Below are 113,266 nucleotides of genomic sequence, written 5' to 3'. Positions count from 1 at the left end.
TACGCCTGAGCTGGTAGATGCCTTGCGCACGGCTGTGCTGGCACGCGACCTCCCCGGCATGACCGATGTGGACGCGTCGTTATTCCTGTTTTGTCGGGAAATCAAGAAGGAGCATACCGTCGTATTATCCGGGGAATGCGCGGACGAAGTATTCGGCGGGTACCCGTGGTTTTATCGGGAGGATGCCTTAAATGCCGGGACGTTTCCTTGGGCCAGAATGACCGACCAGCGGGCCAGCTGGCTTTCGGCAGAGGTACGTGATGCCATTTCTCCGGAAAGCTATGTTGCCCAGCGGTATGAGGAGACACTCGCGGAGGTTCCACGCCTCGAAGGCGAATCCCCCGAGGAAGCGCGCCGCAGGGAAATGTTTTACCTGAACATCACCTGGTTCATGAATACCTTGCTGGACCGCAAAGACCGGATGAGTATGGCCGCGAGTCTCGAAGCCCGCGTCCCCTTTTGCGATCATCGACTCGTTGAATACGTCTGGAATATTCCGTGGCTGATGAAAACCTATTTGGGCCGGGAAAAAGGCATCCTGCGCAAAGCCATGGAAGGCTTGCTGCCGGACGATGTGCTGTACCGCAAAAAAAGCCCTTACCCCAAAACGCATAATCCGGCGTATGCGAATGCGACTCGAGCCTGGCTCCTGGAGGTGCTGGCAGACGACTCTTCTCCGCTTCTGCCGCTGATTGATCGGGAAACGGTGCTGGCCATAACCAAGTCGAACGCAGCCGCTTCCGGCATCCCATGGTTCGGTCAATTGATGAGTACGCCTCAGCTTTTCGCCTATCTGGCTTCCATTGATTATTGGCTGAGGACCTATAAGGTTACCATTCGCTAAGCGTTGGCTGTTGTCATAACGGTAACTCCCCTGCACCGTCCTCTTTTGGCGGGCACAGGGGAGTTTTTTTGCGGTTAACCTGCCTAGAAATACAGCCGATGTCCGTTTTTCCGGAATTCCTCCGCCTTATCCACGAGACCTTGTTCCACTTCTTTCAGGCTTCCTGCAGGCTGCGTCTGCTCCGCTCGTTCGCGAATATCATGGGTGATCCGCATGCTGCAAAACTTCGGTCCGCACATCGAGCAAAAATGGGCCGTCTTCGCGCCTTCCGCCGGCAGTGTCTCATCATGGTACTCCATCGCTCTTTGCGGATCGAGCGACAGCTGGAATTGATCCCGCCAGCGAAACTCGAATCGGGCTTTCGAGAGGGCGTCGTCTCGTCTTTGCGCACCCGGGTGGCCTTTGGCCAGATCAGCGGCGTGCGCGGCGATCTTGTAGGCAATCACGCCTTCCCGGACATCCTCCTTGTTGGGCAAGCCCAGATGCTCTTTCGGCGTGACGTAGCAAAGCATCGCCGTGCCAAACCAGCCGATCATGGCGGCGCCGATCGCCGAGGTAATGTGGTCGTATCCCGGAGCGATATCGGTTGTTAACGGGCCCAAGGTGTAAAACGGCGCTTCGTGGCAAATTTCCTGCTGCAGGTCTACGTTTTCCTTGATTTTGTGCATCGGCACATGCCCCGGACCTTCGATCATGACCTGGACATCGTGCTTCCACGCGATCTTGGTCAATTCCCCCAGCGTCTGCAATTCGGCAAATTGGGCTTCGTCATTGGCATCTGCGATGGAGCCTGGCCGCAAGCCATCGCCCAAAGAGATCGAGACATCGTACGTTTTGCAGATTTCACAGATTTCTTCAAAGTGGGTATACAAAAAATTTTCTTGATGATGAGCCAGGCACCAAGCTGCCATGATGGATCCTCCCCGCGACACGATGCCGGTGACGCGGTTGGCTGTCAGGGGGATATAGCGCAGCAGGACACCCGCATGGATGGTGAAATAATCGACACCCTGCTCCGCCTGCTCGATCAGCGTATCGCGGTATACTTCCCAGCTCAGCTCTTCAGCCCGCCCCGCCACTTTTTCCAGCGCTTGATAGATCGGCACCGTCCCAATCGGCACGGGGGCATTCCGGATGATCCATTCCCGCGTGGTATGGATGTTCCTGCCAGTGGAAAGGTCCATTACGGTGTCCGCTCCCCATGATACGGCCCAAGTCATCTTCTCTACTTCCTCTTCGATGGAGGAGGTCACCGCCGAGTTGCCGATATTGGCGTTGATTTTCACATGGAAATGCTTGCCGATGATCATCGGTTCGCTTTCCGGGTGGTTTATATTTGCCGGAATGATCGCTCTGCCGCTGGCCACTTCTTCCCTCACCAGCTCGGGGGATACCCCCTCGCGTATCGCGATAAACTCCATTTCCGGCGTGATGATCCCTTTTCGCGCATAATGCATTTGTGTGACCGCCTGTCCTTGCTTGGCTCTCAGCGGACGGGGCGGGCTTCCTGGAAACACCGCGTTGTTCGCACGCGGGTCATCCGGTGCATACCCATTATCCTGCGGTTGTATTTTGCGCCCCTCGTATTCTTCTACATCGCCGCGCTCCAAAATCCACGGTTTTCGCAGTGCTGGAAGGCCTTTCTGCAAATCCGGGGTAAAGGACGGATCCGAGTATGGCCCCGTCGTATCATACACGCGAATGGGGGGATTCTTTTCTTCCCCTTTGCTCGTGACCGTTGGCGCCTGGCTGATTTCGCGGAAAGGTACCCGTATATCCCGCCGCGAGCCCTCGAGATATACCTTTTGACTTCCTGGATAAGCGGCTGGCAGTGTTACCGCAGCGGAACCATCCTGTTTTCCTTGCAATGTTTCTCCTCCTCCATGTTCAGGGGAGCAGGCAACAAAAAAGCCGGAACCCAAAAGGGACCCGGCTACCCCAGTCTGGCCAGATAAACACGACTGGCAAGACATGTGTTAGCAGTAAAGTGAAAGCTACTTTCCTACGCTGGTATTACCCAGATCAGGTCCCGAGGGTCCGAGGACTTTTCGCGTCCTGCATCTCAGCCCATGCGTCAATGGGCTCCCCTAGTAGTGTGTTTGGTTTTCGGTATTAGGTTACAAAAAGAAACTCCAATTGGCAACCTTTTCCCAGCCCAAAATTTCGACAATCCGTTACCAACGGATCCTTTCCAGCACGGCTTCCCCCGTATCGCTTACCCGTAAATCGGCAAGCAGGCTTTGCTGTTGTTCGATCGCACGCCCCGTGTTTTCCGGTACGTAATACCGCTCCCATCCATATTTCACATGAATGCGGTCATCGGCAAGATACTGCAGCACCCCTTTGATGACCGCCTCATTCCCACCAGGTTCCGGGCGCTCCAGCGTGACGCTTGCCGGATCGTACCAGGGATGCTCAGACTGCCTCAGGAGGACATACACTGTTTTTCCGTGATCATCGACGGTCAGCTGGTCATTTACGTGTTTCCTGTCAATTTCATTCACTTCATAACGCAAGGTGACATACTCCCCGTAAAACAGATCGGTCGGATCAATTGGTGCTGTTTTCAGCGTAATCGGTTTTCCGGTCATCGCAATGTATTGGTATTTCCCCACAATCGACAGCAGGAGGATGACCTGCAGCGCGATGATGCCGATCAGATAGGCGGTACGCTTCATTGCTGATCCCCCCTTGCGTCATGTACCCAGCGTCTCCGCGCCCGTTCTCCAAAATAGCTCAGTATGAGCAGCAGGAAGCCCCCGATGAGGAAGAACAGCGATTTGTCCATGAAGTCCCATGCGAAATGGATGTAACCCACAAAGCACGCGATGCCAAACGCAATCGCACCGAGATTGATCCTCGTCACATCTCGCAAGCGCTCGCCGCTCATGACCAACCCGATGGCGAAAAGCGTGAGAACGATGATCATCACGACCGACACATCAAGCCAGTTTGGCACAGGCGACAGGAAGTACAGCAGCGCAACGGTGATAGAGGGAAGAAGATCGCTGACTTTTTCCCGCTCTCGTTGGTACACCGCATAAACAGCCGCGTATACAGTTCCCAGCAAAAGCAGTACCGCATAAACGGTCTCGCCCCCGGTTCGATCGGGAAACACCTCGTCATGGAAAAAGATGAGCAGGACCGCATACAGCACACTCGCCAAATAACTCACTCCCTGCAGCACCCGGGAAATGGTCGGTTCCGCTTTCCGGGTAAGCTGGGAAGCGACATAATAGATCAGGAACAGCAACGGTGCGTACATCCCTTCGCTCCATCGATGCCCGTCAAACAAGGCATGCACCATGAGCAAAAGGGATCCGACCGTCAACATCCCAACCGATCGATAGCGTATCATCAGCGGGATCATGCCTACAGCAAACACGAGATAAAAGGAAAGCATAGCCATTCCGCTTCGTTCGCTATCGATCCCATAGATCGCGGCAATGGTCAAGATGGCAAGACTCATCCATGTGAGCGCGCGGCTCTGATAATACCAGGCAAGCAGGATTGCCCCGGCTGCCCACAGATAAAACGCCAGCACCGGATCAGAAGAGAGTTGGAACATCTGCCCAATTAAAAAGAACCCAGCTCCATAGATCGTGACCCCCACCATCGTCAAGGCGATCCCGATCCGCTTTTCTCCCCTGCGCTGCAAATAATCGCCTGCAGCATAGGCAGCAATCATGGAAACCAGTATGATCAGGAGCTTGGCAACCGTGCCGATTCCCTGCCAGTTGGAGGCGATAAACGTAAGCACCCCCAGTCCCAGCAATACCGATCCCAAAATGGGCAGCGCATTCACTTTCGCAGCAGGGGCATATCGTTCGGCTAATCGTTCATACTGCTGTGCGGAAATTAGTTCTTCCTCTTTCCACTTTTGCGCCTCTGTAAGAAGCCATTTCTTTCTGTTCATCCAGCTTACCTCCGCTCTTTCGCGCAGCTGCATTCTTTTGATATAGGACGTCAGCCGGAAACCGTTTGTTACTGCCATTATCGCCCAAAAACGAAAATAACCCACTCGGCATATCGCCAGGTGGGCATTTTTCTGATCTGCATATAATAAAACCGCCTTGTCGCCAAGACGGCTGCGGCTTTTGTCCGGTAAGGAATGCTGTAAGCCAGGTTCTGTACTCCCGTGCTTCAATCGGGTGGCCCCTCGCACAAAGAGCGGTAGTCATCTATCTATGGCGCCTGTTGACACCATCCGTCCATTCGTTGAATACCGTCCGGACGGTTCCCCTACCAATATTTGGGTTTCTCGCTCGCAGGGTTTACCGCGTTCCATCTTTCCTGTCGCCAGGAAAGCTACGTTTCTGTGGCACTTTCAGCGTACTTGGGTCTAACGAGAGAACCCTTTCCGCGCCGTCAGCGATGCCGCTGCCTCGCTGCCCTAGCTTGCACTAGGTACGAACACTCCAGGCATCTCAGCCTGGGCGAGCCTGGACTTTCCTCTACCGCATTCCGTCGAAACGGCTGCGGCAGCGACTACCCGCATTCCTTACTTCTCGTAATCAATCAGCAAGAAATAATCTATCATACTCTGTCTTGTCTGGTCAACCGCAATCGATTTCCAATTAGGGAAAACTTTGCTGCGCCATACCCTTGGCGGAGCATTCGTATTTTCTTATGTCAGTGAGCAACCAAGGGAATCGGTTCCAAATCAGCGGCCAGGCAACTTCGTGATCGCCTGATCAACGAACCACCGATGCCGCTCGCGCATGCTTTTTTCGATATGCGGCTCCAAACCCCATCCTGATAATTGGTTGGCCGGTCGAAGGGCAGCGACAAGATCCCAATAAGGAAGTTGGGCAAAATCGAGGCTGCCTGCCTGTTTCTGATAAAGCGCTGTAAATGCCTGCATCGCCTCTACCCCGAAAGCCCACAGAAGCTCCAGCCTCGCGTTGGCTACATCGGCAAGCGGATCTCCGATGGCGGCATCTTCCCAATCCAGGATGGCAACCAGCATGCCATCTTTCCATAGGAGATTGCCCGGCCAATAGTCTCCGTGCAGCAATCGATTCTGATTGACCTGCGGCAACGGCCATACCGCTTCCAACACATCGCGGATACGTCCTTCGTCTAATGAATCGTCAACGAGTTCCGGTCTTTTGGCAAGCTTCTTTCCAATCAACGCGGTGATGGATGGTAAAAAGGAACAGTCGTGCTCCAAGCTGGCAATCTGATGGATTTGCAGGAGGTGCTCTGTCATTTGCGGCAAAAACTCCGGCATGGTCAATTCTCGTACGTCCGACGTTCCATCGATGAATTCGATCACCAAGCAAGGCTCCGGGAAGCTCTCTCCTGTATCATCCAGATACAAGGGCGCAGGCACACGCACTTCCGCGGATCGTAATACTTGCAGCAGCCTGAATTCGTCCGCTGCAATTCGGGGGTTCTGTTGGCGATCCATCTCTCCATGCCTGCGCACAATCATTTTTTTCAATTGCCCCTCAGCTGTTCTGACCTCCAGGAGCGTCACCTGCGCCGAAACTCCACCCTTTAACTCCCGGTAGGACAGCAATGTGCTTTGCGGGTCCATTTTTTGCACCAGCCGTGTAAACGGATCCCTTTCTGCTTCCCTTGGCATGATCTGATTCTCCTCCACGTGTTGACTCTGTCACGTCCGAAACTTATGGTAAAATATAGCCATCTCATAAGCTTCGCTGTCTAGGTGATCGAGCCCTGTTTTATGATTACGATTTTTTTACGCTAATTTCTAGGAGGAATCCCATCATGCTCATACTGCCATTTGATGAAAAATATCCGCAAATCGATCCTTCCGTCTTCCTTGCTCGCGGAACGCTGGTTTCCGGCGACGTCGTCATCGGAGAGGATACATCGATCTGGTATAACACCGTCATCCGTGGAGATATCGCCCCGACCGTCATCGGAAAGCGTGTCAGCGTACAGGATAACAGCACGCTGCATCAAAGCCCGGGCAATCCGCTGATCATCGAAGACGACGTGACGATCGGTCACAATGTCATTTTACATAGCTGCATCATCCGCCAGGGAGCCCTCATCGGCATGGGCTCGATCGTGATGGATGGCGCCGAGATCGGCGAGGAAGCGATGGTTGGTGCAGGCGCCTTGGTACCGCCTGGGATGAAGGTTCCGCCCAGAACGCTGGTGATCGGCTCACCAGCCAAAGTAAAGCGCGAGCTGACCGAAGACGACTTCCGCGAGTTTCGCCGGATCCGCAAGTCTTATGTGGACAAGGGAAAAATCTATAAGCAATTGGAAGAGGAAGCTGCGCGCAAATAACCGGCTGTACTCCCCCTTCATACAAAAAACGAGGCTCCGTCATTCGCTGACGAAGCCTCATTTTGTTAGGCTGCTTTTGCTCGAGCGGCCTGTTCCCGCTGATGGAGAAACAGGAGGTACGAACGAATCGCAGTTTCCAGATGAATGCGCTCTGGTTCTTTTGTCGTCACGTGTCTTTGCAGAAACGCCGAGAGCCGGTAAATAAAAGGCAGATATCGGCGGAGCAGGCGATCACCCAGAAACCCTATAAAAATGCCGGCTGCACCGGCCCATACGCTCACCTCTAACGGTGCAATAAGAAAGACCAGTAGGAAGGGCAGGAAAAAGCAGGTCACCAGATTGGTAGAGCAGCCTTGGTTGACAATGTCGGCTTTGCCGATCTCTTGCCATGCCCCTACTTTTTTCACGCCTGAGTAGCTGAATACTTTATGCTCCGCACCATGAAACTTTTTCAGCCGCGCTGGAAACACAAAGTGAAAACCGGCTAGGTACACAAACACCCAATACGGATCCAGCTCAGGCAACACAAAAGGCAGGCTCGCCGCTGGAATGATCCCGCTTGTCAGGAGAAAATACACAACCAGGCAAGCATGAAACACATTATAGTACCAAGGCAACGAAAACATGACACGCACCCACATCTTGAAGAGCGTCATCGGAGTGATGGTTTCCGCCCATAAATGAATGGTGCCGTTTTTTACCTCTGCGCAAGCCAATACATGACGATCGTGAAAGAAAACGCCGCGACCAAATGAAATGCCTTGAATCATCCGCAGGTATTCTCCTTTCGTCGGTTTCTCGTTATAATAGTGTGAATGTACGCAACAAAAGGGAGGTTTCGACCATTGATTCGCTTGGTTCCATCACGAACATTGACACCGGAGTATGACCCATGGGAGCCGCTCTTTAATGCCACTCCCCCCCGGTATAAATTGACCAGCGTTGAGTTTACCGTAACCAATCTGTGCAACCTCAGATGTGAGCACTGCGCAGTCGGCGATACGCTTCGCATAAAAGATGATGATCCGCTTCCGATCAGCGATATCCTGCGTCGCCTGGATGAAGCTCCGGATCTGCTTTCTCTTAGTATAACAGGCGGAGAACCGATGTACAGCGAACGGACTGTAAAGGAAATCATCCAGCCCATCCTGCGCTATGCGACCGAACGCGGCCTTCGCACCCAAATCAATTCCAATATGACAATGCCTTTTTCGCGGTATGAATTGATTTTGCCATACATAGACGTGATGCACATCTCTTGGAACTGGGCCTCTGCGGAAGATTTTCATAATATCGTATACGCAAAAGTGCCGCAGCAGGTTTCACTGAAGCAAGCAGAAAAGCTTTTCGCCATGATGATGGAGAATATCCGTAAATTGGCGGATGCCGGTGTCTTCGTATCTGCGGAGACAATGCTCAGCCACCGTACCTGGAAGAAGCTTCCTGAGCTGCATCGGCAAATTCAAGAGATGGGCTGCCAGCGTCATGAAGTCCATCCGATGTATCCAAGTGACTTTGCCCGCGATCTGGAAGTGCTTAGCCTGGAACAGCTTCGTTTTTCCATTCATGAACTGCTGGACGTGCGCAACGAAGAGCTATGGATGCTCTTTGGCACGCTACCCTTCTTTGCCTGCAGCCCATTAGAAGAAGATCGAGAAGTTGTGAAACGCCTGCGTGAAGCCAAAAATGTAACGGTACGCAACGATCCCGATGGCCGCAACCGCTTGAATGTCAATGTCTTTACCGGTGATACGATCGTGACGGACTTCGGTGATGTGGAACCGTTGGGTAACGTGAAAACCGATTCCCTGCAGGATATGTTCGATCGTTGGCTTGTCCATCCGCTGAATCAGCAGATCAATTGTTATTGTCCAGCAGCGAAGTGTGCAGGACCGAATCTGCTGGTTGCGAATACCTACTATCCGACAACCAATTTTAAGGAACGCAAGGCCTTAGTGTAATTCGGGCACACTAACGGCGGAGGTGATGGACATGGGCAGACGGCGAAGACCTCTTGTCCAAGGATCACAAGCCGGATTGGATCAACTGAAGGCGCGCCTGCAGCAGGTTCGTGAGCCTGAGCAAGCAAAATATGAAGTTGCCCAAGAGCTGCATATCCCACTGAAGCATGGCTACAATGGACACCTGACCGCTCATGATGCAGGGCGTATCGGTGGACAGCTTGGGGGCAGAATGGTCAAGGAAATGATTCGCATGGCGCAAGCGCAAATGTTCAAATCATAGCGCAAAGATTCACTTGCCAGTAGAAAACGCGGCTTCGCCAAGCCTTTGGCGAACCTTATTGGCCCATATGTGGAAAAGAACCCGGAAAGAGACTGTCTACCTCACATTGTCTCTTTCCGGGTTCTTCTTTGCCTTGCTATTTTAATAAGGCCAAGGTTATGACATCATGCCAAGTCCTGTTGCCATCATGATACAAATGCTGTCTCAACAGTCCCTCTTTTTCAAACCCAAGCTTCTCCAGCACTTTCAAGGAGGCTGCATTGTCGGGTATAACTTCAGCGGTAATACGATGATTGCCCAAAGTTTCAAAAATATAGGCAATGACAGCCTCAAGCGCTTCGGTCATGATCCCCTGGTTCCAGTAATCGCGGGATAAATCATAGCCCAATACAACCGGCAGCTTCCAGCGAAAAGGGCCGCGGACCGGATTGATCGGGATTGTGCCGATGATTTTATTTTCACCCTTTCGCACAATCCCAAAGCGCATAAAGGTGTCTTCTTGATATTGCTCGCGCCAATACGCAATCAGTTTTTTCGCGTGCTCTTCAGATTCGGGACCAAACCAGTCCAGATGCTTGGAGACTTCCCGATCGGAATAATACGCATACAGATCACTGGCGTCCTGTTCGGTCATTTCTCGCAAAACCAAGCGATTCGTTTCTAGGATTGGAAATTGCTTCAATGAACTGCTCATCTTTTTCTAATCATCCTTCTACGACTCGGGAAACATCACATTCAAGTAGAAGTTGCTTCCTTTTCCCAATTTTGTTTATTTGTATCATATTGTTTGTATTCTTATCCGTCAATTGGCAATAGAAAAGACCCCGGTATAGAACCGAGGCCTTACCTATCATGCTTAGTCTGCAACCGGAAACCAGCCAGGCGTATTGATAATCGCTTGCCACAACGGATCTGGTACCACTAGTCTGTCTTGCGCGTCTTTCTTCAAGACTGTCGCGATCTCCGTTTCTTTTCCTTCCTGCACTTTCTGTACCCAATCCGGCTCGATGATCAGCTCACGTCCAAGTGCAATGAGCGGAACTCCCGTCTCAAGAGCTTTCAAAGCTTCCTCCGGGGTATGAATGGAACCGACGCCAATCAAAGGTACGCGGTCTTTTACCTGTTCATGGACAAGCAGTATGCGTGCTTTCGTATCCTCCACCCCTCTTCTCGGTTGAGACCAGAAATCATTGAGGGAGATGTGGAGATAATCGAGCTGTTGATCGGCTAAAATATCTGTGAAGGCAAGCGTGTCTGCCATGGTAAACCCTGGGGTCGATGCCTCCTCGGGAGAAAAGCGGTACCCCACCAGAAACGGTCCCTTGGCATGCGCCGCAACCGCCTTCTTCACTTCCGCCACGATCGCCAGCGGGAAAGCCATGCGTTTTTCCAGACTGCCGCCCCACCGATCCTCGCGACGGTTGGAATGAGGCGAGAAGAACTGATGAATCAAATACCCATTGGCACCGTGGATTTCCACCCCATCGAATCCAGCTTCGATCGCACGCCGTGTCGACTCGCCAAAGGAACGAATGATCTCTTCTACTTCCGTCTCGGTCAAGGCGCGTGGCGTAACGGCCCCTTCTTTTTCAGCCGGTACGGCACTCGCACTCACCAGCTCACCATTTGGCACGAGGTCGGGAGGACATTCGCGACCGCCATGAAAGATTTGCAAGACGGCTACGGCGCCTTGCTCTTTGATCGCGCTCGCCAATCTGCGCAGACTCGGGATCATTTCATCGCTGTCAGCGCCAAATTCTCCGGCGAATCCTTTGCCATTTGGGGTAACATAAGCGCATGCGGTGATCACCATTCCTACTCCAGCGGAGCGGCGTGCATAGTAAGCGACTTCCGCATCACTTACCGTCCCGTCCGGATTTGAGGCGAAATTGGTCATGGGTGCCATGACCACTCGATTTTTCAGTTCGATGCCGCTGCGCAAAGCGAGCTTTTCAAATAAAGGTTGAAACTTAGCATTCATTGTGGATCCTCCCATCCTTTACTGCTTTCTATTATTTAGTTGCTTTCATTATTCTATTCACCATCAGATGGAAATTCAATACGAGTGAACACCCAAAGTGCAAGTAACGAAAAACTTCCATAGAAGCTCTCTCCAAGAAGTTATTGATTCCTTTTTTTGGGAGCATTTCATGCTGTATCAGGTTGAATATCCGTGAAGTTTATCCTGTCTAAACCAGTAAAAAAACCACGAAGTATTCTTCGTGGTTTTGCATCAGGCATTTATGAAAAACGGTCAAGATCTTTTCGCTCCTGCTTGACTTGGCCAAGCATGCTTTTGCTGATCTTATTTACTTTATAAAAGGAGTCAAACATGTTATCGAGAACATCGATCAGTTCACGCATTTGGACTACCTTCCCATGGACTCCATCAAAATGGTGGCGAACGGCCTTTCCATTTAAACGCAACATCGCTTCCACCTCCTCCATTTCCGCTGCTAGTAACACCCTATGCCAAAGGGAGCGGAGTGGGGAAATGATTGATTCACATCAGGAGCCCAAAAATTATTCCATCCGATAAAGGGAAGGCCGACGATCAGTAAATATCGGGATGCGGCTGCGGACCTCGTCCACGAGCGCGAAGTCAATCTCTGCCGTGACGATTTCTTCCTGCTGCATGCCCTCGGCCACAATCTCGCCCCACGGGTTGATCACCATGGAGTGGCCGCAGAACGTGCTTGATCCCCCGTCACCAACGCGATTGCATGCCACGACATACATCTGGTTCTCAATCGCCCGTGCGATCAATAGTTGGCGCCAGTGATTCAGCCGTGGATGCGGCCATTGGGCACATACAAAGAGCAGCTTCACCCCATGCAGCGCATACGTGCGGATCCATTCCGGGAAACGGATATCGTAGCAGATGACGGAACCAGTCGGCTGTCCATCCAGTGTATACAAACCAGGCTGATCCCCTGCTGCCAAGTATTTTTCTTCATCCATCAAGCGAAACAGATGGGCTTTCGAATAACGGCCAGCCAACTCACCCTGGCGGTCAAAGACATAGGTCGTATTGTAGACCTGTCCATCTATTCTTTCTGCGATCGAGCCTCCTACGACATAGCTGTTTAAAGAAAGAGCAGCTTCGCGCAATACTGCTTTTGCCTGTTCCCCGTGCTCGTCAGCTATGTCGTCCAGTCGAGTGAGATCATAAGCGGTGTCCCACAATTCCGGGAGGAGAATGACATCTGGTTGTTTGTCCGAGCTCTTCAACTGCTGTACGAGCTCTTTTACTTTGGCCCGGTTTTGCTCAGGTTGGCCAAAGGCTAGATCAAATTGCAATAGGGCTATATTCCATTTGTCTTTCATACCCCTACCCCCTCTATCTTTTTAAGGTTCGCACCATTCTTTGTTGATACTATCGTATCTCTCGTCCCTACGGAGTTCAAGCAAAAATTAAAGGGAAGCCAGGATATCCCCTGCTCCCCTTGGGTAACCATAACGATCATTAACGAGGACGGCGCTGCTCCAAACGATCCACACGTCTGTCGAGCTCGCGTACTTGCCGTTGGAGTTGATTGACTTCCTGTTCCAAACGGTTAAGGCGGCGTTCTACATTGCCTGGACGCCCTGGTACTGGAGGTACTGGCGGACGAGGCGGGCGCTGGGTCGGAATGAAGAGGTTTTGCCCAATAAACAGTTGAAAAGGAAATTGCAGGTTATTCACACGGATGAGTTCCTCTACAGTCACACCGAACCGAGCAGCGATTGCATTCAGGGTGTCACCGGGCTGCACGCGATAATTCATGATCTACACACTCCCTTTTTTATGGACTCACGATACTAACCTATGCCCGGCATGACAAAGAGGAAATAAACCGATACCCATTTTCCCAGATAATGGTCATCCACCCACTCCATAAAAAAAAAAGGCCAACCATGACGGTCAGCCTTTTTCTTGCACCACTTCTTATTTAAAAACTGGCTCTGCCAATTTGGCGAGTTTTTCCATCGAACTCTTCTCTACGTCTGCATGCAAGCTGTTGCCATGAGCGTCCATCGTGACGATCGCAGCGAAGCCTTTTACGCGCAGATGCCACATGGCTTCCGGAATCCCGAATTCCATGAAATCCACGCCTTCTACTTTTTCGATGCACTCCGCGTAATATTGCGCCGCGCCGCCGATCGCATTCAGGTAAACAGCTCCATGCTCCTGCAGGGCTTTCAGCGTTTTCGCACCCATGCCGCCTTTTCCGATGACAGCGCGCAGGCCAAACTTTTTCAGGATTTCTCCTTGGTAAGGCTCCTCGCGAATGCTGGTAGTAGGTCCCGCTGCTTTCACATGCCATTCGCCCTGCTCATCCTTCAGCATGACCGGACCGCAGTGATAGATGACGCCGCCGTTCAAATCGATTGGGCAGTCGTTGTCCATCAGGTATTTATGCAGCGCATCGCGACCAGTATGCATCAGGCCGTTGATGATCACCACATCGCCCACCTTCAGGCTGCGGATTTGCTCCTCCGTAATCGGTGCTTCCAGCACTACCTCGCGACGCTCGGTTGTCTGCTCTGCAGCTGGCGTTTGATCCATTTCAACAATCTCGTCTTTATAGAGGTAAGAGAGAATTTCTCCCGTTTGCGGATCGATCTCTACACCTTGGCGGCGGAATGCCCAGCAGTTATACGCAACGGATACGAAGAAGCTCGCCGGCAGGCGGTTTTCCACACCGATTTTACAGCCAAGCAGGGTCGTATTGCCGCCGAAGCCCATTGTACCGATCCCCAGCGTATTCGCTGTTTCCATGATATACTCTTCCAGCTCGCGCAGCTCTGGGATTGGGTTCACATCATCCACTTTGCGGAACAGCTGATGTTTGGCCAATGCATATCCGGATGTCCGGTCTCCGCCGATGCCTACGCCGATAAAGCCGGCGCTGCAGCCTTGGCCCTGTGCCTGATACACAGCGTGGAGGATGCATTTGCGAATACCGTCCAGATCGCGTCCCGCTTTGCCCAAGCCTTCCAGCTCAGCCGGCAGCGAATATTGGATATTTTTGTTCTCACAGCCGCCGCCCTTCAGGATCAGCTTCACTTCAACCGTGTCTTTTTCCCATTGCTCGAAATGAATCACAGGCGTACCAGGTCCGAGGTTATTCCCCGAATTGGCACCAGTCAGCGAATCTACGGAATTGGAACGCAATTTCCCCAGCTTGGTGGCCTCCGCGACCGCTTCGAGGATCGCCTTTTTCATTTCGATCTGGTTCGCACCCACAGGAGTTTTGATCTCAAATGTTGGCATCCCGGTATCCTGACAGATCGGTGATACGTTTTCTTCCGCCATTTTGATATTTTGCGCGATGGTTGACAAGGAAATCGCCGAGCGTGTTCCCATGTCCTCTTTTTTCTTCGCCTCATTGATCGCTTTGCGCACATCAGGCGGAAGATAGGTGGATGTTTCGGTAATCAGGGCAAGCATGCTTTCATAAAACTTGTTCATCTATGTCGCTCCTTTGCGTGGAAATACTAGCAGCTCTTACAAACGTTATCCATTATATCATAGAAGTTTTTTAATGAGTATGAATCTTCCTTATGGCGAAGTGTTTGAAACGTTCCGCTGGATGATCCGTCCAACAAGCAGAAAGGAGGTTCCCCCTGATGAAAAAACATATGAAAAAGCTGCTGCTGGCTTGCACAGGCATGGCAGTTTTGACTCCCCTGCTGCTGATGGCCGCTCCTACGTGGTTTCCGGATAAGGAAGTGCGTGCAGCTTCTGCTGATGAACTCCCTGTAGTCGGTTCCTACAGCAAATTGAAGGAACTGTTGAAGGACGAGATGGAGAATCGGGAGTATCGTTACGGCTACCGTAAAGGTATAATAGAAGCCCCTGCTGCGGTGGCGGAAATGGCTGCTGCCCCCGCTTCCTCCCAAGCCAAGCAAGTGTCCGGGCAAGCCGATTATTCCACGACGAACATCCAGGTAGCCGGGGTAGACGAGGCGGATGTGGTGAAAACGGATGGCAGCTACATCTACCAAGCGACCGAGGAAGCTCTGGTCATCACCCAAGCGATGCCAGCCAATCAAATGAAGGTGATCAAACGGTTGGACTATCGCAATCAGCGCTTTTTCCCTTCCGAGCTGTACGTCGACGATCGGCATCTGGTCGTGATCGGGACGCACAATCCGGCCCAGCTTTACTATGATTCGGCAGAGATCGGCCACCGTATCGCGGGCACTACGAAGGCGTTCATCTATGACATCAGCAACCCCTCCAGCCTGGAGCAGGTGCGCGAAGTCGAGATCGAAGGCAATTATCTGACCTCTCGAAAGATCGGCTCGTCCCTTTACCTGGTCAGCAATCGCGGCTTGGACCTGTACGGCATCATGGAAGCAAAATCGGAGCTTCTGCCTCCGTTGTATCGGGATTCCCTGGCGGACAAAACGTACATGCCCGTCCCTTACAACCAGATTCACTATTTCCCGGATCAAGTGGAACCCAATTACTTGATCGTCGCCGGACTCAATCTGGATAAGCCGCAGCAAAAAATGGACGTGGCCCCTTATCTCGGCTCCGGAGAAAACGTATACGCCTCCAGTGAAAATCTGTACGTGGCCGTTACTAAAAATCCACCAGCTCCTGGCCTGATCAAACGGATGATCCCGACAGACACGCCGGTCAAACAGGATACGTCCATTTACAAATTCAGTTTGAAAAACGGGCATCTCTCCTATGAGCGAAGCGGTCAGGTTCCAGGAACAACCCTGAATCAATTTTCTATGGATGAGCATAACGGCTATCTGCGTATCGCGACCACCTCTGGAGATATGTGGCGCAATGATGAGCATACTTCGAAAAACAATCTCTATGTGTTGGATCAACACATGCAAGCAGTCGGAAAGCTGGAAGGCATCGCACCGGGGGAAAAGATCTACTCGGCACGCTTCATGGGCGATCGCGCCTACATGGTCACCTTCAGGAAGGTGGACCCGCTGTTTGTCATCGATCTGAAAGACCCTGCCGCGCCTACCATTCTGGGCAAGCTGAAGATTCCGGGATACAGTGATTATCTCCACCCGTACGATGAGAATCACATCATCGGCTTTGGCAAGGATACAGAGGAAACCAAGGATATGGCCTTCTATCAAGGGCTGAAGGTTGCGCTCTTTGATATTACCGACGTTGCCCATCCAAAAGAAAAATTTGTGGAAATCATCGGCGACCGCGGAACAGACTCCGAACTGCTGCGCAACCACAAAGCCTTGCTCTTTTCCAAGGAAAAGAATCTGCTCGCCTTCCCTGTCAATCTGATGGAACGGGCTGACAAAAACAACGCAGACATCATGGAGTACGGCCAATTCACTTTCCAAGGTGCGTACATCTACCAACTGGATCTGAACAAAGGCTTCACCCTGCGCAAACGCATCACCCACTTGGACGATGCTGACGCGGTCAAAGCCGGCGACGCTTGGTATGAAAGCAAGAAAAATGTGAGTCGAATCCTGTATATCAAAGATACGCTGTATACCATCTCCGAAGAAAAGATCAAGGCTCATGATTTCCAAAAGCTGAACGAGATCAACACCGTTCGCCTCCCAGCAAAGTGAACAAACTGAGATCCTCCAAAAGGACAACGCTCTGCCGGAATGGCGGAGCGTTTTCACTCCGAAGTCTCTGTTCGCATGCCAAAAAACGTGCTAAGATAGGACTACTTGTTCGCTATAGAAAGGAAGTTATCCCGCTATGGAATTCTTGGAGTTGAATGTCGTCTCGACCCTGAGTGGTGTAGCGGCTGTACTGCTTGTCGCATTTATCCGTTTGCATTGGCCGTTTCGTTTCCAATATATCAGCTCCTTGTTCCGCAGACGCCCCGATAAGGTCAAGCGTTGGCTGGAAGCTTCATTTCGCCGAAACAGCTCACGCACGGTAGCCATGCTGGACAAATCAACTTCGGAAATCATGTCTGGCAATTATGAAGTGGCCGAAAAGTTCATCGCAGAAGGACTGACCGCATGCAAGGAGAGGCCTTCTCTCTTCAACCAAGCGATGGTCCATTATCTGTTTTACAACTTGTCCATCATCTATTTGCACCGGGGAAAATATGAGGAAGCGCTGGATGTGGCCTTTCGTGTCTATGAGCGCGATCGCAGCCTTTCCAATGCGCTCGGCGTGATCATTTGTGCTCAGGCACGGCTCGGCGATGTGGGAAGTGCTTGGGAAGCATACGAGCTATTGCCCAAGAAAAAGACGAGACCTGAGCTGCACCTGTTTTGTCTGGCGGAAATCGAAGCAGCAAAAGGCAATTTTGAACGGGCTGTGTGGCATATGAATAAACTGCTGCACCTTCGCTTTTCTACTGCTCTGCACCTGAATCAGGCTGAAATCGAAAAGCGCCTCGAGGAATGGCGGAACTCCTCGACACAAGCAGGCTAACACCATAAGCAAACCAAGTAGTCCCCATCCCCTCGCAGCAGGGGATTTTTTTCGTGCTCCCCCAAACTGGCGAAGACCAACTTTCTAATGGAAGAATTACATAAAAAAGGTAAAAACATCGGTGGAAATCCGAATGCTTCTACCTCCAAGCAAAATTTGTTTTCTTTTTCTACGTCAATTCCTGTATGACTTGCTGGAGAAACGGATCGATCTCACCCTGCAAAATCGGTCCATGTCCAGTCGCCAGCATCTCGATCGGCCATTCTCGTATCAATTCCAACCCTTCGCGAAAAGCGGCTACTTTTTGCGGTTCTTGGTCTTTCCACTTACGCACAAATTCCAGATAAGACAACCGCCTGTCTTCTTCGTATCCGACCACCCCTCCGATGGGTGCGGCAAAAAAGCATAGATGATCGCCTAAAAAGCAGATTTTACTCTGGGGGTCAAAAAACGCAACTGAACCTGCTGTGTGTGAGGGCAGCTGCTTGAACAGGAGTTTGGAAACCTCTCCGGCTTTCCCTGTGAAGGTGTGACCGAAAAGCGTTTGCGAGAAGTCGTCTAATTCGAAGAAGTCTTCCAGATGAATCCAATTATTGCGGGAGGGAAACAGCTCGGCATTGCCGATGTGGTCAGCGTGTCGGTGAGTGAAATAAATGTGCTCGATGCGCGCTTCCGTCGCACCAATTTCCTTTAATGAGCGCACGAAGTACTCACGGTGTTTGCGAAGGTTGGTGTCGATGAGGAGAAAATGGTCGCCCCTGGCAATCACGTAATTATTGATGAAGCTTTTCCATGCTTCTTCATACGTCAAGATTGCCCACACATGCTCAGCGATTTTTCGGGTGACATGCTGCAATTGTCATCTCCCCTCTCACACTAGATACAGGCTGAGCAGCCCGATACTATTCATTATACATCATTCTACGGTGCAAGAGGGAGAGAATGATACTTTGCTAGTACAATTTCAGCCCGCCCACATACCGCCGCGCTGCTTCCTTCTCCATGGGCGGCAGCACCACCACCGTCAAGGAGCCTGCCGGAATCTCGGTATGGCCGGCATCCCGGATGGAGACAAACCCTTCCTCCCCCAGCTTTTGCAGGACCTCCTCCGGGGCGCGCAGCACGATTTTGGTCTGTCCTTGTGCAAACCAGGCTTCAAACGCCTCCCGATGCTTCGTGTCATTTAACAAATAGTGCACCATCATCATCGTTGCCGCGTGGGCAGCTTGGGCCGCGATCTTTCCAGGCGACATGCCCAATTGCTCATTTACTACGTAATATTGGACAATATTTTGTTTCGCCGTTGTCATCCTTATGCTCAACCTCTCTATTCATCTCGATAACAGGTATGTTATGCTGTTCCTACCATTCTTCACCTATTATGGAGGATTTACATGGACAAGAAAACCGTAAAACGGCTGACGGATCATATTTTGTACCTGCCTGCCGATCATGACACCGACCGCCCGATCTTGGCGGCCATTTCCGGATCCGAGAGGACAGTGATTGTCGACGCAGGCAACTCACCCGCCCATGCCCGCTCGTTTCTGGAGCAGCTTTCCGGATTCGGCCTGCCGAAGATGGAATATTTGTTCATCACGCACTGGCATTGGGACCATATCTTCGGCATGAAGGAATGGAATCTTCCGACGATTGCCCATCGGGAGACCAAGCGGGAGCTGCAAAAACTCATCGGACTAGACTGGTCGGACGCAGCGCTCGATCAGCGTGTGGCTTCGGGCACCGAGATTGCCTTTTGTGCGGATATGATCAAAAAGGAGTTTCCTGGGGAATTGCGCCATGCTATCGAACCGGTCCTGCCGCAGCTCACCTTTGACAGTCAGGCCGAGATTGATCTCGGAGGAATCACTTGCCTCTTGCAGCATGTCGGCGGAGATCACGCCCAAGACTCAGCCGTGCTCTTTGTCAAGGAAGAGAAGGTGCTCTTTCTAGGTGATGCGCTCGGACCTGCCATTTACGCCCCTGAGCGATATTATGTACCCGAGCATTTTCTCGCGTTGCTGGAGCAGGTAGAATCCTTCGGTGCGGCGACGTATATCGAATCGCACTTGTTTCCACAGACGCAGGAGCAGTTTGCACACGACCTAAATGAAATGCGGTGGATGGCCCAAGCAGTGCTTGACCATCAAGGCGGGCGGGAAGCCGTCACAGCGGAAATGTCGCAGAGGCTCAATCGCGAGCTGAGCAGGGATGATCTTGCGGTGATAAGCTACTTTTTGGAAGGCTATCGTAAGCATCTCGCCTAAAATGTGGGGGGGGGATCCCCTATGCACACTCCTGCACACGGATAGACTGTCATTGTTGATTGCCGCTATTTCCATACTTAAAACAATAAGCCAGTCAATGCACAATATACAGTGATTGACTGGCTTGGCTTATTGAGCGATCGATTCACGTTAGCTTGCTACTAAATCTTTTCAGCCCGGCTCTGCCGATACGCCTCTCTCACCCGCTCAATCTGGGCAAGGTGAACGCGCACATGCTGGACGCGATATTCCAGCAACTCTTTGAAGGTGAACCGCGCTCCATCGGGATACACCCCTACTCGCTCGCCTTGTTGCACTGTCAAATTGTTCAAAATGGGCAGCATACTGCTGCGCAGCATTTGGAAGAGGAGGAGATGCTGTTCGCGATCCAACTGATCATATCCCACGCCGTTCACCCATGCGTCCTGGTCAAACGAATACAGTTGCGCCTCTTCCTCCGCCAGGACTTTTCTCATCCGGTGCGTCGACAAGATCTCGGAATCTGTGACATGGATAAGTATCTGATGGATGCTCCATTTGTCCGGAGCAGGCTTGAAACGAAGCTCCTCTTCCGTCAACCCCTCGATAGCTGCCCGCAGCATTTCGTATCCACGACGGTACTCTTCCATCAATGTTTCCATCGAGTTCCCCCTCATATATTGTCTTTTTCCATATTCTACATCATCTCGGCACTGTAAGATGCAGAATTTGCCAATTCGCTTAACAAACATGCATAACGGCATAGCCTTTCACGAAAAAAGCAAGGGATGACGCTCCCTTGCTGTTCGTACGCCCATTCTATTCTTCAAATTTTGCTTCCTGCCGTTTGATTTGCTCCATCGAGACGTTGAGCGCCGCTTCCGGTCCCGGAAAATGCTTGCGATAATACCCATAGTCCATGATCATCAGCAGGAGCATCATGCCAATCAAGGCATAGCCTGCGTTTTGGTTAGGAGGGATCACCATGACGATGCAGATGAACACAATCCAGATCAGGCTCAATATGTTGATCGGCTTGCTCCATTTTCCCAGATTCCACGGTCCCAAATGCTTCGCTTGAAAATCACCGCGCGCCTCTGCCCGCAGCTTCAGGTAAAGCGGGATGCCATACGCGACATATAGGCCGACGACACTGACCGCCGTCAGGAAGGACAGCGTCGTGTAGCTCGTATCCGGGTTTACCGCTTTTAACACGTAGTCAAACAACGCCAGCGCAAACGACAAGATCACCACCAGCCAGATCGCTTTCGCCGGCGTGCGGTATTTGACGGAGATTTCGGCCCAGTGGCGGCTGCCCGGCATCCCCTTGTCACGGGAGAAGGCATACATCATGCGGGAAAACGAAGTGATCGATGCCAGCCCGCAGAACCACATGGCGAACGTCACAAGCCAGAGGACGATATTGCCGAATGTGCCGCCGAGCGCTTCGCTGATGACATAGATGAAGGCATTACCTGCCCCTGCCGCAGCGCCAGCATCTTTGATCGATAGTGTGACGAAAGCGAGCATCAAGAAACCAAAAATAAAGGAAAAGGCCACGGATGAAAAGATTCCCCAGGCTGCACGGACTCGCGGATTGATCGTCTCCTCGATGGTGTGAGCGGAGGCGTCATAGCCGGTAAACGTCCACTGCGCTTGCAGCAGCCCGATTAGAAACGCGATCGCGTAAGGTTTGTCAGAAAACGTCTCTCCGACTTGGTAAAGATACGATAGGGGCTGTAAATCGTGCTTGGTAAAGAAAGCCAAGCTGATGACGAGAACCGCCACCACGCCGATATGATACCAGGCCGAAAAATCATTTAATCGGGCGACGAGACGTATGCCGATATGATTGAAAATCCCGTGCAGGAGCAGCGTGATGGCAAATACGATCAAGGTCGTCGTCTCTGTAGACGTATAGCCAAATACCCCTGACAGCAGCGGATCGGCAAACAAAGCAAAGGAGTAGTCAATCCCGGCAACAATGCCGATCTGCCCGATCAAATTGATCCAAGCCGTATACCAGCCCCAGCGTTTGTTGGCCAAAACGGCGGCCCAGTGGTAGAGGGCTCCCGCCGTGGGGATAGCGGAGGCCAGCTCAGCCATGGATGCCGCGATCAGCAGGACAAAGAGGGCGACGATCGTCCATCCAAAGCCCATCATGCCCGGTCCGCCATACAGAAGACCGTGACCATATAGCGATACGGCTCCAGTCAGGATCGAGATGATCGAAAACGAGATGGCAAAATTCGAGAAACCGCCCATGTCACGCAGCAATTCTTGGGCATAGCCAAAACGGTGCAAATGCTTTTTATCCTCCAGCATTTGCTTTTGTTTGTTCGCTTCCATTCGCATTCTACCTCCTTTCCAGGTTAGTCCCTCCGTCCCAAAAAGCTCTCGTGCTCTCCCTCATCAAATTTGCGTACGTTTTCGTTGGCTTGATAGGCAATGGCGATGGCTATTCCGACAGTGACGAGAAAAAGCAGTATGCCCATTACCATCATCGGTGACCCCTCCTTTCGTCAAAAATAGTTGCAGGTAATCCCTCCGTCTACATTGAGAATCGCTCCGTTGGTCCAATCCGACTCGTCTGAAGCCAGATAAATGGCGCAATGAATGATATCCTCCGGCCTGCCGAAGCGCCCCGATGGCTGGCGATTCAAGCGTATGCGCTTCGCTTCCTCATCCTTGACCAACCATTCGGTCAAAAGCGGCGTCTCAATCGGGCCCGGGCAAATCGCATTGCTGCGAATCCCTTTGGGGCGGAATTGGATCGCCAGCGAGCGCGTCAAGGAAATCACCGCCCCTTTGGAGGCCGTGTACGCATCCTGCGGCACACTGCAGCCCATGAATGCCACAAAGGAGGCGATATTGATAATCGAGCCTTTTCCCTGCTGGATCATCGCCGGTATGATGTATTTCCCCATCAGAAAAATGCCGCGCACATTGACCGCCATGACTTTGTCCCAGACCTCCACCTCTGTGTCGATCACGGAATGATCCTCGGCTGGCATGATACCGGCATTGTTATAAAGGACGTCGATCCGTCCGTACGCAGCCAATGTCTCGCTGACCGCTCGCTTGACGCTCTCTTCATTCGATACATCGCAAAGGAACAGCTCAGCTTCCCCGCCTGCTTCCCGCACCAAGTCGACGGTACGCGCCGCCGCTTGTTCGTTTACCTCGAATACCGCGACTTTTGCCCCCTCGGCTGCAAACATCCGCGCCGCTTCCTGTCCCATCCCGCTGCCGGCTCCTGTGATCACACATACCTTTTCTTGCAAACGCATCCTGGTTTCCCCCGTTCGTTTAGCCTTGTTCAAAATAGCGAGCACGTTCCCAATCGGTCACAACGGTATCAAATGCCTGCTGCTCCACCCGCGCCATATTGGCATAATGATCGGCGACGGTATCGCCAAAAACGGCTCTTACTTTGCTGCTTTCCTCCCACAGGCGCAGCGCTTCATACAAGGAATGTGGGACTCGCGGAACACCACGCGCCGCATAAGCATTGCCCTTCCACTCATCCGGCAGCTCCAGCTGCTGCTCAATCCCATACAGTCCTGCGCCAATCATGGCGGAATAGGCAAGATAGGGATTGATGTCCGCCCCCGGGATGCGCGACTCGATGCGCAGACTTTTACCCGTACCTACAATGCGAAAGCCTGACGTGCGATTATCATGACTCCACACGATATGGACAGGAGCCCAGCTATCGGGAGCGTAGCGCTTATAGGCATTTACCGTAGGCGCATAAAACAGCACAAACTCCTGCGTGCAAGCCAGTAGTCCCGCCAAAAAATGGCGCATCATCGCTGACATCTGGTACGTTTCTGCGTCAGGATCGTGAAACAGGTTGGTTTGCCCTTCTGCGTCCCACAGGCTGACATGGAGATGACCGCTTGAACCTGTCCAGCGATGGTGAGGCTTCGCCATGAATGTAATTGCGGCGCCTTCCTGCATGCAAATTTCCTTGGCTCCGTGCTTGAACAGTACATGTTGATCAGCAGCCGTCAACGCGTTGGCGTACATCATATTGATCTCATGCTGACCGGTGTAAGCCTCCCCTTTGGAGGACTCGATAGGAATGCCGGCTCCGACCATCGAATTGCGAATCTTACGAAAAATCGGCTCATTGCGTGTCCCTTGCAGCAAATTGTAATCCTCATTGTAATGGCCTGCAGCCTGTAGATTGGTATAACCGTTGTGGTGGATCTGCTCGTAGGTTTGGCGGAACAGATAAAACTCCAGCTCGCTTGCCATGTACAAGCGGAAACCCAGCGCTTCCGCTTTTTGCAGCTGCTTCTTCAGGACACTGCGCGGTGCGATCGGGATCAGCTGATCGGTCTGTTCATCGATTGCATCTGCCAATACCAGCGCTGTCTTTTCCAGCCAGGGAATGACCCGCAGCGTGCTCCAGTCCGGCTTCGCCAGCCAATCGCCATAGCCGCTTTCCCAGTTCATCAGCTCATAGCCACCCGGTGTATTCATTTCCATATCCGTTCCGAGCAGATACGTGCAAAAATGGGTTCCTTTTGTCATTCCGCTGCGCAGGCAGTAGTCCGCTGTCAACCGCTTGCCCATCAAGCGGCCCTGCATATCGATGATCGCGATGACCAAGGTATCGATCTCTCCTGCCCGCATGGCCCGTTCCAGCTCTTCCACATTGATGATGCCTGTCACTTTTTTCTCCATCGTCTGTCACCTCTTTTTCCCCTCAAGGAAGCGTTAGCGAGACATATTTCAGCTCCAGATACTCTTCCAAACCATGATGGCCGCCTTCCCTTCCTGTACCGCTCTCCTTGATCCCGCCAAATGGAGCCTGCGGAACGCTCAGCGAAGTGCCATTAATCGCCACCATCCCGGCCTGCAGCGCTTCACTTACCCGATAGACGCGACTGACATCGGTGGTAAAGAAATAAGCCGCGAGCCCATATGGCGTGTCATTGGCCCACGCCAGCACCTCCTCCTCGGTACGGAAAGAAACGATGGGGGCGACTGGTCCGAACACCTCCTCATGGGTAATCGCCATCTCTCGGGTGACGCCTGTCAGCACGGTGGGCGCATAAAAGTGGCCTAGCTCCAGCCCCTCTGCACCCAGTCGGTAACCGCCGGTGGTCACCTGTGCTCCCCGCTCTACGGCATCTGCCACCAAACGTTCCACACGCGACACCGCAGTCTCATCGATGAGCGGACCCATCTGGATGCCCTGCTCCGTCCCTGGCCCCACCTGCAAGCTGCGCACCAACGAAGTGATTCTCTCCGCCAGTTCCGGCAGAATGGATTCATGCGCGTAGATCACGTTGATGCCATTGCACATCTGCCCGCAATTTTCAAACTTGTTGTCGACAATCGCCTGGGCCGCTTTCGCCAGATCAGCATCGGGAAACACGATCACAGGGGCATTTCCCCCCAATTCCAGCGACAGTCGCTTCACTTGACCCGCCGCTTTTTTCATGATTTCCTTGCCGACCTCCGTGGAGCCGGTAAATGAAATTTTCCGTACGCGTTGGTCGGTCAGCATCGTCTCCCCGATTTCTGCTGCGGAACCGGTGACGACGTTCACCACGCCTGCCGGGATCCCCGTATCCACCAGATGATGGATGAGTGCGATCGCGATCTGCGGCGTTTGGCTGGCTGGCTTGATGACAACCGAACATCCCGCAGCAAGGGCCGGAGCTGCCTTGCGTGCCACCATCGCGGCTGGATAATTCCACGGCGTAATCATCCCGACCACCCCGACCGGCTGCTTGAGCACCATGATTCGCTGCTGCTCCCGGGATCCAGGAATGAGCTCCCCGTAGGCGCGTTTCCCCTCTTCCGCATACCAGCGGATGAATTCCACCGAGCCCTGAATCTCATCCATGGCCTCGCTGATCGGCTTTCCTTGCTCCAAGGTAAGCAGCCCTGCCAGCCTTTTCGCATCGCGTTCAATCCGCTCCGCCCAATCGGTCAAGTATCCGGAACGCACTTTGGCAGGAAGCTTTGCCCATTGTGGAAAAGCGCGCGCGGCCGCATCGATAGCCAGCGCCGTCTCTTTGGCTCCTCCTCTCGGCACCTGCCCCGCCAGCTTGCCTGTAGCCGGATTCCATACATCGATTTTCTGTGCGAGGGTACAAGGTTCACCGCCGATCAGGAGATAATCCCAACGTTTTTCTCCCCCATGATTCAAGCGAAACTCCTCCATTCCCAGCTTGTGATTTACTACATTCTACGGCAGCTTCTGACAAGCTATGCCATATTTCGTCTATGCCTTTCCCGAAACTGGAACGAGGGATCTTTTCGCTTTCCCCGGATTCGATGTGCTATCATTACTGACATAGAGAGATTTTTCATTCTACAGGAGGTTCTCCATGGGGTGGAAACCCGATCGCCACGCACATACACCCATCTACATACAAATCGCCAAATACATGGAACAGCGCATCTCCACCGGCGAATATCCTGCCGGCAGCAAGCTGCCTTCCGAGCGTTCCCTCGCCAGAGAGTTGAAGGTCAATCGCTCGACGATCGTAGCCGCTTACGATGAACTGCGGGCAGCTGGACTCATTGAGAGCAAGCACGGTACCGGAACGATCGTGAGCGCGGATATCTGGGGACTGTCCCATACGCGTATCCCCAATTGGCAGCATTTGGTGCAGACAGGCTCCTTTTTGCCCAACCACCCGCTTGTCCGCCAAATGCGCAAGGAAATGCAGGACAATGACTGGATTGATTTCGCCAATGGGGAATTAGCGGAAGATTTGGTGCCCAATGCAGCCTTGCAGCGCCTGATGGCCCATAATGATTTCCATTTTGCCTGGGGATACGAGCATATCCAGGGCAATTCTGAATTACGGGAAACCATTGCTTCTCACATGCACACATTTCGCAAGATTGAATCGACTTCGTCCTCGATCCTGATCACTTCCGGAGCCCAGCAAGCCATTCATCTGATCGTGCAATGTCTGCTGCAGCCGGGAGATGCCGTTGCCATCGAGGACCCGTCTTATTGCTATTCGCTCCCGATTTTTCAAACGGCCGGGCTGCGGACATTTTTGCTCCCTGTCGATCATGCGGGCATCAATCCGGATGACGTGGAACGCCTTCATCGCGAGCATCGGGTGAAAATGATTTTTTTAAACCCCAACTATCAGAATCCTACCGGTTCGCTGCTTTCTTATGAACGACGCCTGCGTATCCTGGAGATTGCCGCAGCTTATGGAATTCCGGTAGTGGAAGACGATCCGTACAGTTTGACCTCCTTTCAAGGCGATTTTGTCCCTACGTTAAAATCGCTGGATCGTCATGGTACGGTGCTGTATATCAGCTCGTTAAGCAAAATCGTCGCTTCCGGCTTGCGGATCGGCTGGGTGGTCGGGCCCGAATCCGTGATCGAACGCCTCGCAGACGCGAAGCAGCAGATCGATTTCGGACAAAGCTTTTTGCCACAGTGGATGGCCAACCAATTTTTGGCCTCCGCGGAATTTGACGCTCACCTGCACTCTCTGCGGAACGAATTGGAAGAAAGAAAAGAAATGGTATTGGACGCTTTCCAACGGGTAATGGGTGATCGGATTGCATTTTTCCATACGAGCGGCGGCATTCACCTCTGGGGGAAGCTGCAGGAGAACATGGATGAATATCAATTGCTTCGGGAAGGCATGAAACGCGGGGTTACTTTTATGCCGGGAAGGGTGCTGGGCTCCCGAGAAGGATTTGTCCGGTTGACCTATGGCCGAGTCCAGAAGGGGAGCATTTATGAAGGGGCCAATCGTTTTGCGGATGCATGGGATCATGTGCACACATCTTAATGGACGAGCAGGTGGATGGGCAAAAATTTCGTTCAGTGGATGAGGCAACCCGGCCCTGATTCATTTATCATGAAACATGTACGATTACCCAATCTTGCAAAAAAGGACGGAGAAAGAAAATGTCAGTCATACCCTTCCTCATCGCCATCGCACTCATTGTTATCATCGCCCTGATTTTGACCTTTCTCGTCGGTCTCAATCCTGAGGAGAGAAAGAATCGCAGTTTCACGCATCGAACAAAGAACCTGCTGTTGATATACGGCTTGATTACCTTTTTGCTTTTGCTCGCTTTTTTTGCGTATCTGCAACTCAGCTAAAACGAAACCCCTTTTCCGCGTTAACGGGAAAGGGGTTTGTCGTTGGGATACACCAGACCGATCTGTTTTCGGGCCTCATCCATGATTTCCAACGTAACCAAAGAATTTTCATGGGAATTGATCTCGGACTGCTGCTTGCGATTTTCGATCAGCCCGACAAACTCCGCCAATTCATAGGACATCGAATGCTTCTCCTGAGCGACTGACACATCCTCAACCCGGCCGTCACGATAACGGATCTGGACATGTTGCGGGTTGCTGATCCGATCAATCACCATGGTACCTTGCTCCCCTTGAATTTCCGCAGGCAAGTCCGAATTCGTGATCTTCGAGTACATGATCACCGCATCTTTCCCCTGATAAGATAGGAGAATGCTCCCTTCTCCATCGACTCCCGATTCCAGCATCATCGCATGTGCGCTGATGCGCTCCGGCTTGCCGAACAGGACTACAAGCGGATACAGGCAATACACGCCGAGATCCATTAACGCGCCATTGGAAAACTCGGGTTTAAAGGCATTTAAGACCGTACCGGCCTTATAGGCATCATAGCGGGATGAATATTGACAATAGCTTGCAAAATAACGGCGAATCTCACCAATTTTCGGCAGGTTTTCACGGATGGCAGCAAAATTCGGCAAGAGTGTAGACTTTAAGGCTTCCATGAAGACAACGCCATTGCGTCTTGCCGCCTCTATCATCTCTTTCGCTTCTCGCGCATTGGAGGCCATCGGCTTTTCGCACAGCACATGCTTGCCATGATTCATCAGCGTAATGGCCTGCTGTGCATGCAGCGAATTGGGGCTGGCTATGTATACCGCATCTACTTCCTCGCTTTGCGCCATTTCGGTGAGATCGGTAAAGATCGTGGAAACGCCAAACTTCTGGGCAAATTCCGCTGCTCTATCTGCTGTCCGGGAATAGACCGCGGTGAACTGAAATGAACTCACTTCCTGCCCCGCCCGGAGCATTTCTTCCGTAATCCAGTTGGTGCCAATAACGCCAAAGCGTACCATACGATTCCCCTCCTACTCTCTTTAGCCTATCATTTCGTTTTCGTAATGCGATTTCGAACCCCTCGTTATTTTAGGTCCATTTTATTTTGCTGGACAAACTCTTTCATGTACATTCTGCTTTTTTTCTCCAGCATACTCGCCATTTGCTCCGTCCATCGATCCCGGCGCTTTCCAGCCGTCCTTTGCTCGTAGTATCGGGAGACCGTATCGTTATAGCTGTTCAATTGGCGGATGTATTCGTCTTTATTATCCTGATACTGATTTTCGTGGTAGACGTGATGGAGAGGCAAGCGGGGTTTTGTCTCGTTATTTTCAAGCGGATACCCGATCGCCATGCCGAATAACGGTAGGACACGTTCGGGCGTATGTAATAGCTTCTTTACTTCCTCCAATTGATTGCGGATCCCGCCGATATAACAGATGCCCAATCCCATGGATTCAGCGGCGATCGCTGCGTTTTGGGCGGCCAGGGCGGCGTCAATGATGGCAACCATGAATTTTTCTGTACTTTCAATGGAGTCGAGCACTTCTTTTTCTTCCAGCTCTCCAATGATTTCGTGGCGATACAGGTCGGCACAAAAAATAAGGAAATGTCCGTTTTGGGCAACATAGGTCTGATTTCCGGCAAGCTCGGCCAGCCGCGCCTTCTTCGCTGCATCTGTTACGCCAATGATGGAATAAGCCTGTATGAAGCTGGAGGTGGATGCCGCCTGCGCACTGCGTATGATTTGCTCAATCTGTTCGTTTGTAAGCGGCTTGTCCTCAAATTTCCGGACCGAGCGATGGCTTAGTATGGTGTCTATTACCTGATTCACTCTCTGACCTCCTCCAAGTATTGCCTTTATATCAAATACGTATCGTACATTATACCAAAAAAGATCGCCTTGCACCTGCAAAATTGGCATCGGTGAGGCGATCTTCGATTTACGCTATGTAGGATTGGCTATATCTGATCCACTATTGCACCCGCTGCTTGAATTCGTCCATGACCTCGTTAATCAGAATGACGCCGTGTGAAAACGTCGTGCCGCCGCCATATGCTCCCGCGACTGCAATCGTTTCCGCGATTTCCTTTTCCGTCGCTTTTTCGTCAAGAGCTCCTTCCAGATGATACACGATGCAATGCTCATTCCCGGTAAACAGTGACACCGCCATGGCCATCAAATGCTTTTGCTTTCTGGACAATTCGCCTTCCTGAAAGCACAGATTGGTAAATTGATTATAGGCTGACAGCACATCCGGCATCACTCTCCCGAATGCTTGCAGCCCCTCGCGATACTCTTGTGACAATTGATGCTCTGCCATCTGCATCCTCCTTCTCTTGGTAGTACGATCATTAGTCTTTCGATTGGATTAGAATTTGATACCAAAAAGGTTCAGCTTCACTCGGGAATACTACCCGCAAAAAGAACGGAAGAGGAGTGATATGATGATCCGCCTGGGCTACGCTTGCATCAGCATGGCGACCTCCAACAACCCCAACAAAAAGACTACGCTTGCGCAATTGGGGAAAATGTCGCCGGAGGAACAGCGTAAAAAATTGCGCAAAGTCCTGCAGACCAACTTCTTTCATTTGATGGAGCTGTTGGCCTATAATCTCGAAAATCAAATTTATCTATACCGGCTGCCCTCGGAATTTATACCGTTCGCCACCCACCCCGTCACAGAAGGCTGGGATTGGGCGAAGGAATTCGCCTGGGACTTTGACAAGGCTGGCGAATATATACGGAAGCATGGGATTCGCTTAACCTCTCATCCCGGCCATTACAGCATTTTGAATTCGGACAATCCCCGCGTCTTGGAAGCGACTATCCGGGATTTTGCCTATCATGCCCGTGTATTTGATCTGATGGGCTTGGATGACAATTCTGTCCTTGTAACCCATGTTGGCGGTGTCTACGGGGATAAAAAGGCTTCGCTCGAGCGCTTTGCCAAGCATTATGAAAGCTTGCCGGGCACGATCAAAAAACGTTTGGTCGTCGAAAACGATGATACGTCCTACGGGATGCGCGATGTGCTCGAGCTCTGTGAAAAAATCGGTGCACCCATGGTCCTGGATATTCACCATCATGATTGCATCAATGAAGGCGAGGATTGGATCGCCTATCTCCCCCGCATCATCCAGACCTGGGGATCGCGAACGCCCAAAATGCATTTTTCTTCTCCGAAATCAGAGAAGGACTTCCGTGCTCACGCAGATGAGATCATGCTGGAGGACTTTCTGACCTTTGTCAATGCGCTGACCGATTATGATGTGGACATCATGCTGGAATGTAAAAATAAGGATCTGGCCTTGCTAAACCTCAGGAAGGAGCTGCTTGCGAAGGATATCCATCCCGAAGCCATACCGGTTCCCCATTGAAGCGCCACGCTCATTTCTGGAAAAACAAACGCCAAAACAAAGAAGACGCCCACTCACCTGGAGGTGCGTCTTCCCATACAATAGTATCAGGACGAAGAGGAATCCATGCTGCATCCGCAGCTGCAGCCCGAGGATTTTCGTCCATGACGTTTTTTGGAGCCGGACCACGGGCGGTGATGATGCTCTCTGGAGCTGCTGGAAGAGTCACGATGACGGCCCATCCCGCTGGAAGAGCCACGATAACCGCCTGTGCTGCTGGAAGAGCCGCGGTAACCGCCGGAGCTGCTGCTTCCTTGTTCATGTCCCGGCCAGCATTTTGCATGGTAGTGATCGGCACGCTGTTTGTGATGCTGATACTGCTTGTAATACATCCGGTATTTTCTACGATTTTCCCGATGTTTTTCGCATTTGCGCTTGAAGAATTGCATGCGTTCCAAATGGAAATGATACTTGTTGATATGAATTTCTACGTTTGGCATTTGAATGGGCGGCAGGGATGGACGTGGACGTGGGATCGGCATTTCCTTTCTCGGCAAAGCTGGCGGCATTGGCATCGGAATAGGCAGCGGCATTTCCTTTTTCGGCTGCATTTGGGGAGGCATATGTGGTGTGATTGGCGGCATTGGCATCGGCTGTATCGGCATCTCCTTCGGCATCCGCGGAACCGCTGGCGGAGTGATCGGCATGCGCTCTGGTTGTCTTTGTTCCAACTTGACACTCTCCTTTCAGGTTCATCACACAGTACATGGTATGACAAATACCCGTCGCGAGAAACGACACTTGCCCATTTCCGCCAAAAACCATGTGCCCTTTTTTCCCACCTGGAACGAAACATGAAAAATATCCCGAAAGAAACCTATTGACTAATTTGTCCATCGCACTACAATTAAAGGATAGTTATGCCAATTTTTCATACGTGGACAAAAGCCAATTAGCGAAAAGGAAAGCAGGGAAACGTATGCATTTGACCTGTAGGGTTATACACGTTCACCATTCCATAGAGCTTCTCAAGGGGTTAGGAAATCATTCCTAACCCCTTTCCTTTTGTTCTCTGTTCTGCTAAAGGAGGAAAATATCATGTCACAAACACGAACAAACATTCAGTTAGACGGAGATCACCTCTCCATTGAACAGGTAGTCGCAATCGCTCGAGAGCAGGCGCTCATTTCTCTCACCGCTACCGCTAAAGAGCGGGTAGTCGCCTCGAGGCAAATGGTCGAATCGATGCTGCAGGAAGAACGTGTCGTGTATGGGATTACCACGGGATTTGGCAAATTCTCGGATGTCATGATTCCCGCCGAAGACGTAAGCCGTTTGCAGGAAAATTTGATCATGAGCCATGCATGTGGAATGGGACAGCCTTATCCGGCCGAGGTCGTGCGGGCCATGATGGCGCTGCGGATCAATGCGCTGGCAAAAGGGTATTCCGGCATAAGGCTGGAGACCTTACAGCTGTTGATCGACATGTGCAATCACCAGATCCATCCGATCATCCCTGAGCAAGGTTCACTTGGCGCCAGCGGTGATTTGGCCCCGCTCGCCCACATGGTGCTGGTAATGATCGGCAAAGGGGAAGCCGAATATCAAGGCAAGCGAATGACCGGTGCAAAGGCCCTCGCGGCAGCGGGATTATCGCCTGTCCGCCTGGAAGCCAAGGAAGGCCTGGCCTTGATCAATGGAACGCAAGCCATGACCGCCCAGCTATGTCTCGCTGCCTATGATGCCCGTGTGCTCATGGAAAGCGCCGAAGTGATCGCGGCCATGACGATTGAAGCCTTGCGAGGGATTCCGAAAGCATTCGATCCGCAGCTGCATGTGGTGCGTCCCCATCCCGGCCAGCAAGAATCCGCGCGCCGGCTGCTGGAGCACCTGAAAGGCAGTGAGCGCACCTCCGCGCAAGGAGAGCTCCGCGTGCAGGATCCGTATAGTCTCCGCTGCATCCCGCAAGTGCACGGAGCGACGCGCGATACCTTGGAATATGTCTGGACGATCGTGACTCGCGAGTGCAATAGTGTGACGGATAATCCCGTATTGTTCAGCGACACTGGCGATGTGATCTCCGGCGGAAACTTCCACGGACAGCCAATGGCTCTCGCCGCAGATTTCCTGGCCATTGCCATGGCAGAGCTGGCCAATATTTCCGAACGCCGCACCGAGCGACTTGTCAATCCGCAGTTGAGCGGCCTGCCTGGATTTTTGACGGAATCGGGCGGACTCCATTCCGGCTTTATGATCACCCAATATGCCGCAGCCTCCATCGTGTCCGAGAACAAAGTCTTGTGCCACCCTGCATCGGTGGATTCTATTCCTTCCTCTGCCAATCAGGAGGATCATGTCAGCATGGGAACGACCGCGGCACGCAAGCTCCGCACAGTGGTCGGCAATGTCCGCAAGGTGTTAGCGATTGAATATCTGGCGGCAGCTCAAGCGATCGATTTTGGCCAGGGGGCGCTTGGCTTGGGAACCAAACGGGCTTATGAAGAAATTCGAAAGGAAATCGCTCACTTAGACGAGGACCGGGAAATGTATGTAGATATGGAGAAAGCGGATCGGTTGATAGGCTCTGGAGCATTGGTCTTGTAATTCGCGATCAGATAAAAAAAGTGCCGGGTATGCAAATCCCCGGCACTTTTCTATGCAATTACATCGCCGTAGCTATTCCCCCACTGCGATCGCTTCTATTTCAATCAAAAAATGCTCGTTGATCAATTTGCTCACCTCTACTGCCGAGCTGGCAGGCGGATTGCCCGTGTTCACGTACATATCCCGAATCTCCCGCACAACCTGCATTTGCGTGATATCCGTTACAAAAAACGTTAATTTGACAACGTCTTCAAAACTTGCGCGGGCTGCTTCGAGTGCAGCTTTTATGTTTTCAAATACTTGTCTGGTTTGGGCGGCTAAATCTCCCTTTCCCACCAATTCGCCATGCTGATTGATCGCAACTTGTCCGGAAATGTAAATCGTTCTACCATTTCGCACTTCCACCACATGGGTATAGCCATTGGTTGGCGGCATGGATTGTGGATTCTGAAACGCAACCTGCTTATGCCCGTTCATCCATTTCCCTCCCGATTAGATTAAGGCCAATTATATAGCACCCAAGTGATTTTGATAACATTTTTTTGCACCTGACACAGCATTTCCCTGCAACGTGTCATTTCTTTTGAGCTGATCAGCCAAGAGCCCCAACGATCAAATCAAATCGGACCGCAATTTCCTGTTTTTTTTTGTTACACTGTTTCTGTAAGCATATGATTTTGATGGAGGGAAACGTATGGAGGCTCGAGGGACGATCATCCTGTTTGACGGGGTGTGCAATCTTTGCAATGGCCTGGTTCGCTTTCTCATTCCCCGCGACCCGGAAGGCAGACTCCTGTTTGCTTCCCAGCAGTCGGAAGCAGGTCAGCAGCTTCTGAAGAAATGGGAGCTTTCTCCCGAGCTGCTCAATAGCGTCGTGGTGCTGGAAGGCGGTAGCGTGTATACGAAATCGACAGCTGCGCTGAAGATCGCCCGCAACATGCATGGACTTTGGCCGGTTCTTTACGCCTTGATCCTGGTTCCCCGCTTCATTCGCGATCCGCTTTACGATTGGGTCGCACGGAACCGCTACCGCTGGTTTGGCACGACTGAAGCTTGCCTGTACCCTTCTCCCGAGTTAAAGCAGCGTTTTTTGGAATGAGTGCTGATCACGACACTCGTCATACGAAAGCGATTTATTGCACATGCTTTTCAACCATAGCGACAATTTTTTCGATTGTCATAAAATTTTCAAGCAACAAATCCTCATCCTCGAAAGCAATGTCAAACATCATTTCGATCTCTACGATTAAATGCATCATCTTCATCGAATCAAAGCCGACTTCACCTAAATCTTGATCGTAAGCAATCTCTTGGTTGCTTTTTTCAATTTCGGCGATCTTCTCCTTAACAAGTCGCACCCAATGATTTGGATTTCCCATGCTTTTCCCTCCTCTCTTTAGGGTTATCGAGCAACGCCATCAGCTGGTATATGACAAATGAAATCCCGTGCTTCGGCATAATTCCTCCGCTATTTTTTCTTCAAATGATGCTGCCTCTGCAATGAGCCGTGCATTTTTTTGAAGAAGGCTCGTCGCATCCTCCATATACACTGCTTTTAAGAACAGATTCGTAATCACTTTCCACTTTCTCGATGCTTCTTCCATTCTCGTGGCAGCATGCTGCAACGTGTCCAATTGATCTCTCTCCCCCAGGAAGTGCAATAAGATCGAATATTTTTTCCGATTCACCTCAATAGCCGTCAGCTCCTGAAAGAACGGCGAGGTAACTGTCGAACCCTGCTCCAGTTCTGTTCGAATCGATACGGCTTTGCTTACTTCCTCGGAAAAGTCCCTCATCATGTCAAAGGCATTTCGGCCAGATGACTTCGCAAACAGGATGCGAAGCGCATGTTGGAGCAGCGCGGTGGGAGCCATATCCCACTCCACGATAGGATGGAACGCAAATGAAGTCAGTGCGATGTCCGTTGCCTCTGGTAATGCATCCATAGCAAAATGTTGAATATCCGAGGTGAACATCGGATCAAGGCAGATCAACCGCTTGCCTGGTCGATCGATTCCAATCACCAAAAAATCGTGCGGGAAACTTCGCTTTTGATAAAGCGGATGAAAAGGGCACCAAAAACCATCCATTCGCATCGCAACCGGCCTGCTGGCATTCAACTCCTGTGTCAGCAAATCGATCAACTCGGGAATCGAAGAAAGCACATGCTGAGACGTTTCAATCCCCGCATACCGCTCAATGGCATCATCGGGCAGACTCCCGTTGTATAGCCGCTCACCAAGCCTGGTCGGAGAATTTCCATCCTGTTTGAAAAAATCAAAACCCCAGAGACTCGTGAAGAGAAACACAGATTCTCGCTGCTTCCAAGCTGCAACTGTTGCAAGCGTGGCTTCAAAGCAATTCAGCAAATGATCACGAACCGGCTTGATCGGAATCACCATGAGTCTGCCCCCGCATCTTTCGCTTCGATTTCCTTTTTCAATCCATGCAGAACCCTTTCTTCCGCATCTGCGATCTCTTCCATTTTCTTTGCCGCCAACTGGAGCACTTTACTGGCGTCCGCGAGAAAAACTGATTTCAGCAGCAGATGCTGCACAACCTCCCATTGCTTGGCGATACGCTTGAACTCTGCTGCAAACATGCGCATCTCCCCTTTGCCACTACACTCCCAGACGTATCCGAGGGCATCCGACAGTTTGTTGCGCATTAAGGCAACCATATTCAATTCAGTGAAGAGGGGAGCGGCATCAACATATGGATACCCCTCGATTTCCCGGAGAATATCACTCAGCTGCCTGACCTCGTTTGCGAATTCCCGGATGCGCTCCATCACGCTTCCCCCGTCTTCGTATTCTGCTTTCTTGATCATTTCACCAAGAAGCTCCTCCCAGCCTCTTTCCGCAGCATTCGTAGGTAATGGGGCGAAGCGCAAGCATTCAATTCGATCCTTTTCAAGCGCGCTCAGCGGTAATGATTGGAGCTGATTCGGAAACAGGGAATCCATCACTTTCAGTGAAATGTCACCAGATGTTTCCCTGATGTCAACGACCCCGAGTGTATGAAGTAAATGTTGTTTGCCGAAAAGCGGATGCCAAGGGCACCAAAAAGCATCAATATTTAACCCGACTGGCCGCATATCATTCAGCTCAGAACGAATGGTGGCTAACGCTTCCAAGGGAGTATGGCTCACATGATGGGTAACCCGGATCCCAAGCTTCTTTTCCACATCCGTAAAGTCGCAACCGCTGTGCTGTAATCTAGCGCCTAACGTCTCTGCCGTCCCATTCCCGACTGACGCTGATGTATAACGAAAGCTCCACATCCGGAAAAACATCAATCGATAGTCAATCCCCCACGATTTTGCGACAGCAGCGACCAGGCTTTCACTACAGATTAAATTTGGGTCCTCAACCGCGCTGATGGAAACCATTCTTACTCCCCCTTTATGTTTCGACGGCATTTTGCCCTCATTATAGAAAGGGTTTTAGAAAAACGCTCGGCGGTCATTGCGTTTTTCCCGGGATCTCCCCGTTGCCTTCCCCTCCATGAAAAAGAGCCCGGTGTGCACCGAGCTCGTCTTCAGGAAAGAATGCCTCAGGTAAGAAGGCGCTTTATTCTTTCCATTCCCCACCCCAAATATTGAATTTATTATGATCAGGGTCGTAACAGTCAAAGGCGTGACCGCCTCCGCGCTCTTCCAGCCGGCCCACTTTGACCCCCTTTTCTCTAAGCGTATGGTAAAGTGCAGTAACATCCTTCGCATTCATCGTAAAGGAAAAAAGCTGATCATCATCCGAATTGGGCAAAGCACCCTTGGTGTACCGGTTATTGTTCCTGATTTCCTTTACTTCAAACAGAAAAATCCATTGGCCGTTCTCCGTGCGTAATTCGGCCATGCCGGATCCTTTCTCGTATGGCCAACCGAATTCCAGTCCAAAATTCTCCTGCCACCAGGTAATCGCTCTTTCTACATCCGTAACAGGAAGATGAACGCAAGGGATACTCGTAATTTGCACTGTGCTCATAGATTAGCTCCTCTCATTGATTCGTTTTCATTCAATCAAATCAGTCAGGCAACCATCATTCTTCCTAACTAGCATTTTACCTGACATCGATCAGCATATTCAACCAAACTTTACCAAATGGAAATTTGAAAGATTCTCCTGCCATTCCGCAAAAAACAATGAGAGAAGGCACTTTCCCCCGGTATATCCTTTTGAGAGAGTAAGAGCTTCTGTCAATTTTTCAAAAGGTGGGGGTAACGATGATGAACAAGATTCATGCTTACTGGGAATTTCCACATGCTAAAAATGAGGAAAAAGATGTGGTGGAGCGCTCTATCCGGCATATTCAAACCCTCGAGAACACACGGGTTGGTGGATCGCTTGTCTACTTTCATCATACATCCTTGGATCCGTGGATGATCGCCACGAAAATGATCCAGCATACCAAACACCACGTTCCATTAATCGCTTTGCAGCCGTATACGATGGAACCCGCGACTGCCGCCATGATGATTCATTCGATTTACCGCTTGTATGGGAGAAAAGTCGATGTGAACATGATAACAGGCGGTCTTCCCGACGATTTGGAACAAATGGGCAACACACTTACGAAAGAAGAACGCTTTGCCCGTCTCATCGAATATACGACCATATTGCGTTCATTGCTCACATCAAACGAACCTTTGACCTTTCAAGGCCAATACTATCGATACAAGGAGCTCGTTCTGCATGCGGCCATACCCGAAGCATACATGCCGCAAGTATTTGTGCCGCTGATCGTTCCCTCCAAAGCCAGCATTCAGGCAATCGATCATGCTGCTGATATCGCGATTACATTACCCAAAACGTTTTCACATTTTCAAGAGCATTTTATTCAGCCATTAGCAAGCTCCTCTTGTCAGTACGCAGTCAAGATGAAGATCATCGCTCGGCCAACCGAGCAGGAAGCGTTCGCGATAGCCGAGGCACACCAGCTTGAAGAACTCAAGCTGAAGCGAATCGCCCGATCCATTCTCGGTCAATCGACATCATTATTAGAGGAAGAGAAAGCGATCTTGTATCCTAGTTGGGGAGCTTCTCTCGTCATGGGAAGCTATGATCAGGTTCTTTCCTATCTGCGAAAGTATGTTGCAGCGGGTGTCCGTCATTTCGTGCTCCCTTATCTATTTACGATAGAAGATACGGCTCATCTTGAGGTGATATTTTCCCGCTTGGAAACGGAACTGACAAATCATAGCTCTCCTGTGCTAAAAACTTCGATTGAAGCCAGCTACTAATACGCTTCCCTGTTTTCGTAATAAAGGAGGGGCCTCTATGGCTCCCTCCTTTCCGTTTGATTATAATACTTTCATCCAGCTCTCCCCCTTTCCACGCAAGGACATGTATCACTCCATTTGCTCATTGATTAGAGTTGTTTGGACATGAACATCACCCCCTTTCCAAGAAAACGGACGCTTACATCAACATCGCTTGTAATTTTTCCGTATTTTCTGTCTCTTTCTCCGTTGCTTTTCGAAAGCGAAGCTCAACACGGGGGGCCATGCCGATATAGTTTTTGGACAAATATGCCCGAACCATGAGATTGGCGATAACGCCCCAGTGCTGAGCCGCAACTCGATAGTCGAAAGCCAGCTCCTTTTGATCGAAGGCTTGCAGAAACACGTGGAAGTGATGTCGGGAATTGCAGACTTCTTTCACCATCTTATAGAGGTTGTACAGATATCCAGGGTCAGTTTGATCATTGACGTAAAGAAACTCGGTAATCCGTTGTTTCATGGGAGCAAGGGCAAAGAGACCGATATGCAGGCCCCGGGTTTGTTCCTTGAGAAAACCGATGGGCTTTCCAGACATTACGTGGTAATTCTCGGCAGCGACTCTTGTGAAATCCATCTCGCTGTAGGTAAAATGACTCGTCCGGGATATTGTGAAGTAATAAGCGGTACAGGATTCAAATCCAAGTTGGTCGATGCTGGCGGAAGCTGCTTTTCGTATTTGTTCGATTTCGATCGTCCCATAATAGTGGTAATAGTGATCACAGATCACAAAATGCTTCCCGTCCATCCCCACAATCTCTACGTCATGAATTTCATGGTGCAGCTGGTAATAGATGCAGTACGGCATTTCGAAAACATCAACCATAACCGCGACTGTATGGTTCGCTTGAACAAGCCCTATCAAATGATGGAGAAATTCATAGGAATCGGCAATATTGTCTTCATGGGTGACAATCCCGTGAGACTGCGAGAAGTCACTTTCCATAGACCGATAATAGGGTGTAATTGTGATGTCCTGATGTTCCTCTTTGAAAGATAATCCTGCCTGCCCCCAAATATAATCCAAGGAGATCCCCAGTCTTTTCACCATCGCACTGACTGTCATATTCCTACAGTTATGATACGGGTTATGATAGATCGTAAATTCCATCAGTGCCCCCCCGTTTCTGTCCTGCTAACGTGATGGCAAAGATGTGCATCGCAGGGTTATCCTCCAGGCGAATTTGATTGATGAGACAAGGAGAAGCAAAGGGGATCTGTTCCAACCACATTCGTGGCTGAACAAGCTCATATTTGCCTGTTCGCGTATGAAGATAATCCGTGACCAGCGCCTGACGGTCACGGAAACTGGCGGTAGTCGCTGCAAAATCAGACAGATAAAGATATTCACGGCAAACTTCCTGGCCATCATGCAGAAATGAGATCTGGTCAAAATAGTCCCCATTGCTTGACACGCCGAGGATATATATTTCTTTGACCTCTGTCGCCTCAAAGGAGAGCGTTTGTCCCGTCAATTCAATGTTGTCGTGCTCCTCTGTCTTGCTCCATGCAAAAGGGATATCATGAATCAGGAAAGGCTTATTGGTGGGTAGCAATTCCATGGGAAAGGATGATTTCCCCTCACTCAGCGTACCTTTTTCATAGTCCGTGATGGCCGTCATCCCCCTGTTATTCACATACGGAGTTAAATCCAAGCATATATAAGCGGACACAATCGATCCCTCCTGTAGGGATATTCTCTCGGGACCATCCAGCCTTTCTAGCTTCATGGTAGCAAAGCCTTCTTATGTTGCACTCTTTGCTCTTTGCTTGCATATCGTTTTTTCTTGTTCGAATCACTTGTCAAAGCAGCTAGCAATCTTGCCATGTTGTCGAGGTTTTGCATCTCTTTTTCAATCAGCTTGTCAAAGCGACGCTCTACGCGATCGGTCACGTCGTTATACCCTCCCGTTATGTAGGCGCGCATGAGGAGATTGGTGATGACTGCCCAGTGCTGGGCTGCTTCGAGGAAATCAAAAGCGATTTCCTCCTGGTCGAATGCTTTCAGAAACAAGTGAAAATGGTGGCGGGAATGTGAGATTTCCTTGACCATCTTATAGAGCTCGTACAGAAACGCCGCTTGCCTTTGGTCATTCCTTGTCAGGAACTCTGTGATCCGTATTTTCATCGGTTCCAATGCCTGCAATCCGATATAGGCCCCGGCGGCTTCTTGTACCAGGTAATCAATCGCCTTCCCCTTCATCGCTTGGCAGTTTTCCGAAAGGACGCGAATAAAATCATCTTTGTGATAGGTGTAGTCTCGTGGTCGAGTAAAGTAGTAAGAGGTACAGGCATCAATCCCAAGATGATGGACCAAAGAGAGGGAGGCTTTTTGAATGACATCAGCATCCACCACGCCATAATACTGAAAATGATGATCACAAATGACAAATCGCTCTTCTTCCAATGCTACGATTTCAATGTCATGGTAATCGTGGTTATCCCGATAGTAGATGCTATAAGGAAGCTCATAAATATCCAGCATCACTGCCACCGTATGTTTTTTCTCAACTAGACGGCGCAGATGGGTGATGAATTGATTGGCATCCGTGATTTTGTCCTCGTGGAAGAAGATTCCGTGCGATCGGGCGAATTCACTCTCAAGGGAGCGGTAATACGGAGTAATGAACACTCCATTTTTCTCCTCTTTATAAAACAAGCCCGCTTGACCGAAAAGATACTCCAAGGTTGCTCCCAATCGCATCACCATCGCGCTGATTGTCATGTTTCTGCAGTTATGGTACGGATTATAGTAGATCGTAAAATCCATAGGATCACCCACGTTTCTGTCCCAGCAAGGTTATCGCAAAAATGTGCATGGCGACATTGTCTTCCAAGCAAATCGTGTCAATCTCACAAGGTTTCTGGAATGAAAGATGATCCATCCAGATCTTTGGCTGCACGGCGTCATACTTTCCGACACGCGTATGCGCATAGTCCATTTGCAGCGCACAACGCTCCCGGAACATGGCAGTCGGCGATATGAAATCGGAGAAAAAGAGAAAATCACGGTGGACGACCGCCCCATTGCGTAAAAAGGCGATTCGATCGAAATAATTGCCGTTGTTGGAAACGCCGAGAATGTGAATGCCGCATACCTCCATCGGCTCGAGCGTGATGGCTTGTCCAGCCAATTCGATATTGTCGTACCTTTCTGTCTTGCTCCAAATGAAAGGTACGGAGTCAATGACAAAAGGACTGGTCTCTGGAAGCTGCTCGAGCGGCAATGAGGACCCTCCCTGGCTCAAAGCGCCATTGTGGCACTCCTCAAGGCTCGTGATACCCCGATTGTTTACATAGGGCTGCAAGTCTAAGCAGACGTACTCTTTCAATCCAGTCAACTCCCTTTACTTGAATCCGACACATCGGCCAGGGATTTACTGCAGCTTCATGTTCTCCACCAATCGATGCTGGTAGAGTTGGAGGAATAGCTTCATTTCCTTCACATATCGTCGAGCATCCCTTTCATCCGTAAGATCATATCGTTTGTCTGGATAGCGTTCCTCGAAAACTTTTCCATACCGTAGAAGCTCTTTCGGGATGAGATGCGGATTCAGCTTCAACCATAAGTCTTCCTTTTCTTGCTCGGTCAGGATATCCGTGCGTACGGGACGCGGATATGGCCGTTCCCTTCCATATTCCTCATGGCGATGCAGCTCCAATCTCGTCCCGTTGAGATAGATGACCCGAATTCCTTTCCGAAGGGCAAAGTTAAGGGCTTCCTCCATCCGGTTAATGATCGGCTCTCCCTTGTCATTGAGGGATGTGTTGCAGATCACCGGAACCCCGGTTCTCTTTTTCAGACATGTCAGGATCTTATAGATGGCCTCGTTCTCTTCCACGTTTACGGTTTGCACTCGTGCGGTGTAATCAATATGGGCAACTGCTGGAATCAGGTCTCGCTTTTCCGGTTGAATCGTAAACGTATGCAGCATATACGGCGAAGGGTATGCGTGTTCAAACCATTCCGCAGCATCTTCTTCCAGGACAATCGGCGCAACCGGCCGCCACCATTGTCTTTGTTTCATGTCATTTAACTGTCTTTTCGTATCTTCCTTACGCGGATCACCCAATATGGATCTGTTCCCCAGCGCACGCGGCCCGATCTCAGCTGCTCCGTTAAACCATACGATCGGAGATTCTTCGATGTCTGCCGCTACTTTTTCGAAATCTAGCGGCTCTATTTGTTTGATGAATGGCTGAAACTCTGGACTTTCCAAAATTCTGCCGATACCCGTATCGTCCTGACCGGCATAGGCATTGACAAGACGGAAGCGGAATGGATTTCCCTTCATCTTTTCAAAGAAAGCGTAGAGCCCGATGCCCAGAGACATCCCGGAATCATTCGTGCAGGGTGGTGCCAGAAAGCCCTTGAACCGATAGCGCTGCATCAAATGGCTGTTTGTCGGACAATTCAAGGCATAGCCTCCTGCTAACGCAAGGTAGGTGCTTTGTGGGTCGACTTGGTAGGTGTCCAACATATGATCGATATTCTGTTCCATCATTTTGATCGAAATGGCTTGAATCCGTTTCATGATCATGCTGATCTTGTTTTCACGCTCGCTAAAAAGCGGATCAAATCGATTGCATAACTGTCCCTCATCCGCTTGCGTGAACCCTTCCACCCGCTTCAGCTCATCCAGCGCACGTTCGATTTGCTCATCATATTTGTTGTTGAGAATCGTCAGCCCCTCTGGTTCAGTTTCCCAAAAAGCTTCGCTGGTGCTGGCAGTGGCGAGAGCCATCAGTGATCCGGGTTCCATCCCATATCGGATAGAAGCCCAATTCCAGAGATAGCCTGGGGAAGATACCGGAAAGATATCGATTTTCCCCCGATCAACAAAACACCCGGTATAAAAAGGCTTGTTTCTCGCGTGCCGATCGATCGTAATGTCTGGCGCCTCATCGACTGCAAGGCCAATCATTTTTTCATTATGGAAAATTTCTGAATCCAGCATGACTGCGGAAAACAGGTGAGCGATACTGTGATACGTCACGTCTGGGTATCTTGCTAGAGAATGATAGTCATCGACAGTCTGAAGCCCAGGCGTTCCCCAAATTTCCACCATATCATCCAAGGTCAGCTCTAAAGGAGCCAGTAACGTCTCCAACAGCATGGTCGCTTGCTTTTGATTCAACAGGGAAATGTCATGGTGCTTGATTCCCGTGAACCTTTCCAGCTCCCAGTACCGGACCAGCTCTACCTGACTCCCTGTCTTCTGAAAAAGCGCAACATTCTGGTCGTGTCGCATAAGGTTGGTGTACAGCAGATGCTCCATTTCACCGTAATGCAGGTACGCTGCCAAATAGTATCCGTCTTTCATGACAAGCTCCTCTCGCGTTTGTCCAGTGGCTATTGGTAAATGGAATCTCTCATTTTGACGTGGTGCTTGTTTAATCTGCGGCGTACGGTTTCTCCCCTGCGATTCGTCAGACTCTCGTTGTACATGAAGATTTTTTCAGCACTGACCCCTGCGCATTGAAGCGCGAAGGAGCGGCGGAATTCTCCTGATGTGCCATTATCGTAGGAGCCGTGAACCACATTGCCATTCAGCACGATGACGTCGCCCGGTTCGGTATACGTATCGACTATCTCAAAGTCTTGCTCTTCGTGGAACTTTTCCTTGACTTGCTTTGACAGGTGACTGCATATCTCTGCTAACGGCACATCAATATGAAGGAATCCGTATTTGTGGCTCTTGGGGATGAAATGAAGGCCACCGTTCCCCGGGTGAGAGTGGTCGATACTGATCCAAAAAGCGCACGAGGTCTGCGGATAGGAGCCGACATCGTAGTTATCCTGGTGCAAGCGGAGAGCGGGTGCACCGGGAGGCTTTGTAAAGTAAGTATTGCCGACAATTAAGGCTTCCTCTTCTAATACTTCATGCAAGATATCAAAGATTCGGTCATCGATCATGAAGGAAAAAATATCCGCGTTTTTACGCGATGTCTCGTGAATCTCCGGAAAGAGACTGAACACCGGGTTGTCGGCTTTTTGGGTGATCTTCCCCTCTTTCACCAGATCGAACCAGACTTGATTGTGGGCACGCTTCAGGAAATTGATCTCTTCTGGGCGAAAGACATTCTTGACCACGATAAAGCCGTCCCTGTCGAATTGCTCGAGCTGCTCAACACTCAGATATTTTGGTTTCATGGGAATTCTCCCCCCTTCTGCTTTGTTCCAAAAGCGCGATGACTTCTTCCACATGTTTGTTCACTTTCACGTCATACAGGGCATTCTCGACGATTCCATCCGGATTGATGATGAACGTAGACCTCTTGATGCTCATGAAACGATTGCCTCGAAACGTTTCTTCTCCCCAGACCCCGTACATCTCGGCCACTTTGTGATCGGTATCGGCCAGAAGAGGGAAAGGGAGCTGATGCTTCGCAGCGAATTCTTCATGGGTTTCGACACTGTCTGTACTGATTCCGAGAATTTGGGCCCCGTATTTTTCGGTTAACACGTTGAAATGGTCACGAAACGAGCATGCTTGACGGGTGCAATGAGGAGTATGGTCTTGGGGATAGAAATAAAGGATGACATATTGTCCGCGATAATCCGATATACGCTTGGTACCCGTGGCGCCATGAGCAGGAAGGGCAAAATCCGGGGCAGGTTTCCCCTCCAGCGATGCGTTCTCGGCATGCGCATCGATTGTCAAATCATCCCGTTTATGGTGCTCCCAGCCGGTTGTTTTATAATAGTCTGCCACTTTATAGGAAAAAACAGATTCTTGGGTCTCAGCCACCTTTGGCTTGGTGTTCAGTCTTTTTCGCACACGCTGTCCCTGTCTATTGATCAAATGGTTGAAGTTGAGTGTCAGTCGCTCGACGCTGATCCCGCCAAAGTGTACAAGAAGTGCCCTCCTGAATCGATCCTTCGTCTCATTGGGACCCGATCCGTGGATAATGTTCCCGTTGAATATCACCAGATCGCCAGCTTGCGCGGACACATGCACCAGCCGGTATCCATCGGGCACCTCCACTTCCTGCCCTTCATCCGTGAATTGGAATTTGATATCCTTGGAGATGACCTTTGGCGGCAGCAGCTCCAGCTTGTGAGTACCTGGCGCAAAAACGAGGCCGCCATTTTCCACATCAGAATCGTCAAGACTGATCCATACAGAAAGGGATGTACCCGGATAAACCCCTAACGCCGAGTTGTCTTGATGAATCGGCATCCCGCTCATCCCCGGCCCTTTAAAATAGTAGCTTGTCGATACCACGAGCGCTTCTTCCCCGATAATCTCCTCCGCGATATCAACCACCTTGGGGGCAAGAATATGCTTCAAGACAATGGAGCTCTTCAAGTGATGGTCGCGAACACGCGGGTAAAGACTTTCATAGGGACGTTTCATCCGTTGGCGGATCCTTCCTTGACTCAGCAATTCCAACCAGTGTGTCTCGTACTCCTGTTTGATTTCATCTACTTCTTCTTTTGAAAACACACCTTTGATGACGATGTAGCCTTCTTTCTCGAGAAACTCTTTGTCTGCTGCTGTCATTCGCGTTGCCATGCCAGATCACCTCACCAGATTCCTCTTTTATTTCACCCAACCGGTATGATCGAAGTACTTTCCTTCCTTCGCGGAAAAAACCGATTTTTCATTCCCCACGATCAAAGGATTCGTATTTAAGCGTTTGCGGACCCTTTCCCCTTTCCGATTCAACAAATTGTTGAAATTCGGAAGCAGCTTTTCGGTTTGTACACCAGCAAATTGCATGAGGAGAGCCCTCCGGAATCGATTGCTTGAGTTATTGTCATATGAGCCATGGATGATATAGCCATTAAAAATCACAAGGTCACCCGATGCGGTTGGCACATCGACGACTCTGTCCCGATACTCTTCCGGCACTGTGATGCCTCTGCCGTCATCTGAAAAATAAGATAAGTCGTTTTGTTGATCCTTTTCTGGCAAGAGCGTCTTCAGATGCTGCGTTCCTGGTACAAATTGCATGCAGCCATTTTCCTGATCCGCGTCATCCAGGCTTAACCAGACGGAATAAACGGTTCCCGGTTCGATGCCAAAAACCAGATCGTCCTGATGCAGAGGAAGTCCTTTCATCCCCGGGCCTTTAAAAAAATAGCTGGTTGCGATCAAAAGGGCTTCTTCCCCCATCAGCTCTTCCAGACTGTCCATGATCCGATCATCGAGCACATAGCGGAGCAGCTCAGGATTTTCCCGGTCATAGTTATAAATGCGTGGGAACAAGCTGGCCACGGGGGCATTCGGATCCTGAGTGATTTCCTGGTTGCTGACCAGCTCAACCCAGCGCAGCTCGTACAACATTTTCATTCTTTCGATTTCTGTATCCCGAAACACGTTTTTCAGCACGACGTAGCCCTGGGTTTCATATTGCTCTTTTTCTACAGGTCCAATCAATGAAGCCGACATCGGGACTCCTCCTTTTTCGCTTATACATGCAATGGTTTTTCCGAAAGGATCAGCATCCTCTCACTCGTTACGTCCAATTTGCAAAGGCTAAACCCTCCGTAAATATCCAGCACATCGAATCCTGCTTCCTTGGTCATCCGGATTAGCTCTGTAGCGGTATACAAACGTCGATGGACAAGCGTTTTGATTCGCTTTCCGCCTTCGATCCAGGATAATTTTTCTCTGTAAACACCGGTAGCACAATCCATTTCCCGTTGCACATAGACAGGGAAGCCATCGATGTCCTCCCATCTTTTTCCGAAAGAGCCTAACACTTTTGCCTCTCTCGTTCCAATCTCGAGCACGAGCTTTCCTCCCGGCTTGAGCGCGCGATAGAACCGATGGAGTATGTCCATGTCCTGCTCTTCTGCCGAGGAAAAACCAAATGAGGTGCCCACATTGATCACGGCATCAAATTCCTCTTGGAAATCCAGGTTACGCAAGTCCAGATGGAACAGCTGCAGGGAAACTCCTGCCGATGCGGCCCGTTTCTTTGTCTCCTGGATCATGGGAAAGGAGCCGTCCACTCCTGTTACCTGATACCCCATGCTTGCGAGCGGGATGGCAAAGCGCCCATAGCCGCAGCCGGCATCCAGGATACGCTTCCCGCTGTTCTTCAATAGGGCCGTCAATTGCTCCCGTTCGAAAGTGCTTCGCTGTGTGGGATACATCTTGTCGGCATAGCTTAAAAAATGATCGTTATAGAATTCCAGCCAAGTTTCCCTCACTCCACCTCGCCCCTTTTCGCCCAAATCAACACACGTGGACTATTTACCTCCAGCCTTGAAAAATCAATGTCCCCATAGACCTCTTGCACATGTAAACCAGCATGTCTACACATTCGGATCATTTCCGTTGTCGCATAAAACCGTTGATGGAGAACCTTTTTCTTACGATCTGCTCCTTCTAGCCAACTCAATTTTTCCATCCAGTGCCCCGTCGCGCAGTCGAATTCCCTGTGGACATAGACAAGTTTACCGCCAAGCTTTTCCCAGCGCTTGCCGAACGCGCTCTGTATCCGCAATTCACGGTTTTCGTAATCCATCAAAAATTGACCGCCTGGCCTGAGGGCACGCCACACTCTCCTCAAAATATCCTGATCCTCCCACTCATGTGCGCAATAGCCAAAAGCGGTACCGAAGTTGATCACCGCATCAAATTCTTCCTCTCGATCCAGCTCGCGCATATCCTGATGAATGAATTCAACTGCTGCTCCAGCCTGTTCATTCGCGGCTTTTGCCGCATTGATGAGGATGGGGGCCCCGTCGATGCCAACCACTTGGAAGCCCGCCTGCGACAAGGGGATCGAAAGGCGTCCGGTTCCGCAGCCAAGATCGAGAATCCGGGCACCTAACGGAAGCTGAAATCGCTTGATGATCTGCTCCACTTCCAAGTCCGTTCTCGTCTTTGGGAGAATATGATCTTCAACGGAAAGGTAATCTTCTTCGAAAAACTGCTGCCAATTTTCCAACAGCGCCATTTCTTTCACCTCCTTCACATTCGCTGGTAGACTATGGGGTAGTCCGGCCCTTTGGCGACCTCGCCAGCTTTTATTTCCAACTCCGGTCGTGCTAAATGAATGGATCGAGGAAGTTCTTTCATTTTGTCGTGACTTAAGAATCTGGCTCCATCCGCGAAATACATGAGCGTGACAACCTCTCTTGTCTGTTCACTCGTGTTTGACAAGGCCGTGTGCAAAGTCCACCCCGAATGTACTGTCACATCACCTGCCTGCATGGCTCCGTAATTGACTTCGGGCAACCCTTTTCGTATGGCATGTGCCAGATTTTTCACATCTCCTTTTTCGCGATCATTCAGGGAATGCGACCCTGACAGAAATACCATGGTGCCCATATGCCGGGTGATGTCGGTAAGGGGAATCCAGATCGTCAGCGTGCGATCCGTGTCCAGAAAAATATGGTTATTGTCTTGGTGCCAGCGTGTGCTCTTATCACCGGGCTCCTTATACACGCCGTAGTTGCCAAGCATTCGTACAGAATCGGTCTCCAACAAGTCGGCGGCGATTTTTCCTAGGCGGCGTGCCAGAATAAAGGGAATCACGCCTACGCTGTATCGATGCAAATACTTGACTGTAATCGATTCCTTTTTCCCCTCCGGATCTCGCTCGTCCCACTTCCGCACATGCTTGTTTTGTTGATCCATGATCTGGCGAAAAAATGGACGGAAGTAATCGAGCGTCTCCTTCATGAGAACGCGGGGTAAATAAATGTGACCATCCCGCTTGTACTGCTCAATCTGCTCGTGAGGCACCCTGTATTCCTCACCCAAATCAAATGGAGCCAGATTCGGCGGTACGCTCATTCGACTGCCCTCCCCTGCCAGCTGATAACAATCCTTCTACATGGACGGCACAGATGTAATCTGGCCGGATCCCCTCATACGACTGCGCTAATTGAAAAGCCTTTGCTTGAAAGCTGGAATTGTTCTTGATCGTCAGAACCGCTTCTCGAATGGACGCTGGGGAAACTTCTTCCGGTGGGATAACGATTGCCACTCCAAGCTCCCGACAGCGTTCCGCCAATCGTGGATGATCCGCTCCCAGCGGAATAATCACCATCGGGACACCATACCGCATGGCTGTTTGCAGTGTGCCGCACCCCCCATGCGTTACCACCACATCAGCCACGGGCATGAGCTCATGATGATTCGGATGATCGGTTCTCCAGCACACATTGCTTGGCAGCTTTTCCTTTCCGGTGTATGCCTGATTTTCGGCCACAAACAAACGGCACGGTTGCTCTGCGAATGCCGCGATGCTGGCCATTTTGTATCGTTCGATAATGTGGCGGTATTCAATCCGCGGGGAAGAGGAGGCGCAGATGACGATGGTGGTTTGTTCGTTTGGCAGGTTTTCCCTCCTTCTGATGGCAGGGGCGGATTCTTGCTGCCCGCACGGTCCAACAATCCTTGCAGATGGCGGCAGTGAGGGGAGATCGGGGGATACCATGTGGGGCAGAACCATCACCAGGTGCAAGTGAGGAGACAAACCCGCATAATCACCACGGCTGCGGCGATCATCCTCTAGTGGAGGAAGGCCTAGCCCTTCGCGGACTTGATTTAATTCCTTCATATACTTCCGCCGCATCTTTTGGTTGACCAAAGGATTCCCCGGTATTTGATGATCGGGCAAGGGAACCGTCGTCTGAAAGCTGGCCCACTTGATTCCCATTTTTTCAGCCACGAAAGCGGGTGCACTTTGCGCAGAGTCACAGAGAACCAAATCGACAGGCGTTTTCTTTACAAAAGCGAGGATGTCGCTGGCCATCTCTTCCATAAACATCTCCGGAAATTTGTCCCAGCCTATCTCGTGAAATGCCAACCCCGCTGATTCCACCAGACTTTGATTGAGCTTGTTCCCCAAAAACCATACCTCATGTCCGCGCTTTTTCAGTTCCTTCCCCACACCTACCGCCGGAAGCACATGACCCAGCATACGTTGACTTACGATCAGTATCGTCGCCATCGGCATCTCCTTCTTTAATAGGGGTTTAGATGTGACAGCTCTTCCGAAACAAAATAACCATTTTTCCGGACAAGCACATCATCAAAATACAGCTCGCCTCCCCCATGCTCCTCCAGCTGCGATAACACCAGATCCCAATGGACAGAAGAAACGTTTCCGTTATCCGCCATCGGGAGGGCGTGTCCGATTGCCAGGTGGACGCTGCCGGCCATTTTTTCATCAAACAATAGATTGCTGACAGGAATACGCAAATGTGGATTCAGGCCGATGCCGAATTCTCCAAGTCTGCTTGCCCCTTCATCCGCCTTCAGGATGCCCATCAGCTTTCGATTGTCATTGCTGACGGCGTTCACGATTTTGCCGGCTTTGAATTCGAAGCGTACATGGTCAAAAGCCATCCCGAGAAAAACGGCCGGCACGTTGAAGGCGATCGTGCCTTCCACAGAATCCAGAATGGGTGCCGTAAATATCTCGCCATCCGGCAAATTGAATTGGCCATTACAAAAATAGTTGGGGATTCCTTTGATCGAGAAAGAAAGATCGGTGCCTGGGGCGACGATACGGACGCGATCTGTCTGTGACAAAATGTCTGCAAGCGCCTGGGCACCTTCTTCCAGCTGGCGGTAGTCCATGTTGCACGCGCGAAAATAGAGATTGGTAAATGAATCGAGGCTCATGCGGGAAAGCTGGGCCATACCGGGGGTCGGATATTTCAGGATGATGTACTTTCCTGTTCCCACCATCCCTGATGTCATCGGATAGGCATAATGCTTCAAATAGAGGTCGAATTTCTCCGGAGGGATATCATTCCATTCAAAGATGTTTTCATCGGTCCGAATGCTGATATAGGCATTCATGTTTTTTAATTTGTACAGCTCCTGCTTCGTCCAGAGCATGATTTGTTCCTTGGAGCATCCCATAATGATGCTCTTCAGATGATGGATTGGCATCACGCGTAGATATGGCTGGGCCCCGATGCGATAGAGTTCCTTGATGATGGCTTCCACGAGCTCGTCGGCTTCTCCCATCAGATCGATAAACACCCGGTCATTTGTCTGCAGCTGCAAGGAATCTCCTACGATCTTTTCGGCCAGCGTCTTCCATTCATTTTGTCGGTTCAACATGCCTCTTGTTCACCTACCATTCGTTCGAGTTCCTTGAAGAAGGATGTTTCCATGCTGACGATTTGATGCAAGTAATCAACCAGCTTGTCCCGATAGTCCCGCTCCGGCTGTTTTTTCCATTTCATCACGACGCCTAATACCAGAGACCATCCCTTGCATAAGTACGTCAGTTCCTCCACCCATCCAGACCGTACGAAGGATGCGGGGATCGCTTTTTTTTGCACCGCGGTTTGCCATAATTCACGCAGTCTGCGGAAGTAATGGATGTCAAACTCCAAGCGATCCAACCGGGCAATGAGGCTTGGCAGCGGGGCGTCCTCTACCGCCCGTACGAACGCTTTCAAGTTGTCGAGGCCGCCATCGACGGTCATCTGCCGTACGGAATCACCCGCCAAACGGATAAACGCTTCATCCCACGTAAAGGAAGCACCATCCTGCTGTGTCAGAAAGGCTGGTCCCCCTTGCCCCATCTTCTCCCAAGAGGCAAGGAAAACTTCCCACGGAATCCGGCCAATACTGCCCTGGAACCATTCGCTTGTTCCCGTCTCATCAACAATTGTGATGTGCGTATCATCAACGTCGATCACCAGCGCCCAATGATTCACTTCATATAGCTGATGGTATCTACTTAATGGCATGGTAAATGCCTGGTAGTAGATCAAGCAGTATCCTTCCCCATCGAAAATGGAACGGATAATGGATTGAATCCGGTCTGCTTGCACAACACCGAACCGGTTCAAACGCCACCCTTTTTGAAGCGTTGGTTCCATGCGGCGCAGCAGCAATCCACTATGCCTACAGTCAAACGAGCCCAGGAAAACCTGCATCAGTTCAGGCTCTCGTTTCCATTGCAATACTTCCTTTACGCAAAGCTGGAAACAATCCAGGTTGCGTTCGGAGAAGCCGTTCTCATCCGGAAAACGCCAATCCAGCTTCCCTTTCGCAAGGATTTCTGCGGCTAGGTGTTCTTTCTCCCGTTTTGTACCTTCAGCCATGGTCTCCCCCCTAGTTGTGCTGGATGTAACGGCTTACCAATTGACTGATCATTGCGACAGTAGCAAAATTGTCTAAAGAAATATCCTGGTCTTGGATTTCGATCCCAAATGAATCCTCCAGCTCAACCACGAGCCGGATATAGTTCATCGAATCCATTCCCACCTCCTCTAACGGGGTGGCGGAATCAAATTCGGCTTCGGGGAGTACTTCTTTGACACACGTCACCACAGTTTCTTCAATCGCTTCTAACTTCATGGTTATACACCACCAATCAGGAGTATTTTTTCAGATGATGAAAGACCAGTGCCTCTTTCATAAGCGGATGCGCTCGGCGTTCCGCCTCATAATTTTTGGCAAAGAGGCCGCTAATTTCTTGCAGCAATGCGGGATCACGGGATCGTTGATATTGAAGCGATGACGAACGGATCACGGCCAGTCCTTTCTTTGTCTTTTCATAAAAGCCTTTGATCCGCTCCGCGAAAATTGGGTCCATATTGCCGAGAAAATCGAGCCGACGATTCATCGCTGCGTTGTGCTGGATCATTTTGTAGACCATCACGTTCCAAAAAGCAAACTCGGATTCGAGAATGGTGCCGCCCCTTTCACACTCGCTTTCGAAATATTCGGAAAGCGCTAATGACACCGGAAACCCGACTGCAAAAGTGTTCCCAGCTTTGTCACGGGAATGGACAGCACCACGGTCCAGGGCAAAATAGATGGAATGCATATCCGGACCGCTGTCTTTCATATCGCGCGGACGAATTCCTACGATCGGGAACCCGTAAAAAGCAAACCACCGCTGGGCATTCATTTCTGTATCCAGGACGCGCTGCAACTCACGCTCGCAATCTTGATAGCTAATCTTGGTCGCACCGTAAACCTTGCCCTCCACATCAAAAGCCAACATCTCAAATGCCTGCTGTTCATCATCAAAGCCGTAGATGAGAGCCTCATGTACCAGATCGGCAGCGTGGCCATAATATTTTGACGCTTGGATATACCGCCAATTGAAGTAAAGGACGACATAGTGCTGATTCGATATCGCCTTCCGAATCGTGCTGACCCAATCGACAGATTTCACCAACGGAAACTCCTCGAGAATCTCCTTGTATATGTCCAGATGCTCTTCAAGACGGATCATGGGAAATCCCTCAGTTACAGGAGGCGGCAGCAGTTTCAGATTGATAAAATGACTGTGAACCCATCCGATTTTTCGCGGATCAGCCATGACGATACTCAACCGATACTGATGGTAGCACTCGGTGGAAAAAGCAGGATTGTGGTGAACGGGAAGCCGTTTTTTGTTTCTCACAGCTACCCCTCTCTTCCTTGTTCATAAAGAAGCGGATGATTCGGTTCCAGCAAGCGCTCCCCCGGCTTTACCCCAAGAAAAAAGCGCTCGCTTTTTTCCAGCACATAGGCCGGATCAGCCACATAGAGAATCGTAATGACTTCTCTCGTATACGCTGACGTATTCGCATTGGCACTGTGAAGCGTCCATCCTGCATGAAAAGTGGCATCCCCTGCGCTCATCGTAGGATAGGACACTTGGGGAAGACGTGATTTGGTAGCTTTTCGCAGATGATAATGGTCTCCGCCGCTTCGCTGGTTATAATGGTGGGAGCCGGAGAAAAACACCATGGAGCCGGCTTCCTCTGTCAACGGGACCAACGGCATCCACATGGTGATCACATGATCGGTGTCCAACGGGATGTAGTTGCTGTCCTGATGCCAACCGGTCAAGCGATCACCCGGTTCTTTGAACACTGCATAATCCACCAACAAACGGACACGCTCCACGCCCATCAATTGGGCTGCGATACGGGCAAATCGCTTGCCGAAAATGAACGATTGTACGATTTCGCTTTGCTTCCAGGTGTTTTTTGCCAGTAAGGACTCTTTTCGCCCCTCTGCATCAAAGTCGATTTCCTCCAAGCCGTCCCCATGCTTGCATATGGCCTGAACGGCCTGGAGAATGTGCGGTCGGTAAAAAACGATCTCCTCGGGAAGCGCCACGTTGTCCAACTTAACATGTCCGTCTCGGCGATACGCTTCAATGGACTGATCCGAAAGCGGATATTCCCTGTTCAGGTCGATCTCTCCCGATTGGATGGAATGCGTCATATCACCAGTTCACCTCCTGCAGGAATCTTTCACATGAAGAAATTTTCCCCCAATAATAGCTGTTTGCACTGTTCAATGCTTTTTCGCGGATCCTGAACTTCGTGTTCTATCTCCACCGTTAGCCATCCAGGGAAACAGCGATTTCGGAGAAAGGAGATAATCCACGCCAAATCGACCTCCCCCTGCCCCCACTCACAAAACTGGACTCGTCCTGCGCTTACTTTCACAGCATCTTTCAGATGAATGCCGGTCATGCGATCCACATATGTCTTCAGCAGGGAAGAGATGTTCACTGAAGCCGCCAGTAGATGCCCGGTATCCGGTGTTAATCCAATGTCATCAGGCAGCCTTTCCATAAAGTAGTCAATCTCTTCCCTGGTGAAGATCACCGTTCCGCGGTGGGGATGAATCGATGTCTGTATCCCCTGATGCCGGTACCTCAGATGAATTTCCCGGATCATCTCCAGTATCCTGGCACGATCATCTCCGTCCGTCATCCCTCGCCATCTGATTCCGGGGCTCAGCACGACTGTCGATACTCCCAGCTTGCTTAATCGCTTTCCAAGCCGTTCATGGTGCAAGTACGTTTCCCGGCGATATTGTTGTGCGTGAAAGTTGCCTGTAGCGTAAACAGCAGATACCACTACATTGTGTTCCATGAGTATCCGGCGTAAATCATCGAGCTGACGATCATACCGATCGATCCAATGCGATCCGAACTCGCAACCCCGAATCCCCGAAGCAGCAATGGCCGCCACCCCTCCTAGAAAATCATCGTGCCATGGGAGCAATTGACAGGATATGTTCATGCGGCCGAACATCTCCCCCTTCAGCTGGTTTCAATCTCTTGTCCTATTTTCCCAAAGGTGCGTGCTGGCTGCTCTGCTTCCTGTCATGATTGTTTCGTGTTTTCTTCGCATCGTGATAGAACAAAGCGAGTCAAATCTGCAGATCCATCGTGCTTGCGAGACGATTGGCCTCCAATAAGGATTGGTGGGTTCCCGCATCTACCCACCAATTGGGCAAAAAGTCAAAGGTCAGGGATTGACGCCTCAGGTATTCCCGATTTACATCTGTTATTTCGAGCTCTCCTCGCTTGGATGGCTTTTGTTTGCGGATGATATCAAATACAGACGAGTCATACATGTAAATCCCGGTAACCGCATAGTTGCTCCGCGGGTTCGAGGGCTTTTCTGCCAATGAGACGATTTGACCGTTCTCAAGCTCCGCAATGCCGTAACGTTCCGGTTCGGACACCTGCTTCAACAGAATTTTGGCGCCTTCCTTTTGCTGGCGAAAAGCCTCCGTAAAGGGCCCCAGATGATCATAAAAAATATTGTCACCGAGCAGGACAACCACGGGGCCACCATTCACAAAATCTTCTGCCAACGCAAGCGCTTGCGCGATTCCCCCTGCTTCCTCCTGTACCCGATACGTAATCGAGACTCCCATCTCCGATCCGCTCCCGAGCACCCGAATCATGTCCCCCGCATTCCATCTGCTTGTGACGATCATGATGCTTCGGATCCCGATTTGCCGGAGCTTATAGAGTGGGTGGTAGATCATCGGATATGGGCCAACCGGCAGCAAATGCTTGGTCGTCACGTGCGTCAAAGGTTGTAGACGTGAGCCGATCCCGCCCGCCAAAATAATACCTTTGATAGAAATTCCTCCATTCAGGAAACACGCGTTTCTTTCAGATATTGGCCCTCTTCATCATCCCGCACATGATGGGCAACTCGCCCACAAGCAGCAGCAGCGATGGCCGCGATCAGATCATCCAGGAACGTATGAACTTCCTCAGCTGGACGAGAATCCAATTTTTGAATGACGCCGACTTTTTGCTTGTCCAAATAACCAAACGTGGTGAAGGCAATACTGCCGTAGCCCGCGCATGCCCCGGCTGCCAATGTCTCATCGCAGCCAAACAAGGGATCATCGGATTCGATAATGCTTTGCAGCGGTTCGCTCAGCCACTTGTTTTCCGCCATTTCATCCAATTCGATCCCGATCAGGATGGCGTGCTGCATTTCTCGCTTCGCAAGCACGGCCTCGATATGAGACAGACATGTATCCATCGTAAGGTCAGGATTGTAAGGTAGCTGCATGGTATACACAAGATGAGCGATATCCGTTAGTAACACTCCGCGATCCGCCAATTTTTGTACGACAATGCCCTTCAGATCATGGCCCAATACTTTCCGTTTCATAAGCTGCCTCCTTGTCTCCTCTCGATCTCATTTTCCTTCTATCTCCACAGCTCTTTTCGAACGCCAATAACGGTAAGGTATGCCTACGAGCAGCGTCACCCAAAAGGCGGCATAAAAAAGAGAGTTGGTGATCGACAGCACCCGCATGATTGCATCGATGAACGCAATCGCGACTGCAAACCATATTCGTGCTTTGCGCGTAGGCGGGGTCGTTTTGGGATCCGTAATCATGAAAAACGTAAAGAGCTGAAACGAGGCACCCAAGACAGGCCCGAGCGACCATAACCATGGATGGTCAAAGAACACTGAGCGTCCGAGTGCGAATACGACAAAGCTGACCAAAAAGGCTAACACCGTATCCAGTCTTTTCGCTGAGTAACTCGCCACGAATCCCAATAAAAGGATCAACACCATCACTTCATATCCGTTTGTCCATTGCTTCGGTGTGCTCACTGCGTATTCCGGCAGCATATACAACATGAACACGAGCGCAATGTTGTTCGGATTGAAAATATGCTGTCCCTTGTAGCGTATGAGGTGTTTCAGACTGATCGCCAAAACCGCGGCTAAGGCATATGGCCATCCTTCATCGGAGCTTAAAAGGAGGCTGATCCCTAAACCCGAAATGATGGCGCTAATCGGAAACTGGCGGATTTTTCTCAACCTGAAGAAAAAAAGCTCGGTTGCGACCGCAAATCCCACAGACGTGAAAACAGCGCTCCATTTTTGAAAAAATCCCAGATAAAGTTGGCCAACGGTTACAAAAACCAGTAGAAACGCAAGGATCAAGTAGCGTGGATCAAGTCTTTTTATCATGTTCATCGTCCGCCAGCCTCTACATGTGTCTTCGATACCATGGATGTATGAAGGGAGCCAGGAGATCAATCCTGTCATCTTGCCGATAGTTCTTCGCTTGTCCATCCTGGTAAGAGTCCGCATTGTTTGAATGCTTCACGCTTCCTTTCCTCTCTTCGGGAGTCTTTTGGCAATTTGTACAACCGCAGCAACATTTGTTTTTTGCTTCCTCCATTTGGCTGCCCCTTTCTCCTTCTCGTTTTTGCATGCCAGCTTAGCGTGTTGGAACGGCGGTGTCGGGTTCCTCGATTCGGAGTATCTGGTTAGCCGCTACATTTTCTAAGACCTGGACCCTCCCGCTCGGCCAGCGGATACTGATCGAGCTGACACGGGTCGCTTTTCCCATGCCCAGATGGAGGCGCGGATCGCTCTGTGCACCGTGGCTATTCCCGCCGTCTTTTTCCATCACCGTCTTCACCCCATCTATGGTAAAGGTTACTCTCGCTCCGACCGCGTCACGGTTACTGGGAGCGCGGCCAACCAAATCCAGCTTGATCCAATTGTGCTGGTTTGTATGGATGTTCTTGTACACACGAGCTGGTGCCCCTTGATTGGCATAGACAAGATCCAGCACTCCTTCGTTTTTCAGATCTACCGCCGCTACACCCCGAGCATCATCCCGGAAGGTAATCCCCACCTCTTGCGCAACATCCCGCATCTTTCCGGCTTGATTCAAAAAGAGTGATTTCGGTTCATAGCCAGACATGCTCTTATCCTCAAAAGGCGTCCAGTTTTTCGTATCCTCGACAACATTGCCAGGTGTCGTTGCGAGAATCCCCATGTCAAACCAGTAATCTTTGTCCGGGTTAGCTGAAATAAAACCGTTGGCGATTGCCAGGCTGAAGTTTCCGCTGTTATCGACATCCAAAAACTTCCCGCCCCACGTGAACCCTGAATGGATGACCCCGAGTTCCTGCGCTCGGTCAACGTATTGACCCTGCTCATTTTCGTGCCATAATTGGTTGCCTTCCAATAAATAAGTGGGCTTGCTGATATTGCTGACAAAGAATGCCAGCTTCCCATCATGGAACAGATCCGCAAAATCGACGTTCATCCCTTTGAAGGTATCATCGCCGACCCCGCGTTTTTGGACGACTGGTTTGAATTGTTTTCCTTTTTCGTTCAAATAGAGCATATCGGGGCCAAAATCATTGGCATTGTACAGATCCGGCCATCCATCGTTATTGATGTCCGCAGAGCCAGTTGCCAGCGTCCAGCCCGGGTCGTCCACGCCCGTCTCTTTTGCGACGTTGGTGAATGTGCCGTCCCCATTGTTTCGATACAAAACATTCCGACCGCCATTGCGAGCCCGTTCAAAATCGTCATAAAGGACTTTTGTGGTCGCGCTGTTCCATAAGTTATCTGTTTCACGGAAATAGCAGCCGAGATACAGATCCAATAAGCCGTCGCGATTGTAGTCCAGCGTGATGGCCTTGTTGACATACCCTTGATAGCCGACTCCCGCTTTTTCTGTAACCTCCGTGAAGGTTCCATTTCCGTTATTGTGAAAAAGCTGACTTTTCCCCCATTTCCCGACGAACAAATCCGAATATCCGTCGTTGTCTGCATCTAACCATACAGCAGCCTGCGCGATGCCTTCCTGATTGGTGTTGGCGACTCCGGCTTGTTCCGCCACCTCTTGAAACGTGCCATCCCCCCGATTCCGATAGAGGACGTTTTTGCTGCCTCTTTTGGAATTGACAAAGTAGAGATCCATGAAGCCATCCCGGTCATAGTCGGCTACGGCAACCCCAGCCCCCGTGCTGGCAAACCACGGATTGATCCTGGCCAATTTTTCATCGAATGTGTCTTTCTCATGGATAAAGTCGATCCCTGATTCTTTCGTGATTTCCTGGAATCGGAAGCCATGATCAATCGGCTCTGACTCGGGTGGAATACCAGCGCATCCGGCCAGCATCACGAGAAGCCCGGCAGAAAACAGGCAGAAAGCTTGGCGCAAACTCTTCATCGGCTGTCACCTCTATTTGATAAAATCAAGGATCTTGTCACATCCATCCAGCGGACGTAATATCGTTCCGGAGACTCGTTGCGAATCATTTCTTTTGCCAGATATACAACCTCGATCATGTCGCGTACCTTTTCCCTCTGCACGGCCGAACCGCTTTTCAGGATTTCCTCCCAGTAAGAGCGATTCTGCAGACGGCGCGCTTCCCAACCGAATGCCATTCCCTGCGTGTACGCTTCTTGATAGGCCAGAGGCACCTTTTCCCGGATGTCAAAGGCAAACGACATGTGATCGAAGCGGCTGTAAGCAACTGCCAGCCCGACTCCACTTAAAAAATCGGCCCGATCGCGGTGTTCTATGTGCTCCATTTCCTCCAGCACCCGATCGAAATCGAATTTGTACAAAAACCAGAAGCTTCGCCCCAGTCCCTGATAGCAAATCCTTCGATATTCCTCGGAAAACTGTGCAAATTTCCGAATAATCTGCTTCTGTTTCCCGTAGTGGAACAAACCTGTACGAAAGCCAACCCCGTCAAACAAGATCGGACCATAGCCACGATCCAGCTGTCTCAGCCAGCGTTCATAGCCTTTTTGTCGAAAACCGAACAGGATATGCAGCCACCACCCAAGTCCCACGTAGTATTGATAAATATGATCCGACGACAATTGGTGAATGAACGATTCAAACTTACGGCCGCTATTCCAGAAAAGCGTGGCTCGCGCTCCAAACCCCATCCCGGTGCCTTCATAGGCAAAGCCACGATAAAAGGCATCAAAGGACGCTTCCAAATGCTCGCGAATCCATCCAATCGGCAGAAATGGAAGACGGGCACGGTTGTATCCTCCCAAGAAGGCATGGAGCACCTTGAGAAATCTACCCTCAAAAAAGTCGGAACCGTGGAGCGAGAAGGTGCTTGCCACTTTTCCCGGATGTACGCTTGTCCAGTGAATCATACCAACCAAAACCAGCAGGATCGCGATGAACAGCAGACCGGTCATGGACGGTCACCTTCGACCAAAAGAAAGATATCTCGCAAGGTTTTGATTTGTGACAATTCTTCCTCGCTAAGCCGGTGTCCAAATTCCCTTTCCAGGTAGACGGCAAGCTCCAAGGCCATCAAAGAATCGATTCCCAGCTCTGCCATCGGTGTATCTACATCCTGTTCACCCACATTCTTTCCCGTCATTTCCCCGACAATTTCACTCATTCGCTGCCAAACCTTGCTCGATTCCATCCCCATGCTGCATTGCCTCCTTTTTCATGTTTAAATGAGTCCCCCATCCACCACATACGCTTGACCAGTGATGTATGAAGCCGCATCCGAAAGCAGGAACAGTGCGCACTGGGCGACTTCCTGGCTACTTCCAAAACGTTTTAGCGAGATAGACGCGTATAACTCTTTGCGTCTTTGCTCCGAAAATCGGCTGACCATGTTTGTATCGATATAACCAGGTGCAACAGCGTTGACACGTACCCCCAGTCCCCCCAATTCTTTAGACAGCGACTTGGTGAAACCGATCAATCCTGCTTTCGCTGCTGCATAATTGACTTGTCCGGCCTGCCCGACAAGTCCGGTTACGGAGGAAATATTGACGATGCTTCCTTTTGAGTATGCCAGTGGCAGGATGAGTGCCTTGCACAAGGTAAACACGGATCCTAAACTGACCTGCATCACATACTGCCATTCTTCCTGCGACATATGGCGTATCGATGAATCCCGCAGAGAACCAGCATTATTGACCAGAAAATGCAGCCTCCCTGCTGTTTTTGCACTGACCGTATCGATTAACCGCTCGACCTCTGCCTGAGAGGAAGCATCACAGCGGATGGCATGTACCTCCGCACCTTTTGCAAGGCATTCCTCCACAAGAGATTGGGCGGAGCCTTCATCCTTCGCATAGGTGAACAGGACCCTTGCTCCCGCTTCTGCCAATTCCGTGACGATTTCCCGACCGATGCCTTTCGATCCCCCCGTCACCAATGCTGTTTTTCCGGTAAAATTCCATTGCAGCTGTCTCATCGCCCCAACTCCTCATTGATCTTCTCAAAGAGCGCAGCAGCTTGAAAACCGCCATAGGCAGTCACGGTTTTCATCGCGTGTCTGACTCGTTTTTCCTGCGTTTCTGTCAGGAGGGAGAACGGTAGGTGCGGATCGGGAGTAGTGTGGTTCACCGTACCCGGGATCACATCATGCTTGATGCACATCATGAGTAGGGCGGCTTCCAGCAAGCCGTTCGCTCCCAGCGTATGCCCGATCGATCCTTTGAAAGCCGTAATCGCCGGATCATTTCCATGTCGGGAATATGCCGTTTCGATTTCTTTCATCTCAAAACGGTCCCACAGCGGTATACCAGCCCCATGGGGAATTAACAGGTCCAACGTGCCGGCGACGTTATGCGTGTCAATCACATCGGCTATTACTCCCGCGTAAGAGTGCTCCGTGACTTCAGGCAAGCTTAGATGCCAGGTATCTTGCCGGAAGGACCCACCCTTGTACACACACCATGGCCTCACTCTTCGTTTGCGGGCATGGTCCGAAGATTCCAGCAAGATTGCCGCTGCGCCGTCCCCTAGAATGGAGCCGTCTCGCCGCGCATCGAATGGTCGGATTTGTCCCTTTTCCGAGCTGAACCCTCTCCCACTCAACCAAAGATGCTCCGTAGCATGGGCATAGTCGGAGCAGGCAACCACGACGGCGTCTGCTTGCCCGCTCGCGATCATCATGCGCCCCAGCTCCAACGCGTATAAGCCCGAGGCGCACGCATTATTGATCGTGTACGACATGCCGTGAACTCCCAAAACTTTGGATAAGTTAAAAAGATGGGGAAAGCTTTGCAGCCGAAAAAAATCTTGCTGATACTGCTCATACGCCTTCAAGGGAGACAAGGGGGACTGCTTTTCGGTATCTCCTGAAATCATCTTGTCAATCAGACGATTCACACCCAAGTTTTCATGTGCGATGACCAACGAGACGCGGGAATGGCCATCCGGTGTAAAATTTGCTTGCTGCAGGCACAGCTTTCCGACTGCCGCTAGAAAGACGAAATCAAGATCTTCCGTCAATCCTTCCACATTCATCCATTCATACGTCGCTGCACCCACAACATCCCTGATGTCAGGCACCGGTGCCGCATAGACCGGGTAATTCAACATAGAGCCATCTTTCAATTTGTACTCACGCCGGATCTGGGGAACGGATTGCTCAAGTAAATTTTGCCAATTCTCCTCAGCTCCGATCCCAAGCGCAGAGAGCATGCTCACTCCCGTGACACAGACATCCGTCATACCCACTGAACCCCTCCTCCCTTTGTCTCTCTAACGTGAGCACATAATGGTCTTCATCCTTGTCATGTACGATCCATGTGTCATAATTAGAGCGATGGACTTCAGCTTGCCGGACGCGTTTTTGCAGAGTCAAGAAAGCATTTTGAGGCGGACAGGTGGGAAGCAGGCCGTTCGGAAGGCAGGACTTTCGGGTCACGTCAAACCGCAATGATTCCGGATTAGTGGGTTTTTCTTTATGGAGGACCACCGCCGACACGGACTCAAAACCACAGGACGCTACCCGGTATGGGAGGGGAGAATTCGGCGCAGCCAGCTGGACTTCGCACACGACGATCCGTTCGACAAGTCCGCTTCGCAAGAGATCGTAGGCGTATACTAATGCTTTTGTTGCGGAAAACTCCCCGTCCGAAACAGTTGAATTAATCCCCCGCAGATGGTAGTAGATAGAAGCGTAGCCTGCTAAAACATTGAGGACCGTATTGGGAAACAGCCCAGGATTCACCTTGTGCGGTCCGAATTTTATCGCCTCCTCTTCCATCGCGAGGATGGCTTCCAGATTAGAATCGTTCGTACTGAGAATGATCCCCGTCTTCTCCGCTTCCATGGACGCAGGTTCCAATGGCACGTGGACTCCGGCTGAGCGCAGCGCTTCGCCGATCACCGCACATGTCAGTCTCCCTGCTTTGGATACGCGGTTTAACCCACGTAAGCCGAGTGCTTCCGCTGAAAGCTCTGGGATTGTGACCGTTTCGTTCTCCCTCAGCTCTTCCGGAATTTTTTCAATGCCAAAGCCCCATGGAGTAATAGCAGCCATGCCTGACAGATAAACTCGATCCATTCCATCCTCCTCATCAAGTTAAAGAATCCTTTACACTTTCCCCAGCAATATGCTTGAGTTGATGCCACCAAAGGCGTACGCATTGGATAGCACGTAATCCACCTGTTTTTTTCGGGGCTCAAAGGCGATGACATCCACATTGCAAGCCGGATCCTTCTCCACTAGATTGAGCGTGTGCGGCAGCATGCCTGTTTCCAACGCTTTTACACAAACCACTGCTTCGATCGCACTCGCCGCACCCAATGTGTGCCCGATGTTTGCCTTGATAGAGCTCGTGACAATATCTTCCCCCCAGATATGAAAGAGAGCATTTGCCTCCATTCGGTCATTTGCCAAGGTCCCCGTTCCATGTGCGCTCACGTAGCCGACCTGCTTTTTATCGATATCCCCCATGAGCAATGCCTGTTTGATCGCAGCGATCGCCCCTCTGGCGCTTGGATCCGGCTGAGTGATATGGTACGCGTCACTCGTCAACCCATAGCCCAGCATTTTCGCCCGCGCGTGTCCTCCCCGTTCTTCCACATGCTCTCTTGACTCCAGGATGAGCACGCCCGCGCCCTCTCCCAGTATCAGCCCCTTTCGATTCACATCAAACGGTTTTGACCGATCCGGAGCCATCGCCCTGATGCTGCTGAAACCGGTAAAGGCAGCCCAAGAGAGAATATCCACACCACCTACGATCATGATGTCGGCTCTTCCCCCCCGAATCTCGTCAACCGCTCTTGCCAGGGCGAAGTTTCCTGCCGCACATGCATTGGTCAAGGTCAATCTCGGTCCTTTCAAACCGTAATTTTGGGCTATCTGTCTCGCGATCCAGTGCGGCCCTTTAGCAGGCATGCTTTCACGCTCGTGCTCCATTCTTCCATAAGGAACCACTTCCCCCATGGTGGTGCCGACAGAAATGCCGATCCGGCTCTTGTCGAGGTGATCAATTTGTATGCCGGCATCAAACAAGGCGTCTTCCAGCGCAGTGTGAAACAACGTCGTTGCCCTACCCAACCGTTCATTTACCGGCAGCGCATACAAAGCCGGGTCGTCGATTTCGCATCCCACTTTGTTCGTGTGGCTTTGGACATCAAAAGCGGTGATCGGCTTCACACCGTCCTTGCCCTCCAAGAGCCCGCCCCAAAAATCCTGTAGATTGGAGCCGATGGCAGTCATCACACCCAAGCCTGTTATCAAAATATCCTTCAAGCTGCTTTCCCCCTTCTGTCAGCTGGATGGCTCGTGCCACAAGATACTGATGTCGGAAATATCCGGATCCGGCCGTTGAAAAAAATCGATGCCCCTGCTGTTTTTGACAAATTCATACGCTTGGCTCTCATTGAGCTTCGCCCGTTCCCGTAACCCTTTTTCCTCGGGATATTGCTCCGCTCCGTCGCGCCACACTTTGATCCCGGTCTCGATATCGCCATTTTTCACCAATGCATCTCCATATGCTTCATAGATGTGTGGCCACAACCGTAGCGGCATGATTGGTTCAAGCTCCTTGGCCACCGCCAAACAGTACGAGAAATCTTCAACGGCATAGGGCGTACGGCGCAGTCCGCTGGGCCAATACAGATTGTTGAGCCCTCGTGCGTAACGGGCCATCAGATCGTATTCGTTTTGCTCCAAAATCTCATTTAATTCCTGAATGGAGCGAAGAGACGTCTGGCCCAGCACAGCGGTGCCGAGATCGGGGTTTTGTAGCAAATCGACATAAGCAAGCGCTTTTTGCAGCTGGATCCGTGGCGATGACCCCTTCACTTCTTCCAAAAACGATAAAAGTTGATCCGCTTGCGAGGTGCTCATCATGTGAAGGCGCAGTGTATTGCTGTAGGCCATATTATCCGGCTCAAGTCTGATTAGCTCCTGCAAATAGCGCACGCCTTTTTCCTGATTTTCGCTGCTCCCACGCAGTTGCTTCAGCGCGTACGAATAAGCGATTGCGGCGTTATCAGCCGTAATCTCGTCGGCCGTCTGCGGAAACAAGGGACTGCTTTCAGGCTTGTCCACCAATCGTTCCACCACTGCGGCCTCTTTTGAAAAATCAAGGTTGTATTTGCTGACAGGCACGGTTTTATTGACAACCGGTAAATTGTAGGAATGGGACCAGATCCCCCAAAAGGTGTAAAACAAGAATGCGGAAATTAAGGTCAGTACCAGCAAAACGATCGTTACGGCCGCTTTTGTTTTCATTCATATCCTCCTGTTTTATGCTTTTCTTTTCATGAGGCTCTCTTGTCGGTAATGGGATGGCTTCACACCGACCAATCGTTTGAATACTCTGCCAAAATGAGTCAGATCGTTATAACCGACTGAGTAGCAAACGTCCGTGACCGGCTCGCCTCTTTGCAAAAGGATTTTCGCGCGTTGAATTCGCTTGTTCATGACATACTGTTTGAAGCCAGTGCCAAAATGTTTTTGAAACAAGCGCGAGTAATGACAGCGGCTGACATAAATGTGGGAAGCAACTTTCTCAAGGGAGAGATCGTCCTCATACAGATTTTCTTCAATAAAGGAGAGCGACTCGAGCAGTTGCGCATTCATTTGATCGGGGATCTGCATGGTCTCCATCGACTCGATGAATGAGAGTAGCAAGTGCAAAAGCTGCTTGTTTACTCCGGAGAAAAACATAATGGGGTTGTTAATTTTCAACTCATTGACTTTCCAAGAAGGGGGGAATGCCATCTCGTGTGTGATCATGATGACGAGGTGGTAACTTTGCTTAGTGGCTAGGCGGATTGCTTCACTGTAGTTCTCCACCTCATGAACATGAATGCTCGGGGACAACTTAGGCGGATAGTCCTTTTGAGTCAACTGATTCTTATAGACCAAAACTAGAAAATCCAATTTCTATCATCCTCCAGCTCCCAGATATTGTTTGCTAGAGAGATCGTAACAATTTTTAGAAAATTTCGTTCCGCTTAAATTGTTTAAGATACAGCTTATTTTGTCATCCAAACTTCGACGAAAGTTAACATTCAAAATCTCTCATAATTCGAAGAATGATTCTGACATGAATCGCGGATTATTGACATTATCGCGGGAATTTGACGAATCGATCCAACAAGAAAAGAAGAGTCTCCCCTGCCGGCATTCTAGTATGCTTTCTTCAAACCATCTGAAATCAGCAGAGGAGGATCTGGCATGTGGAGCCATTGGATGTCTTATCAGAATCGTTATTTTTGGGAAATGGATCATCCGCTTCCCTTTGATGAGTGCGCTTATCAGCGTTGTCATCACAAAATCTATTTCGGGGACAAGGCGTGGCAGTATGACGATCAATGGTATTGCAGTGCGAGCTGCCTGGCAAAAGAAGTCGGCGGCGTCCGCAAATATATTAAAGTTCCTGAACGTTAATGCGGGAAAAACAGAAGCCCAGTCACCAGACTGGGCTTTCTTTTACTTTTGCATCGATTCTATCGGTTCAAATCGATGCTTGGACGGATTGTAATCGATATATATCAAAAATGTGCATCCGGTTTCCGTATAGACATCATGTGCCTGTGCCCCTGCCGCGGTTAGGAAATCTCCTTTTCGCATCACATCTTCATTCAATCGTACCTCCCCTTCTACCAGATAGGCAATTTCTCTACGCGGATGGTCATGCATGGGGATTGAACTTCCCGGATGGCATCGAACCAAAAATACATATCTCTCCAGATCCGGATCCTCCCATAAGTAGCACATTTCCGTTCCCTCGTAGATGCCCTCCTCCCAAACCATTTCTTCCTTGGGTATGATTTTATGTTTGTTCTGAGCGTTTTCCATTTTCCATCCTCCTCTTCGTTTACATGCTTCGTACTGCTGCCAGCACACCTTTGACAAGAAATTCGGCCTCATCTTTCGTCAAATTGAGCGGTGGATACATCAGCAGAATACTATTGAAAAAATTACCCAGGATGCCTTCCCGCTTTAATGCTGCTGAAAATCGGGCACCCCATTCATAGGAGACAGGTTCCTTCGTTGCCTGTTGGGATACAAACTCGATGGCCAGCATAAGCCCCATGCCACGAATATCCCCGACATTGGGGTGCTGGATGAATTCTTCCTGAAAACGTTGAAGGATGTAGGCTCCCAATTCGCGGGCATTCTGCATCAGGTTCTCGTCTTGAAGGATATCGAGGGTTTCAAGAGCCGCAGCGCATCCCACGGGATGACCGCTCTGCGTGGAGCCATGTAGAAAGATTCCTCCTTTTCCAAACAAGCTTTCGCCAATCTCCTTATGCAGCAAGGTAGCACCCATCGGAAAAAAACCGCCCGTGAGCCCTTTTGACAATGCCACAAAATCTGCCTCGATCCCATAACAATGGGAAGCCAACCATTGCCCCGTTCTTCCTACACCGGTGGCGACCTCGTCGACAATCAAGTGAATTCCATATTTTCTCGTGATGTCTCTCACCCCGGTGATGTATGCGGCTGGCAAAGGAATGATTCCATTCACACCTTGAATAGGTTCAATCAGGACTGCCGCGATACTATGCGGATGCTCCTCGTGAATGACTTCCTCCAGGACATCCAGGCAGAATTTTACGATGAAATCAGGGTCCCCTTTAATCGGAGGGCGGTACAAGTTGGGGGCAGGCACACGGACGCAGCCGTCGAGTCCTTTTCCAAATGATTCTTGTATGCCGAGATGAGTGACCGATCCCGAGCCATAAGTGGTGCCATGATAGGCTCCCTCCAGGCTGATAAATTTCTGGCGTCTGCTTTCTCCCCGCTGTGCAAAATATTGTCGGCTGAACCGCATGGCTGTTTCCACCGCTCCGGATCCGTCGTTGCTAAAAAACACCCTGTCATAACCATTTCCTGAGAGTTTCAAAATTCTGTCAGCCAATTGGATCAGCAACGGGTGCGTCTGTTCGCATGTGGAGCCAAAGCTGAGTGTCTGCAGCTGCTGTACCATGCGCTCAATCACCCGCGGGTTACCTAAACCAACTGAAGGAACAGCGGTTGTTGCATACAGATATTGGTTCCCCTCGGTATCATAAACCCACGAGCCCTGCCCCCGCTCCAAGCAAATGAAAGGATGCTCCTTCATTTGTTCGGGTGGGGGCATATAGGAAAAGGGGTGTACAGCTTGATAGGAATGTGCATTCATGAAATCTCCTCATCTCCTCCGGCAAATTGTTTTAAAAATTGGTAATCCTTACATAGAGCGGCGGGTGCATCGACAGGCGTTCCGTGTTGGTAGAAGAGGTGTATCGCAGCAATTCCTGCATGCTTTGCTTCCCTTGCATGAAGGATAAAAACGACTGCACCACAGGAGCAGGGTGTTTGGCGGCAAAATACCGATGGCTCTTTTCCATCCGCTCTTGATAAAATCCCTTTTCTTCCCTGGGATGGGCGATATGAACGTTAACCGCAGCCGCCTCGTACCGGAACGCTTTTCCCATACGGTAGCAGCGATAGCCCATTTCAAAATGCTCGAATCCCCACTCTGTAAAATGTTCATCGAATCCGCCGATTTCTCGAAAAGTGGAAACTGGCAGCGACAGATTCCCGCTGAAAGCCGCAATCCAGGACAATTGGGTGAACCCCGTCCCGCCTGAATCAAACAGTTGGTATACCAGCTGACAATACTGTGGGATCCGGGAGCCTTTCTCATGGAGATAGTTATCCAGCACCTTCAACCGGTTACGGTACGGATGGTGGACATACATTTCCCTGACCTGTCCAATCGTGATGGTTCCGGGATCGGCTTCCTGCGCTTCCACATGCGCTTTGATAAATTGAGGATGGGGAATTCGATCGGCATCACAAAAGATCAACAGCCCATCTTCCGCGATTGCGGCTCCCCTGTTCCTGCTCACTGCTCGTCCGCTTCTTTCCAGCCTCAGGTAGGTTAGATTAAGGTCTTCTTTGTAGGCTTCCACAACCGCTTCAATCGGCTCCGTCGATCCATCGTCAACCACAATTATTGGACAATGTCGATATGGCGCTTCTTGTTTACAAAATCCAAACAAGGTCAGAGATAGGGCAAAAGCTTGATTATAAACCGGGACAACGACCGTTGCGTTCATCGCATCACCTCTTCTGGGAACCAAAATGGTTTGTCAAGCTGCATTATAGGAGGATTGTATGCATGGATGCTCGGCTATTGTTGGCAGCAAGCCGACAGGAGAGCCCGTAGCGTTCCATGCGCGGCTTCGGTCAGAATAGACGCGAGAGGTGATGACGAATGGAAAATCAAGCAACAAGCACCATAAAAATGCACATAGAAGCTCCCATCGAGAGGGTTTGGCGATATTTATCGACCCCCGCAGGCTGGAATGATTTTCTCAGTGATATCGCTACCCATACAAGAGGGAAAGACTCAATCGAGCTTGGAGATCAAGTGCAGTTTGTCATCGGGGAACTTTCCTATCAGGCTACTTGCATCAAATGGGAGAAACCGTATATCATCGGTTTTCAAGAGCAATATAAGGCCCTGTTTCCCAATGGCGACAATTGGAGCTACGAACTGCAGACTTCCTTTTTGCTCCGCTGTCTTGGTTGCAACACCGAAGTCGTGGTTGATGTATGCGGATTTCATAGGGATAACATCATGCAGTGGGTGAGAGAGTGTGGAGAAATGGGGTGGAGACAATCTTTATTCAATCTGAAATGTGTGATTGAGCTAGGTCTGGATCTGCGAAACGAGATATTCAATTATCCGCGCCTTGGCGTTTTCAATCAAACGGCGGGTCAACAGCTTTTGTCGGAGCATGGGATCCGGGAAGGCGGCAATGTTTTGCACAAGGTCTATCCGAACAGTCCTGCTGCCCTTGCCGGACTCCAGGATGGCGATATCATTACCCAGATTGACGGGGAACCCGTCCCGACGTACAAAGATTTCGTACGGGTACTTTCCCGCTTTTATCGGAAAAACGGTCATGCGCGGATCGAATTTTTCCGCGATGGACACCGACAAGTGACGATTGCCCATCTGACATATGATGATCGATTTACCGGTATGATCGATCCCACGCAGATATCCCTGGAGGATGTCGCAGAGCAGCGAAGAAAAGCCAGCGATGCATGAAAAACCACTCTATGTCTAGAGTGGTTTTTCCATGTTTACCGCCCATTTTCGCAAAGTAAGGCGATCCAACTTTCCATTGGGAGTCAACGGCATACCATTCACTTGGTGATAATAGGAAGGGATCATGTAAGCAGGCAGCAGCCGGGATAAAAATTCCTTTACATTCCCTGCTTCTATCGAACTGGCTGCGACAAAAAACGCATACAAATTTTTGTAGCCATACGGCGTCTCAACCGCAATGACTGCAGCCTCCTGTAACTGAGGGTGCTGCATCATCACATGCTCCACTTCCTTGAGTTCGACGCGATGGCCGCGAATTTTGACCTGCTCGTCTTTTCTGCCAAGAACGACGATTTCCCCATTCGGCAATGTTTTGGCAATATCACCGGTGAGATAGAGTCGCTGCCCCTCTCCAAATGGGCCGTTGACAAACTTGCGATCGGTTAATTCGGGATTGTTCAGATATCCAACGGCTAAGGAATCGCCCGAGATGCAGAGTTCTCCGATGTCCCCTGCCGATAATGGCTTCAATTGTTCATCGACAATATAAACACTGGTATTCGCCAACGGTGTACCGATGGTCACTTCCTCGGCTGTCGTCATTTCTTTTATGGTCGCCCATACGGTTGCCTCCGTTGGCCCGTAAGCGTTGTAAATCTTGGCAGAGGTGACTTCTCGCACTCGCTGCACCAGCGAATAGGCCAAGTGCTCACCACCGATGATGATTTCACTTAATCGCCTGAATCCTTCCAAATGCTCCCCCGCTTGCAAGATTTGCAAGATTCGCGTCGGGGTCCCTTGCAGCATATCGACATGGTGCTTCAATAAAGTCGCATTTAACACGCGCGGATTGATGTATGCTGCCATATTGGCGATGACAACAGTCATTCCGCGCGCAAGAGGGATGAGCGTCTCAAGGACAAAGATATCGAAGGAAATGGTGGTAAGCACGATGATCGATTTCCCAGGTGAAAAATCAATCCGTTCACAAATACCCTCCAGCAAGTTGACCACAGCCTTGTGGGATATCATCACACCCTTGGGCTTTCCGGTTGAACCGGACGTATAGATGACATAACAAAGCGTTTGTTCGGAAACGTTGACCCGGTCAGCCGCATGCTCATCCCCTCGTGCCTCCGCTGTCTGTACATCGATGACCGCCCCCGTAAAGCATACCTTTTCCATGAGGTGCTGCTGGGTAAGCAGGATTCTCGTTCCGCTCTCTTCAAGCATATAGGTGATGCGATCCGGCGGAAAATCAGCATCGATCGGCATGTAGGCCGCACCAGCCTTCAGAATGGCCAGAATGCTCACGATCATTTCCGCAGAACGTTCAACAAAAATTCCGATCAGCTCATTTTCTGCTACGCCGTGACCCATGAGATACCCCGCAACCCTGCTCGCCCGTTGATCCAATTCAGCGTAGGTCCATTGCTTGTCCTGATCAACCAGTGCGATCCGTTCAGGGCTTTGGCGAACTTGTTCCTCGAAATAACTGTGGATCGGCTTTTTCCTCGCGCCTTCCATTCCTACTTGATCAAATTCCTTATGCTGCATGAGCTGTCTCAGTACGCTCAGATCTTCTTTATTCATTTCTTCCCCCTTGCCTTGTCCTCAAGTTACTCCAGATGCCATGCAGATCAGCCATACCAATCCAGCTTGAACCCCCATCTGCCGATATCAAAGGCAAAAGAGAGTCCCCAGTAGTAAACAAAATAAGCTCCGCCAGCCAGCATCGCGAACGCTCCGAGCAGCTCCATGCGGGAAGGATGGTTGGCTGCCCAACGGGATAATTGCTTGCCAAAAAACGCGTGTACCGTGACCAACAAGATTAGCATGACCGCCACCTGAGCCAGCCCTTGTACCGCCATGGTTAGTGCCCCATAGAGCGGGTGATGGGCACTTGCCATGTAGGTGAGAAAATCGCGAAATACCGGAAAGGGTCTCCCTACAGAAAAAAATCCCACCAGCATTCCCATCATTCCCGCCTTGGTGACCGTGTCCCCCATGATGAGGCGGAAACGCATCGGGAGCATTCCAAGGAATCGGTCAGCAAAACCGAAGGCAATCGTGCCCCAGATGAGCATGATTACACCTAAAATCGTAAAGGTTATCTGCGCTTGCCAGATACGCACCTCTCGTTCGTTGTATACCTGCAAGACCCCGGACTCAAAGGAGCCTACAACCAGACCATAAAAAAAATTGACGACAACAACGGCGAACGTAAATACGGCAAGCGTCGTCCATATCAGACTTTTTCTAGCCGAGACATTGGAGGCGCAAGCAATCCCTGGCATCATCGCGAATACCACGCAATTGCAGGCGGTAAAAGTCGCTGCCAGACCTGCTACCGCGGCATACAGGAAGCCAAAGTCCCAGCCGTTTTCCTGAAACGTCCCTGCCAAGGACTGCGTATCCCCGATTAACGGTCCAGCAACCATCTCCTTGCCAAACCCATCAACCAGCTTATAGTTCCAAAACCCCGCAATGACAACACCAACAATTAAGGCAACCACGGCCCATGAGATCCTCTGCCGAAGCGAATATCCATGATTCATGCCTGCCGCGATGGTCGCTTCCTGCTTGTCCATCCATATCCCCCTCATCTAATTGGCACTTTGTAACGCGCAGCACGTACAATTGCTCTTCCCTATATCGCTTTTCGGTGGACGAGCATGATAGTACATGCCGATGACCATCGGCACAAAGACAACGGAATTGTAAAACAGGTGCAGCTCGATACGCGGCATGAGCAGCTGAATGATACTGGTAGGGGCATCGGCGCCAAACAGGTAGGCATGGCTGATCGCCTGGACAAAAAGCAGCGAGTGTTCAAACAAATGCCAGCCTTGCAAATAAAGGGATGCTCTCCACCAGCCATACGACCGTCCCGCGAATCCGTATTGCAGCAGCAAAAGCCCGGCAAACATCAACACTGCGTATGCAAAATGGAGGAGCTCTGATGAAACCAGCCATGGATACTGGCTGCCCAATGCTCCATGCGACATGTGTCTGGGCCACCCGAGCACATACACTTGATAAGCCTGCACCAAATGTTCAATCCAGTGGGCGATCACGATCACCATGAATACCTGTAGAGACCGCTTATGCCAAACTGTATTCGCTTTGTGTACCAACGTTCCCATATCGTTCTATTCCTCCCCTACTCACTGTCCTGTACCCAGGCGATATCCTTTCAACGTTCATCGTCGCTCTTTCAAGATGCAACCCCCCATTCGATGATGGAATGATGTTCGAAAACCTGCTGATTCCGCTATACGTATCGTAATGAATACTGCGAATCCTTACTCGGCTTTCATTTTGGCGATGCGGATAAAAAAAAAGAAACCAGCTTTAAAAGCTGGCTTCCCGCTTCATTTCCCTATTTACCATACTGTAATACAAACCTTTTTGCTCCATTAACTGATCATGAGTCCCACGCTCTACGATTTCGCCTTTCTCCATCACCAAAATTTGATCGGCGTCAATCACGGTGGACAAACGGTGGGCAATCATGATGATAGTATGTTCTCGTTTGAAAGGAAGCAAAGCCTGCCTGATCCCGTTCTCAGACTCACTGTCGATGCTTGCCGTCGCCTCGTCCATAATGAAAATCGAAGGTCGGTGGGCCAAGGCTCTCGCAAACGAGATTATTTGCCGTTGGCCAGCCGAAAAGGACGCTCCCTTCTCCGTGACTATTGTATCCAATCTTTCCGGCAGACTTTCGATGAACGTATGTCCTCCAGCGTCCTTGATTGCTTGCTTGATCTCTTCGTCCGTGATCGAATCCTCATACATCCGGATATTGAAAGCGATGCTTCCCAAGAAAAGAAAAGGCTCCTGCTGTACAAGCCCCGTGTTTTTACGGATATAGGACTCCGAAATCGTCGAGATGTCTCTTCCATCGATGAATATCGTTCCTTGATCGGGTTCGTAAAACTTCAGCAGAAGATTCACGAGAGTAGACTTGCCAGAACCCGTGCTTCCTACAATCGCCACCGTTTCACCCGGTTTCGCTTCCCATTTGATGTTTTTTAGCAGCGGGGCTCCTTCCTCATATTGAAACCACACGTTTTCAAACTTGATATGCCCCTTTGGTTTTTCCTTCCCGTCCACTTCCACCGGGATTTGCATGGCTGACTGTTCTCCCTGCAGCAAAGAAAGCGATTTTTCCGCAGAAACCACCGATCGCTGCACGGAGGTCAGCTCTTCCAGCATATTGACGAGCGGAGAGACCATGCGCCCCAAATAATCGATGAAAGCATACAGCACTCCCAGAGAAATCGTTGAATGAAGCGCCTGTCCGCCGAGAATCCACAGCACTGCTGCGATAAGCAAGGTCTGTACGAGTCCGGATATGTTCCACCCTGATAATTTGTCGATACTGGCCTGGTTCAGGCGATTCCGGTAATGCTCTTCATTATGGGCCCGATACTCCTTCATTACCTGATCTTCTCTAGTGAAGGTCTGGATCATCGGCAAAGCTGCGACCGTCTCCGCCATTAATACGTTCATCTTACCGAATTGATCTCTTGCTTTGTCCAGAAACGGTTTTGAGTACTTCCAATGCAGCTTGGTGGCCAGCACAAAAATCGGAAACACTACCAAACATAAAACACCGAGCTTCGGATCGAGAACAAACAGCGTGAGTAGTATCCCCGCGAGCGTCACCAGATTGACCACATAGGTAGAAGCGATCGTCATCAATAGTCGTTTGATTTCCTCGGTATCATGGGTCACCTGAGTGACTAATTCACCCGAAGGCAGCTTGTGAAAAGAGCGGAGAGGCATCGCATGAAGCTTCCGCATCATCTCCATGCGGATGGAACGAATGATATCGATAAATGAAGAGCTAAACAGGTACGTTTGCCACACCTGTAGCCCATTGCCCATGATGACGACACAGGCAAACACAGCAGCATACAAAAGTCCTTTGGATAGGTCGCGCTGATAGAACAACAGCAGATCCGCTGGGAAAAGTCGTTCCTTTTCGATCCCAAACGAAAGAACGAGTCCTTCTGTGTCTTTCTCGATGGTCATGACCGGCCAGTCTGGATCAGGTGAAACCCCTTCTAACCAATCACTCCGGATATAGACATGGTCGCGGAATTCTACGGATGGTATGGAGTCCATCTTTCGGTCCACCAGATACCATTGGGCACCAAAGGCTTTTGTGAGATCGCCGTCAATGATTTCTTTCACAATAAGGGGACCGCTTAACTGAAAGGCCGTCGCTGCCAGCAGCACGATGATGGCTGCAAGCATCCTCTTTTTTTGAGCGGATGCGAAATGCCATAAGGTCACGAGCACTTTTCGTGTCATGCGGTCACCTCCCCTCCCGCATTTTTCAGCTCTTGGGCCAGTTCCATCTGTTGTCTTTCGTACTGACGGTAATACCAGCCCTGCTGTTCCAACAGCCGTTCATGCGTTCCTCTCTCCATCACTCTGCCATCCTGCAAGACAAGAATTTCGTCGGCATGCTTGAGTGCTGAAAGCTTATGACTGATGATAATCGTAGTTTTCTCCTGCCTACTTGTTCGAATATGCTCAAGAATCGCATGTTCCGTCCTCGTATCAACGGAAGAAAAGGCGTCATCGAGCAGCAGAATCTCCGGATCAGCCAGCAATGCCCGCGCGATCGCCAATCTTTGTTTTTGCCCCCCGGAAAGCCTGACTCCGCCCTCACCGATTATCGTGTGAATCCCATTTTCCATCTCCCTTATTTCCTCTTCCAGGCATGCCCTATTCAGCGCGAGGCTGATTTCTTCCATAGTAGCTGTCGGTTTCCCCAGCAATAGGTTATACAAGATGGATTTCGAAAAAAGCATATGCTCTTGGGGAACGTAGCCAAACCATCGCTTGTAATGATCGGCCTTGATGCGCTCTATAGGGATTCCTGCCACCAGAATCTGATTCGCATCCACGGCATACTGACGCAGCAACAGTTTTGCCAACGTGCTTTTACCGCTCCCTACGGCCCCCGTGATCCCTAACGTCTTGCCCCGCTCCAAACGAAAGGATATTCCATTCAACCCGTTCAGAGCGGTATCCGGATATCGAAACGACAGCTCGTTCCCTTCGATCCGCACTGGGTATTCAGGCAACTCATTCCCTTCCTCCACGAGAGAGGCCGTATCATCCATTACTTGGGAGAAGCGATCTTCCGCAGCCTTTGCGTTGCGCATCGTGTTGACCAGCGATCCAAAAGCGAACATGGGAAACGACATATAATTTACATACACGATGAAGGTGACCAACTGACCCAGTGAGATTTCATGGAGAAAGACCAAGTAAGCGCCATACCCGATCGCGACAGCAAGAGCCAGGCCGCTTGCCATATTGATGGCCGGCCAATAGACAGCATTGGTCATGGCCAGCCTTTTATTGGCGGAAGCAACCTTATCCGCAGAAACCGCAAACGAAGCAAGATTGCCCTGCTCCTGAACAAAAGAGCGCAGGACCCTCATCCCGCTGATGGATTCCAGCACATGATGATTCATTTGGCCAAGTGCCCCTAAAAATGCAGAGGCACGGTGCTGGATTTGCCCTCCCAAGAAATGAATGGAAAGAGGGATAAACAAGAGCGGTATGAGGCTGACCAATGTCAGTTTCACATCAACGTAGAACAGCATGGTTAGCAGGTAAAACGGAAAGGTGACCAAAATGTTGGTCAGGCTGAGCACTCCCTCTCCCAGCACAGCGCTGATCGCACTTACTTCATTTCCAGCATGATTGAGCAGATCACCGGTACGATGACGCTGATGAAAGCTCGGCGGCATCGATACCAGATGCTCGAAAAATTTGGAACGCAACGCTTTGTTCATCAACAGTTCGTTTTGCTGCAGCCATCTTCCCCAGAGAAAGCTGACCACATACAGCAAAAAGGCGAGGCCGACGATGAGCAAAACATCGCCTCGCAGCCCCATCTCCGTTAATTCGCCGCGGGCGATCAAATCGATTACCTGCCCTACTTTATAAGGAATATAGAGGCTTATCGCATTTTCTGCCATGTTCAAGAGAAACACACCGGCTAGCACGGGCCATATTTTTTTCAGTAACCAACGATACTTGGAATAAAACCACCTCATTCATTCACTTCCTTATGAGTAGTTACAAATTTTTACCCATACTATTCTTTTTTTTCAGTAATTTCCCTTTTACAGGAATTGGTTCTAATGAATCATTTTTCCCTTTGCTGATATTGATTGTTGCTGATCATCCAGCTATTGATGAACAGGTGATCCAACCCCGTCCGCAAAAAACACTGAATGGCATCAAGCGGACTTTCCACCATCGGTTCGCCCGGGCCGTTGAAGGATGTATTCAAAACAATCGGTACCCCTGTTCTTTGTTCAAAACAGGATATCAATGCGTAAAACTCTGGATGCTGTTGACGGGTAACGGTCTGGAGCCTTGCTGTTCCGTCAACATGGGTGACCGCTGGGATTAGGGAACATTTCTCATTACGTACCTTTGATACACGCAGCATGTAGGAGGAGTGTTCATTCGAAGTGAAATAGTGGTGCTGCTTCTCCGCAAGCACCGCAGGAGCAAATGGCCGGAAAGACTCTCTTTTCTTGATGATCTGATTCAATATGTGCTTGTTCTCCCTTTTTCGTGGATCTGCCAATATGCTCCGGTTTCCTAGCGCCCGCGGTCCGATTTCGGATCGTCCTTGAAACCAGCCGATCACTTTTCCCTCGGCGATCAGTCTTGATGCTGTCTCCTGTACATGGATTGCTTTTTCCAAGCGGATTTGTTCCCGGAAGGCTGCCGCGGCCTGCATGACGTGCTCATCTGTATAGGCTTTGCCCAAGAAGGGAGAGAACGGTTCGAACGGTTTGGTACGCGCCATGCCCATGATGGTGTGATAGCCATATAGTGCTGAGCCGATCGCTGTTCCTGCGTCCCCTGCTGCTGGAAACACATACAGGTTTTCAAATGGAGTTTCCTCCAGGATTTTGGCATTCGCCACACTGTTTAACGCGACTCCTCCCGCCAAGCAGAGATTTTTCAACTTTGTCTGTTGATACAGGAAGCGACACTGAGAGATCACGGCCTTTTCCAGATGATATTGACCTGCGAAAGCGATATCTGCTTTCACTTGAAAGCGAGCTTTCTCATCAGAATATTGAGATATCGTCTTGGAAATGAAATCGATCATCTGGCTGACTTGTTCCCTGTTTTGCAGGAAATGCCCTTCCTGCAAACGGTAAAATTGATGGAACTTCGGCACGAAGCGATCTGTTCCGTACGCAGCCAGACCCATCGTTTTCCCATCATCCAAAAACGCAAAGCCAAGCCCCAGCGTAATCCATTTGTAAAAGCCGCCAATGGAATTGTACAGAGCGAATTCGTCCGAGTAGTGATAGGTTCGATCATCGGCGATCAGTCTGCCGCAGGTTTTTTGGATTTCCTCTACATGGTACTCAGATGCTCGGTACAACGTCGTGGTCTCATACATCTGCCCATCGATGATGCTGCCGCTTCCGTCGATCACCGCCACGGCAGCCTCCTCAAATGGGGAAGTAAAAAATGCACTATAGGCATGGGAAAGGTGATGGTTGATCAGCTTCGTTTTTTTGGCGAATTTGGAGTAGTACAGAGGGTTAATCAAATCATTGGTTACCACCAGATCCACATCTGACAACCCCAGCTGCTCCGCTTCCAGACAGTATGAAGCGGCATGGCACCGTACCAGTTCCTTACTCGTCAACGGCAGCATGGAATATTTGATCCGATTCAGTCTTTCTTCCTCTACCGCACATACGATCCGTCCATCCCTCATCAGACACGCTGAGTAATTATGAATCGAACCGCCAAGCCCCAGGATGTTCATAGCCACATTCCCCTGCCGCCCATTATTTGGCATACCGGCGGATATATTCGAGAATGTCAAGCGGACTTAGAATTTCGTCGAGGTTCATATCTTCCGCCAGCAAGTCGATATCCAGCAGAATTTCAAATTCAATTAGCATTTCCAACACATTGGTTGAATCCAGTCCCAATTCCGGAAATTTTGAATCCAATTGCAGCTCAGTGACGCCGCTCACTTTTCGTACGGTTGAAAGAAGCATATTCGCATCTACCATTGATAAGTCCCTCCAATTTTGATTGCCTTTTATCAAACAACGATCGTCTCAATGATGTCGATCAGGTTATCCATCGCAGCAGGATGCTGATGGTAGTAAGCAACGCCGGACAGCTGATGCAGTGTGGCATTGGGCAAATAGTTGAGTGCAAGCTCGATGGTTTCCTTGTCATCCTCTCCGCATATGAGGTTGATACGCTGCTCGTTTTGCGAAAACAGCCGGAGTGGATCCAGCTTGTCCAGTTCTTCAAGCAAGGAATAGCCGATGCATTGTCCATGCAGGTACAAGAGATGTGCACCCAGCTTAGTAACGTACCGATACTGCTCCATGTTAAAATCGCTGAGCGTATAATAATCGTAACCAGGAATCAGAAGTTGTGAGTCCATGGAACCTTCCTCCCGCCATTGTTTGCGGATGGCGTCCGGGAATACCTCCGAGGAATGAGCCAGGGAAAGCGGTGGAGAGATGAGTATGGGACAGCATAGGATACCGCTATGTTGTTCCCACTCCAGCGATACCGTCTGAGCGACCACGGCCCCTAACGCATTTCCGACCAAAAAGATACGCTGGGGCTCATGCTCTTTCGTAACCGTCGCTAACACTTCCAAAGTATCGCTGACCATGGTAGCGAGCGAGGCATCCCCAAGTTCGCCTGCACTGTCCCCGTGACCGCGATAGTCAAATTGCAGTACCCATTTCTGCTTGCTGGCCAATCGTTTGCGCAGGTTGGAAAAGAGGTAATTCTTTTCGCTCATCGCCTGTCCCAGCCCTGACAATGTCACAATCAGATCCGTACGTGCGGCTTCCGGATGTTCGATCACGGCAAAAATCGCTTGGTCCGCTCCAAATCGGCGTTGCTCCCACATCATAATCCCCCCTTCGCTCTCGTGAATCGAGAAATCAGCCATGCGGCGGAAGCATCCATCAACTGCTCTTCGAAGACGCGGGAGGTAAATAGATGACCTGCACCTTGGACGACCTTGACGCTATTGGTTTCATTGCCAGCGTACACGGAAAACAGATCGGTCTTTAATTGCTCCATTTCTTCCGCGATCAGCGGATCATCATCTCCATAAATCAGCAGAGAAGAAGCACGATACGCACTCATTTCCCCCACGATGTCAATCGCCTGAAGATCGCGATAAAAATCCATCCCCACCCATAACCCTGCCCAAGGCATGACGAGCGTGTCCGGATGCTTCGGATGTCTGGAAAAACGCGGATGTTTCTTGTTCGGAAAATTGCCTCCCCACTCGTAAAAGAGAGGACTCCATAAAAGCAACCGCTCAACGTGGGTTCGGTTTGCAGCCATCAATGCGATCCGCGCCCCATCGCTAAAGCCGAGAAAAGCCGTCTGGGTCCCGATAATGTCTGGATGACTTTCGATGAATTGGTATGCTGCCAAAACGTTCGCTACTTTTTTCGAGTTCGTCATCTCGTGGTAAAATCCATCGCTCAATCCCATTCCATAGTAGTCAAATCGAAGAAAAGCAATTCCCGTCTTGGCGAGTTTCCGGGCGAATTTAACTGCCAAGCGGTGGACTTCGTAACGCTCACCATTTTTCCCCGGACAGTAAATGACGATCGGACACGGCCTCATCGCCGGGGGCGGCAAATGGAGAATGCCCGCCAATCTCCCAAGTTCCGTATGGATATCTACCAATGACTCATAGTCCCCCATCCTCTTTCCTCCTCACCTTTACTCTGGTCTTGATGGCGAGCCCCGTTGATATGCTGCCTTGCCCGACAACTGTGGTTTCAGCATCATTCGTTTCCTTGCGAAGCTGATACAAGACGGCTTCACCCGGTTCCACAGGAAGCAAAAACCTCGTATTGACTTCGGTGATCCGGACAGAAGCGAAAGAAGATCGACCTTCTACCCGATCCAGCAACTGGAGAGATTGGTGGATGCCTTCTTGTAAGAGCATTCCTGGGAAGATACTGTAGGCAGGAAAATGTCCTTGCAAATAGTAATCGCTTGCCGTAATCAGTTTGGAGGTCGTGATCCCGCCGGCATTCAGTCGATATTGATAGCGATCGATCATTTGCCATGGTTTATGGTAAGGCAATAGCATTTCCGCTTTCTTGCCATCCACCAAGCGGTAGCTCTCCCTGCATCCACCCGACTCCCTTGACTCTGGAGGACCTACGAATGAGCCTTCCATCTGTGCGACCGCGACACTTAACATGCCTGAAGCCACTTCCAGCCCATTTCCTTTGGCTATCGTTCCATTCAATACCGCTCTTTTCGAATCTAATCGTTCGGGGCGAATAATAAAATGGACAGGCTCGCCCCATTCCACCTCTTCATAAAAATGAACATGAATGCTGCCCAGCAGCGGAAACTCTTTTTCGCTTAATGGCTCGGTTTCCAGTTGGGTGTAAAGGACTCCCGTCTGGGCCAATCCTTCCATGAGGATGGTAATCGGAACAGAGGGAATCGGTTGTTGAAAAAAGGAAGAAGTAAGAAAGCCAGCCTCCACTTGCTTCCCAGGGTGGTAGGAGAGTATGCGGTCGACCATACGAAATGGCGGCTTTTGCGGAAGCATGTCCAAGATGGAGTCAAGCTTGCTCATCATCAGGCTTCACTCCGTTTATGTGAAAGAATGAGAAGCCTAGGACTCGACACCGTTAAAGGGGTTTCATCAAACCCACCCATCACACGGGATAACGCCAGATTGGCCTTGTTCAGCATGTGAATCATCTCCGTTGCCGTGTATAAACGGATATCTAGGATTGATTCCTTTTCCTCATGACCCTGCATCCACCTCATCACTTCCCTCCAGCGGCCTGTTTGCAGGTCGAAGGTTCTCTCTGAGCGGATGACGTGACCATTCATGTCATGGACCGTTTCCCCCATTTGATTCTGCAGCTTCAACTCCCGATTCTCATTCTCGAGCAGAAAAGCGCCGCCAGCTTTTAAGGCACGGTAGACTTTTTTCAAAATTTGCAGATCATCCTCTTGATCCTGCACATAGCCGAAAGCGGTACCGATGTTAATTACGGCATCAAATTCATTTTCATAAGGGAGATCGCGCATATCCCCGAGTTGAAAAGCGATTGATTGGACTCCAGCCATTTCTGCTCGACGTTTTGCTTCATCCAATAATTGCGCCGAACCGTCATACGCGACAATCTGATATCCCTGTTTCGCCAAGGGCACCGCAATTCTTCCCTGGCCGCATCCGAGATCCAAAATGCGCGCTCCTTTAGGTAAATTCAACAGTCTCATAATTCCGCCAACTTCAAGCGCCGTCCGGTCTGGCGTCAGAATCGCTTCCGAAAAACGCAAATAATCGGTTCCGAAGAACTCTTTCCACAATTCTCCCTGCATCAGTACCCTGCCTCCTTAGGTGTTGCTAGCATTACGAACCAGTTTCCCGGACGATGTTTTCGGCAATCTCTCCTTCCTTTCGATCACATCGGGCCATAAACGGGAATCAATCCTTTGCTCGATCAGGAAACGATGAAGATCACTCGGTTCCACATCGGCTACCACCCATACATGGAGTCGAACCCTCATATCTGAATCGGACACGCCAAATGCCATGGCTTCCGTTACTTGCGGATGCTGCAGGATACTTGCTTCCACTTCATACGGATCGATGTTCACGCCACTCCGGATGATCATGTGATCCATCCTGCCGTGAACATAGATCTGTCCATCCCGCATCGTCACCCGATCACCCGTGTGAAGCCAGCCATCCTTCAGCTTGAGAGCCGTCCATTCCGGTTCATTGAAATAACCTTTCATCACATTTGGCCCAGCCATGACTAATTCACCAGAGTGACCATCTGTGACTGTTTCACCGCTTTCATCGATCACTTTCACATTTACCCCCACCAGAGGTCTTCCTACACAGTTTACGTCCGCTGCCTGATCGATCTGCTTACAGCAGCTTATGCGGGGAGAAGCTTCGGTCAAGCCGTAAACGTTCCATATTTCTGCATCTTCGAAAGCTTCCCTTATTTTCTTCCAAACATCTTGGCGAAGTGGTTCGCCACTTAAGATCAAGAGACGCGGCTGAACGTTGCTCTTCCGTCTTGCCAGCGAGGCAAGATGCAAAGCGACGGTCGGAGTCGTACACAGGATGGTCCCTCTCAATTCACCCATCAGCGAAGCCGTGCGCAACGGCTGCTGATCCACCGGTTTCACATACATGGAAGCGCCTTGAATCAATGAAGGCAATACCTCTCCAGTAATAGCCGATGCAGTCGTTAATGGACGGATCACAAACACCCGATCATCCTGGCGAGGGGTGAAATAATGCAGGATGGCATTCACATTGCTCCAGATATTCTCATGTGTCAGCATGACTCCTTTTGGCCTTCCTGTCGTCCCGGAGGTGTACAAGATGAAAGCGACATCAATCATGTCATGAAAATACTTGATGTCCTTCCTCTGGATTTGATCGGGGCGCAGCCTTCCTTGCTGATCGATCTGTCCATCCCCGATGACGGGTTCGCCCGGAAAGCTATCCGTAATCACAGCCATTTGCCGCGGACTGTGAAGCGAATCGACGGGTATCACGATGATGCGTTTCTCCAAAGCCGCCAAAATGACAGGTATCGCCCTCCAGCCAATGGAGACATCCAGGATGAGCACCTGCTTGTCCGCACGCTCCGCATAATTCAGCAAGTCCAGCGCATTCCGATTCTCTACGACCTCTTGATACAAACGCTGGTAAGAAATCGGCTGCTCATCCGGCAATAAGATGCAAATGCCTGTATGCCGGGAGAGTTGATCGAGCAATGAATGGATGTTCCAGGCAGAGATCATCCATCAACACCCCTTCAGGCATCCTTCCACAGCCGATACGATATCGCTTACCTTCGTAGTGGCGCCTACTTCGAGCAGCTGATCCGGAAACGCGATGGCAAACGTTTCCTCAATCAAGACGACTAACTCCATGAAACGAAGGGAATCAAATCCCAGTTCAAATAAAAGCTTATCGCTGCGTACCTCCTCGACGGGAAAGACGCCACACCCTTCCACACTCATCAGCTCCCGAATGCGTTTGGCGATTGACATCATGCTCGATCTCCTTTTCCTATGATTTTTTCTCGGGGTTCCTTGCCAACACCGAGCACGAACTGGAATGCCCTTTTGCCAAGCGGAAAATAGCATCCATGACCGGGAGTACGGCAGAAGCGCTCGTCTCAGGTTGTTTGCCCTCCCTGATGCATTGAACAAAATGTTGGATGACACCTGAATCTAGCATTCCGTCCGGGCGAAGGATCGGATCAACCTCCTCGTCCCGCAAACGTCCATTATGATAGGCAACCTGAAAGCCAAAAAGGGTTTCCCCAAAGGTAAGCACACCATGCTCGCCGTATAGTACGGTCCGATGTTCTTGAACCGGATTATTCCAGCTGAGGCTGATTGTACCGATCGCTCCCTTTTTGGTTCTGGCCATTATCACTGCGTGATCTTCCACGCTAATCTCCTGACGCAGCGCCCCTTGTAAGGCACTGATTTCATCAATCTCGTCATCGAGCAGCCAATGGATCAAATCCAGCTTATGTACCCCTAGATCGCCGATAACGCCAAAGCCTGCTTCCTTTTGACTGAAAAACCAGCTGTTTTCCTTGTCTATGCTCCAGTGTTCCGGTCCTCCATGATGAAAGGAGGTGGAAAATTGGTAGATACGACCTAGCTCATTCGTCTGCAAAAACGCTTTGACTCGCTGATGCACAGGGGAAAAACGCTGGTTATGTCCAACCATGAGAAAGGCATGACTCTGTTCCGCTGCTATCGCCATCTCCTGGCAATCGGACAACGTAGTAGCGAGCGGCTTCTCGACCAGCACATGGATGCCTTTTTGCAAAGCTTCCATCGCGATGGCCGCATGGTACATGTTGGGGGTACAAATGGAGACAGCATCCAGATCGGGCATCTGGAGCAGTTCGCGATAATCCCCGTACACTTGTGGAATCTTGAACTGATCCGCTACCTCTCTCGCACGATTGATATTCATATCGCACACTGCACGGATTTCTACGTTCTTTAGCTTTGCATATTCAGGAATATGTCTGACTTGCGCAATTTTCCCGCATCCAATAATACCGACTCGGACGACTCTACTCATCGGAAAGCCCACCTTGTTCTTTCCAGATGGCACCAGATGCCGAACGCTGTCTGGCAAGTCGTTCACGCTTTTGCTTGATCTCTTCCAGAGAGGTTCCCTCCAGCTCGACTCGGCCTGTAAACGTATCCTCGATGGAGAGTCTGGCAACCGTCCTCTTTTCTTCTCCGTTGCGAATATATCGGATGGTTACCTGGGATTCTTTTCCATAGTAGAACGAGATCGCGCGTACAAAGTCCTCATACGCAGGTGTCGGAACGTCATCAAACGCAACAATCACATCCCCCTTCATCAAACCGGCAGCATCCGCAGGGCTGTTGGGGAAAACCTCCAACAAGTAATTGCCTTGTCGGACGGGCACGCCGGTAGAGATGCTCTGGTTCTGATTTACAGTGCAATTCACTACCCCCAATCTTGGATAGCTGAACATTTCGGCTCGCAGATCCATCCCTAGCTCCAGCACCGATTTCAAATTCATCAACGAGCGTCGCCAGCCCATTTCGAGGCATTCTCTAAACCATTGTCCGTATTCATCATCTTGAAACCCCGTTACTTCCAGCGTCAATTTGACAAATGCCCCTTCTTGCTCTAACCGGAAATGTGTCGTCACGAAAAAATGATCGGTCGATCCATCCGGTGCGATCGATTCATATGCATCCTTCAGTGCAAATGATTGATGTTTTTCGCAGGCAATGACTTCCGAACGATTGATGATATCGCCATAGCATAATGTAAAAATATCTCCGACTTTGGGATGAAGCGGGTCGCCAGTCGTATCAGCGGTATAGGTCAGGTATGTGTTGGTTCCAGGTGGTGTGACAATGCTCCACCACACTTTTTCAAGGGGGGCTTCCAGGTAAGTTATGTTGACCGTTCGATCTTTTTCGCAAGGAATCATGATTTCTCCACCTCTTGCATCAAATTTAGAACTGTACTTGCATGCATGCCGATTTTCTTGACATGGCTGGGGAATGTGGCAAGCATTTGCAAGGAAAGCATTTGTTCGTCTGGCACTTTTTTAGCGGCAAGCGCTAAAGTCGCGAGGGAAGCCTCATATTGGGGGATGAGGCGTTCATCGCGAAGTCGGGCATACTCCTCCATGGCCGAATCCCAGTCGTTACGGCCCTCGAGGAATAACGTCAGCTTCTCCGCTAGAATTTCAGCGGTACAAACAGCGTTATCGATGCCCACCCCAGCGATCGGATGCAAATGTGCCCCAGCATCTCCTACCAAAGCCCACCCTTTTCCAAAGGGGTGGCGGATATAGCTGGATATTTCATGGGCACCCCGGATCGGGCCACTGGTGCGGAATTGTTTCAACCGTGGAGCCAATGTCCGAACACTCATCAGCTGTTGATAAAAAGCGTGGGATAGATCCTTTTGCCAAGCGCGAAGCTTCTCTTTGGGCTGCATGATCGCGATGCAATGCATCGATTGGTCAATCGGGTTGCAAATCATCACTCCATCTTCCACCCAATACCATTCGACCGCAGGTATAGGGAGCGGCTCCATTTCCTCTACATACGCGTATAGAACAGCGAGATGTCGTTCGTCATCCTCACGCAGCTTCTTCGGATTGACACAGGAGGCAACCATCGAATGGCGGCCGTCTGCACCCACGACGATTCTCCCCAAATATTCCTGGAAAGTGCCATCCGGATGTCGGCATCGCACACCAGCCACCTCGCCATTGCGGTAAAGCATGGAAACGACATTTGCCTGCAATAATGTGGTAACGGAGTCACAGGCATCCGCTGCATCAAGGAGTATAGGATCCAAGATTTCACGCCGCAGCCCTAATGCCCGTGAAGTGACCAGCATATCTGATTCAAAAATGGTCCCGCCTAAATCGACACGGAATCGGGTGAGAGGAGGCGCACCTGCATTTTCCATCTTTTCCAGAATGCCGAGCCGAGCGTATACATCCGTTTCGCCAATGATGTGCGTGGATAGCGTTGGAACCGGTGTGGCGAATCTGTCGATCAGCAAAACCTTGACGCCTTTTCTACCAAGGAACAGGGCAAGCGATGCACCCGCACATCTGGCCCCGACCACAATTACGTCGTACATAAGATCACCCTTACTCGGAAATGGGAGAGTCAAAGAGACCAAGAGGCGGTCTCTTTGACTCAGGGGTGGGTGAAGACAGAGGATTAGTTAGACTGCAGGCAGCCGTAGAGGGTACCGACTTGATGATCTTCTGTGTCATAGATCGGAATCACGGTGTTGGAATAGAAGGTGGCGTCTTTTGGTGGCAAGCCTTTGATGGTGCCTTTCATGTGGATTGGTTTTTTGTTGTGGAAAGTGCCTTCTGGCGTCTCGATGACCCAGTACAGGAAGGATTCAGCTTGCACGCCATCCGCGATGGTTTTGTTGAACGGGATGGTAGCAGTCGCTTTGATGGCTTGTCCTTGCCCGTCAATTCCTCCGCGAACGCGGACTTTTTGACCAGGCCACAGAACATTGGATACCGCCTCGAGCTCTACGTTTTGGATCTCAAGATCAACCGTTACGCCAGATTTCAAGCTGAATTCAGAATCATTGACGAAAAATTTCGTCTCATTGACTTGCGTAAAGTGCAGCTCCTCCGTGCGGCCATCTGCGAGCTCCAGGAAGGTTTTGCTGTTAGAAGACTCCAACGTCATTTCCACTTTCTTCGCGGACAAGATATTCATGTGAACTCCTCCTTTTTTTATGTCTCCCGGGGACACTTTTATCATCACATATCTGCGTCGGAATCACTCTGCTTTCTGTTAGGAGCTGAATCGTGTTTTGTTTGCGAGTCACTTTCGTTCGTAGTAGGAGAGGATCACTTGCCCAACCGCGTAGGCTCTGGAATGGGATATGCTTACATGACTCTGCAGCCCTTCTCTCCTGCAGAAAGCTTCCGCCATTCCGTGCAGTTGTATAACGGGCTGACCCGAAGTCAAATGGATTGTTTCCACATCCAAAAAACGATACCGACCGCTGACTCCTGTGCCCAGCGCTTTGAAAAAGGCTTCTTTGACCGCCCATCTGGCCGCAAAGTGCTGACTCTGTTCTCGCTTTTGCAAGCAGTACGCGATTTCGTTTGAGGTAAATACTTTATCCAGAAAGTGGTGTCCTTGTCGCCGGATGATGCGGTCCATCGCTTTTATTTCTTGAATATCTATGCCTATCCCGAATATCACCTAGACCTCCTCAAAATGGTGTCCATCAGCAATTTCTTGCTGTGCAAAACAGCCTCTGCAGCTCCTCCGTAACTCTGCTCCTCGACCCTGCGGCGCATTTCGCAGCAATTTTGCTTATAGACCGGATCCTGTGCAACGTATGTCGCTAGCTGATACAGGTGTTCAGCCGTAAACATGCCCGGCAGTAAGTACTCGCCACAACCGGTCTGATACACATGGCGGGCGTTAAATTGACGTTCCGCATGAGTAGGGATGATCAGAGCGGGTACCCCGTTTACCATGGCGGACAGACAGCTGCCATGCCCGCCGTGGTGAATGAACAAACGCGCATGTCGGAGTAATTCGGTAGAAAAAGACGAGATCACACGAAAATTGCCGACCGGAAGCTCTAGATCCGCAGGGATTCCCTCGCTCAAGCAAAAAATGATTTTTTCCGGCTTTCCAGCAAAGGCCCTGATCACGGATTTTACCAGGGATAATCCCGAATCACCGCAGGAGTCGTACAGCCTGCCTGGATAGACGAGGTAATAGGGCTCTCCTTGCAGATGCAGCTTCTCTTCCTCCAAATTGGTTTGCAACGAAAATTCCAGGGGTCCCACATATTTCACAAGCGGATCATCGATCGGATCCATTTCCGGGATGCTGGGCACGATGGAGAGATCTCCAGCATTCAAATCCTCCATGCGCGCAATCTTCGGCAGCCCATACTGTGTCAAAATCTTGTTGACGAGCGGCGTGACCATGGGTAGGTTTCGTGGAGGTTCCCCCCATGCATATACTCTTTTCCCATTCGGATGAAAGCAAGACTGGGTAACGGTCACAACCGGAATCCCCAAGACGCGTGCAGCGATCACACTATGCGGGCTCATATCCGCAACGACCATATCCGGCTTTACGGACTCCAGCATCCGAATGCGATGGAGGATCCACGATCGTAAAAACCTATCATCCAACAATCCCGCTTGGGCAAAATAGTGATCCAAATGATAAAAATGGGGACTTGCCGGGATCAGCTTATCCGCCATCGGCATCGTCGGATCATCATCTTCGACCTGCAGAAAACCAAGCTCGTTAATCAATGCTGCGCTTGCTTCGCTGTAGATTTGAAAGACTGGCTCGATTCCTTCCTTTCGAAACTCTGCAGCGATAGGCAAACTCCGGAACACGGGCCCCATACCTCCGCTCAATCCGAAGAAAACGGTTCTGCTCATATCCCCACCCCCTTTCCAAGCGTATGTTCCTTACCGTTCCTCAGTTCTTGGCAAAAGCGATCCAGTTGTTCTGGGGTTCCAAGCGGATAGCATACCTCCGCCTCGCTGGCCAAAAACCGGTATCCACGTTTCATCAAATGATTGTACAGGGGTGCAACGTAATACTCCCCGCTCACCACGTCCATATCGGATTGAGCGCTGGAAAAAGCATCCAGAAACAAGCGCGCTGTTTGAAAATGATAGAGGCCAGTAGTGGCATAGGATGAGATGATTTCTTTTTCCCTGACCTGAATAATCTCTCCCTGCTCATTGATCTGGGCATAACTGAGATTGGAATCTTCCGAGCAAAATACAGAGATGACACCGTCCCATTGATTTTGGGCGATGTCCTTTCCAATTGAAGATCGCATATAGGTATCTCCGTTATATATAACCAATGGCTCCAGCTCTCTTAGATATGGCGCAGCCTCCCATACGGTCGCCGCCTGGCCGCGCGTCGGCTGATCCAGCGCAAGAATCTCAATCCGCCTGCTGTAATCACGGATCAGTCGTTCCAATGGAAACGCTTCTAAGTGCTCTTTCAAGCAAACTACAACGAAACGACTCAGATCAAAATGAGGGGACAAGCTGTCCAAAGCCCAATACAGCATGGGCCTGCCAGATACGCTGATCATCGGCTTGGGGATCGTGTATCCGGCCTGGCGAAAACGGTTCCCTTGACCTGCTAACGGAAGAACGATGTTCACCTCTCATCCCCTCCCTTGCATCCAGTTGCGTTGAACCTCACTCCAGGAGTGAAAGCGTATCGCTTTGTCGTCGATGTAGACGTCACCGATTGGTTTACCAAAAATGATCTCATCGTAAGGGATGTCATGGTAGTCAAGCCAATCCAATGTTATTTTGCCGATATTGGCGATTGCCTTCCCCTGATTTCCTTGACTTGTCTGCATATGTCTAGAAGTATAGATGATGATCTCGTGCCCGTTCTCCTTGAGACGCTTCATGGTGTCGATTGCCCCTGGCATCGGTTTCACATCTGCATAGGAGTCATTATTTTCACGGATTGTGCATATCGTTCCATCCAAATCGATCACGATTCTCATTCCATTCCTCCTGTCACCGTAATGATACAGCCTCGCATAACAGGCTGGTGCCCCAAGCATACATGGCCATTTGACGTTCCGGGCGATCGGAATGCAGCGGAAGCATCGATAAAAATAACAGGGACTCAATCAATTTCACATCGGCTTTCGACGATCCCAAGAAGCTATCCCACACGTTCCTCAATTCGACTTGGTCCTGTCGGAATGATATCCCCAGACTGATGCTGTTTTCAGTTCGCCGTACGAAAAAACGATCCTGGATAAAGTGATCATAGCCATTCAGGCTATGGCGGATCTTCGCCAGATCATAGCGACTATCTCCATATATCCCTGCTGCTCCAAAACTGCCTCGGGGGTCAATCATGGTCAGCGATTGAGACTCAGGATTATACAAGAGGTTTGAGAAACAAAAATCCCCATGCATCACATGCGCAGTCGGAAGCTTTAACAGTTCATTAAGATGGGGCAGACTCTTTTCCAACAGCCACAGCGGACAAGGCAATATGCGATCATTTAGATAAAAATAGCCGATCCGATTGATGCTCTTTGCCCATTCCTGCTGGTGGAAAAAGCTCTCCAGACGGCTTATGGTTTTGTACACGTACATTTCCTTTGCATGTTCCGCTGTGACCGGACCGGTATACATCGAAAACAATCGCAAAATCGTCTGAAGCTTGTCGAAAATCGTCTCCCATTCAAATGGTTTCACATTTTCCAAGCCATACCACGCTGTCAAGGGATGGGACGGGATATAGGACATTGTCAAAAAAGCGTCCTCGATCTCCAGAGAATACCGTTTGATCTCCGGAATGTATGTTTTCAGTTCTTCCGGCAGAGACAGGTACCAGTTGATCTCGTTGATCAATTTATGGATATCGCTGCTCCTTTTTGTGATGGTACCTTCGCCCGGATTAAGCTGCAGACGATTAAAATACCGACTCGACATCATTTGCCCAGCATGCATGTCAATACATATGCACCGTCCTTCCTGATGGCTCTTCTTGTCATTGATCTGACTTAAGTATAGAAAGCATTTTTTCCCGATTCTCGGCTTTCGTTGATCATGGTGGCAGCATTTCAGCTGTTGCCAATTTTTTATAGTGGGCGGGGTTGAAACCCGTCACTTTTTTGAACACTCTGCTGAAATGTGTCAGGTCACCGTACCCCACTTCATAGCAGGAATGCGTCACTGAGTATCCATCGCGCAAAAGTGTCTTGGCCTTTTCAATTCGTTTGTGAATCAAATATTCTTTAAAGCCTGTCCCGATTTGTTCTTTAAACAATTGAGAAAGATAGGAGCGATTCACAAACAACCGATTGGCCAGCATTTCAATCGACAAGTCATTTTCGTGCAAATGTTCTTCAATAAACGACAAGGAATACTGCAAGAGCGGGTGGAGGATGGTCTTCTCTTTTTCCTCGGAGAAACAGCCTGCGGATCCTATCATGGTGCGGAGAAAGGAGAAAAAAACAATCAGCTCGGACAGGCTTGCATTAAGGCAAACCAATAGCGGACAATCGGTTTCCAACAGCGTTATGTTCCAATCATCGGGAAGCTTGTCCTGAAACGTAATTAGAGCAATCCAATCCATCTGTTTGTCCTGTATGATTTGCGCAGCTTGCTTAAAGTCTGTGCAAGCCATCGTTTTCATCAGGGGAAATAATTCGCGTGCTTGCACATATTGCTCTTCATCAGGTTCTGTATGAAAAATCAAAAGAGTCTCCAGTTTCCCGTCATTCCTTTCCTATGGTACCAATTTCGTCGAAGTCTTCGATCAAATAGGTCGGATCCAAGGCGGAACAAAAGCTTCTGGACATCACGGAGTCCCAAGATAAGGATAAACCGGGTCTTAGCAGTTCTTGCTGCAAATAATTGATGGCCTCGATTGAATGCCAAGCAGAAAACCGTCGATTCAGCTGCTGTTCCATCTGTGAGGCTCCTACTTCACCAAGCAAGTAATTATGATAATATACTGGCAGCGTAGTTAGATGGGCTTTTGCGGCCCAGGCCGGGGTATCCCAATTGTGGGGGCGAGAGATGCCCTGTAGCTCTTCCACCAAATTCCACCATAGGTCATTTAGATTTTGGGTGGGATCTCTATATAATTCTTGCTCAAACCGGGCGACAACCATGGTCCAATAAAGCTTAACCAGCCGATTGGTCAACTGTTCTGCTCTGTTTCGCTTCTTCACCTCGGTCGAGAACATGCTAAACTGGCCTGCGAGACGTTCAAACAGCAAAGCGATGGATTCGCTCAGAAAAGTATGCGCAGGCTGACGCAATAAAAATGGCAGCTCTTTCTCAATAGCCAGCTCGTATACCGCATGGCCCATTTCATGCAAAAACACCGAAAGTCCCCGCCAATCGGCTGTGAGATTGCAAGAAACCTTGATCTGTTCTCCCCGATTAAGATTCAAGCAGAAATTGGCTTGGCTTTTCTGGTCACGTTGAAAAAAATCGGCTTGCTTGAGGACTGGTTCAAGATCTATGCCCCGCTCTGCAGCCCATGCGGAAAACTGGTTCATGATCGCCGCGAGATCTACGGCTTCCGCTTTGACATCGTATTGCTGGAAGAAAGGATGAGGGTAATCCCATGGCAGAAGAGGACCCGTCGTTCCCCATTTTTCTTGTAATTCCAGATCGATTCTTTTTTTTACTTGCGCATATGTGGGATCAAGCGTGTCTCTTAGCTGCCTCATGATTCGATCAATGGTCGATGTCCCCAGCTCTTGCGAGGCATTGCGCATCTGATAGTAATCGTCATATCCATTTTCGCGAGCAGTGCGATTCCGCAAGTGGACTAACTGGACGAGACCGGGAGCGATTTTTTGACCTAATTCCATGTAGCCATTCCAGATCTTTTCCCGTTCTTTTTGATCCGGGTTGTTCTGCAGGTGATGAATCACTTCGTTTTCCGAAAGAGAGAGCGCTCCGTGCTTTACCCGATAGGTGCTGATGATGTAATGCAGCTGGTTCCACAAACGCATCATTTCTTCACGGAGCTGCTGGGAAGCCCGGTATTCCAACATTTCATTGGACAACACTCGGAATTGGCGTGAAACAAGGGGATTCAAAAAGGGGAGGTCGAGATAGCGCTGAACGTGATGCCGGAGTGTAGGAGAAGCCAATAGGTTTTGATAGGCGTTTTCATCTTGTTCAAGTTGGAAGACCCATGCAGAGTCTCCTGTAACCATCACCTGATAAAGTGAAGTCATCATCCTTGTAAAAGCTGTTTCAACTTGCCCATTTGCCTGATCCAAAAAGGATACCGCCTCTTTTATCAATAGAGAACCTCCTTGCCATCTGTGGTTATCTCCAAGTATAAAAGTGCGGCTGCCAGACAAACTCGGCTTTTCTTTTTTGGAGCCTGCATGCCCCCCTTGTTGACAAGCGTTAGTCAATCATTCCTCAGATTTCAGTCGCTGGGACAATTCGGAAAGCTTCTCGTCGATAAAGTCCAGAAAATCTTCATTTTGCTGTATCTCAAAAATCGTCTTTGCCTTTTGCATTTCGAGTATGGCCGACGCATATCGAGACATACACATGTAATTGAAACCCTTATGATAGAACAAATCACCTAAGGTATACATTGTTTCATGCTTTACGCACATGCGTATACCGTTTTCACACATCGAAATCGATTCTTCAAATTGATCTAACCGGGTCAGTGCCTTGGCGTAATTATATAAAATCCGTATGATGATGCCGTGATTATTCCACGCTTCTGTTTTCTTTTTATGTTCCTTCAGCGCAATCTCAAAATATTCAGTTGCTTTTTGGTACTCAGACTCCTCAAAATAGATCACACCGATACTGTTGAGAATTTCAATTTCCCGTTCGGTATAGGAGACCTTCATCGAGGATTTTGTCATTGCCAGTGCCTCTTGTAACAATTCGAGAGCTACCTCTTTATTTTTCTCGATGTGGTAGCAGCAAATTCCTTCATGCCACTTTAAAAATTGTTGTGCCGTCAAGGAATGAAACAACGGATTTCGCTTCTCTACTTTCACAATTTGCCAAACCGTCTGATAATCACGCTTGTCCACATAGAACCTGATCAGTTCATAAACCTCTCTGGTATAATCCAGACGCGGGGAATTGCCCACTTCAAAAAAAAAGTTGATATCGACATCCAGTTTTTTTGCAATCAGATACAATGTGGTAGCCAACGGGTAAACCTCACCCTTTTCGATTTTGCTTATTTGTGCCTGCGTGCAAATCCCTGACGCCAATTCAGCCTGCGACATCCCCATTGACTTTCGCAAGAAGCGTATGTATTTTCCTACCTGATAAAAATCCATATGCCTCATCAACCCCACATGATTGTTCATTTCCGACCCGTTTCCCAAAAAACAGAAAACCATCTACAATGTGCTCGTATTTGAAAAAGGAGGAGCCATCCATGAAACTCCACAACGATACCAATCGCAATCATGATCCCGGCATAAAAGGCGTTCATATGCTCAATCATCACACTGCATTCCTAGAGCTCCCATCTCACCACTCATCCAATGACATTCGCTCAACCATCCGTGAATTAACCGGCTATCGAATCACGACCCTCTATCTTAGTAATGCACAAACCATGTCCCATGCTGATTCACAAGTCTTTCTCCCCGAAATGTCGAAGGAGTTTTTGGCCTTGTTCATAATCTGCGGATCCTTACTACCTGTGGACGTTATCCGTCATCTCGTTATGTTTGGGGCCAGCCTATGGTTCAATTTTGATTTATTGTATCTTCGAAGCACCAATCGTCCGCTTGATATCCTGCAGCTCGGTCATTTCTTCCGGGAATATCACAGCTGCGGCATTCCTTTCCATACCACCATGTCAGTTCATGGATACAAATCCTACGAACCCCAATTGATCATTGACATGTTTCAGTCGCATGACTTGCCTTTGCCGCAATGGCTGGAGGTGGATCCTGTTGGTAAAATGATTCGGCAATCGATCATGGTCGCTCAGCCCGAATATATTCAAATCTATCAATACTGGCACGCTTTGGAAAATGGGAGCATGCAATAAAATTATTCCTATAGTTATTATTATGACATTATTCGAACGGAAATGGTATTTGGTCATACTCACTTTTGCAGATCAGGCTAGATCAAAAACGCATAATATTTCAAATTGCATTACTATAGAACCAGTCTTATCTAAAAGGAGGAACCATTTCATGAAAAAATTAGTGCTTGTTACCTTAATGCTCTCGTTAGCCGCAGTAGGAATCACACTAAAGAACCCAGTTCCAACCACGCATGAAATCGTCGAACTTCCCCCAAAGCATTCAACCATTCCTGAACCAGAAATAATTTCCAATACATTAAATCCCGAGTATGCAGCCGTTTTTTCAAGCCAGCATATCTAAGCAGCTATAGTGTTAGTGCAACAGTATTCGGAATCTCCTCGCAAGCACTCATAGGATACGCAACATGAGCACTTGAACTTTTTTTCACCCGGCCGTCTATTCGCTATTGTCCGCTCGAAAATAAAACAAGCCTCTGCTACTTCCGCAAAGGCTTGTTTTTTGCGACCTCTATATTTCCTTTTCAATCTTCAATTGACGGGTGAACGCCTCTGTGCTGGCTTTCCGTTCTTTCCGCATCGCTTTTCGTTCCGCTGCAGTCTGTGCCAGAAGCTTCTCCTCTTCAGACTCTGGAATGACGGGAGGTACAGGCTTCGGCTTGCCATTTTCATCCAGCGCGACAAAGGTCAAAAAGGACGTAGCGGTCAGTGTGCGAGCACCTGTCATCAGATCCTCGGAGACGACTTTCACAAAAATCTCCATGGAGCTGGTTCCAGTCGAGGTGACATAAGCCTCGATGCAGACTGAATGGTTCTTTTTGGCAGGTGAGAGAAAGTCGATCGAGTCGATGGATGCGGTCACAACCGGTCCGCGGCAGTGCCGCATCGCAGCGATGGCGGCCACCTCATCGATGTATGCCATCATGGCGCCGCCAAAAATCGTCCCATGGTTGTTCGTATCGGACGGCAGAACTAATGAAGCTTGGACTGTCCGTGATTCACTTGCAGTTTTCGGGTTCATTCTCCAGTTACTCCTTTGCTGCTTCTTCTTTTTGACAGTTTCATCTTATCATACCGTCCATGGTTCACCAACTGGTCTTCTCTCTCTTCTCTCCGTTTTTTTCTTTCCAGTTGCCTTTCTTGGAGCCGCTCAAAATGTCGCACAGCGTTTCCGCCGAAGTGCCGACTCATCTACCTGGTTCCGATCAGCGGCAACGTGACCGCAGCCGTTGTCCCTACTCCCTCTTTGCTGGTGATTTCCAAGCTTCCATGATGACGTTCGATGATATCTGTACATATGGCTAGTCCGAGACCGCTCCCGCTTTTCCGGCTTTTCCCTTTATAAAACTTGTCTTTGATATAAGGAAGGTCTTCTGCGGGGATCCCTGCTCCGTTGTCCTTTATTTGTACGATGATCTCGTTTTCTCTCATTTGGACGGCTACCTCTATCCATCCGCCTGGCTGCGTAAATTTCCGGGCGTTATCCAGCAAATTGAGGAACACTTGTTGCAAGCGATGCGCGTCCCCCCATATTTCCATTGACTGCTGTGGCATAGACACCTGAAAGTTGATTCCTTGTCTTGCCAGCAATGATTGCAGCTGCTCATGCACGACGTGAATCACATGGTTCAATTCTACCTTGTTGAAATCAATCGACAGCTGGCCCGATTGGATTTTTGAAAAATCGAGAAGCTCCTCCACCATGCCAATCAGTCGATCCGTTTCTCTCGTGATGACATGAAGTCCTTGGAGCGTTTCTTCCCGATCCGCCAAATCTCCCGTCAATATCGTTTCACTCCAGCCTTTGATCGAAGTGAGCGGGGTTCGCAATTCATGGGATACCGAGGAGATGAAGTCATTTTTTAACTGTTCGTTTTTTGTTAGCGCTTCTGCCATGTTGTTAAACGTCTCGGCCAATGACCCTACTTCATCATCCCCGCGATACTCCACACGCTGTGCAAAGTCTCCCCGTGCCACCTGTTTTACACGCTCAGTCAACTCCAGCACCGGACGGATCAAACGGTTCGCAAGGATGATGCTCACCGCAAAAGAAAGCAGTAAGACAGCAACCCCAACTGCGACAGCTATGGCAATGATGTCACGGACAACCGCATACAGAGGTTCCGCGGAGACTGTATAACGCAGCACTCCATCCATTTTCCCGCTAAGATTGTCTTGCAGCGGAGAAGAAACGGCAATCACCCTTTCGCGGGTGACGTCCTGATGACCAGACCAGACCGCTTGGCTCCCCTTCAATGCAAGGGCTACATCAGGCTGATTGACCTGCCTCCCGGAGACAATTCCGTATGAATCCAGAATCACCCTGCCTCGCAAATCGATGATTTCTACCCTGGCCACCTCATCCTCCGGCAGATTTTCCAGGATCGTCTTGGCACGCTCTTTCAAATCATACGCCTGCACATATTTATTAAAGAAATCAGCTGAGGTAGCAACACGTGTCTTCAGCGCTTCCTTGGCTCCTTCCAGATAAAACTGGTGTACAGCAAAAATGAACAGACCTTCCATCAGCAAGATGACCAACAATATGACGATTCCGTAGCCTGTCACAATCCTTCTTTTGATTCCGCGCATCCGCTAGTTTTCCTTTCTCCACAAATACCCATAGCCCCAGACTGTCTCCAGATACTTCGGATGGGAGGGATCATCTTCGATTTTTTGTCTGATCCGACGCACATTGACATCAACCGTTTTCAGATCGCCCTGGTAGTACCTGCCCCAGACCGCGGTCAATATGTCATCGCGACTTACAGCCTGATTGGCATGTTCCAGCAGCAGCTTCACCAGGTCATACTCTGTGGGGGTCAACTCGATAGGCTGTGCCGCTTTGAACAGCTTTCTTTCGTCTATGTGCAGGACAAAAGGCGGGATGTGGATCCGCTGTGCAGACACCGGCGGTTGATCAGCATGCATGCGCCGATATAGCGATTTCACCCGAGCCAGCAGCTCCACAGGACTGAACGGCTTCACCACGTAATCATCAGCACCGCCGTCAAGAGCAGCCACCTTGTCAGCTTCCTCTCCCTTGGCTGTCAGCATGATAATGCCCAGGCGTGGAAAGCGCTCGCGCAGCACTTTGCATACATCAATCCCGCTGATCCCTGGCAGCATGACATCCAGCAGGGCCATCTCAATCTGAGCGTGCTCGGTCGCCAGCGACAACGCTTCTTCCCCAGTGACCGCCTCCACTACTTCGTACCCTTGCCGCTTTAAGTTAATTCGCACAAAATCCCGAATCGAATCCTCATCTTCCAATACGAGAACCTTCATTTGTTCATGACTCCACTTCTGTCTCCATGATCTCAAAATGATTTTTCAGCTTTTCTTCCGTCAAGGTAAGCGGATGATCTTTATCCAGTTTGCCATAGACGGCCGCAATGGTTATATCGGTTGCTTGATGGAGAACCGTATAGGTCTGCTGCTTTTCTTTCAATTCCTGCTCCCGCTTCAGCCAATCCGCTTTTTTGTACACCTCAAAGCTAAGAATTTCTTTCTTCTGATCTTCCAGGGCATAAAAGCGGATCGTGTTAAAATCGCCATTGGCTTCTTTTTTGACGGTATATTGATCCTTCCATTCAGCCGGGATGGTGAAATCATACCCAGCCTGGTAGTCGGCATAATGCTCTTCTACCGGAATGAGCCCGTTTTGTCCATCCCACTGGTTCCAGGTCGTGATCCACGCAATTTCCACCATCGCCAATTCCCCGGACCCCGGCGGTTCAACGTGTATGCCAATTTCATATATACCATCACCATTCACATCCTTGCTCAGCAGGGGGTACGGTTTGAAGCCGAGGGAACCTTCTGATTGTTGCAACACATTTTTCAGTTGTCCTTGCTCCCAAATGTACAGATCGGTCATACCCGAGTGGGCCCCTACACCCGAATCAACGAATATCCCTTTCTTGCTAGGGCTTGCATTGGCAATGACGACTTGCTCAAATCCATTTACGGTTCCATCCAACTCTGCTTGGGCCAGAGATTTGAATTGATTGTCCGCGAAGGTGTACACTTTCATCTTCGCTTCCATCTGGTCACGGTCGTGTTCGATCACTGCGATTTCGGGAACCCCGTCATCTGTCAGATCACCAACCGTCATTTGCGTATAACCCTGATTCCATATCGTTTTCAGTTCCTTTTCTGGCAGCGAGTAGACCGCAAGTTCATTGGGCAAACCTTCACCGCCGCTCCAGCCCACCAGAATCTCGGGTCGTTTGTCTCCCGTCACGTCGGTACATGACGCATAATCAATATCGGATCCGAGCCCCTGCATGTTGGCGAATTCCTGCCACTGACCAGCCACTTGTTTCAAGATCAGCATGCCAAGTTGAAAATTGTTTTTTTCCAACCGGTAAAAAGCGATCGCTTCCTCTTGCGCATCTCCGTCAAGATCCTGCAGGCTGATTGCGCTGGATTGGTGTGGATGCAGGGGTACGGTCAGTTTCCCGCCTGCCGGCAACAGCTGCTGGACGATTTGAGCCAGCTCCTGCTTATTGGTTTCAGCAGCCGGCGCCTTTACCAGATCAGCCGGGGATTGCCCCATGCTGCAAGCTGAGCTGGTTAATATGAGGAATAAGCCGAGCGGAATGATTCGTTTGCGTTTCATGATAAGCCACTTCCTTTTTCGTCGATGCCCTCATTGTAAGACAACGGTTAGACGGAAATCGTTGCAAACCGGTAACAATACGCTGAGTAGTGAAATGATCCATACAAAAATCGGCTTCCCTTTTAAAGAAAAGCCGATTCCTTCACAGCATTTGCAACCGCAAGCTCTACCTCAACGCCAAAAGCCTCGCGCAATAATTCCAGCCCCCACTGATAAGCTGGCCGATATCCCGCGATAGCAAATTGGTCCTCTGCCATCCCGACAGCTGCTTGTCGCCGCGAGAGACTGGCGCAGTAAAAATTCTCCAAATAATCGGTTCCCCACCGGGAAAAAGAAGCGGTTTGCTCAGTTACAGCCGTAATCAGGATCTCTTCCCCGATCTGGATGAGATCAAGCGGGTACAGCTGGCAGCTAAAGGGCTTCAGCGGATAGACGGCCTCCCCGTTTGCCTCGGCATACGCATGCAGCATACAGCCATACCCCCCACCGATGGGGCCATAAAAATAGCAATTCCCTTCATGAACCGGAATGTTGCCTGGACGATAGCCTTGCGCACACCAGATAGAAGGATGCACAGTCCTGTCTTTGAGAAATGATTCAATGGCCTTTGGCGCAGTCTCTTCGATTTGCGGAACCTGCCATTTGTTAACCGAGTAAGGTTGTCCGCCTTCACAACAGGTATGTCCGTGGACGCTGCGGCAATTCCCGCAATCCAAATGAAAAGGGGCAAGCAACGCCTCTTGATCGATGAGATACCGACCGGCACGGATGATCCGGTCTTTCTTGCGCTTTAGGTACTTTTCACAATGGTAGACCTCCCTCTCCGTCATCGGATCGGGGGTGCCGTAGTAACGGTAGCGTTGCTTTGTCATCGGGTGAAGCTTACTTCCGATTCCGTGCCAAAGATCTGCAGGCGGCCGTCTTCATATGATCCCAGATCGGCCTCGTCAGCAGGGATTTCCATCAGAAGCTCAAGCTCTTCCTTGTCAGTCTGGATGGTTAATAGCAGATCTTTTTCATCAAATTCGTTGTCATTCAGCTGAATGGCAAGCAGCGTGCCGCGGAAGGTCGAGATTGTTTCGTCTTCGCTGTCACCATCCCATTCGGTGAAAGTGATTTCGGCTTCCTGATTTTGATAGTTGCGTTGCAGTATATCAAGTAATTCTGCATGGGTTTGGATATCCATTTTCATTGTCCTCCTTTGGTGCTTCGTTTACGTTTTCAAGAACGGGTATTTTTTATTCCCCTTTTGGGACAGCCCCTTTTGCTGATTAATTGTAGAACTCTTCCAATGGCCGCAAAAAGTTTTTCTTCATAATTGCTGCCGCAGTGTCCTTATCCCGCCGTTCAAAGGCAAGAATAAGTTCATTATGCTGTTCAATCGAGGATTCGGCGGGCACAATGGCTTTGAAGTAGTAGAGTCGGCGGGCATTGGCTTGCAGCGTGGAGATCATTGACAAGAGATAAGGATTTTGCGCCACCTCTACGATTGCCTGGTGAAATTGCTCATCCAGTTTCAAAGCCGTGTAGGAATCACCGGCGAGAACCGCCTGTGCAAACTTTTCATTCGTCTCTTTTAGAAAGGAGATCGTCTTCTCATCGATCAACGATGCTGCAAGCTCAGCGGCCACAGATTCCAGGGCAGCGAGTGGTGGAATGACCTTGGAGACGTCTTCCTTGTCAACCATCGTGACCCTCGTCTCTTTTCCCGGCTGCATTTCAACAAAGCCTTGAACAGCGAGAAGCTGCAGGGCTTCACGGACTGGCGTTCGGCTCACCCCCAGGGCCGTGGCGAGCTCCGAATCGGTGAGCTTTTCACCTGGATGAATAGTGCCATCAATAATCCATTGTTGTAATTGCGTAAAAACCCGTTCTTTTGCAGTTAGTCGAACAGGTGTGGAAAAATCTTTGGGAATAGGCATAAGCAGACCGTCCTTACAGAGAGTTGGAATTTCCTGAAACCTTCTCGTCACCAATATACCATAAGCGACCAGGCAATAACATTCGTCAGCGCGATATATTGCATATCGACCGATGTGCAATGTACAATATATTGCATATTGAATATTTGGGTGCCTAGTTATGAAAAGGAGTGTGCAAGGATGTCCGAGAAAAAACGGGAAGGTATCAAATGTGTCATGGTCATTGATGGGGAATTGCCTGTTGGCTTGATTGCCAATACAGCTGCGATCTTGGGAGTTACACTCGGTACGAAGCAGGATGGAATCATTGGAGAGGATTTGCAGGATGGATCAGGACAACGGCACCTTGGCATCACAACCATCCCTATCCCTATTTTGAAGGCAAGCAAGGAGGAAATCCGTAGTCTGCGTGAGGCAGCGGCCAAGGAGGAGCCGGATGTCATGATCGTCGATTTTTCCGCGCAAGCACAGTCTTCCCGAGCTTACGAGGAGTACGCCACGAAGCTGAGGCAAAGCGAAGCCATGGGAATTGACTATTTGGGAATTGCTCTTTATGGGGAAGACAAAATCGTGAAAAAGCTGACCGGTCAGATCGCACTTTTGAAATAAAAAATGGGGGGAGAAGGGATGGAAAACTATTTCTTGTACGTGCTCATCTCCATCGTGATGGTAATATTGCCAGGAACAGATACCGCTCTGGTTACGAAAAACACCTTGTCAGGGGGCAGCGGAGGCGGAGTCGCTACTGTCCTTGGCATCGCTTCGGGCATTTTTGTTCATACGGCTGCGGCAGCGATGGGTATCTCCGCCCTCATCGCCCAATCTGTCTTTTGGTTTGAGATCGTCAAATATGCGGGAGCGATCTACCTTTTTTACTTGGGGATTCAGTCCTTGATCATGCGCAAGACAAAGTCTGCACCTGATGATACGGCTAGTTCCACTGAACGAACGGTCTCAGTCAAAAAAAGCAAAAGAAGTCACTACATACAAGGGGCTTTTTCAAATATCTTGAACCCCAAGTCGCTCGTATTCTTTATGACTTTTTTGCCTCAGTTCATTGATCCTCATCGAGATACCATGCCACAGATGCTCTTGCTTTCGATCACTCTAGTCATTCTGGCGGTCGCCTGGTTCATGTGTCTTGTCTTGTTGATCAACCGTGTGCGTGCATGGTTCTCCAGCCCAGGATTCCAGCGAACGTTTCAAAGGGTTACAGGCGGCATGCTGATCCTCCTCGGGATCAAACTGGTGATGGAAGAGCGGTAGGATACGGTACAGACGAGAGGGAAAATGGGCGCGGTGAGTCCGCACCCATTTTCATGAGTAGGCTTATAGAACGACTCACCAGCGAAGTAGGCGAGCGATCAAGTCGGGATAACCGAGAAAACAAGAAAAGAGCAGGAAACCACATAAGGTGAGCTTTTCTTACAGTAGGTTATCCTCTCGAAGGGAAGACACCCTGTAAAGAGATAATAAAATTCACTCCAAGATAAGGTTGCATGTTATTGTGAGGGGCATTTTCGCCCGCCTGGGATAACGCCGCCTGATTCATTGAGGTCACGCCGTCAGGTTCGCTCGCATAAATGTTTTCACCGAAGCGGCTGTTATTCGCCCAAACAGCGCCAATCGGACTAGTCACATTGGCAGTAGCCTTCTCTTGTACTTGATGGTTATGAGGAGGCATCTGCGCCAAAGTTAGTGTTACGCTTGGCGAACCGCCTTTTTCACCAATGCCTCGGGGTGACAGTCCTGGTCCTGCTCCAGGATGCATAGGAGCAGATCCCTTTAGATTTGGAAGTGCGAAATTGGTCTTCCCATCTCCACCATATTGTGTTCCTAAAATGGAATATAAAGCTGTATTTTGACTGATCGACAAGAGCTGCCCATTGCAAAACGCCCAGCCTTTCGGGGGGAAATTTCCGGCAAACATGCGGATTTCGCCAATAAATGGATCAGACATCTGATTTCCTCCTTTTAATCTCTGGATGGGAAAATACCTTGAATGGCGATGCAAAAACGAAATACCGTATACGGCTGCATGTTGGCATGTGCTTGTCCGCTTCCCGTTGGAGCGATTGCTGATGAACTCATCTGGCCATTCGCGCCGGCAGCATAAACATGAGTCGACGTTTTGGCCCAGCTGTTACCTGCTGCTACTTTTGTTGTTGCAGCTGCTTCCGAAGCCCTGGCTGTATGCGTATGCATGGGCATCTCCTGTACGTTTAATTGATGATTTTCTTCCCCACCTGCTTGTCCCAATGTGATTCCTTCTCCAACATGTACGGGCACGCGGCCACGAAGATCCGGAAGCGCGAATGTGGTCATCCCGTCACCACCATATGTCGTGCCAAGCAAAGCAAACAGCGGTTGATTTTGGTTAATCGGCATCAGTGAGCCATCGCAAGGGGCCCAGCCGCGTGGCACAAAGCCATAAGGGAACATTTGAATTTCTCCGAGAAACGGTTCAGACATATTTGGAAACCTCCTTTTAGCGTTCAAGGAACGATCTAGTTTTGGCTCGGATAGATACCGTACAAGGAAATAATGAAATTCACCGCTGTATAAGGCATCACGTTGTCATGCGGTTGGCCGCCTCCTGTAGATCCCAGCAAAGCAGGATCCATTTGTCCATCCGGTGCTTCGGTTGAATAGATACTGAGTTCACCAGCCCAATAGGATCCCGCAGGCGAATTGCTCGTACCTGTTGAGGCTGCTAGAGGCACATGCGTATGCATAGGGAGTTGGCCAGTAGTCAAGGTGACCGTTTCCGTCCCACCCATCTGTCCGAGTGCAAAGCTGGTGCCTGAACGCGGGTTTTGCCCTGTATGGATGGGAATGCGGCCGCGCAGATCCGGCAGTGCAAAAGTTGTCTGCCCATCCCCGCCATAAGTTGTGCCTAACAGCATAAAAAGAGGTTCGTTTTCAGATATAGAAAGGAGTTGACCATTGCAAAGCGCCCAACCTGCCGGGGCAAAATTACCAGCAAACATACGAATTTCTCCTATATAAGACTCCATGTACTCATCCTACCTTTCTTTTCGATTTTCGCTTACACCGGCTGAGGGGTCCATTCCATCGACACATAGACAGATGGTTCACCCAATTCTTGAAATCCAAGCCGTTTATATAACTGTATGGCTGGGCTTTCCGACTGCACATGCAAACGTATGGGGAGAGAGGTACCGAACGCTTCCTGCTGCAATTCTTGAAGAATCCTCGTGCCGAATCCTTTCCCGCGAAAAACAGGAAGCAAAGAGAGATCGACCAGCACAAGCGCATCCTTGGTTTTTGCTGTCATCATCCGCCCCGCTTGTGCTTCTTCAACGAGAATAAGCTGATGGACATGATTCGGATATTGCCGTTCATATGACTGTAATTGCATCTGGAATTGCATCCGCAGAAAAGCAAGCTTGTCCGCTTCATTCCATCCCCAAAGAGCCATCTCTTCTTCACGGGTTGACGCATAGACCGAAAATAAAAATGGCTCGTCCTCCGGTATCACCAATCTCTTTTGCATGCAGATTCCCTCGCGTAATGAAGTATGAATGATGAAGGGCAGATGCCAGCCCAGAAAAGCGGATACTGGCACCTGCGTAAGGATTATTCACGGACCGTGACCTTGATCGTCACTGTTTTTCCCAAATAGCTTCCCGTTATTTTCGTGCTGCCTGCGGATACCCCGATAATCTCGCCATCTTCTACGACGGCGATGTCTGGGTCATCCGCTTCCCATTCAACCTCGGAAGTAACCTCTTCTTGGTATCCTTTTTCATAGACGGCGGTGGCTTTGATCGCAAGTGTTTTCTCCGCGCTGATGGTGACTGAGGTACGACTTACCCGTAGCTGTTTGGGAGCTTTTTCTTTTACTACGAGAATGCGAACATTTCCTTCTCGTCCTCCGTAAGCCCCAGTGACAACTGCGGTGCCTCGGCCAACCGCCGTAAGCTCACCGCTCTCAGACACTTTTACCACATCCGTGTCGCTGGATGACCAATACGCTTCGTCAGTCACGTCTTTGCTGCTCTTGTCATTGAACGTAGCGGTAAGCTCTAGCTGGCGTTCCTCTTCCACTTCCATAATCGCTTGTTTGGTTGCGGCTGCAAGGGATTTGACCGTCAGCTTGGAGACAGTTACCGGAATCGTGAGTTCTTCTCCTTGGTAGCGAACGGTGATCAGGGATTCTCCCTCATCGTCACCAGCCGTGATCCGACCCGCTTTCAGGGTGACCAGCTCATTGTCAGTCTCGTAGGAAGTATCCTTGTCGTTTGTAATGTCTTTGCGCTTTTTCCCTTCATAGGCGTACACCTTGAATCGAGCAGTCCCCTCAGGTTTCAACCAGAAAGAAGATTTCGACGCTTGCAGACGTACGGATTCCTTCTCTACTGTCACCTGAATGGTGATCTCTTCTCCTTGATAGGAAACGGTGATTGTGGATTCACCCTCATCTTTTCCGGCGGTGACCTGTCCCGGTTTTATCGCGATCAAATCATTATCTACGCTGTAGGAGGTCTCCTTGTTGTTGGTTATTTCCTTACGTTTTCCATCCTCGATGAAGTAGATCTGGAACCGGGCTGTTTCCCCGGTATGAAGGTGAATGGTGCTGTCGGAAGCTTCCAGACGGAACGAAGCTGCTTCCTTGACCGTGACCTCGCAGCGATCCGTCATTTGTCCATCTACCGTGGTCACCGTAATGACGGCACTCCCCGGCTTCTTCGCTGTCACTTTTCCGCTCTCATCAACCTCGACCACACGGGGATCACTGCTGCTCCAACGTACTTGCTTATTCGTGGCGTTAGCTGGTTCGATAACCACCTGCAAGCGATCTGTCTCATTCACTCGGAGATTCATCGAATGTTTATCCAGCGATACTCCAGTAACCGGATAGTAAGGCGGTGGCTGATAGGTGTCTAACCGAATGCTGGCAGTAGCTTTGGACAAATTGCCTGCCTCATCTCGAAGTTCGAGATAAACGGTCTTTGTCCCGTCTCCCCCCGCTAGCCTCCATGCTTTTGTGCTGACAGCTGGCTCCCAACCCGTCCAGGTAGTATCGTCATTGGATAGCCGCATTTCGACGTCTCCAAGCGTATCGCTAGACGTAATCTCCAGAGACACACTGGCCGATCCGGTGCTAGTCGCCCCATTGTTAATGCTTAGCGTTCCTTGTGGAGGTGTTCGGTCGATTGTGAATTGGACGGTGGTCTGGTTGCCCGCTGCATCTGTCACCACCAAAGTGTATGAGCCTTCCGCGCTTATCGTAGTTCCATCCACAAAATCGACGTTATTCAGCTTTGCCGTACCTTCACTGAACGAGATGGTCCGGTCCGTATTGTAGCTGGCACCATCAGTGACTCCTGTGACGACTGGCGCTGTGGTATCCAGCTCGATGGTGTCGGAATAGTTGCTTGATACGTTGCCGAGCGCATCCCGAAGCTGCATGTATACCGTCTTGGTGCCATCTCCTGCTTCCACCGTCCAGGGAATTTGTGATGCTGCATTGACCCAGGTGCTGTCGTTCCAATTACCGGGATCATTTGTAAACCGCATGCGTTCAGCATCGCCGTAGTTGATGTGCAGCGTGACATCTCGTTTGTTGGTGTGGCTTGCTCCGCCGTTGATCTCCAACGTTCCTTGGGGCGAGGTCGTGTCGATCGAAAAATGAACCGTGGTCTGGTTGCCCGCTTCATCTGTAACCACCAAGGTGTAGGACCCTTCTGCGCTTACAGTTCCTCCGCTTGTAAAATCATCATGATTGAGCTTTGCCGTACCTTCATTGAACGAGATGGTCCGTACCGTATTGTACCTATCACCATCGGCTACTCCTGTGACTACTGGCGCTGTGGTATCCAGCACGATCGTGTCGGAAAAGCTGCTCGATACGTTACCAAGGGCATCCCGAAGCTGCATGTAGACCGTCTTGGTGCCATCTCCCCCACCTGCTATTGTCCATGGAAATTCGGTCGATGCATTCACCCAGGCGTTGTCGTCCCAGTTGCCGGGGTCATTCGAAAACCGCATCCATTTTCCGTCACCAGAGGCAACCGTTAGCGTCACATCAAGATCGTTCGTGTATGCTTTTCCTGAATCGATTGATACCGATCCTGTCGGTGAGGTTTTATCAATCGTAAAGTGGATGGTATTTGTATTGCCGATATGGTCAGTGAGGATAAACGTGTGGGTTCCTTCGTCACTTACCGTGGATCCGCTCGAGAATGGAGAACCGTCTAGCGTGGCATTGCCTTCTGCAAAAGCAATCGTCCGGTCGGTATTGTAGCTGACACCATCCTCGACGCCTATCACTTCAGGCGGTGTCGTATCCAGTGTGATCGAATCAGAAAAAGGAGATGAATCATTGCCACCTGCATCCTGAAGCTGCATATAGACCGTCTTGGTGCCATCTCCCATCTCGATATGCCACGACTTTTCCGCTGCGACATTCTCCCATGCCCCCTGCTCGAGACTGCTGGCGTCATTGGCAAAGCGCATCTTGACCGCATCACCAGCGACTACTTTCAATGTCACGTTGGTCGAGTTGGTAAATGCTGCATCCTCGTTGATCTTCACTGTCCCCACAGGTGGTGTCTGATCCAGCGCAATCGAATCCGAATAGACGTTGGATAAGTTATTAGCTGCATCTTTTAACTGCACATGCACCGTTTTTTCGCCATCTCCAACAGACAACGTCCTTGAGGTAGTGGCACTAAATCCTGTCCATCCATCCCAAGTCGTTCCGTCATCGGAAAATCGCATTTCCAGTGAATCGGATTCGGGGTCAGCAGCCGTTATGGTGAGGGTAACTTCTCGTGATGCAGTCGTTGCGGCTCCACTATTAATCGTGAGAGAGCCTGCAGGGGCTTCGTTTTGATTCGTTACCGAAATGGTGAAAGCTTTTGCAAATGTATTACCGCCCGAGTCAGTCGCTTGAATGGTAAGGTTGTAGTTGCTTTTCGCTTCATAATCGAATGCTTCGGCCGTTTTCAGCTCATTGCTTGATGAAATGGTGAAACTGCTGGTGTCGCCAGCGACGATCGTAAAGGTAGGACTATCCCCTGTATCTGGATCAATGGTGGTGAGTGTTCCGATAGTAGATCCTATCGCACTGTTTTCTTGGATGGTTGCTGATGAAAGGGTGATGTCTGTAGGAGGGGAATTGGGGTTATAAATGATTTCGAGTCTGGCCATCTTGTCTTCGATGTCTTTGGCTCGGTCAAAAAAATTGAAGTAGGAGTAACTGTACCCCGCAATGTGCGAAGATTCTCGCCCGCTTATAAGAAAGCTTGCCTTCTTGTCTGCGGCATTCATTTGTCGCTTTACAAAATCAGTTACATCAAATGTTTTTACTGTTGGATAGTCAACACCAGGTGTGAGTATGATGGTCCCCAGCTGCTCTTGGCCATCCGGCATCGCCGTTGACGTTTCCTCCCAATCATCATCACTGGAACCGTTAACAATTAACGTGGGGGGCAATTCTGCTGCATGACTGGTCGTTACCGCATGGACGGGGATCGTCAAGGTTGCCTTCAAAATCGGACGATTGATATCCTTTAAATCATACCTTACCGCCGATTTCACTTTACTTTCTCCCAGTTCATCATTTAAGTACCCCACCATCAGCGAATGCTGATCTGCCCCTGATACCGGGTTTCCAGTAGGGTAAACGTCACCCGTAATATAATCGAAAAACTTATCCGCTACTGGTATAAGCCTGACATCTGGTTCTGGATCAGCAGCATGAGCCTGATTTGACAAGTCATACGGCAGAAAAACAGAAAACAACATTGCCCATAACAACACACGTACAAACAATGCCTTCATAAAACACCACTCTTTCCTATTCTTCAGCGAACAAGCAAGCTTGTCGCTCACATCCCACTCTTCGCTCCCCCTTTCTCTCGCAATCTGATCCCTTTTTCCATGGTCTCGAATGATGCGGAAATGGAGTGGGTTATGAATATGGTAACAGGAAAAAGATACCACTATTATCGCATAGTGGTATCTTTATGGGAACGGATATATTTTTGGGGCTACTATGGAACTAAGCGAATGTGCTTAGTGGTACGCTTTGGCATCATCAATGCTTTGGTGATGGGAAAATCACGTTTTTTAGTCGTTGCTCTGATTCAATTTCCAACCTGGCTGATAATTGTCGGTATCTCTTTTCTATAGGTCACGATCTGCTGATAAGAGAATTTATTCCTAGATTCCGCAATGATATACATACAAGTCGCCTTCAACCAACCTGTTGGAGTATGCGATCATTTTATCCAAACAATGGATTATCTCTTCACGGTTGAAAACCAGCTTTTCATAGTGCCCCTCTTGTTCTGTACCGTCTGCCATGACGAAATCTCCCGTAAGTTCTATCATCTTCGGCGCATATTGAAACAAATCTCTCCACGCAGTGCAAATCCCTTTTAGTGCAGGTGCCGATTCGGCATCGAATAAAGTTACCCCGTAATAGTTCAATCCCTTGCCCGGTGCAGTTGCCCTCGAGGCGGGATTTTTACTAGGCACCCAATTCAGCGTGTCGATGATATATAAAATAAAGTCATCAGGAATAACCACAGAATCGATCACACTGGGATGATTCTTTCTCTCCATCCAAAAATGCCGAATGTCCACTGTATGCGGTACTAGATAAAACTCATGTTCTAATGCCATATCCATTCTCCTATACTCCATTTGTATTGCTTTGGCGCCGGGAAGCAGCTCGTGTGAATCGCCGTTCCACAAAGTAATTAGCCCAGCAGTTTCAAAATCCTGGTATAGTTGAGATATTCGTAATGTGCTGACACAAACCATCCTAGCTCGGGCTTTTTCACATTACATCATGCAAATTGGAGATGATGGAAAATGAAAACGATGAAAGGCGTCAATTTTGAAAAAGAATTGGCTGAGGTTACGGAATATTGGTCACCTCGGGTGGTAGGAAGAGTCAACGATCAATATCTCAAGGTGGCCAAATGCAAAGGAGAGTTTGTTTGGCACAAACACGACAATGAGGATGAGTTATTCTTAGTGGTTTATGGCCAGTTGCGGATAGAATTCGAAGATGGCGCAGCTGTACTTGAAAAAGGCGATTTTACTGTAGTTCCCAAAAACACCCTGCACAAACCGGTTGCCGATGAAGAATGCGGGATCGTATTAATTGAAACCATAACGACTCTTCATACCGGTGATACAGTGACCTCTCTGACGAAAACAATCGACCAGCAGCTTTCAAATTAAGCCCATCAACAGTCTGTATTGACCCTAAAAAACCACCACGCAACCATATTGACGTGGTGGTTTTGTTTCCTAATCTACCAGCTGTGCTTGCGGTGTATTCCCATACGGTTTTGCCATCATGCGTTCCCACAGGGGGATGAA

Annotated in this window: 121 protein-coding genes, 1 other RNA gene and 1 riboswitch (2 of these 123 only partly in view); of the genes, 21 read left to right on the top strand and 101 right to left on the bottom strand. The window is 50.0% G+C overall.

Annotated features, from left to right (window positions below; genetic code table 11):
- A protein-coding gene (asnB, locus tag EIZ37_RS02940; protein WP_134683064.1) for an asparagine synthase (glutamine-hydrolyzing) crosses the window boundary here: on the top strand, positions 1-844 show its end. 1,001 nt of this gene lie to the left of the window's left edge; 844 of the gene's 1,845 nt are visible here — the last part of the coding sequence; its start codon lies off the left edge, out of view; it ends in the stop codon at positions 842-844.
- 83 nt (positions 845-927) lie between these two features.
- Here asnB and thiC read toward each other — a convergent pair whose 3' ends face one another.
- The 5 genes from thiC to EIZ37_RS02915 form a co-directional block, all read right to left on the bottom strand.
- On the bottom strand, positions 928-2,712 hold the full coding sequence (gene thiC / locus EIZ37_RS02935) for a phosphomethylpyrimidine synthase ThiC (RefSeq protein ID WP_235827875.1): 1,785 nt from the start codon (positions 2,710-2,712) through the stop codon (positions 928-930).
- A 114-nt stretch (positions 2,713-2,826) separates the two neighbouring features.
- Positions 2,827-2,943: riboswitch (TPP riboswitch) on the bottom strand.
- Between the two features lie 75 nt (positions 2,944-3,018).
- Positions 3,019-3,522, bottom strand: a complete 504-nt coding sequence (locus tag EIZ37_RS02930) for a GDYXXLXY domain-containing protein (RefSeq protein ID WP_134683062.1) — start codon at positions 3,520-3,522, stop codon at positions 3,019-3,021.
- Positions 3,519-4,760: a DUF2157 domain-containing protein gene (locus EIZ37_RS02925; protein ID WP_167568647.1), complete on the bottom strand. Its 1,242-nt coding sequence runs from the start codon at positions 4,758-4,760 to the stop codon at positions 3,519-3,521. Before EIZ37_RS02925 ends, EIZ37_RS02930 begins: the two co-directional genes overlap by 4 nt.
- Positions 4,761-4,956: 196 nt before the next feature.
- Positions 4,957-5,344: RNase P RNA component class B (gene rnpB / locus EIZ37_RS02920), an RNA gene on the bottom strand.
- Positions 5,345-5,507: 163 nt separating this feature from the next.
- Positions 5,508-6,434 carry a phosphotransferase family protein gene (locus EIZ37_RS02915; protein WP_134683060.1) on the bottom strand — a complete coding sequence of 309 codons (927 nt, stop codon included), beginning with the start codon at positions 6,432-6,434 and terminating at the stop codon, positions 5,508-5,510.
- Positions 6,435-6,580: 146 nt separating this feature from the next.
- Between EIZ37_RS02915 and EIZ37_RS02910 the strand changes: the two genes are divergently transcribed.
- A complete protein-coding gene (locus tag EIZ37_RS02910; RefSeq protein ID WP_134683059.1) occupies positions 6,581-7,111 on the top strand; it encodes a gamma carbonic anhydrase in 531 nt (176 codons plus the stop codon).
- Positions 7,112-7,176: 65 nt separating this feature from the next.
- Here the strand turns inward: EIZ37_RS02910 and EIZ37_RS02905 are convergent, their stop codons facing one another.
- On the bottom strand, positions 7,177-7,881 hold the full coding sequence (locus EIZ37_RS02905; RefSeq protein WP_134683058.1) for a DUF1385 domain-containing protein: 705 nt from the start codon (positions 7,879-7,881) through the stop codon (positions 7,177-7,179).
- A gap of 75 nt (positions 7,882-7,956) precedes the next feature.
- Between EIZ37_RS02905 and yfkAB the strand changes: the two genes are divergently transcribed.
- Positions 7,957-9,072, top strand: coding sequence for a radical SAM/CxCxxxxC motif protein YfkAB (gene yfkAB, locus EIZ37_RS02900; RefSeq protein WP_134683057.1), 1,116 nt, complete (start codon positions 7,957-7,959; stop codon positions 9,070-9,072).
- 31 nt (positions 9,073-9,103) lie between these two features.
- Positions 9,104-9,355, top strand: coding sequence for an alpha/beta-type small acid-soluble spore protein (locus tag EIZ37_RS02895; protein ID WP_134683056.1), 252 nt, complete (start codon positions 9,104-9,106; stop codon positions 9,353-9,355).
- A 136-nt stretch (positions 9,356-9,491) separates the two neighbouring features.
- Here EIZ37_RS02895 and EIZ37_RS02890 read toward each other — a convergent pair whose 3' ends face one another.
- From EIZ37_RS02890 to EIZ37_RS02865, 6 genes are all read right to left on the bottom strand, one after another.
- Positions 9,492-10,049 (bottom strand): GNAT family N-acetyltransferase, encoded by a 558-nt coding sequence (locus EIZ37_RS02890; protein WP_134683055.1) that lies wholly within the window; start codon positions 10,047-10,049, stop codon positions 9,492-9,494.
- Between the two features lie 162 nt (positions 10,050-10,211).
- Positions 10,212-11,336, bottom strand: coding sequence for an NADH-dependent flavin oxidoreductase (locus tag EIZ37_RS02885; RefSeq protein WP_134683054.1), 1,125 nt, complete (start codon positions 11,334-11,336; stop codon positions 10,212-10,214).
- Between the two features lie 260 nt (positions 11,337-11,596).
- On the bottom strand, positions 11,597-11,785 hold the full coding sequence (locus EIZ37_RS02880) for a hypothetical protein (protein ID WP_134683053.1): 189 nt from the start codon (positions 11,783-11,785) through the stop codon (positions 11,597-11,599).
- A 93-nt stretch (positions 11,786-11,878) separates the two neighbouring features.
- Complete coding sequence (locus EIZ37_RS02875; RefSeq protein ID WP_134683052.1) at positions 11,879-12,682, bottom strand: carbon-nitrogen family hydrolase; 804 nt, start codon at positions 12,680-12,682, stop codon at positions 11,879-11,881.
- 139 nt (positions 12,683-12,821) lie between these two features.
- The gene (locus EIZ37_RS02870; RefSeq protein ID WP_134683051.1) at positions 12,822-13,121 is read right to left on the bottom strand and encodes a LysM peptidoglycan-binding domain-containing protein; all 300 of its coding nucleotides are present in this window, start codon (positions 13,119-13,121) and stop codon (positions 12,822-12,824) included.
- Between the two features lie 162 nt (positions 13,122-13,283).
- Positions 13,284-14,810, bottom strand: coding sequence for a fumarate hydratase (locus tag EIZ37_RS02865; protein ID WP_134683050.1), 1,527 nt, complete (start codon positions 14,808-14,810; stop codon positions 13,284-13,286).
- 158 nt (positions 14,811-14,968) lie between these two features.
- On the opposite strand from EIZ37_RS02865, the gene EIZ37_RS02860 reads away from it, so the two are divergent.
- Positions 14,969-16,915, top strand: a complete 1,947-nt coding sequence (locus EIZ37_RS02860; protein ID WP_134683049.1) for a beta-propeller domain-containing protein — start codon at positions 14,969-14,971, stop codon at positions 16,913-16,915.
- Positions 16,916-17,051: 136 nt separating this feature from the next.
- Positions 17,052-17,741: a tetratricopeptide repeat protein gene (locus tag EIZ37_RS02855; RefSeq protein WP_134683048.1), complete on the top strand. Its 690-nt coding sequence runs from the start codon at positions 17,052-17,054 to the stop codon at positions 17,739-17,741.
- A 169-nt stretch (positions 17,742-17,910) separates the two neighbouring features.
- Here EIZ37_RS02855 and EIZ37_RS02850 read toward each other — a convergent pair whose 3' ends face one another.
- Together EIZ37_RS02850 and EIZ37_RS02845 are read right to left on the bottom strand one after the other, a co-directional pair.
- Positions 17,911-18,597: an MBL fold metallo-hydrolase gene (locus EIZ37_RS02850; protein ID WP_134683047.1), complete on the bottom strand. Its 687-nt coding sequence runs from the start codon at positions 18,595-18,597 to the stop codon at positions 17,911-17,913.
- 97 nt (positions 18,598-18,694) lie between these two features.
- A complete protein-coding gene (locus EIZ37_RS02845) occupies positions 18,695-19,051 on the bottom strand; it encodes an aminoacyl-tRNA hydrolase (RefSeq protein WP_134683046.1) in 357 nt (118 codons plus the stop codon).
- A gap of 84 nt (positions 19,052-19,135) precedes the next feature.
- Here EIZ37_RS02845 and EIZ37_RS02840 point away from each other — a divergent pair, with 84 nt between their 5' ends.
- Complete coding sequence (locus EIZ37_RS02840; protein WP_134683045.1) at positions 19,136-20,008, top strand: MBL fold metallo-hydrolase; 873 nt, start codon at positions 19,136-19,138, stop codon at positions 20,006-20,008.
- Between the two features lie 161 nt (positions 20,009-20,169).
- Here EIZ37_RS02840 and EIZ37_RS02835 read toward each other — a convergent pair whose 3' ends face one another.
- The 6 genes from EIZ37_RS02835 to EIZ37_RS02815 all read right to left on the bottom strand — a co-directional run bounded on the left by EIZ37_RS02835 (position 20,170) and on the right by EIZ37_RS02815 (position 26,159).
- Entirely contained in the window at positions 20,170-20,649 is a 480-nt protein-coding gene (locus EIZ37_RS02835) for a DinB family protein (RefSeq protein ID WP_134683044.1), read from the bottom strand.
- Positions 20,650-20,806: 157 nt separating this feature from the next.
- The gene (locus EIZ37_RS02830; protein WP_134683043.1) at positions 20,807-22,336 is read right to left on the bottom strand and encodes an amino acid permease; all 1,530 of its coding nucleotides are present in this window, start codon (positions 22,334-22,336) and stop codon (positions 20,807-20,809) included.
- Positions 22,337-22,359: 23 nt separating this feature from the next.
- The gene (locus EIZ37_RS26510; protein WP_268898732.1) at positions 22,360-22,491 is read right to left on the bottom strand and encodes a hypothetical protein; all 132 of its coding nucleotides are present in this window, start codon (positions 22,489-22,491) and stop codon (positions 22,360-22,362) included.
- Between the two features lie 18 nt (positions 22,492-22,509).
- Positions 22,510-23,277: an SDR family NAD(P)-dependent oxidoreductase gene (locus tag EIZ37_RS02825; RefSeq protein ID WP_134683042.1), complete on the bottom strand. Its 768-nt coding sequence runs from the start codon at positions 23,275-23,277 to the stop codon at positions 22,510-22,512.
- Between the two features lie 19 nt (positions 23,278-23,296).
- Complete coding sequence (locus EIZ37_RS02820; protein WP_134683041.1) at positions 23,297-24,682, bottom strand: glutamine synthetase family protein; 1,386 nt, start codon at positions 24,680-24,682, stop codon at positions 23,297-23,299.
- A 22-nt stretch (positions 24,683-24,704) separates the two neighbouring features.
- Positions 24,705-26,159 (bottom strand): NAD-dependent succinate-semialdehyde dehydrogenase, encoded by a 1,455-nt coding sequence (locus EIZ37_RS02815; protein ID WP_235827874.1) that lies wholly within the window; start codon positions 26,157-26,159, stop codon positions 24,705-24,707.
- 181 nt (positions 26,160-26,340) lie between these two features.
- Between EIZ37_RS02815 and pdxR the strand changes: the two genes are divergently transcribed.
- Together pdxR and EIZ37_RS02805 are read left to right on the top strand one after the other, a co-directional pair.
- Positions 26,341-27,780, top strand: coding sequence for a MocR-like pyridoxine biosynthesis transcription factor PdxR (pdxR, locus tag EIZ37_RS02810; protein WP_134683039.1), 1,440 nt, complete (start codon positions 26,341-26,343; stop codon positions 27,778-27,780).
- Between the two features lie 119 nt (positions 27,781-27,899).
- Positions 27,900-28,097, top strand: coding sequence for a hypothetical protein (locus tag EIZ37_RS02805; RefSeq protein ID WP_134683038.1), 198 nt, complete (start codon positions 27,900-27,902; stop codon positions 28,095-28,097).
- Between the two features lie 20 nt (positions 28,098-28,117).
- Here EIZ37_RS02805 and EIZ37_RS02800 read toward each other — a convergent pair whose 3' ends face one another.
- The 3 genes from EIZ37_RS02800 to EIZ37_RS02790 form a co-directional block, all read right to left on the bottom strand.
- A complete protein-coding gene (locus EIZ37_RS02800) occupies positions 28,118-29,113 on the bottom strand; it encodes a Gfo/Idh/MocA family protein (protein ID WP_134683037.1) in 996 nt (331 codons plus the stop codon).
- A gap of 65 nt (positions 29,114-29,178) precedes the next feature.
- Positions 29,179-29,928 (bottom strand): oxygen-insensitive NADPH nitroreductase, encoded by a 750-nt coding sequence (gene nfsA / locus EIZ37_RS02795; RefSeq protein WP_134683036.1) that lies wholly within the window; start codon positions 29,926-29,928, stop codon positions 29,179-29,181.
- A gap of 142 nt (positions 29,929-30,070) precedes the next feature.
- Positions 30,071-30,418, bottom strand: a complete 348-nt coding sequence (locus tag EIZ37_RS02790) for a carboxymuconolactone decarboxylase family protein (protein ID WP_134683035.1) — start codon at positions 30,416-30,418, stop codon at positions 30,071-30,073.
- A gap of 124 nt (positions 30,419-30,542) precedes the next feature.
- Between EIZ37_RS02790 and uvsE the strand changes: the two genes are divergently transcribed.
- Entirely contained in the window at positions 30,543-31,475 is a 933-nt protein-coding gene (gene uvsE, locus EIZ37_RS02785) for a UV DNA damage repair endonuclease UvsE (protein ID WP_134683305.1), read from the top strand.
- Between the two features lie 86 nt (positions 31,476-31,561).
- Here the strand turns inward: uvsE and EIZ37_RS02780 are convergent, their stop codons facing one another.
- Positions 31,562-32,185, bottom strand: a complete 624-nt coding sequence (locus EIZ37_RS02780; protein ID WP_134683034.1) for a hypothetical protein — start codon at positions 32,183-32,185, stop codon at positions 31,562-31,564.
- Positions 32,186-32,552: 367 nt separating this feature from the next.
- Here EIZ37_RS02780 and hutH point away from each other — a divergent pair, with 367 nt between their 5' ends.
- The gene (hutH, locus tag EIZ37_RS02775) at positions 32,553-34,058 is read left to right on the top strand and encodes a histidine ammonia-lyase (protein ID WP_134683033.1); all 1,506 of its coding nucleotides are present in this window, start codon (positions 32,553-32,555) and stop codon (positions 34,056-34,058) included.
- A 72-nt stretch (positions 34,059-34,130) separates the two neighbouring features.
- Here hutH and EIZ37_RS02770 read toward each other — a convergent pair whose 3' ends face one another.
- Complete coding sequence (locus EIZ37_RS02770) at positions 34,131-34,535, bottom strand: RidA family protein (protein ID WP_134683032.1); 405 nt, start codon at positions 34,533-34,535, stop codon at positions 34,131-34,133.
- Between the two features lie 217 nt (positions 34,536-34,752).
- On the opposite strand from EIZ37_RS02770, the gene EIZ37_RS02765 reads away from it, so the two are divergent.
- Positions 34,753-35,157, top strand: a complete 405-nt coding sequence (locus EIZ37_RS02765; RefSeq protein ID WP_134683031.1) for a thiol-disulfide oxidoreductase DCC family protein — start codon at positions 34,753-34,755, stop codon at positions 35,155-35,157.
- Positions 35,158-35,191: 34 nt separating this feature from the next.
- Here the strand turns inward: EIZ37_RS02765 and EIZ37_RS02760 are convergent, their stop codons facing one another.
- From EIZ37_RS02760 to EIZ37_RS02745, 4 genes are all read right to left on the bottom strand, one after another.
- Positions 35,192-35,437 carry an acyl carrier protein gene (locus tag EIZ37_RS02760; protein ID WP_134683030.1) on the bottom strand — a complete coding sequence of 82 codons (246 nt, stop codon included), beginning with the start codon at positions 35,435-35,437 and terminating at the stop codon, positions 35,192-35,194.
- A gap of 39 nt (positions 35,438-35,476) precedes the next feature.
- Positions 35,477-36,460: a BtrH N-terminal domain-containing protein gene (locus EIZ37_RS02755; protein ID WP_134683029.1), complete on the bottom strand. Its 984-nt coding sequence runs from the start codon at positions 36,458-36,460 to the stop codon at positions 35,477-35,479.
- The gene (locus tag EIZ37_RS02750) at positions 36,454-37,449 is read right to left on the bottom strand and encodes a BtrH N-terminal domain-containing protein (protein WP_167568645.1); all 996 of its coding nucleotides are present in this window, start codon (positions 37,447-37,449) and stop codon (positions 36,454-36,456) included. The genes EIZ37_RS02755 and EIZ37_RS02750 overlap by 7 nt, the downstream gene beginning before the upstream one ends.
- A 181-nt stretch (positions 37,450-37,630) precedes the next feature.
- Positions 37,631-38,044 (bottom strand): VOC family protein, encoded by a 414-nt coding sequence (locus EIZ37_RS02745; RefSeq protein ID WP_134683027.1) that lies wholly within the window; start codon positions 38,042-38,044, stop codon positions 37,631-37,633.
- Between the two features lie 239 nt (positions 38,045-38,283).
- Here EIZ37_RS02745 and EIZ37_RS02740 point away from each other — a divergent pair, with 239 nt between their 5' ends.
- Positions 38,284-39,300, top strand: coding sequence for an LLM class flavin-dependent oxidoreductase (locus EIZ37_RS02740; RefSeq protein ID WP_134683026.1), 1,017 nt, complete (start codon positions 38,284-38,286; stop codon positions 39,298-39,300).
- Between the two features lie 178 nt (positions 39,301-39,478).
- On the opposite strand, the gene EIZ37_RS02735 is transcribed toward EIZ37_RS02740, so the two are convergent.
- The 30 genes from EIZ37_RS02735 to EIZ37_RS02585 all read right to left on the bottom strand — a co-directional run bounded on the left by EIZ37_RS02735 (position 39,479) and on the right by EIZ37_RS02585 (position 67,491).
- Entirely contained in the window at positions 39,479-40,447 is a 969-nt protein-coding gene (locus EIZ37_RS02735; RefSeq protein WP_134683025.1) for a BtrH N-terminal domain-containing protein, read from the bottom strand.
- Positions 40,425-41,009, bottom strand: coding sequence for a hypothetical protein (locus EIZ37_RS02730; RefSeq protein WP_134683024.1), 585 nt, complete (start codon positions 41,007-41,009; stop codon positions 40,425-40,427). Before EIZ37_RS02730 ends, EIZ37_RS02735 begins: the two co-directional genes overlap by 23 nt.
- Positions 41,010-41,062: 53 nt before the next feature.
- Complete coding sequence (locus tag EIZ37_RS02725) at positions 41,063-42,106, bottom strand: BtrH N-terminal domain-containing protein (RefSeq protein ID WP_134683023.1); 1,044 nt, start codon at positions 42,104-42,106, stop codon at positions 41,063-41,065.
- A 4-nt stretch (positions 42,107-42,110) separates the two neighbouring features.
- Positions 42,111-42,668, bottom strand: a complete 558-nt coding sequence (locus tag EIZ37_RS02720; RefSeq protein ID WP_134683022.1) for a hypothetical protein — start codon at positions 42,666-42,668, stop codon at positions 42,111-42,113.
- A gap of 45 nt (positions 42,669-42,713) precedes the next feature.
- On the bottom strand, positions 42,714-44,660 hold the full coding sequence (locus EIZ37_RS02715) for a carbamoyltransferase C-terminal domain-containing protein (protein ID WP_134683021.1): 1,947 nt from the start codon (positions 44,658-44,660) through the stop codon (positions 42,714-42,716).
- Between the two features lie 29 nt (positions 44,661-44,689).
- Positions 44,690-45,490 (bottom strand): phytanoyl-CoA dioxygenase family protein, encoded by an 801-nt coding sequence (locus EIZ37_RS02710; protein ID WP_167568643.1) that lies wholly within the window; start codon positions 45,488-45,490, stop codon positions 44,690-44,692.
- Positions 45,465-46,856, bottom strand: coding sequence for a redoxin domain-containing protein (locus tag EIZ37_RS26615; RefSeq protein ID WP_328591339.1), 1,392 nt, complete (start codon positions 46,854-46,856; stop codon positions 45,465-45,467). The genes EIZ37_RS02710 and EIZ37_RS26615 overlap by 26 nt, the downstream gene beginning before the upstream one ends.
- 27 nt (positions 46,857-46,883) lie before the next feature.
- Complete coding sequence (locus EIZ37_RS02695) at positions 46,884-47,735, bottom strand: phytanoyl-CoA dioxygenase family protein (protein ID WP_134683019.1); 852 nt, start codon at positions 47,733-47,735, stop codon at positions 46,884-46,886.
- Positions 47,736-47,755: 20 nt separating this feature from the next.
- Positions 47,756-48,502, bottom strand: a complete 747-nt coding sequence (locus EIZ37_RS02690; RefSeq protein ID WP_134683018.1) for a class I SAM-dependent methyltransferase — start codon at positions 48,500-48,502, stop codon at positions 47,756-47,758.
- The gene (locus EIZ37_RS02685; protein ID WP_134683017.1) at positions 48,499-49,254 is read right to left on the bottom strand and encodes a class I SAM-dependent methyltransferase; all 756 of its coding nucleotides are present in this window, start codon (positions 49,252-49,254) and stop codon (positions 48,499-48,501) included. The genes EIZ37_RS02690 and EIZ37_RS02685 overlap by 4 nt, the downstream gene beginning before the upstream one ends.
- Before the next feature lie 14 nt (positions 49,255-49,268).
- Positions 49,269-50,096, bottom strand: a complete 828-nt coding sequence (locus tag EIZ37_RS02680) for a phytanoyl-CoA dioxygenase family protein (protein ID WP_134683016.1) — start codon at positions 50,094-50,096, stop codon at positions 49,269-49,271.
- Complete coding sequence (locus EIZ37_RS02675) at positions 50,065-51,258, bottom strand: glycosyltransferase (RefSeq protein WP_167568641.1); 1,194 nt, start codon at positions 51,256-51,258, stop codon at positions 50,065-50,067. The genes EIZ37_RS02680 and EIZ37_RS02675 overlap by 32 nt, the downstream gene beginning before the upstream one ends.
- Before the next feature lie 14 nt (positions 51,259-51,272).
- On the bottom strand, positions 51,273-52,382 hold the full coding sequence (locus tag EIZ37_RS02670; protein ID WP_134683014.1) for an aminopeptidase: 1,110 nt from the start codon (positions 52,380-52,382) through the stop codon (positions 51,273-51,275).
- Complete coding sequence (locus EIZ37_RS02665; RefSeq protein WP_134683013.1) at positions 52,376-53,377, bottom strand: hypothetical protein; 1,002 nt, start codon at positions 53,375-53,377, stop codon at positions 52,376-52,378. The genes EIZ37_RS02670 and EIZ37_RS02665 overlap by 7 nt, the downstream gene beginning before the upstream one ends.
- 10 nt (positions 53,378-53,387) lie before the next feature.
- Positions 53,388-53,633 carry an acyl carrier protein gene (locus EIZ37_RS02660; protein ID WP_134683012.1) on the bottom strand — a complete coding sequence of 82 codons (246 nt, stop codon included), beginning with the start codon at positions 53,631-53,633 and terminating at the stop codon, positions 53,388-53,390.
- A 16-nt stretch (positions 53,634-53,649) separates the two neighbouring features.
- A complete protein-coding gene (locus tag EIZ37_RS02655) occupies positions 53,650-54,690 on the bottom strand; it encodes a hypothetical protein (protein ID WP_134683011.1) in 1,041 nt (346 codons plus the stop codon).
- Between the two features lie 2 nt (positions 54,691-54,692).
- Complete coding sequence (locus EIZ37_RS02650; RefSeq protein WP_134683010.1) at positions 54,693-55,502, bottom strand: phytanoyl-CoA dioxygenase family protein; 810 nt, start codon at positions 55,500-55,502, stop codon at positions 54,693-54,695.
- 29 nt (positions 55,503-55,531) lie between these two features.
- Entirely contained in the window at positions 55,532-56,311 is a 780-nt protein-coding gene (locus tag EIZ37_RS02645) for a sugar phosphate isomerase/epimerase family protein (protein ID WP_167568639.1), read from the bottom strand.
- Between the two features lie 130 nt (positions 56,312-56,441).
- A complete protein-coding gene (locus tag EIZ37_RS02640) occupies positions 56,442-57,164 on the bottom strand; it encodes a sugar phosphate nucleotidyltransferase (protein ID WP_134683008.1) in 723 nt (240 codons plus the stop codon).
- Between the two features lie 14 nt (positions 57,165-57,178).
- On the bottom strand, positions 57,179-57,712 hold the full coding sequence (locus EIZ37_RS02635; RefSeq protein WP_134683007.1) for a phosphatidylglycerophosphatase A family protein: 534 nt from the start codon (positions 57,710-57,712) through the stop codon (positions 57,179-57,181).
- 27 nt (positions 57,713-57,739) lie between these two features.
- Entirely contained in the window at positions 57,740-58,534 is a 795-nt protein-coding gene (locus EIZ37_RS02630; protein WP_205683771.1) for an RnfABCDGE type electron transport complex subunit D, read from the bottom strand.
- A gap of 247 nt (positions 58,535-58,781) precedes the next feature.
- A complete protein-coding gene (locus EIZ37_RS02625; protein ID WP_235827873.1) occupies positions 58,782-60,536 on the bottom strand; it encodes a CRTAC1 family protein in 1,755 nt (584 codons plus the stop codon).
- Positions 60,533-61,531 carry a DUF1702 family protein gene (locus tag EIZ37_RS02620; RefSeq protein WP_134683006.1) on the bottom strand — a complete coding sequence of 333 codons (999 nt, stop codon included), beginning with the start codon at positions 61,529-61,531 and terminating at the stop codon, positions 60,533-60,535. The genes EIZ37_RS02625 and EIZ37_RS02620 overlap by 4 nt, the downstream gene beginning before the upstream one ends.
- A complete protein-coding gene (locus EIZ37_RS02615) occupies positions 61,528-61,773 on the bottom strand; it encodes an acyl carrier protein (protein WP_134683005.1) in 246 nt (81 codons plus the stop codon). The genes EIZ37_RS02620 and EIZ37_RS02615 overlap by 4 nt, the downstream gene beginning before the upstream one ends.
- Before the next feature lie 24 nt (positions 61,774-61,797).
- Positions 61,798-62,553, bottom strand: a complete 756-nt coding sequence (locus EIZ37_RS02610; RefSeq protein WP_134683004.1) for an SDR family oxidoreductase — start codon at positions 62,551-62,553, stop codon at positions 61,798-61,800.
- Positions 62,550-63,818 carry a beta-ketoacyl synthase N-terminal-like domain-containing protein gene (locus EIZ37_RS02605; RefSeq protein WP_235827882.1) on the bottom strand — a complete coding sequence of 423 codons (1,269 nt, stop codon included), beginning with the start codon at positions 63,816-63,818 and terminating at the stop codon, positions 62,550-62,552. The genes EIZ37_RS02610 and EIZ37_RS02605 overlap by 4 nt, the downstream gene beginning before the upstream one ends.
- The gene (locus EIZ37_RS02600; protein WP_134683002.1) at positions 63,760-64,656 is read right to left on the bottom strand and encodes a beta-ketoacyl synthase N-terminal-like domain-containing protein; all 897 of its coding nucleotides are present in this window, start codon (positions 64,654-64,656) and stop codon (positions 63,760-63,762) included. The genes EIZ37_RS02605 and EIZ37_RS02600 overlap by 59 nt, the downstream gene beginning before the upstream one ends.
- Positions 64,657-64,686: 30 nt before the next feature.
- On the bottom strand, positions 64,687-65,850 hold the full coding sequence (locus tag EIZ37_RS02595; RefSeq protein WP_134683001.1) for a beta-ketoacyl-[acyl-carrier-protein] synthase family protein: 1,164 nt from the start codon (positions 65,848-65,850) through the stop codon (positions 64,687-64,689).
- 18 nt (positions 65,851-65,868) lie between these two features.
- Positions 65,869-66,837, bottom strand: a complete 969-nt coding sequence (locus tag EIZ37_RS02590; RefSeq protein WP_134683000.1) for a tetratricopeptide repeat protein — start codon at positions 66,835-66,837, stop codon at positions 65,869-65,871.
- 15 nt (positions 66,838-66,852) lie between these two features.
- Entirely contained in the window at positions 66,853-67,491 is a 639-nt protein-coding gene (locus tag EIZ37_RS02585; RefSeq protein WP_134682999.1) for a helix-turn-helix transcriptional regulator, read from the bottom strand.
- A gap of 297 nt (positions 67,492-67,788) precedes the next feature.
- Between EIZ37_RS02585 and EIZ37_RS02580 the strand changes: the two genes are divergently transcribed.
- Positions 67,789-68,001 (top strand): hypothetical protein, encoded by a 213-nt coding sequence (locus EIZ37_RS02580; RefSeq protein ID WP_134682998.1) that lies wholly within the window; start codon positions 67,789-67,791, stop codon positions 67,999-68,001.
- 42 nt (positions 68,002-68,043) lie between these two features.
- Here the strand turns inward: EIZ37_RS02580 and EIZ37_RS02575 are convergent, their stop codons facing one another.
- The 3 genes from EIZ37_RS02575 to EIZ37_RS02565 are packed head-to-tail and all read right to left on the bottom strand — an operon-like array spanning position 68,044 to position 70,664.
- On the bottom strand, positions 68,044-68,412 hold the full coding sequence (locus EIZ37_RS02575) for a cupin domain-containing protein (protein ID WP_134682997.1): 369 nt from the start codon (positions 68,410-68,412) through the stop codon (positions 68,044-68,046).
- 19 nt (positions 68,413-68,431) lie between these two features.
- Entirely contained in the window at positions 68,432-69,742 is a 1,311-nt protein-coding gene (locus tag EIZ37_RS02570) for an aminotransferase family protein (RefSeq protein WP_134682996.1), read from the bottom strand.
- A 31-nt stretch (positions 69,743-69,773) separates the two neighbouring features.
- Positions 69,774-70,664, bottom strand: coding sequence for a glycosyltransferase (locus EIZ37_RS02565; RefSeq protein WP_134682995.1), 891 nt, complete (start codon positions 70,662-70,664; stop codon positions 69,774-69,776).
- Between the two features lie 158 nt (positions 70,665-70,822).
- Between EIZ37_RS02565 and EIZ37_RS02560 the strand changes: the two genes are divergently transcribed.
- On the top strand, positions 70,823-71,665 hold the full coding sequence (locus EIZ37_RS02560; protein ID WP_134682994.1) for a PDZ domain-containing protein: 843 nt from the start codon (positions 70,823-70,825) through the stop codon (positions 71,663-71,665).
- Between the two features lie 15 nt (positions 71,666-71,680).
- On the opposite strand, the gene EIZ37_RS02555 is transcribed toward EIZ37_RS02560, so the two are convergent.
- The 25 genes from EIZ37_RS02555 to EIZ37_RS02435 form a co-directional block, all read right to left on the bottom strand.
- Positions 71,681-73,258: an amino acid adenylation domain-containing protein gene (locus EIZ37_RS02555; protein WP_134682993.1), complete on the bottom strand. Its 1,578-nt coding sequence runs from the start codon at positions 73,256-73,258 to the stop codon at positions 71,681-71,683.
- Between the two features lie 47 nt (positions 73,259-73,305).
- Positions 73,306-74,256, bottom strand: coding sequence for a hypothetical protein (locus tag EIZ37_RS02550; protein WP_134682992.1), 951 nt, complete (start codon positions 74,254-74,256; stop codon positions 73,306-73,308).
- A 15-nt stretch (positions 74,257-74,271) separates the two neighbouring features.
- Positions 74,272-74,811, bottom strand: coding sequence for a hypothetical protein (locus tag EIZ37_RS02545; RefSeq protein WP_134682991.1), 540 nt, complete (start codon positions 74,809-74,811; stop codon positions 74,272-74,274).
- 208 nt (positions 74,812-75,019) lie between these two features.
- Positions 75,020-76,987 carry an ABC transporter ATP-binding protein gene (locus tag EIZ37_RS02540; protein WP_134682990.1) on the bottom strand — a complete coding sequence of 656 codons (1,968 nt, stop codon included), beginning with the start codon at positions 76,985-76,987 and terminating at the stop codon, positions 75,020-75,022.
- Positions 76,984-78,753 carry an ABC transporter ATP-binding protein gene (locus EIZ37_RS02535; protein WP_134682989.1) on the bottom strand — a complete coding sequence of 590 codons (1,770 nt, stop codon included), beginning with the start codon at positions 78,751-78,753 and terminating at the stop codon, positions 76,984-76,986. Before EIZ37_RS02535 ends, EIZ37_RS02540 begins: the two co-directional genes overlap by 4 nt.
- Positions 78,754-78,845: 92 nt before the next feature.
- Complete coding sequence (locus tag EIZ37_RS02530) at positions 78,846-80,504, bottom strand: carbamoyltransferase family protein (RefSeq protein ID WP_167568637.1); 1,659 nt, start codon at positions 80,502-80,504, stop codon at positions 78,846-78,848.
- A gap of 22 nt (positions 80,505-80,526) precedes the next feature.
- The gene (locus tag EIZ37_RS02525; protein WP_134682987.1) at positions 80,527-80,757 is read right to left on the bottom strand and encodes a hypothetical protein; all 231 of its coding nucleotides are present in this window, start codon (positions 80,755-80,757) and stop codon (positions 80,527-80,529) included.
- A 32-nt stretch (positions 80,758-80,789) separates the two neighbouring features.
- Positions 80,790-81,626 carry an alpha/beta fold hydrolase gene (locus EIZ37_RS02520; RefSeq protein ID WP_167568635.1) on the bottom strand — a complete coding sequence of 279 codons (837 nt, stop codon included), beginning with the start codon at positions 81,624-81,626 and terminating at the stop codon, positions 80,790-80,792.
- Positions 81,623-82,438 carry an alpha/beta hydrolase gene (locus EIZ37_RS02515; protein WP_134682985.1) on the bottom strand — a complete coding sequence of 272 codons (816 nt, stop codon included), beginning with the start codon at positions 82,436-82,438 and terminating at the stop codon, positions 81,623-81,625. Before EIZ37_RS02515 ends, EIZ37_RS02520 begins: the two co-directional genes overlap by 4 nt.
- Positions 82,425-83,336 (bottom strand): hotdog family protein, encoded by a 912-nt coding sequence (locus EIZ37_RS02510; RefSeq protein ID WP_134682984.1) that lies wholly within the window; start codon positions 83,334-83,336, stop codon positions 82,425-82,427. The genes EIZ37_RS02515 and EIZ37_RS02510 overlap by 14 nt, the downstream gene beginning before the upstream one ends.
- The gene (locus EIZ37_RS02505) at positions 83,336-84,091 is read right to left on the bottom strand and encodes a class I SAM-dependent methyltransferase (RefSeq protein WP_134682983.1); all 756 of its coding nucleotides are present in this window, start codon (positions 84,089-84,091) and stop codon (positions 83,336-83,338) included. Before EIZ37_RS02505 ends, EIZ37_RS02510 begins: the two co-directional genes overlap by 1 nt.
- A gap of 15 nt (positions 84,092-84,106) precedes the next feature.
- Positions 84,107-85,537: a class I adenylate-forming enzyme family protein gene (locus tag EIZ37_RS02500; protein ID WP_134682982.1), complete on the bottom strand. Its 1,431-nt coding sequence runs from the start codon at positions 85,535-85,537 to the stop codon at positions 84,107-84,109.
- Between the two features lie 3 nt (positions 85,538-85,540).
- Complete coding sequence (locus EIZ37_RS02495; RefSeq protein WP_235827872.1) at positions 85,541-85,792, bottom strand: acyl carrier protein; 252 nt, start codon at positions 85,790-85,792, stop codon at positions 85,541-85,543.
- 16 nt (positions 85,793-85,808) lie between these two features.
- Positions 85,809-86,846: a Gfo/Idh/MocA family protein gene (locus EIZ37_RS02490; protein ID WP_134682981.1), complete on the bottom strand. Its 1,038-nt coding sequence runs from the start codon at positions 86,844-86,846 to the stop codon at positions 85,809-85,811.
- Positions 86,839-87,741: a PDZ domain-containing protein gene (locus tag EIZ37_RS02485; RefSeq protein ID WP_134682980.1), complete on the bottom strand. Its 903-nt coding sequence runs from the start codon at positions 87,739-87,741 to the stop codon at positions 86,839-86,841. The genes EIZ37_RS02490 and EIZ37_RS02485 overlap by 8 nt, the downstream gene beginning before the upstream one ends.
- Entirely contained in the window at positions 87,738-88,913 is a 1,176-nt protein-coding gene (locus EIZ37_RS02480; RefSeq protein ID WP_134682979.1) for an FAD-dependent oxidoreductase, read from the bottom strand. The genes EIZ37_RS02485 and EIZ37_RS02480 overlap by 4 nt, the downstream gene beginning before the upstream one ends.
- A gap of 83 nt (positions 88,914-88,996) precedes the next feature.
- Complete coding sequence (locus EIZ37_RS02475) at positions 88,997-89,518, bottom strand: hypothetical protein (RefSeq protein ID WP_134682978.1); 522 nt, start codon at positions 89,516-89,518, stop codon at positions 88,997-88,999.
- A gap of 108 nt (positions 89,519-89,626) precedes the next feature.
- A complete protein-coding gene (gene acpS / locus EIZ37_RS02470; RefSeq protein ID WP_134682977.1) occupies positions 89,627-90,013 on the bottom strand; it encodes a holo-ACP synthase in 387 nt (128 codons plus the stop codon).
- Positions 90,010-91,224: a glycosyltransferase gene (locus EIZ37_RS02465; RefSeq protein WP_134682976.1), complete on the bottom strand. Its 1,215-nt coding sequence runs from the start codon at positions 91,222-91,224 to the stop codon at positions 90,010-90,012. Before EIZ37_RS02465 ends, acpS begins: the two co-directional genes overlap by 4 nt.
- Positions 91,221-91,970, bottom strand: a complete 750-nt coding sequence (locus tag EIZ37_RS02460; protein ID WP_134682975.1) for a glycosyltransferase family 2 protein — start codon at positions 91,968-91,970, stop codon at positions 91,221-91,223. The genes EIZ37_RS02465 and EIZ37_RS02460 overlap by 4 nt, the downstream gene beginning before the upstream one ends.
- A gap of 3 nt (positions 91,971-91,973) precedes the next feature.
- Complete coding sequence (locus tag EIZ37_RS02455; protein WP_134682974.1) at positions 91,974-92,327, bottom strand: 5' nucleotidase, NT5C type; 354 nt, start codon at positions 92,325-92,327, stop codon at positions 91,974-91,976.
- A 13-nt stretch (positions 92,328-92,340) separates the two neighbouring features.
- Positions 92,341-93,276, bottom strand: a complete 936-nt coding sequence (locus tag EIZ37_RS02450) for a protein kinase family protein (RefSeq protein ID WP_167568633.1) — start codon at positions 93,274-93,276, stop codon at positions 92,341-92,343.
- 112 nt (positions 93,277-93,388) lie between these two features.
- On the bottom strand, positions 93,389-94,042 hold the full coding sequence (locus EIZ37_RS02445) for a helix-turn-helix transcriptional regulator (RefSeq protein ID WP_134682972.1): 654 nt from the start codon (positions 94,040-94,042) through the stop codon (positions 93,389-93,391).
- 19 nt (positions 94,043-94,061) lie between these two features.
- Positions 94,062-95,612 carry a M2 family metallopeptidase gene (locus EIZ37_RS02440; protein WP_167568631.1) on the bottom strand — a complete coding sequence of 517 codons (1,551 nt, stop codon included), beginning with the start codon at positions 95,610-95,612 and terminating at the stop codon, positions 94,062-94,064.
- A 117-nt stretch (positions 95,613-95,729) separates the two neighbouring features.
- Positions 95,730-96,659 (bottom strand): helix-turn-helix domain-containing protein, encoded by a 930-nt coding sequence (locus EIZ37_RS02435; RefSeq protein WP_167568629.1) that lies wholly within the window; start codon positions 96,657-96,659, stop codon positions 95,730-95,732.
- 71 nt (positions 96,660-96,730) lie between these two features.
- Here EIZ37_RS02435 and EIZ37_RS02430 point away from each other — a divergent pair, with 71 nt between their 5' ends.
- On the top strand, positions 96,731-97,354 hold the full coding sequence (locus tag EIZ37_RS02430; protein ID WP_134682969.1) for a hypothetical protein: 624 nt from the start codon (positions 96,731-96,733) through the stop codon (positions 97,352-97,354).
- Between the two features lie 151 nt (positions 97,355-97,505).
- Positions 97,506-97,697, top strand: coding sequence for a hypothetical protein (locus tag EIZ37_RS02425; RefSeq protein ID WP_134682968.1), 192 nt, complete (start codon positions 97,506-97,508; stop codon positions 97,695-97,697).
- A gap of 168 nt (positions 97,698-97,865) precedes the next feature.
- Here the strand turns inward: EIZ37_RS02425 and EIZ37_RS02420 are convergent, their stop codons facing one another.
- The 7 genes from EIZ37_RS02420 to EIZ37_RS02390 form a co-directional block, all read right to left on the bottom strand.
- Positions 97,866-98,375: an acyl-CoA thioesterase gene (locus tag EIZ37_RS02420; RefSeq protein ID WP_134682967.1), complete on the bottom strand. Its 510-nt coding sequence runs from the start codon at positions 98,373-98,375 to the stop codon at positions 97,866-97,868.
- A gap of 170 nt (positions 98,376-98,545) precedes the next feature.
- Positions 98,546-99,946, bottom strand: a complete 1,401-nt coding sequence (locus EIZ37_RS02415; RefSeq protein WP_134682966.1) for a sensor histidine kinase — start codon at positions 99,944-99,946, stop codon at positions 98,546-98,548.
- Positions 99,947-99,949: 3 nt separating this feature from the next.
- A complete protein-coding gene (locus EIZ37_RS02410) occupies positions 99,950-100,642 on the bottom strand; it encodes a response regulator transcription factor (protein WP_134682965.1) in 693 nt (230 codons plus the stop codon).
- Between the two features lie 4 nt (positions 100,643-100,646).
- Entirely contained in the window at positions 100,647-101,978 is a 1,332-nt protein-coding gene (locus EIZ37_RS02405; RefSeq protein WP_134682964.1) for an FG-GAP repeat domain-containing protein, read from the bottom strand.
- Positions 101,979-102,100: 122 nt separating this feature from the next.
- The gene (locus EIZ37_RS02400; RefSeq protein ID WP_134682963.1) at positions 102,101-102,850 is read right to left on the bottom strand and encodes a DUF3109 domain-containing protein; all 750 of its coding nucleotides are present in this window, start codon (positions 102,848-102,850) and stop codon (positions 102,101-102,103) included.
- Complete coding sequence (locus tag EIZ37_RS02395; RefSeq protein WP_134682962.1) at positions 102,847-103,164, bottom strand: hypothetical protein; 318 nt, start codon at positions 103,162-103,164, stop codon at positions 102,847-102,849. Before EIZ37_RS02395 ends, EIZ37_RS02400 begins: the two co-directional genes overlap by 4 nt.
- 85 nt (positions 103,165-103,249) lie before the next feature.
- A complete protein-coding gene (locus EIZ37_RS02390; RefSeq protein ID WP_134682961.1) occupies positions 103,250-103,900 on the bottom strand; it encodes a GntR family transcriptional regulator in 651 nt (216 codons plus the stop codon).
- Between the two features lie 180 nt (positions 103,901-104,080).
- Here EIZ37_RS02390 and EIZ37_RS02385 point away from each other — a divergent pair, with 180 nt between their 5' ends.
- Entirely contained in the window at positions 104,081-104,509 is a 429-nt protein-coding gene (locus EIZ37_RS02385) for a DUF2000 domain-containing protein (RefSeq protein WP_134682960.1), read from the top strand.
- A gap of 18 nt (positions 104,510-104,527) precedes the next feature.
- Positions 104,528-105,166 carry a LysE family translocator gene (locus tag EIZ37_RS02380; RefSeq protein WP_167568627.1) on the top strand — a complete coding sequence of 213 codons (639 nt, stop codon included), beginning with the start codon at positions 104,528-104,530 and terminating at the stop codon, positions 105,164-105,166.
- A gap of 169 nt (positions 105,167-105,335) precedes the next feature.
- Here EIZ37_RS02380 and EIZ37_RS02375 read toward each other — a convergent pair whose 3' ends face one another.
- The 5 genes from EIZ37_RS02375 to EIZ37_RS02355 all read right to left on the bottom strand — a co-directional run bounded on the left by EIZ37_RS02375 (position 105,336) and on the right by EIZ37_RS02355 (position 111,712).
- Positions 105,336-105,860: a phage tail protein gene (locus EIZ37_RS02375; RefSeq protein ID WP_134682958.1), complete on the bottom strand. Its 525-nt coding sequence runs from the start codon at positions 105,858-105,860 to the stop codon at positions 105,336-105,338.
- A gap of 14 nt (positions 105,861-105,874) precedes the next feature.
- Complete coding sequence (locus EIZ37_RS02370) at positions 105,875-106,372, bottom strand: phage tail protein (protein WP_134682957.1); 498 nt, start codon at positions 106,370-106,372, stop codon at positions 105,875-105,877.
- Positions 106,373-106,407: 35 nt separating this feature from the next.
- A complete protein-coding gene (locus tag EIZ37_RS02365; RefSeq protein ID WP_134682956.1) occupies positions 106,408-106,917 on the bottom strand; it encodes a phage tail protein in 510 nt (169 codons plus the stop codon).
- A 32-nt stretch (positions 106,918-106,949) separates the two neighbouring features.
- A complete protein-coding gene (locus EIZ37_RS02360) occupies positions 106,950-107,417 on the bottom strand; it encodes a GNAT family N-acetyltransferase (protein ID WP_134682955.1) in 468 nt (155 codons plus the stop codon).
- Positions 107,418-107,500: 83 nt separating this feature from the next.
- Positions 107,501-111,712 (bottom strand): Ig-like domain-containing protein, encoded by a 4,212-nt coding sequence (locus tag EIZ37_RS02355; protein ID WP_134682954.1) that lies wholly within the window; start codon positions 111,710-111,712, stop codon positions 107,501-107,503.
- Between the two features lie 132 nt (positions 111,713-111,844).
- On the opposite strand from EIZ37_RS02355, the gene EIZ37_RS25835 reads away from it, so the two are divergent.
- Entirely contained in the window at positions 111,845-112,063 is a 219-nt protein-coding gene (locus EIZ37_RS25835; protein WP_167568626.1) for a hypothetical protein, read from the top strand.
- A 30-nt stretch (positions 112,064-112,093) separates the two neighbouring features.
- Here the strand turns inward: EIZ37_RS25835 and EIZ37_RS02350 are convergent, their stop codons facing one another.
- Positions 112,094-112,564 carry a hypothetical protein gene (locus tag EIZ37_RS02350; RefSeq protein WP_134682953.1) on the bottom strand — a complete coding sequence of 157 codons (471 nt, stop codon included), beginning with the start codon at positions 112,562-112,564 and terminating at the stop codon, positions 112,094-112,096.
- 186 nt (positions 112,565-112,750) lie between these two features.
- Between EIZ37_RS02350 and EIZ37_RS02345 the strand changes: the two genes are divergently transcribed.
- On the top strand, positions 112,751-113,125 hold the full coding sequence (locus tag EIZ37_RS02345) for a cupin domain-containing protein (RefSeq protein ID WP_235827871.1): 375 nt from the start codon (positions 112,751-112,753) through the stop codon (positions 113,123-113,125).
- A 69-nt stretch (positions 113,126-113,194) separates the two neighbouring features.
- Here EIZ37_RS02345 and EIZ37_RS02340 read toward each other — a convergent pair whose 3' ends face one another.
- Positions 113,195-113,266: the 3' end of a YczE/YyaS/YitT family protein gene (locus EIZ37_RS02340; RefSeq protein ID WP_134682952.1), read on the bottom strand. The gene runs 582 nt beyond the window's last position; 72 of the gene's 654 nt are visible here — the last part of the coding sequence; its start codon lies beyond the right edge, outside the window — the gene reads right to left on this strand; the stop codon is at positions 113,195-113,197.

The sequence above is a fragment of the Brevibacillus migulae genome, assembly GCF_004521915.1.
GTDB lineage: Bacteria > Bacillota > Bacilli > Brevibacillales > Brevibacillaceae > Brevibacillus_F > Brevibacillus_F migulae.
Note: the sequence above shows the minus strand (reverse complement) of the source record. Positions and strands in the feature narration are given on the sequence as shown.

Excerpts from the sequence above, each read along its gene's own strand:
- EIZ37_RS02670 (WP_134683014.1), bottom strand. The coding sequence starts at position 52,382 with ATGTTGAACCGACAAAATGAATGGAAGACGCTGGCCGAAAAGATCGTA.
- EIZ37_RS02650 (WP_134683010.1), bottom strand. The coding sequence starts at position 55,502 with ATGACGCATTCCATCCAATCGGGAGAGATCGACCTGAACAGGGAATAT.
- EIZ37_RS02345 (WP_235827871.1), top strand. The coding sequence starts at position 112,751 with ATGAAAACGATGAAAGGCGTCAATTTTGAAAAAGAATTGGCTGAGGTT.
- EIZ37_RS02715 (WP_134683021.1), bottom strand. The coding sequence starts at position 44,660 with ATGAAAGACGGATACTATTTGGCAGCGTACCTGCATTACGGTGAAATG.
- EIZ37_RS02560 (WP_134682994.1), top strand. The coding sequence starts at position 70,823 with ATGGAAAATCAAGCAACAAGCACCATAAAAATGCACATAGAAGCTCCC.
- EIZ37_RS02880 (WP_134683053.1), bottom strand. The coding sequence starts at position 11,785 with ATGTTGCGTTTAAATGGAAAGGCCGTTCGCCACCATTTTGATGGAGTC.
- EIZ37_RS02600 (WP_134683002.1), bottom strand. The coding sequence starts at position 64,656 with ATGGATCGAGTTTATCTGTCAGGCATGGCTGCTATTACTCCATGGGGC.
- EIZ37_RS02575 (WP_134682997.1), bottom strand. The coding sequence starts at position 68,412 with ATGGAAAACGCTCAGAACAAACATAAAATCATACCCAAGGAAGAAATG.
- EIZ37_RS02380 (WP_167568627.1), top strand. The coding sequence starts at position 104,528 with ATGGAAAACTATTTCTTGTACGTGCTCATCTCCATCGTGATGGTAATA.
- EIZ37_RS02625 (WP_235827873.1), bottom strand. The coding sequence starts at position 60,536 with ATGAAGAGTTTGCGCCAAGCTTTCTGCCTGTTTTCTGCCGGGCTTCTC.
- EIZ37_RS02645 (WP_167568639.1), bottom strand. The coding sequence starts at position 56,311 with ATGAACATATCCTGTCAATTGCTCCCATGGCACGATGATTTTCTAGGA.
- EIZ37_RS02590 (WP_134683000.1), bottom strand. The coding sequence starts at position 66,837 with ATGAAAACAAAAGCGGCCGTAACGATCGTTTTGCTGGTACTGACCTTA.
- EIZ37_RS02725 (WP_134683023.1), bottom strand. The coding sequence starts at position 42,106 with ATGGATTTTACGATCTACTATAATCCGTACCATAACTGCAGAAACATG.
- EIZ37_RS02540 (WP_134682990.1), bottom strand. The coding sequence starts at position 76,987 with ATGACACGAAAAGTGCTCGTGACCTTATGGCATTTCGCATCCGCTCAA.
- EIZ37_RS02750 (WP_167568645.1), bottom strand. The coding sequence starts at position 37,449 with ATGGTTTCCATCAGCGCGGTTGAGGACCCAAATTTAATCTGTAGTGAA.
- EIZ37_RS02495 (WP_235827872.1), bottom strand. The coding sequence starts at position 85,792 with ATGATGTCAATCGCCAAACGCATTCGGGAGCTGATGAGTGTGGAAGGG.
- EIZ37_RS02500 (WP_134682982.1), bottom strand. The coding sequence starts at position 85,537 with ATGATCTCTGCCTGGAACATCCATTCATTGCTCGATCAACTCTCCCGG.
- EIZ37_RS02545 (WP_134682991.1), bottom strand. The coding sequence starts at position 74,811 with ATGGGAACGTTGGTACACAAAGCGAATACAGTTTGGCATAAGCGGTCT.
- EIZ37_RS02665 (WP_134683013.1), bottom strand. The coding sequence starts at position 53,377 with ATGGCTGAAGGTACAAAACGGGAGAAAGAACACCTAGCCGCAGAAATC.
- EIZ37_RS02400 (WP_134682963.1), bottom strand. The coding sequence starts at position 102,850 with ATGACAAAGCAACGCTACCGTTACTACGGCACCCCCGATCCGATGACG.
- EIZ37_RS02710 (WP_167568643.1), bottom strand. The coding sequence starts at position 45,490 with ATGAAACCAAAATATCTGAGTGTTGAGCAGCTCGAGCAATTCGACAGG.
- EIZ37_RS02890 (WP_134683055.1), bottom strand. The coding sequence starts at position 10,049 with ATGAGCAGTTCATTGAAGCAATTTCCAATCCTAGAAACGAATCGCTTG.
- EIZ37_RS02605 (WP_235827882.1), bottom strand. The coding sequence starts at position 63,818 with ATGACGGATGTCTGTGTCACGGGAGTGAGCATGCTCTCTGCGCTTGGG.
- EIZ37_RS02485 (WP_134682980.1), bottom strand. The coding sequence starts at position 87,741 with ATGATTCCTTGCGAAAAAGATCGAACGGTCAACATAACTTACCTGGAA.
- EIZ37_RS02660 (WP_134683012.1), bottom strand. The coding sequence starts at position 53,633 with ATGAAGTTAGAAGCGATTGAAGAAACTGTGGTGACGTGTGTCAAAGAA.
- EIZ37_RS02555 (WP_134682993.1), bottom strand. The coding sequence starts at position 73,258 with ATGAATAAAGAAGATCTGAGCGTACTGAGACAGCTCATGCAGCATAAG.
- EIZ37_RS02745 (WP_134683027.1), bottom strand. The coding sequence starts at position 38,044 with ATGAGCACAGTGCAAATTACGAGTATCCCTTGCGTTCATCTTCCTGTT.
- EIZ37_RS02550 (WP_134682992.1), bottom strand. The coding sequence starts at position 74,256 with ATGGACAAGCAGGAAGCGACCATCGCGGCAGGCATGAATCATGGATAT.
- EIZ37_RS02820 (WP_134683041.1), bottom strand. The coding sequence starts at position 24,682 with ATGGAGAAAAAAGTGACAGGCATCATCAATGTGGAAGAGCTGGAACGG.
- EIZ37_RS02740 (WP_134683026.1), top strand. The coding sequence starts at position 38,284 with ATGATGAACAAGATTCATGCTTACTGGGAATTTCCACATGCTAAAAAT.
- EIZ37_RS02790 (WP_134683035.1), bottom strand. The coding sequence starts at position 30,418 with ATGGCAGAGCATCAATTGTCACAAGAGTATCGCGAGGGGCTGCAAGCA.
- EIZ37_RS02405 (WP_134682964.1), bottom strand. The coding sequence starts at position 101,978 with ATGAAACGCAAACGAATCATTCCGCTCGGCTTATTCCTCATATTAACC.
- EIZ37_RS02420 (WP_134682967.1), bottom strand. The coding sequence starts at position 98,375 with ATGAACCCGAAAACTGCAAGTGAATCACGGACAGTCCAAGCTTCATTA.
- EIZ37_RS02800 (WP_134683037.1), bottom strand. The coding sequence starts at position 29,113 with ATGGTACGCTTTGGCGTTATTGGCACCAACTGGATTACGGAAGAAATG.
- EIZ37_RS02830 (WP_134683043.1), bottom strand. The coding sequence starts at position 22,336 with ATGGAAGCGAACAAACAAAAGCAAATGCTGGAGGATAAAAAGCATTTG.
- EIZ37_RS02360 (WP_134682955.1), bottom strand. The coding sequence starts at position 107,417 with ATGCAAAAGAGATTGGTGATACCGGAGGACGAGCCATTTTTATTTTCG.
- EIZ37_RS02835 (WP_134683044.1), bottom strand. The coding sequence starts at position 20,649 with ATGGAAACATTGATGGAAGAGTACCGTCGTGGATACGAAATGCTGCGG.
- EIZ37_RS02635 (WP_134683007.1), bottom strand. The coding sequence starts at position 57,712 with ATGAAACGGAAAGTATTGGGCCATGATCTGAAGGGCATTGTCGTACAA.
- EIZ37_RS02930 (WP_134683062.1), bottom strand. The coding sequence starts at position 3,522 with ATGAAGCGTACCGCCTATCTGATCGGCATCATCGCGCTGCAGGTCATC.
- EIZ37_RS02370 (WP_134682957.1), bottom strand. The coding sequence starts at position 106,372 with ATGTCTGAACCGTTTCTCGGAGAAATTCAAATGTTCCCTTATGGCTTT.
- EIZ37_RS02580 (WP_134682998.1), top strand. The coding sequence starts at position 67,789 with ATGTGGAGCCATTGGATGTCTTATCAGAATCGTTATTTTTGGGAAATG.
- EIZ37_RS02825 (WP_134683042.1), bottom strand. The coding sequence starts at position 23,277 with ATGCGTTTGCAAGAAAAGGTATGTGTGATCACAGGAGCCGGCAGCGGG.
- EIZ37_RS25835 (WP_167568626.1), top strand. The coding sequence starts at position 111,845 with ATGAATATGGTAACAGGAAAAAGATACCACTATTATCGCATAGTGGTA.
- EIZ37_RS02910 (WP_134683059.1), top strand. The coding sequence starts at position 6,581 with ATGCTCATACTGCCATTTGATGAAAAATATCCGCAAATCGATCCTTCC.
- EIZ37_RS02415 (WP_134682966.1), bottom strand. The coding sequence starts at position 99,946 with ATGCGCGGAATCAAAAGAAGGATTGTGACAGGCTACGGAATCGTCATA.
- EIZ37_RS26510 (WP_268898732.1), bottom strand. The coding sequence starts at position 22,491 with ATGATGGTAATGGGCATACTGCTTTTTCTCGTCACTGTCGGAATAGCC.
- EIZ37_RS02845 (WP_134683046.1), bottom strand. The coding sequence starts at position 19,051 with ATGACAACGGCGAAACAAAATATTGTCCAATATTACGTAGTAAATGAG.
- EIZ37_RS02875 (WP_134683052.1), bottom strand. The coding sequence starts at position 12,682 with ATGAAAGACAAATGGAATATAGCCCTATTGCAATTTGATCTAGCCTTT.
- EIZ37_RS02765 (WP_134683031.1), top strand. The coding sequence starts at position 34,753 with ATGGAGGCTCGAGGGACGATCATCCTGTTTGACGGGGTGTGCAATCTT.
- EIZ37_RS02805 (WP_134683038.1), top strand. The coding sequence starts at position 27,900 with ATGTCAGTCATACCCTTCCTCATCGCCATCGCACTCATTGTTATCATC.
- EIZ37_RS02515 (WP_134682985.1), bottom strand. The coding sequence starts at position 82,438 with ATGGGGGACTATGAGTCATTGGTAGATATCCATACGGAACTTGGGAGA.
- EIZ37_RS02685 (WP_134683017.1), bottom strand. The coding sequence starts at position 49,254 with ATGGCGCTGTTGGAAAATTGGCAGCAGTTTTTCGAAGAAGATTACCTT.
- EIZ37_RS02565 (WP_134682995.1), bottom strand. The coding sequence starts at position 70,664 with ATGAACGCAACGGTCGTTGTCCCGGTTTATAATCAAGCTTTTGCCCTA.
- EIZ37_RS26615 (WP_328591339.1), bottom strand. The coding sequence starts at position 46,856 with ATGGCAACGCGAATGACAGCAGCAGACAAAGAGTTTCTCGAGAAAGAA.
- EIZ37_RS02675 (WP_167568641.1), bottom strand. The coding sequence starts at position 51,258 with ATGGCGACGATACTGATCGTAAGTCAACGTATGCTGGGTCATGTGCTT.
- EIZ37_RS02925 (WP_167568647.1), bottom strand. The coding sequence starts at position 4,760 with ATGAACAGAAAGAAATGGCTTCTTACAGAGGCGCAAAAGTGGAAAGAG.
- EIZ37_RS02525 (WP_134682987.1), bottom strand. The coding sequence starts at position 80,757 with ATGGTAGATGCGAATATGCTTCTTTCAACCGTACGAAAAGTGAGCGGC.
- EIZ37_RS02390 (WP_134682961.1), bottom strand. The coding sequence starts at position 103,900 with ATGCCTATTCCCAAAGATTTTTCCACACCTGTTCGACTAACTGCAAAA.
- EIZ37_RS02355 (WP_134682954.1), bottom strand. The coding sequence starts at position 111,712 with ATGAAGGCATTGTTTGTACGTGTGTTGTTATGGGCAATGTTGTTTTCT.
- EIZ37_RS02385 (WP_134682960.1), top strand. The coding sequence starts at position 104,081 with ATGTCCGAGAAAAAACGGGAAGGTATCAAATGTGTCATGGTCATTGAT.
- EIZ37_RS02465 (WP_134682976.1), bottom strand. The coding sequence starts at position 91,224 with ATGAGCAGAACCGTTTTCTTCGGATTGAGCGGAGGTATGGGGCCCGTG.
- EIZ37_RS02570 (WP_134682996.1), bottom strand. The coding sequence starts at position 69,742 with ATGAATGCACATTCCTATCAAGCTGTACACCCCTTTTCCTATATGCCC.
- EIZ37_RS02395 (WP_134682962.1), bottom strand. The coding sequence starts at position 103,164 with ATGGATATCCAAACCCATGCAGAATTACTTGATATACTGCAACGCAAC.
- EIZ37_RS02885 (WP_134683054.1), bottom strand. The coding sequence starts at position 11,336 with ATGAATGCTAAGTTTCAACCTTTATTTGAAAAGCTCGCTTTGCGCAGC.
- EIZ37_RS02905 (WP_134683058.1), bottom strand. The coding sequence starts at position 7,881 with ATGATTCAAGGCATTTCATTTGGTCGCGGCGTTTTCTTTCACGATCGT.
- EIZ37_RS02770 (WP_134683032.1), bottom strand. The coding sequence starts at position 34,535 with ATGAACGGGCATAAGCAGGTTGCGTTTCAGAATCCACAATCCATGCCG.
- EIZ37_RS02505 (WP_134682983.1), bottom strand. The coding sequence starts at position 84,091 with ATGCAGGGAGAATTGTGGAAAGAGTTCTTCGGAACCGATTATTTGCGT.
- EIZ37_RS02410 (WP_134682965.1), bottom strand. The coding sequence starts at position 100,642 with ATGAAGGTTCTCGTATTGGAAGATGAGGATTCGATTCGGGATTTTGTG.
- EIZ37_RS02680 (WP_134683016.1), bottom strand. The coding sequence starts at position 50,096 with ATGAGCGTACCGCCGAATCTGGCTCCATTTGATTTGGGTGAGGAATAC.
- pdxR (WP_134683039.1), top strand. The coding sequence starts at position 26,341 with ATGGGGTGGAAACCCGATCGCCACGCACATACACCCATCTACATACAA.
- EIZ37_RS02535 (WP_134682989.1), bottom strand. The coding sequence starts at position 78,753 with ATGAGGTGGTTTTATTCCAAGTATCGTTGGTTACTGAAAAAAATATGG.
- EIZ37_RS02490 (WP_134682981.1), bottom strand. The coding sequence starts at position 86,846 with ATGAGTAGAGTCGTCCGAGTCGGTATTATTGGATGCGGGAAAATTGCG.
- uvsE (WP_134683305.1), top strand. The coding sequence starts at position 30,543 with ATGATCCGCCTGGGCTACGCTTGCATCAGCATGGCGACCTCCAACAAC.
- EIZ37_RS02760 (WP_134683030.1), bottom strand. The coding sequence starts at position 35,437 with ATGGGAAATCCAAATCATTGGGTGCGACTTGTTAAGGAGAAGATCGCC.
- EIZ37_RS02895 (WP_134683056.1), top strand. The coding sequence starts at position 9,104 with ATGGGCAGACGGCGAAGACCTCTTGTCCAAGGATCACAAGCCGGATTG.
- EIZ37_RS02480 (WP_134682979.1), bottom strand. The coding sequence starts at position 88,913 with ATGTACGACGTAATTGTGGTCGGGGCCAGATGTGCGGGTGCATCGCTT.
- EIZ37_RS02860 (WP_134683049.1), top strand. The coding sequence starts at position 14,969 with ATGAAAAAACATATGAAAAAGCTGCTGCTGGCTTGCACAGGCATGGCA.
- EIZ37_RS02475 (WP_134682978.1), bottom strand. The coding sequence starts at position 89,518 with ATGAATATCTTGTCCGCGAAGAAAGTGGAAATGACGTTGGAGTCTTCT.
- EIZ37_RS02915 (WP_134683060.1), bottom strand. The coding sequence starts at position 6,434 with ATGCCAAGGGAAGCAGAAAGGGATCCGTTTACACGGCTGGTGCAAAAA.
- EIZ37_RS02530 (WP_167568637.1), bottom strand. The coding sequence starts at position 80,504 with ATGAACATCCTGGGGCTTGGCGGTTCGATTCATAATTACTCAGCGTGT.
- EIZ37_RS02855 (WP_134683048.1), top strand. The coding sequence starts at position 17,052 with ATGGAATTCTTGGAGTTGAATGTCGTCTCGACCCTGAGTGGTGTAGCG.
- EIZ37_RS02520 (WP_167568635.1), bottom strand. The coding sequence starts at position 81,626 with ATGATGTGGGAGCAACGCCGATTTGGAGCGGACCAAGCGATTTTTGCC.
- EIZ37_RS02695 (WP_134683019.1), bottom strand. The coding sequence starts at position 47,735 with ATGTCGGCTTCATTGATTGGACCTGTAGAAAAAGAGCAATATGAAACC.
- EIZ37_RS02840 (WP_134683045.1), top strand. The coding sequence starts at position 19,136 with ATGGACAAGAAAACCGTAAAACGGCTGACGGATCATATTTTGTACCTG.
- EIZ37_RS02620 (WP_134683006.1), bottom strand. The coding sequence starts at position 61,531 with ATGACCGGTCTGCTGTTCATCGCGATCCTGCTGGTTTTGGTTGGTATG.
- hutH (WP_134683033.1), top strand. The coding sequence starts at position 32,553 with ATGTCACAAACACGAACAAACATTCAGTTAGACGGAGATCACCTCTCC.
- EIZ37_RS02510 (WP_134682984.1), bottom strand. The coding sequence starts at position 83,336 with ATGATGAGCAAGCTTGACTCCATCTTGGACATGCTTCCGCAAAAGCCG.
- EIZ37_RS02755 (WP_134683029.1), bottom strand. The coding sequence starts at position 36,460 with ATGGTGATTCCGATCAAGCCGGTTCGTGATCATTTGCTGAATTGCTTT.
- EIZ37_RS02430 (WP_134682969.1), top strand. The coding sequence starts at position 96,731 with ATGAAACTCCACAACGATACCAATCGCAATCATGATCCCGGCATAAAA.
- EIZ37_RS02450 (WP_167568633.1), bottom strand. The coding sequence starts at position 93,276 with ATGATGTCGAGTCGGTATTTTAATCGTCTGCAGCTTAATCCGGGCGAA.
- EIZ37_RS02425 (WP_134682968.1), top strand. The coding sequence starts at position 97,506 with ATGAAAAAATTAGTGCTTGTTACCTTAATGCTCTCGTTAGCCGCAGTA.
- EIZ37_RS02615 (WP_134683005.1), bottom strand. The coding sequence starts at position 61,773 with ATGGGGATGGAATCGAGCAAGGTTTGGCAGCGAATGAGTGAAATTGTC.
- EIZ37_RS02870 (WP_134683051.1), bottom strand. The coding sequence starts at position 13,121 with ATGAATTATCGCGTGCAGCCCGGTGACACCCTGAATGCAATCGCTGCT.
- EIZ37_RS02455 (WP_134682974.1), bottom strand. The coding sequence starts at position 92,327 with ATGAGAATCGTGATCGATTTGGATGGAACGATATGCACAATCCGTGAA.
- EIZ37_RS02630 (WP_205683771.1), bottom strand. The coding sequence starts at position 58,534 with ATGAACATGATAAAAAGACTTGATCCACGCTACTTGATCCTTGCGTTT.
- EIZ37_RS02735 (WP_134683025.1), bottom strand. The coding sequence starts at position 40,447 with ATGGAATTTACGATCTATCATAACCCGTATCATAACTGTAGGAATATG.
- EIZ37_RS02610 (WP_134683004.1), bottom strand. The coding sequence starts at position 62,553 with ATGAGACAGCTGCAATGGAATTTTACCGGAAAAACAGCATTGGTGACG.
- EIZ37_RS02365 (WP_134682956.1), bottom strand. The coding sequence starts at position 106,917 with ATGGAGTCTTATATAGGAGAAATTCGTATGTTTGCTGGTAATTTTGCC.
- EIZ37_RS02350 (WP_134682953.1), bottom strand. The coding sequence starts at position 112,564 with ATGGATATGGCATTAGAACATGAGTTTTATCTAGTACCGCATACAGTG.
- EIZ37_RS02375 (WP_134682958.1), bottom strand. The coding sequence starts at position 105,860 with ATGTCTGATCCATTTATTGGCGAAATCCGCATGTTTGCCGGAAATTTC.
- EIZ37_RS02435 (WP_167568629.1), bottom strand. The coding sequence starts at position 96,659 with ATGAACAATCATGTGGGGTTGATGAGGCATATGGATTTTTATCAGGTA.
- EIZ37_RS02865 (WP_134683050.1), bottom strand. The coding sequence starts at position 14,810 with ATGAACAAGTTTTATGAAAGCATGCTTGCCCTGATTACCGAAACATCC.